Origin of the sequence: Sphingobium sp. BHU LFT2 (assembly GCF_018604485.1) — a bacterium.
Lineage (GTDB): Bacteria > Pseudomonadota > Alphaproteobacteria > Sphingomonadales > Sphingomonadaceae > Sphingobium > Sphingobium yanoikuyae_A.
Genome location: NZ_JAFCGW010000014.1, coordinates 56,850 through 138,962, shown reverse-complemented (window position 1 = coordinate 138,962; position 82,113 = coordinate 56,850). Strand labels below are relative to the sequence as shown.

80 protein-coding genes and 5 pseudogenes (1 of these 85 cut by a window edge) are annotated in these 82,113 nt (G+C 60.6%); 47 read left to right on the top strand and 38 right to left on the bottom strand.

What is annotated here, in order from left to right:
• Positions 1 to 417 (top strand): fasciclin domain-containing protein (locus tag JQK15_RS21505; protein ID WP_214867710.1); only part of this gene is annotated, 417 nt, incomplete at its 5' end.
• Positions 418 to 540: 123 nt separating this feature from the next.
• Here JQK15_RS21505 and JQK15_RS21500 read toward each other — a convergent pair.
• On the bottom strand, positions 541 to 1,224 hold the full coding sequence (locus tag JQK15_RS21500) for a Crp/Fnr family transcriptional regulator (RefSeq protein ID WP_214867708.1): 684 nt from the start codon (positions 1,222 to 1,224) through the stop codon (positions 541 to 543).
• A gap of 194 nt (positions 1,225 to 1,418) precedes the next feature.
• On the opposite strand from JQK15_RS21500, the gene JQK15_RS21495 reads away from it, so the two are divergent.
• From JQK15_RS21495 to JQK15_RS21485, 3 genes are read left to right on the top strand one after another with little or no spacing between them, the layout of a single operon-like run.
• Positions 1,419 to 2,366, top strand: a complete 948-nt coding sequence (locus JQK15_RS21495; protein ID WP_214867706.1) for a ferritin-like domain-containing protein — start codon at positions 1,419 to 1,421, stop codon at positions 2,364 to 2,366.
• Positions 2,367 to 2,390: 24 nt separating this feature from the next.
• Positions 2,391 to 3,380, top strand: a complete 990-nt coding sequence (locus tag JQK15_RS21490) for a ferritin-like domain-containing protein (protein WP_214867703.1) — start codon at positions 2,391 to 2,393, stop codon at positions 3,378 to 3,380.
• Between the two features lie 40 nt (positions 3,381 to 3,420).
• On the top strand, positions 3,421 to 4,767 hold the full coding sequence (locus JQK15_RS21485; RefSeq protein ID WP_214867701.1) for an Nramp family divalent metal transporter: 1,347 nt from the start codon (positions 3,421 to 3,423) through the stop codon (positions 4,765 to 4,767).
• Between the two features lie 152 nt (positions 4,768 to 4,919).
• Here JQK15_RS21485 and JQK15_RS27545 read toward each other — a convergent pair whose 3' ends face one another.
• From JQK15_RS27545 to JQK15_RS21465, 4 genes are all read right to left on the bottom strand, one after another.
• Positions 4,920 to 5,294, bottom strand: a complete 375-nt coding sequence (locus JQK15_RS27545) for an SUMF1/EgtB/PvdO family nonheme iron enzyme (RefSeq protein ID WP_353047245.1) — start codon at positions 5,292 to 5,294, stop codon at positions 4,920 to 4,922.
• 19 nt (positions 5,295 to 5,313) lie between these two features.
• Positions 5,314 to 7,212, bottom strand: a complete 1,899-nt coding sequence (locus JQK15_RS21475; protein WP_214867699.1) for a sulfatase-like hydrolase/transferase — start codon at positions 7,210 to 7,212, stop codon at positions 5,314 to 5,316.
• A gap of 11 nt (positions 7,213 to 7,223) precedes the next feature.
• On the bottom strand, positions 7,224 to 9,608 hold the full coding sequence (locus JQK15_RS21470) for a TonB-dependent receptor (RefSeq protein WP_251007936.1): 2,385 nt from the start codon (positions 9,606 to 9,608) through the stop codon (positions 7,224 to 7,226).
• Between the two features lie 251 nt (positions 9,609 to 9,859).
• Positions 9,860 to 11,065, bottom strand: coding sequence for an ROK family transcriptional regulator (locus JQK15_RS21465; protein ID WP_214867697.1), 1,206 nt, complete (start codon positions 11,063 to 11,065; stop codon positions 9,860 to 9,862).
• Between the two features lie 346 nt (positions 11,066 to 11,411).
• Here JQK15_RS21465 and JQK15_RS21460 point away from each other — a divergent pair, with 346 nt between their 5' ends.
• Positions 11,412 to 12,437, top strand: coding sequence for an IS110 family RNA-guided transposase (locus JQK15_RS21460; RefSeq protein WP_214867695.1), 1,026 nt, complete (start codon positions 11,412 to 11,414; stop codon positions 12,435 to 12,437).
• Between the two features lie 492 nt (positions 12,438 to 12,929).
• Here JQK15_RS21460 and JQK15_RS21455 read toward each other — a convergent pair whose 3' ends face one another.
• The 3 genes from JQK15_RS21455 to JQK15_RS21445 form a co-directional block, all read right to left on the bottom strand.
• Positions 12,930 to 13,949 carry an IS110 family RNA-guided transposase gene (locus JQK15_RS21455; protein WP_214867692.1) on the bottom strand — a complete coding sequence of 340 codons (1,020 nt, stop codon included), beginning with the start codon at positions 13,947 to 13,949 and terminating at the stop codon, positions 12,930 to 12,932.
• 389 nt (positions 13,950 to 14,338) lie between these two features.
• Positions 14,339 to 15,595, bottom strand: a complete 1,257-nt coding sequence (locus tag JQK15_RS21450; RefSeq protein WP_214867690.1) for a type II toxin-antitoxin system HipA family toxin — start codon at positions 15,593 to 15,595, stop codon at positions 14,339 to 14,341.
• Between the two features lie 11 nt (positions 15,596 to 15,606).
• Entirely contained in the window at positions 15,607 to 15,900 is a 294-nt protein-coding gene (locus tag JQK15_RS21445; protein ID WP_214867687.1) for a helix-turn-helix domain-containing protein, read from the bottom strand.
• Between the two features lie 148 nt (positions 15,901 to 16,048).
• On the opposite strand from JQK15_RS21445, the pseudogene JQK15_RS21440 reads away from it, so the two are divergent.
• A pseudogene (locus JQK15_RS21440) lies at positions 16,049 to 16,252 on the top strand (IS21 family transposase); the annotation flags it as partial.
• Between the two features lie 20 nt (positions 16,253 to 16,272).
• Here JQK15_RS21440 and JQK15_RS21435 read toward each other — a convergent pair.
• Positions 16,273 to 17,379 (bottom strand): Fic family protein, encoded by a 1,107-nt coding sequence (locus tag JQK15_RS21435; RefSeq protein ID WP_214867685.1) that lies wholly within the window; start codon positions 17,377 to 17,379, stop codon positions 16,273 to 16,275.
• Positions 17,380 to 17,567: 188 nt separating this feature from the next.
• Between JQK15_RS21435 and istA the strand changes: the two genes are divergently transcribed.
• Positions 17,568 to 19,082 carry an IS21 family transposase gene (gene istA / locus JQK15_RS21430; protein ID WP_214867683.1) on the top strand — a complete coding sequence of 505 codons (1,515 nt, stop codon included), beginning with the start codon at positions 17,568 to 17,570 and terminating at the stop codon, positions 19,080 to 19,082.
• Complete coding sequence (gene istB / locus JQK15_RS21425; protein WP_214867680.1) at positions 19,069 to 19,797, top strand: IS21-like element helper ATPase IstB; 729 nt, start codon at positions 19,069 to 19,071, stop codon at positions 19,795 to 19,797. The genes istA and istB overlap by 14 nt, the downstream gene beginning before the upstream one ends.
• 183 nt (positions 19,798 to 19,980) lie before the next feature.
• On the opposite strand, the gene JQK15_RS21420 is transcribed toward istB, so the two are convergent.
• From JQK15_RS21420 to JQK15_RS21410, 3 genes are all read right to left on the bottom strand, one after another.
• Positions 19,981 to 20,175 (bottom strand): zincin-like metallopeptidase domain-containing protein, encoded by a 195-nt coding sequence (locus JQK15_RS21420; RefSeq protein ID WP_285236591.1) that lies wholly within the window; start codon positions 20,173 to 20,175, stop codon positions 19,981 to 19,983.
• A gap of 134 nt (positions 20,176 to 20,309) precedes the next feature.
• Complete coding sequence (locus JQK15_RS21415) at positions 20,310 to 20,747, bottom strand: RES family NAD+ phosphorylase (protein WP_214867678.1); 438 nt, start codon at positions 20,745 to 20,747, stop codon at positions 20,310 to 20,312.
• Positions 20,744 to 21,172, bottom strand: coding sequence for an Xre family toxin-antitoxin system antitoxin (locus JQK15_RS21410; RefSeq protein ID WP_214867676.1), 429 nt, complete (start codon positions 21,170 to 21,172; stop codon positions 20,744 to 20,746). Before JQK15_RS21410 ends, JQK15_RS21415 begins: the two co-directional genes overlap by 4 nt.
• A gap of 452 nt (positions 21,173 to 21,624) precedes the next feature.
• On the opposite strand from JQK15_RS21410, the gene JQK15_RS21405 reads away from it, so the two are divergent.
• Positions 21,625 to 21,912: a hypothetical protein gene (locus tag JQK15_RS21405; RefSeq protein WP_214867674.1), complete on the top strand. Its 288-nt coding sequence runs from the start codon at positions 21,625 to 21,627 to the stop codon at positions 21,910 to 21,912.
• A 49-nt stretch (positions 21,913 to 21,961) separates the two neighbouring features.
• Here JQK15_RS21405 and JQK15_RS21400 read toward each other — a convergent pair whose 3' ends face one another.
• Entirely contained in the window at positions 21,962 to 22,891 is a 930-nt protein-coding gene (locus JQK15_RS21400) for a LysR family transcriptional regulator (protein WP_214867672.1), read from the bottom strand.
• A 100-nt stretch (positions 22,892 to 22,991) separates the two neighbouring features.
• On the opposite strand from JQK15_RS21400, the gene JQK15_RS21395 reads away from it, so the two are divergent.
• From JQK15_RS21395 to JQK15_RS21380, 4 genes and pseudogenes are all read left to right on the top strand, one after another.
• Complete coding sequence (locus JQK15_RS21395) at positions 22,992 to 23,753, top strand: SDR family oxidoreductase (RefSeq protein WP_251007944.1); 762 nt, start codon at positions 22,992 to 22,994, stop codon at positions 23,751 to 23,753.
• Between the two features lie 28 nt (positions 23,754 to 23,781).
• On the top strand, positions 23,782 to 24,384 hold the full coding sequence (locus tag JQK15_RS21390) for an NADPH-dependent F420 reductase (protein WP_214867670.1): 603 nt from the start codon (positions 23,782 to 23,784) through the stop codon (positions 24,382 to 24,384).
• A 27-nt stretch (positions 24,385 to 24,411) separates the two neighbouring features.
• Positions 24,412 to 24,810, top strand: coding sequence for a nuclear transport factor 2 family protein (locus JQK15_RS21385; protein ID WP_214867668.1), 399 nt, complete (start codon positions 24,412 to 24,414; stop codon positions 24,808 to 24,810).
• A 234-nt stretch (positions 24,811 to 25,044) separates the two neighbouring features.
• Positions 25,045 to 25,382 (top strand): annotated as a pseudogene (locus JQK15_RS21380) (IS110 family transposase); the annotation flags it as partial.
• A 702-nt stretch (positions 25,383 to 26,084) separates the two neighbouring features.
• Here JQK15_RS21380 and JQK15_RS21375 read toward each other — a convergent pair.
• The 6 genes from JQK15_RS21375 to JQK15_RS21350 all read right to left on the bottom strand — a co-directional run bounded on the left by JQK15_RS21375 (position 26,085) and on the right by JQK15_RS21350 (position 31,552).
• Positions 26,085 to 26,393, bottom strand: a complete 309-nt coding sequence (locus tag JQK15_RS21375; RefSeq protein WP_214867666.1) for a DUF7660 family protein — start codon at positions 26,391 to 26,393, stop codon at positions 26,085 to 26,087.
• A gap of 89 nt (positions 26,394 to 26,482) precedes the next feature.
• Entirely contained in the window at positions 26,483 to 26,629 is a 147-nt protein-coding gene (locus tag JQK15_RS21370; RefSeq protein ID WP_214867664.1) for a hypothetical protein, read from the bottom strand.
• 768 nt (positions 26,630 to 27,397) lie between these two features.
• Entirely contained in the window at positions 27,398 to 27,673 is a 276-nt protein-coding gene (locus tag JQK15_RS21365; RefSeq protein WP_214867662.1) for a hypothetical protein, read from the bottom strand.
• Positions 27,674 to 27,730: 57 nt separating this feature from the next.
• Complete coding sequence (locus JQK15_RS21360; protein WP_214867661.1) at positions 27,731 to 28,660, bottom strand: NAD-dependent epimerase/dehydratase family protein; 930 nt, start codon at positions 28,658 to 28,660, stop codon at positions 27,731 to 27,733.
• Positions 28,657 to 29,298: a cupin domain-containing protein gene (locus JQK15_RS21355; protein ID WP_353047244.1), complete on the bottom strand. Its 642-nt coding sequence runs from the start codon at positions 29,296 to 29,298 to the stop codon at positions 28,657 to 28,659. Before JQK15_RS21355 ends, JQK15_RS21360 begins: the two co-directional genes overlap by 4 nt.
• Entirely contained in the window at positions 29,270 to 31,552 is a 2,283-nt protein-coding gene (locus JQK15_RS21350) for a TonB-dependent receptor (RefSeq protein WP_214867659.1), read from the bottom strand. The genes JQK15_RS21355 and JQK15_RS21350 overlap by 29 nt, the downstream gene beginning before the upstream one ends.
• A gap of 124 nt (positions 31,553 to 31,676) precedes the next feature.
• Here JQK15_RS21350 and JQK15_RS21345 point away from each other — a divergent pair, with 124 nt between their 5' ends.
• The 7 genes from JQK15_RS21345 (at position 31,677) to JQK15_RS21315 (ending at position 38,201) form a co-directional block, all read left to right on the top strand.
• The gene (locus JQK15_RS21345) at positions 31,677 to 32,591 is read left to right on the top strand and encodes a LysR family transcriptional regulator (protein ID WP_214867657.1); all 915 of its coding nucleotides are present in this window, start codon (positions 31,677 to 31,679) and stop codon (positions 32,589 to 32,591) included.
• Between the two features lie 81 nt (positions 32,592 to 32,672).
• Positions 32,673 to 33,788 (top strand): FAD-dependent oxidoreductase, encoded by a 1,116-nt coding sequence (locus JQK15_RS21340; protein WP_214867655.1) that lies wholly within the window; start codon positions 32,673 to 32,675, stop codon positions 33,786 to 33,788.
• A 43-nt stretch (positions 33,789 to 33,831) separates the two neighbouring features.
• Positions 33,832 to 34,734, top strand: coding sequence for a VOC family protein (locus JQK15_RS21335; protein ID WP_214867653.1), 903 nt, complete (start codon positions 33,832 to 33,834; stop codon positions 34,732 to 34,734).
• Between the two features lie 17 nt (positions 34,735 to 34,751).
• The gene (locus JQK15_RS21330; protein WP_214867651.1) at positions 34,752 to 35,909 is read left to right on the top strand and encodes an alpha/beta hydrolase family protein; all 1,158 of its coding nucleotides are present in this window, start codon (positions 34,752 to 34,754) and stop codon (positions 35,907 to 35,909) included.
• The gene (locus tag JQK15_RS21325; protein ID WP_251007935.1) at positions 35,906 to 36,376 is read left to right on the top strand and encodes a hypothetical protein; all 471 of its coding nucleotides are present in this window, start codon (positions 35,906 to 35,908) and stop codon (positions 36,374 to 36,376) included. The genes JQK15_RS21330 and JQK15_RS21325 overlap by 4 nt, the downstream gene beginning before the upstream one ends.
• A gap of 35 nt (positions 36,377 to 36,411) precedes the next feature.
• Positions 36,412 to 37,203 (top strand): cyclase family protein, encoded by a 792-nt coding sequence (locus JQK15_RS21320; protein ID WP_214867649.1) that lies wholly within the window; start codon positions 36,412 to 36,414, stop codon positions 37,201 to 37,203.
• A gap of 2 nt (positions 37,204 to 37,205) precedes the next feature.
• Complete coding sequence (locus JQK15_RS21315; protein ID WP_214867647.1) at positions 37,206 to 38,201, top strand: fumarylacetoacetate hydrolase family protein; 996 nt, start codon at positions 37,206 to 37,208, stop codon at positions 38,199 to 38,201.
• Between the two features lie 368 nt (positions 38,202 to 38,569).
• Here the strand turns inward: JQK15_RS21315 and JQK15_RS21310 are convergent, their stop codons facing one another.
• Positions 38,570 to 40,144, bottom strand: a complete 1,575-nt coding sequence (locus tag JQK15_RS21310) for a Y4lR C-terminal helical domain-containing protein (protein WP_214867645.1) — start codon at positions 40,142 to 40,144, stop codon at positions 38,570 to 38,572.
• A gap of 471 nt (positions 40,145 to 40,615) precedes the next feature.
• Here JQK15_RS21310 and JQK15_RS21305 point away from each other — a divergent pair, with 471 nt between their 5' ends.
• Positions 40,616 to 40,789, top strand: coding sequence for a hypothetical protein (locus JQK15_RS21305; protein WP_214867642.1), 174 nt, complete (start codon positions 40,616 to 40,618; stop codon positions 40,787 to 40,789).
• Positions 40,790 to 40,860: 71 nt separating this feature from the next.
• On the opposite strand, the gene JQK15_RS21300 is transcribed toward JQK15_RS21305, so the two are convergent.
• Positions 40,861 to 41,034 (bottom strand): hypothetical protein, encoded by a 174-nt coding sequence (locus JQK15_RS21300; RefSeq protein WP_214867640.1) that lies wholly within the window; start codon positions 41,032 to 41,034, stop codon positions 40,861 to 40,863.
• Between the two features lie 536 nt (positions 41,035 to 41,570).
• Between JQK15_RS21300 and JQK15_RS27540 the strand changes: the two genes are divergently transcribed.
• The 4 genes from JQK15_RS27540 to JQK15_RS21280 all read left to right on the top strand — a co-directional run bounded on the left by JQK15_RS27540 (position 41,571) and on the right by JQK15_RS21280 (position 44,658).
• Positions 41,571 to 41,831, top strand: coding sequence for a cytochrome b (locus JQK15_RS27540; protein ID WP_353047243.1), 261 nt, complete (start codon positions 41,571 to 41,573; stop codon positions 41,829 to 41,831).
• A 555-nt stretch (positions 41,832 to 42,386) separates the two neighbouring features.
• Positions 42,387 to 43,166 (top strand): alpha/beta fold hydrolase, encoded by a 780-nt coding sequence (locus JQK15_RS21290; protein WP_214867636.1) that lies wholly within the window; start codon positions 42,387 to 42,389, stop codon positions 43,164 to 43,166.
• 464 nt (positions 43,167 to 43,630) lie between these two features.
• The gene (locus tag JQK15_RS21285) at positions 43,631 to 43,981 is read left to right on the top strand and encodes a hypothetical protein (RefSeq protein WP_214867634.1); all 351 of its coding nucleotides are present in this window, start codon (positions 43,631 to 43,633) and stop codon (positions 43,979 to 43,981) included.
• Positions 43,982 to 44,445: 464 nt separating this feature from the next.
• Positions 44,446 to 44,658 (top strand): DUF6961 family protein, encoded by a 213-nt coding sequence (locus JQK15_RS21280; protein ID WP_214867631.1) that lies wholly within the window; start codon positions 44,446 to 44,448, stop codon positions 44,656 to 44,658.
• Positions 44,659 to 44,888: 230 nt separating this feature from the next.
• Here JQK15_RS21280 and JQK15_RS21275 read toward each other — a convergent pair whose 3' ends face one another.
• From JQK15_RS21275 to JQK15_RS21245, 7 genes are all read right to left on the bottom strand, one after another.
• A complete protein-coding gene (locus JQK15_RS21275; protein ID WP_214867629.1) occupies positions 44,889 to 45,344 on the bottom strand; it encodes a nuclear transport factor 2 family protein in 456 nt (151 codons plus the stop codon).
• 13 nt (positions 45,345 to 45,357) lie between these two features.
• The gene (locus JQK15_RS21270) at positions 45,358 to 45,549 is read right to left on the bottom strand and encodes a hypothetical protein (protein WP_214867628.1); all 192 of its coding nucleotides are present in this window, start codon (positions 45,547 to 45,549) and stop codon (positions 45,358 to 45,360) included.
• 328 nt (positions 45,550 to 45,877) lie between these two features.
• On the bottom strand, positions 45,878 to 48,190 hold the full coding sequence (locus JQK15_RS21265) for a xanthine dehydrogenase family protein molybdopterin-binding subunit (RefSeq protein WP_214867626.1): 2,313 nt from the start codon (positions 48,188 to 48,190) through the stop codon (positions 45,878 to 45,880).
• Complete coding sequence (locus JQK15_RS21260; protein ID WP_214867624.1) at positions 48,187 to 49,173, bottom strand: FAD binding domain-containing protein; 987 nt, start codon at positions 49,171 to 49,173, stop codon at positions 48,187 to 48,189. Before JQK15_RS21260 ends, JQK15_RS21265 begins: the two co-directional genes overlap by 4 nt.
• On the bottom strand, positions 49,170 to 49,676 hold the full coding sequence (locus JQK15_RS21255) for a 2Fe-2S iron-sulfur cluster-binding protein (RefSeq protein ID WP_214867622.1): 507 nt from the start codon (positions 49,674 to 49,676) through the stop codon (positions 49,170 to 49,172). Before JQK15_RS21255 ends, JQK15_RS21260 begins: the two co-directional genes overlap by 4 nt.
• A 73-nt stretch (positions 49,677 to 49,749) precedes the next feature.
• Complete coding sequence (locus JQK15_RS21250; RefSeq protein ID WP_214867620.1) at positions 49,750 to 50,181, bottom strand: MarR family winged helix-turn-helix transcriptional regulator; 432 nt, start codon at positions 50,179 to 50,181, stop codon at positions 49,750 to 49,752.
• A gap of 426 nt (positions 50,182 to 50,607) precedes the next feature.
• Positions 50,608 to 51,525 (bottom strand): SDR family oxidoreductase, encoded by a 918-nt coding sequence (locus JQK15_RS21245; RefSeq protein WP_214867618.1) that lies wholly within the window; start codon positions 51,523 to 51,525, stop codon positions 50,608 to 50,610.
• Between the two features lie 95 nt (positions 51,526 to 51,620).
• Between JQK15_RS21245 and JQK15_RS21240 the strand changes: the two genes are divergently transcribed.
• Entirely contained in the window at positions 51,621 to 52,490 is an 870-nt protein-coding gene (locus JQK15_RS21240; protein WP_214867616.1) for a helix-turn-helix transcriptional regulator, read from the top strand.
• A gap of 61 nt (positions 52,491 to 52,551) precedes the next feature.
• Here the strand turns inward: JQK15_RS21240 and JQK15_RS21235 are convergent, their stop codons facing one another.
• Positions 52,552 to 53,187 carry a TetR/AcrR family transcriptional regulator gene (locus JQK15_RS21235; RefSeq protein ID WP_214867614.1) on the bottom strand — a complete coding sequence of 212 codons (636 nt, stop codon included), beginning with the start codon at positions 53,185 to 53,187 and terminating at the stop codon, positions 52,552 to 52,554.
• A gap of 92 nt (positions 53,188 to 53,279) precedes the next feature.
• On the opposite strand from JQK15_RS21235, the gene JQK15_RS21230 reads away from it, so the two are divergent.
• Positions 53,280 to 53,945, top strand: a complete 666-nt coding sequence (locus tag JQK15_RS21230) for an O-methyltransferase (RefSeq protein WP_214867612.1) — start codon at positions 53,280 to 53,282, stop codon at positions 53,943 to 53,945.
• 262 nt (positions 53,946 to 54,207) lie between these two features.
• Here the strand turns inward: JQK15_RS21230 and JQK15_RS21225 are convergent.
• Positions 54,208 to 55,353, bottom strand: a pseudogene (locus JQK15_RS21225) (MFS transporter).
• A gap of 166 nt (positions 55,354 to 55,519) precedes the next feature.
• Here JQK15_RS21225 and JQK15_RS21220 point away from each other — a divergent pair.
• From JQK15_RS21220 to treF, 4 genes are all read left to right on the top strand, one after another.
• Positions 55,520 to 56,125 carry a TetR/AcrR family transcriptional regulator gene (locus JQK15_RS21220; RefSeq protein WP_214867610.1) on the top strand — a complete coding sequence of 202 codons (606 nt, stop codon included), beginning with the start codon at positions 55,520 to 55,522 and terminating at the stop codon, positions 56,123 to 56,125.
• A gap of 489 nt (positions 56,126 to 56,614) precedes the next feature.
• Positions 56,615 to 57,265, top strand: coding sequence for a hypothetical protein (locus JQK15_RS21215; protein WP_214867608.1), 651 nt, complete (start codon positions 56,615 to 56,617; stop codon positions 57,263 to 57,265).
• Between the two features lie 16 nt (positions 57,266 to 57,281).
• Entirely contained in the window at positions 57,282 to 57,752 is a 471-nt protein-coding gene (locus JQK15_RS21210; protein ID WP_353047248.1) for a PAS domain-containing protein, read from the top strand.
• Positions 57,753 to 58,002: 250 nt separating this feature from the next.
• Positions 58,003 to 59,577: an alpha,alpha-trehalase TreF gene (gene treF / locus JQK15_RS21205; RefSeq protein ID WP_214867604.1), complete on the top strand. Its 1,575-nt coding sequence runs from the start codon at positions 58,003 to 58,005 to the stop codon at positions 59,575 to 59,577.
• Between the two features lie 52 nt (positions 59,578 to 59,629).
• Here the strand turns inward: treF and JQK15_RS21200 are convergent, their stop codons facing one another.
• Positions 59,630 to 62,035 (bottom strand): TonB-dependent siderophore receptor, encoded by a 2,406-nt coding sequence (locus JQK15_RS21200; protein WP_251007934.1) that lies wholly within the window; start codon positions 62,033 to 62,035, stop codon positions 59,630 to 59,632.
• Between the two features lie 969 nt (positions 62,036 to 63,004).
• Here JQK15_RS21200 and JQK15_RS21195 point away from each other — a divergent pair.
• The 4 genes from JQK15_RS21195 to JQK15_RS21180 all read left to right on the top strand — a co-directional run bounded on the left by JQK15_RS21195 (position 63,005) and on the right by JQK15_RS21180 (position 64,042).
• Positions 63,005 to 63,208 (top strand): hypothetical protein, encoded by a 204-nt coding sequence (locus JQK15_RS21195; protein WP_214867602.1) that lies wholly within the window; start codon positions 63,005 to 63,007, stop codon positions 63,206 to 63,208.
• An 84-nt stretch (positions 63,209 to 63,292) separates the two neighbouring features.
• Positions 63,293 to 63,550, top strand: coding sequence for a hypothetical protein (locus JQK15_RS21190; protein ID WP_214867600.1), 258 nt, complete (start codon positions 63,293 to 63,295; stop codon positions 63,548 to 63,550).
• Between the two features lie 7 nt (positions 63,551 to 63,557).
• A complete protein-coding gene (locus JQK15_RS21185) occupies positions 63,558 to 63,743 on the top strand; it encodes a DUF2256 domain-containing protein (RefSeq protein WP_214867598.1) in 186 nt (61 codons plus the stop codon).
• Between the two features lie 5 nt (positions 63,744 to 63,748).
• Entirely contained in the window at positions 63,749 to 64,042 is a 294-nt protein-coding gene (locus JQK15_RS21180; protein WP_214867596.1) for a DUF3253 domain-containing protein, read from the top strand.
• Positions 64,043 to 64,049: 7 nt separating this feature from the next.
• Here the strand turns inward: JQK15_RS21180 and JQK15_RS27535 are convergent, their stop codons facing one another.
• The 6 genes from JQK15_RS27535 to JQK15_RS21155 form a co-directional block, all read right to left on the bottom strand.
• The gene (locus tag JQK15_RS27535; protein ID WP_353047242.1) at positions 64,050 to 64,817 is read right to left on the bottom strand and encodes an extracellular catalytic domain type 1 short-chain-length polyhydroxyalkanoate depolymerase; all 768 of its coding nucleotides are present in this window, start codon (positions 64,815 to 64,817) and stop codon (positions 64,050 to 64,052) included.
• A gap of 2 nt (positions 64,818 to 64,819) precedes the next feature.
• Positions 64,820 to 65,197: a CE1 family esterase gene (locus tag JQK15_RS27530; RefSeq protein WP_353047241.1), complete on the bottom strand. Its 378-nt coding sequence runs from the start codon at positions 65,195 to 65,197 to the stop codon at positions 64,820 to 64,822.
• A gap of 997 nt (positions 65,198 to 66,194) precedes the next feature.
• Entirely contained in the window at positions 66,195 to 66,725 is a 531-nt protein-coding gene (locus JQK15_RS21170; RefSeq protein ID WP_214867594.1) for a VOC family protein, read from the bottom strand.
• A 59-nt stretch (positions 66,726 to 66,784) separates the two neighbouring features.
• Positions 66,785 to 67,633 carry an alpha/beta fold hydrolase gene (locus JQK15_RS21165; protein WP_214867593.1) on the bottom strand — a complete coding sequence of 283 codons (849 nt, stop codon included), beginning with the start codon at positions 67,631 to 67,633 and terminating at the stop codon, positions 66,785 to 66,787.
• Positions 67,634 to 67,682: 49 nt separating this feature from the next.
• Positions 67,683 to 68,492: an oxidoreductase gene (locus JQK15_RS21160; RefSeq protein WP_353047247.1), complete on the bottom strand. Its 810-nt coding sequence runs from the start codon at positions 68,490 to 68,492 to the stop codon at positions 67,683 to 67,685.
• A 108-nt stretch (positions 68,493 to 68,600) separates the two neighbouring features.
• Entirely contained in the window at positions 68,601 to 68,900 is a 300-nt protein-coding gene (locus tag JQK15_RS21155) for an EthD family reductase (RefSeq protein ID WP_214867591.1), read from the bottom strand.
• Positions 68,901 to 69,153: 253 nt separating this feature from the next.
• Here JQK15_RS21155 and JQK15_RS27025 point away from each other — a divergent pair.
• The 8 genes and pseudogenes from JQK15_RS27025 to JQK15_RS21120 form a co-directional block, all read left to right on the top strand.
• Positions 69,154 to 69,279: pseudogene (locus JQK15_RS27025) on the top strand (LysR family transcriptional regulator); the annotation flags it as partial.
• Positions 69,280 to 69,428: 149 nt separating this feature from the next.
• Positions 69,429 to 70,013 (top strand): substrate-binding domain-containing protein, encoded by a 585-nt coding sequence (locus JQK15_RS21150; protein WP_251007938.1) that lies wholly within the window; start codon positions 69,429 to 69,431, stop codon positions 70,011 to 70,013.
• Between the two features lie 447 nt (positions 70,014 to 70,460).
• Positions 70,461 to 71,255: an ImuA family protein gene (locus JQK15_RS21145; protein ID WP_214867588.1), complete on the top strand. Its 795-nt coding sequence runs from the start codon at positions 70,461 to 70,463 to the stop codon at positions 71,253 to 71,255.
• A 172-nt stretch (positions 71,256 to 71,427) separates the two neighbouring features.
• Positions 71,428 to 72,978, top strand: a complete 1,551-nt coding sequence (locus tag JQK15_RS21140) for a DUF6504 family protein (RefSeq protein WP_251007933.1) — start codon at positions 71,428 to 71,430, stop codon at positions 72,976 to 72,978.
• Positions 72,975 to 76,255, top strand: a pseudogene (locus tag JQK15_RS21135) (error-prone DNA polymerase). Before JQK15_RS21140 ends, JQK15_RS21135 begins: the two are co-directional and overlap by 4 nt.
• Before the next feature lies 1 nt (position 76,256).
• Positions 76,257 to 76,568: a hypothetical protein gene (locus tag JQK15_RS21130; protein WP_214867584.1), complete on the top strand. Its 312-nt coding sequence runs from the start codon at positions 76,257 to 76,259 to the stop codon at positions 76,566 to 76,568.
• 37 nt (positions 76,569 to 76,605) lie between these two features.
• On the top strand, positions 76,606 to 77,184 hold the full coding sequence (locus JQK15_RS21125) for an alpha-ketoglutarate-dependent dioxygenase AlkB (protein ID WP_214867582.1): 579 nt from the start codon (positions 76,606 to 76,608) through the stop codon (positions 77,182 to 77,184).
• A complete protein-coding gene (locus JQK15_RS21120) occupies positions 77,181 to 77,510 on the top strand; it encodes a hypothetical protein (protein ID WP_270093945.1) in 330 nt (109 codons plus the stop codon). Before JQK15_RS21125 ends, JQK15_RS21120 begins: the two co-directional genes overlap by 4 nt.
• 56 nt (positions 77,511 to 77,566) lie before the next feature.
• Here JQK15_RS21120 and JQK15_RS21115 read toward each other — a convergent pair whose 3' ends face one another.
• Positions 77,567 to 77,854 (bottom strand): hypothetical protein, encoded by a 288-nt coding sequence (locus tag JQK15_RS21115; RefSeq protein ID WP_251007932.1) that lies wholly within the window; start codon positions 77,852 to 77,854, stop codon positions 77,567 to 77,569.
• Between the two features lie 194 nt (positions 77,855 to 78,048).
• Between JQK15_RS21115 and JQK15_RS21110 the strand changes: the two genes are divergently transcribed.
• The 4 genes from JQK15_RS21110 to JQK15_RS21095 form a co-directional block, all read left to right on the top strand.
• Complete coding sequence (locus tag JQK15_RS21110; RefSeq protein ID WP_214867580.1) at positions 78,049 to 78,663, top strand: YbhB/YbcL family Raf kinase inhibitor-like protein; 615 nt, start codon at positions 78,049 to 78,051, stop codon at positions 78,661 to 78,663.
• Positions 78,660 to 79,136 carry a DUF3429 domain-containing protein gene (locus tag JQK15_RS21105; RefSeq protein WP_214867578.1) on the top strand — a complete coding sequence of 159 codons (477 nt, stop codon included), beginning with the start codon at positions 78,660 to 78,662 and terminating at the stop codon, positions 79,134 to 79,136. Before JQK15_RS21110 ends, JQK15_RS21105 begins: the two co-directional genes overlap by 4 nt.
• Positions 79,137 to 79,141: 5 nt before the next feature.
• Positions 79,142 to 79,540: a metallophosphoesterase family protein gene (locus JQK15_RS21100; RefSeq protein ID WP_251007931.1), complete on the top strand. Its 399-nt coding sequence runs from the start codon at positions 79,142 to 79,144 to the stop codon at positions 79,538 to 79,540.
• A 2,383-nt stretch (positions 79,541 to 81,923) separates the two neighbouring features.
• A protein-coding gene (locus JQK15_RS21095; protein WP_214867738.1) for a DUF6771 family protein crosses the window boundary here: on the top strand, positions 81,924 to 82,113 show its 5' portion. Its footprint extends 26 nt past the window's final position; 190 of the gene's 216 nt are visible here — the first part of the coding sequence; it begins with the start codon at positions 81,924 to 81,926; its stop codon lies off the right edge, out of view.

The window sequence follows — 82,113 nt, the reverse complement described above, 5'->3', positions numbered from 1 at the left end:
AACTCCAAGGATCACACCACGTTGGTCGCGGCGGTCAAGGCCGCGGGACTTGTCGAGACATTGAAGGGGAAAGGGCCTTTCACCGTCTTTGCGCCAACCAATGCCGCTTTCGCAAAGCTGCCTGCCGGCACAGTCGACACGCTGCTCAAGCCTGAGAACAAGGCGATGCTGACCAAGATCCTGACCTATCATGTGGTCGCCGGTCGCATGACCGCGAAGGATATTGCTGCCAAGGCGAAGATGAATGGCGGCAAAGCCATGCTGAAAACTGTGGAAGGCGAGAGCCTGACTGCCTGGGAGAAGGGCGGCGCCTGGTATCTCACCGATGCCAAGGGCGGCATGGCCAAAATCACCATCGCCAACGTCATGCAATCCAATGGCGTTATTCATGTGGTCGATACGGTGCTGATGCCCTGACCCGATCGATCGCAACTATTGGATTGCAGAAGACCGCCGATCTCTCCTGATCGGCGGTCTTCACTTTGTTCCGATATCCAGCCCTTCGATTTGGGCCGTCCCCAGGGTTGAAAGATTGTGCGCCTAAGGCTGCCCGTAGGTCTGGCCGGCGATCTGGCACAATCCTGGGCGGTCACGCATGATGATATGGCTACGATTGCTGGAAATCAGCCGTTGCCCTTCCATGATGTGAAGTGCATCGGTCACGCTGGCTCGGCGGACCATGAGCATTTCGGCCATATCCTGATGTGTGATGAAGAGATCGTCGCCATTTGCGCGGTCATGATGCATCAGGATCAGGCGCGCGAGCCGCCTTTCGACCGGATCTGCCTTGCTGGACAGGATGGTCGCATGCATCTGCAGCATGACCAGGTGAATGGAGCGAAGCACGCTGGATCGCAATGTGCCGCGCTCCTGCATGCTCGAACTTATGGTCGCCATGGAAAGCCGCAACAGTGTCACGCCTTGTCCGCCGGCGCGGATATCATAGGGCGAGGTGCCATGCTCCATCAGAGCGGGCCAGCCAACGAAGCCTTCCCGCCCGACCAAGGCCGTCAAACAGGCTGCTTTCATGTTCGCATCAGCAGTCATGAGCAAAATGCCCCGCTCGGGAAAGTCGACATACTCAATTTTTGATTGTGCCGGCTGGATCAGGGATCGCGCTGCAAATGTGACACGAATGAAATGACGGCTGATGCTGGCATAGTCCGGCGGCAACAGCGATCGCAGAAAGAGATTTGCGTTCTGTTTTTGGATGCCTGCGACCAAGAGCGCCTCTCAATCTACGATGATCAAACTCGCAGATACGCTCTTTATGCGCGATCGGATGCGACCTTGTACGCTGCCGTACCCAGATAATTTTTCTCGGCCAAAAAAAGGAACTGCGCGATCCACAATCAGCTTTGCCCGCCGATGACGCGCGCTCTGCGCTTCACGACCATCAGGCAGCGGAGGATCAAGGGATGACCGATGATATTCTGGCAATCGAGGCATTGGAACGGCGGGCGACGCGGCGCGAAGAGAGGCGCGACTTCTTCCGGACCCTGGGGGCAATGGCAGCATTTGGCAGCGCCGGATTTGCGGCAAGCAGCCAGTCGGCCATGGCACAGAGCGCGCCGTCGGATGGCGACATACTGAACTTCGCCCTGAACCTCGAATATCTTGAGGCGAATTTCTATTCCTACGCGGTATTCGGTACTCCGATCGACACAAAATATACGAGCGGCAGCGGCAATGCCGGAACGGCGACGGGCGGACGGAAGGTCAACTTCACCGACCCGGTCGTCGCGCAATATGCCAAGGAAATCGCCCAGGATGAAATCGCGCATGTCGATTTCCTCCGCAAGAATCTGGGCACAGCAGTCGTGGCCCAGCCTGCGATCGATGTCGGCACGGATCCCAATGGCGCCTTCTCCTCAGCCGCGCGTGCCGCAGGCCTAATCAGCGGTGGCGGTAGCTTCGATCCCTATTCCAGCGACGAGAATTTCCTGCTCGGCGCCTTCATCTTTGAGGATGTCGGTGTCACGGCCTACAAGGGCGCGGCACCGCTGATCACCAGCAAGACCTATCTGGAAGCCGCCGCCGGCATCCTAGCAGTCGAAGCCTATCATGCGGGGCTGGTGCGAACCTCGCTCTATCGCAAGGGCATCGCCACGCCTGCGCTGATCGACGCGACCGAGGCCATTTCCAAGGCGCGCGACAGCCTCGACGGCTCCAGCGATCTGGACCAAGGCATCGCCAATATCGGCGATGCATCGAACATCGTGCCGCTCGATTCCAACGGCCTCGCCTACAGCCGGACCACCGGGCAGGTCCTCAACATTGCCTATCTCACCAACATGGCGACGGCCCGGGGCGGCTTTTTCCCCAACGGCGTCAACGGCAGCATCAACATGAGCGCGGCGAACTGAGCCCCTTTCCCACGGAGACATCCCATGAAAGACGATCTGATGCTCGAAGCCTTTGCCGCGCGCGCGCAGCGTCGCGATCAACGGCGCAATTTCCTGCGCATGGCGGGATCGGCGGCCGTCCTGGCCGCCGGCTCCAGCATGTTGTCCGCCTGCGACGATGACCATGCCACGACCACGCCAACTCCCACACCAACGCCGACTCCCACGCCAATGCCGAGCGTGACGGACGGCGATGTCCTGAACTTTGCCCTCAACCTCGAATATCTGGAGGCCCAATTCTATTATTTTGCGGCTTTCGGATCGGGCCTACCCAGCAACATATTGGGCGGCGCGGGCACACCAGGCGCGGTTACCGGCGGGCGGCAGGTCGCGTTCGTCGATCCGTTGATCGCCCGCTATGCGCGGGAAATCGCGGCCGACGAACGCGCGCATGTCGAGTTTCTGCGCTCGGCCATCGGCTCTACAGCGGTCGCCCAACCAGCGATCGACATCAGCGCAAGCGCAACCGGCGCCTTCTCCGCTGCAGCACAGGCGGCAGGCCTGATTTCCGCCGGCCAAAGCTTCGATCCGTATGCAAGCGACGAGAATTTCCTGCTCGGAGCCTTCATTTTCGAGGATGTGGGCGTCACCGCCTATAAGGGCGCATCGCCGCTCATCACCAACAAGACCTTCCTGGAGGCTGCCGCCGGTATCCTGGCGGCGGAAGCCTATCATGCCGGCCTGGTCAGAACGGTGCTTTATGGCAAGGGCGTGGATACGCCTTCGCTGCGGACATCGGCCGACAAGATATCGGACGCACGCGATAGTCTGGATGGCTCGGCAGACAAGGATCAGGGCATCAGCCCGAGCAGCGGCGCATCGAACATCGTTCCCACCGATGCCGATGGCATCGCCTACAGCCGCTCGACGGGTGAGGTGCTCAACATCGTCTATCTGACGAAGCTCGCCGCGCAGAAGGGTGGCTTCTTCCCCAACGGCCTCAACGGAACCCTCAACATGAGCACGGCTCAATAAGGAACCGTCTTTCGTTCAAAAAGAGAAAAGGGGAAGATTGATGACGCCGCCGCCACCCGCCGACATCGCATTACCGGTCACGGATATGCCGGATGTCAGGCCCAGCCTGCCCGGCTCCTATCGGACGGTCGCGGTGCCGCGGGCTGGCGGCAGCATCTGGAAGAAGATCGGCGCCTTTGCCGGCCCCGGCTATATTGTCGCCGTCGGCTATATGGACCCGGGCAACTGGGCGACCGACCTCGCCGGGGGTTCGGCCTTCGGCTACACGCTGCTGTCAGTCATCCTTCTCTCGAGCATCATGGCAATGGTGCTGCAATCGCTGGCGGCGAAACTCGGGATCGTCACCGGCATGGACCTGGCCCAGACCTGTCGCGCCGAATATAGCCCGCCGGTCCGGGCTGCGTTGTGGGTTCTGTGCGAACTGGCGATCATCGCCTGCGATCTGGCTGAAGTGGTGGGGACGGCCATCGCCCTACAACTGCTGTTCGGCATACCGCTGGTGATGGGCATATGCCTCACGGCAGCCGATGTGCTGCTGATCCTGTTCCTGCAACAGCGCGGATTCCGTCAGCTCGAGGCTTTGATCATTGCGCTCCTGATCGTCATCGCAGGCTGTTTCACGGTCGAGCTGCTGCTTTCCCGCCCGGACATTGCGGCTATCGGCGCGGGCCTTGTGCCGAGCGCTAGCATCGTCACCAACCCGGCTATGCTCTACATCGCCATCGGCATCATCGGTGCTACCGTGATGCCGCATAATCTCTACCTCCACTCTGCGATCGTTCAGACCCGCAGTTTCGAGCGGAACGAGGCAGGCAAGCGCGAAGCCGTCACGTTCGCAACGATCGACAGCACGATTGCGCTGATGCTGGCAATGTTCGTCAATGGCGCGATCCTCATTCTGGCCGCCTCTACTTTTCATGTGGCTGGCATGACGGGTGTGGCTGAGATTCAGGATGCCCATCGCTTGCTCGCCCCGGTCCTCGGTGCGGGGATCGCGAGCACATTATTTGCGGTCGCGCTGTTGGCGTCAGGTCAGAACTCGACGATCACCGCTACGCTTGCCGGACAGATCGTGATGGAAGGTTTCGTCAACCTGCATGTGCCCGCTTGGGCGCGTCGGCTCGTCACTCGAATGCTCGCGATCATCCCAGCCGTGATCGTCGCAGCGTTTTACGGCTCCGAAGGGACAACCCGATTGCTGGTCCTCAGTCAGGTCGTGCTCAGCCTGCAATTGCCCTTTGCGGTCGTGCCGCTGGTCAAGTTCACGAGCGATCCCAAGTTGATGGGGGTGTTCGCCAATCCGCTTTGGCTGAAGCGCGCGGCATGGGCGATCTCGGCTCTCATAATCGGCCTCAACATCAAGCTTCTGTTCGACTTCTGCTTTTGAAGGGAGGATGCAAAAATGAGGAAAATGCCCAGACGGTCCCGACTGCTCTGCATGACCTTTATCGCAACGGCTACTGGCCTGCTTCTGAACGCGATCATAATCGATAATGCAGCTTTGCCGTTCGCAATTGCCATGATGTCTGCGACGCTGATCTATGAACTTGCCTGCCGCTTGGCGATGCGCGTGGAAGCGGGAGGCGGTCGCACGCTGCCTTCCGGAGGCTGGAAGACAAACGAGCCGGGCGTCAGCATGTCCAGCGTGCATCCAGGAAATTCATGGGCAGAAAGGAACCGCTCGGCAAAGGTCACATAGCCAGTGGCGGCGATGAAGCGGGTGAAGGCCGCGTTGGTGACGGGCGTCTCGTCTATCCAGAAATCGCCGACCGTGACCGTACGGACGGGCGCCTTCTCCGGATAGAAATCCTCCGATCCCATGCGAAAGGAGCCACCACGCACCAGACGCATGTCGGCCAGCTTGCCGCCGCGTGACTTTCCCTTCCGCTTGCCCTGCCTAACCGCGCTGGTCATCACGCCATCCTCCGCCCCGCTATCCGCCAACGACGGATTTGGGCGGGTTGCGCATCATCTGCTCGATATCGAACATCTTCATCGCGGGCGTATAGGTCCCTTTCAGCGTGGCGGCCAGATAGAGGCCCGCGCGCGAGAGATACTCATGATCGGTTGCCGCTGCGGCCTCTATCACGGGCAGCACCGCACGCGACGGCTCCCCGACATAGGTGAGCGCGTTGAGGGCTTGAAGCCGGACCTGCCAGACCTGACCGTCCCCCGCCAGCGCGCCGAGCAACTCGACAGCCTCGCCGCTGGACCAGAGTGTCGCGACCGCTTCGGCTGCGGCGATCCGGACCTGCGGCACCGGATCCGACCGCATGATGGCTTCGAGCGCAGCCCTGCTGTCCGCCCGCGGCACGCCATGGATCAGGAGACCGGTGGCCGCCCAGTAGCGGATGACAGCATTGGTGTTCGTCAGTTCGCGGACCAGCAGCGGCGCCCTGGCCGGATCGCGCCCAGCGGCCGCCCCAGCAACAGCGACAATTTGGCGAAGCGGATAGACCGCAACGGCGCGGCTTTCGACATAGCCCTCCCCGGCCATGCCCTCCGGAATGAAGCCATTGTCGTTGATGGCCAGCAGGTGATGGTCGAGCGCGCGGCGCAATTCGGCCGCCTTTGCGGAGGCTCCGGCATCGTCGATGCGGTTCGTCACCTGATCGGGATCGGTGGTGAGGTCAAACAGTTCCTCATGTGGCTTGGGCCGGAAAAAGCGGGCTTGGGTCTCGTTCAGCGTACCCGCCAGATAAGCGGCCTCCCACTCCTGATAGCCTTTCGCCAGCCACTCAAACGCCTGATGCTGTCCCCATGGCCGGTGCGGCATATAATGGCGGATGTAGCGCCAGCGGCCATCCGTCACCGTGCGGGTGAAATCATAGCGCTCGTCCATGCGGTTGCGCATGCCAAAAGCGTAGCGGGCAGGCGGGGACTTCCGCTGCCCCAGCAACGGGCGGCCGGTCATCTGCGCCGGTTGCCGCACGCCTGCTATCGCCAGCACGGTGGGCGCCAGATCAATGAAGCTGACCGGCGCATCAATGCTGCGCCCGGGAGCCGTTGGCGCGAGATGTCGCCATTTGGGCGGGACATGCACGACCAGCGCGCACCGATGTCCCTCGTCATAGCAATAGCGTTTCGAGCGGGGCAACACGCCGCCATTGTCAGAATAATAGAAGATGATCGTGTCGTCCGCGAGGCCATCGGCCTCCAGTTCCGCCAGCCGCGCGGCGATCTGGCCGTCCATCTTCTCCATCAGATTATAGTAGGTTGCATAATCCTGTCGGATGCCGGGCGTGTCGGGCAGATAGGGGGGCACGCGCACATCGGCGGGCCTGACTGCGCCCGGAACGGAACCGAAGACGCGGGATTCATGCGTCGTCTCGTGATTGAACACCGCCATGAACGGCTGCCCGGCTGGAGCCTGCCGCCAGTGGGCGGCCTTACCCTGCCGGTCCCAGATGGCGGCGGGCTGCACATCGCAATTATAGTCGGTCTTGGCGTTGTTGGTGCAGAAATAGCCCGCCGAGCGGAGCAGTTCGGGATAGGTCCTGAACTCCTTGGGGAAATGGGCTACCGCCCGCATGTGGTTCGCGGGCGCGCAGCTTTCGGGATAGACGCCGGCCAGGATCGCGAAGCGCGAGGGGGCACAGACCGGCGCGTTGGAATAGGCATTGCAGAACAGCGTGCCGCCCTTCGCCAGTCGGTCGATGGTCGGAGTATGTGCGAGCTTGTCGCCATAGGAACCGATGAACGGGTTGTTATCCTCGCTCACCAGCCAAAGGATATTGGGACGCTTTGCAGCGCCCCCTTCCGCCGCCGCAACCTTTGCGGCGAGTCCGAGCGCTGCACTGCTCCCGATTAGCGTTCGACGGGTGATGGCCATATCCTGTCTCCTCAAAAGCGGATCGAGGCGCTCGCCCCGACATAGCGGCTCGCGGCCTTGGGCACATTGGCGTAAAGATCGACCAGCGTAAGATTGGCGGGGTTAAGGTTCGCACTGCTCATCGACGTGTAACAATTCTGGTCGAACAGGTTCTTCACAAAGGCGCTCAGGCTGTAGCGGCCATCGGCGGTGCGCAAGCCTGCCGTCAGGTCGACGATGGCATAGCCGTCCTGCACCAGGAGCGGATCCTGTTCGACCGCAAAGATCTGGTCGCTCTGGAACGTCAGGTCGGTCTGGAGGAACCCAATGAGGGCATCGCCCAGTTCCTGCTCGAGCCGTGGGCTGAGCGAGATGCGCCATTTGGGCGAGGCGGGAAGCTGCCCACCGCGTACATCCTGCACCGGGCCGCTCGTGACCGTCGCACCCGCGCCGTTGAGATATTGATAGCGATAGCAGGCGTTGACCGGGCGAGCACCGCCCAGCGCGACCGTCGGGGCCGCCGTCTGGAACTGTACCGGACAGTTGAGACCATCGGCGTCGATGCTGGCGTCTGTATAGCTCACCGCACCCGTCAGGCTGAAATGCCGCGACGGGCGCACTGTCGCCTCGACCTCGACGCCCTTTGTGCGCGAGGAACCGGCATTAGTCTGCACGAACTGAATAGTGTTCAGCACTGGGTCTGAGCGGTTCGCCTGGATCTGGAGATTGGTATAGTCCGCCAGGAACGCCGCGACGGCAAAGGACAATGTGCCATCGGCGGTGCGTCCTTTGAAGCCGACCTCATAGGCGTCGACATGCTCGGGCAGCACGGGACTCTGGTTCGCGAAGTCTGCGCCGCTCTCCGTATCGAAGCCCAGCCCCTTATAGCCGCGCGTGTAGCTGGCATAGGCCTGCGCATTGCGGCTGAACTCATATTGCACACCTGCCTTGCCAGTGACAGCGGTGTCATTGGCCGTCCGCGCGGCATAGGCAGACGCCGCCCCGCCGAAGTTACCGTCGCCCGCGATGATGGGACCGGTGCGCTGGCCGCCGACCGTCACCTTCTCATATTGCACGCGCAGGCCGCCGATCAGCTTGAGGCCGCCGACGATCGTCCATTCCGCCTGACCGAAACCAGAGATATTAAAGGAATCCAGCTGCGCAAAATGGGCGAGCGACTGGTAGGCGGACGGCGTGCAGGGCTGGCCGAATGTTCCCGTGGCGCAGATCGCCCGGCGGCGGGAGAAGGCCCGATCGATATGCAGGTCCGAATAATAGGCCCCCACGACATAGGTGAGGCGTCCCCCCCCATTGGAGGCCGCGCGAACCTCTTGGCTGAACTGCTCGATACCGGTCGTGCCATAGTTGAAGTCGAACTGCCCGGCCCCGCCCGCCGTCACGAAGATCGGCCAGGCGCTGCCCAGCCGGTCCGGCTCGAAATTATTGGCGATGTCGTATCTCTGGTATGCCGTGACCGAGGTCAGCCTCACCCCGCCCAGATCGAGATTGCCTTCGAGCGACACAGTGGTCTGTTTGCTGTCGGCGAAGGTCGCACCATTGTTCCACGACTGGCGGTTGTTACGCGCCGCGCCCGTGTTGCCGATGAGCTGGGCGCGCTGCGGATTGCCGATGCTGACCAGCACGCCCTGGCAGCAGTCGGCGTTATTCTTGCGATAATCGGCGGCAAGCAGCAGGTTCAGCCGGTCAGTTGCATCCCATTCCAGCTTGCCGCGCACGCCCCAGCTATCGAAGCCATTCTCCTTGCGCCCGGTGAACATGTTGGAGATGTGGCCCCCGACGTCATTATAATAGCCTGTCACGCGGGCCCGCAGGCTGTCGGTAATCGGGCCGGAAACCGAGCCACTGGCGCGATACTCGTCGCCCTCCGCAATGGTCGCGCTGCCCCGCCCCTCGAAAGTTCTGGAAGGACGCGCCGTGACGACATTGATGACGCCCGCGCTGGCATTCTTGCCGAACAGCGTGCCCTGCGGTCCGCGCAGCACCTCTACCCGCTCGATATCGGCGAAGTCCGTGAAGCTCTGCACCTGCCGCGCCGCAACCACCCCATCGAGCACCACCGACACGGAGGCTTCCACGCCCTGATTGAACAGGGACGTGCCGACGCCGCGAATGCGAAAACTGCTGTTGGTGGGATTGTTGCCTTGCTGAAAGGTCAGCGATGGCACCGCCTGCACGAGATTGTTCGTGTCGAATATCTGCCGATTGGCCAGCGCATCGCCATTCAGCGCCGTCACCGCGAGCGGCACGTCCTGAAGGCGTTCGGCTCGCTTCTGCGCCGTGACAACGATGTCGCCGCCCTCCCCTCCCTCAGTCTGGGCATGCGCTGCCGTCATGATGATCAGGCTGGCAGTGCTGGTGAGCAGGCCGTTGCGCAGAACGCGCGCGATATTGAACATGAGACCCCCCTGAATACGGCGCCCCCTTCAGCCGCGCGGAGACGGCACCAAAGACAGGGACGCTCAAAGATGATGTGATCTGGATAGCCGTCGCCCCTGCGGGACATTCCGACACTGTCTGGCGTCGTCGCCTCGACACGCCGCAGCGGCCATGCCTGCCATCGGGCAGAAAATGGATCCTACGGTTGATCTCTACTTACTGGATCGTAATTAATTTGGTCAACGAACAAAATTGACGAGCCGACGATAGCTTAGCTTCGTGCGGGGGTCCCCGATGCATCCTCGCGATACAGGCCTTCAAGGGCTAAGGCGGCCGTCCCTTTGCGATAATCATCCTCTTCGAGAAGGCGGAGGTCGATCCGGGTTCGCGCGCGTATCGGGGAAAGTATCCGGCTGTCCACCGCCCGCCGGAAAGGCTCGGCGATGAGGCGAAGAAGGTCGGACCGTGCGCATGTAATCACCACGCGGCCCGGATCATTCTCGTTCACATGGTTCGATACGGCCGTGCCCAAAGCTTTTCCCGCCGTGTCGAACAGGCCCTGCACATCCGTTGCATCCGCCAGACGCACCGCTTCGTCAAAGAGCTGCTGGAGCCCGGCAGCTGAGGACGGGGAGAGGTTCCCTATCCGTGCGAATTCTGATGCGATCCCGCTGACGCTGGCATAGGTGGTCAGGCAGCCGCTGCTACCGCAATAACAGGGTCTTCCGCCTTCGAACGCGACCTTCACATGGGAAAATTCGCTGTTCATGCCATTGTAACCGACCTGCATCCGCCCCCCGGCATAACGCGACGCATTCATCCCGACCTCCAGCAGCGCAACAAGCGTGAAGTCGTCGAGCTGGCCTTCGGTTTCCGTTCCGAACCAATGTTCCGCCCGCGCAATCGCGGCGGCCCTGTTGTCGAGGCTGACAGGAATGCCGATGCGATCCGCGACGAGAGCGGCAAGGGGCAAATCATGCCGCACCCTGCTGGATGGCAGCCAATGGGCGATGCCATCGCGGTGATTGACGAGTCCGGGCAGAATGATTGCGGCATGGCGAACTAGCTCGCGCGGCACGACCCTTTCGGCAAGCATCGCCTCGAACGCGTCGACCATGAGGTGGGGCAGTGCCGCCATGTCATCCAATGGTCCGGTCGTCACCTCATGGGAATGGATCCTCGCCCCCTTCAGGTCGATGATATCGACCGTGGCGCGGCCATCCATCAGGGGAAAGAGGCTTATCGCATAGCCGGCCCCCGCATCGATGCTGAGATGCGTACGCGGACGACCACGCCCGCTAGCGGCGCTCCTTTCCTCTACGAGCAGGCCGCGCCGGACAAGCTCGGCGGCCAGTTCCGTCACCGTGGCCCTATTAAAGTCTAGCCGTTCGGCAAGCTGCACACGCGAAAGCGCGCCCTCACGACGAATGAGCTTCAGCGCCCGCAATTTGCTATAATCTGGATCGTTCAGATGCACATGAGCCTCAAGCCGATCCGTCCTAGTTTCCGCGCTTGAATATGTCGAGCGTGACGCGTTCGATCCTTATGGGCCGTTCAGCCGCGCGAATTCGACGTCCAGGTGCGGACCGGCAGCTAATCCGGCAGGTGTCGACCGACTCAAGCCGCTCTGGCATGGCAGCGATAACGTCAGGTTACGCCAGGACCTGTCATTCACAGATTCAACAGCAGCCGGGCGGCAACGGGCCCCCTTTAAGCCATTCGCCGGCTCATTCGGATTTCTCAAAAGCGTTGGGGTGGACGCCCCCTGACGGCATCGAAGTGCCATAGTGGAGGTGTTGAAGCACCACTTGCAGGAGGCGTCCATGGGTGAGGTTAGCACAGTCGGTATCGATCTGGCGAAGTCGGTTTTCCAAGTTCACGGCTCGGACTCGAGCGGGACTGTGATCTTCCGCAAGAAGATACGGCGTGATCAGATATTGGCGTTTTTCGCAGCACTGCCGCGATGCGTGGTGGCAATGGAGGCTTGTGCGAGCGCTCATTACTGGGCGCGCGAGATCGCTGCGGTGAAGCACGATACGAAGCTGATCCCGCCGGCTTACGTGAAGCCGTTCGTAAAGCGGCAGAAGAACGACATTGCCGACGCGGAGGCGATCTGCGAGGCGGCACAACGACCGACGATGCGGTTCGTGCAAGGCAAAAGCGCGGAGGCTCAGGCCTCAGCGGTGGTGTTTCGTACGCGCGACCTGCTCGTGCGCCAGCGCACCCAGTTGATCAACGCTTTGCGCGGGCATCTCACCGAGTTCGGCTACATCGTGCGCCAGGGTGTCGGGCACGTCGCCAAGCTCGTCGAGATCGTTGGCGATCCTACAACCGACGTGCCGTCCGAGGCGCGACCGGTGCTGGCCGTCATCGCGCAGAGCCTGCAAGCGCGGCAGTCGCAGATCACTCTTCTGGACCGCGAGATTGCAAGCCGGGCAAAGGCTGATCCCGTAGCAAAGCGGCTGATGACGATACCTGGTGTTGGCCCCGTGATTGCGACTGCGCTGGTAGCGCTGGCACCGGCGGCCAGCACGTTTCGACGCGGGCGCGACTTCGCGGCCTGGCTCGGGCTCGTGCCACGGCAGCACTCCAGCGGCGGCAAAGAGCGGCTAGGGCGTACGACGAAGATGGGTGAGCGCAGCCTGCGAAGGCTGCTGATCCTGGGCGCCAGCTCAACGACAAAGGTCGCAGCGCGAGACCCCGACAAGGCTGGGGCGTGGCTAGCCGGCATGCTCGCGCGCAAACCGCGCATGCTGGTCACCGTCGCAATGGCGAACAAGATGGCACGGATTGTCTGGGCGCTGATGGCGCATGGAGGATCCTACAGAGCTCCAGCTGCGGCGGTATGACCGCCAAGGCTTGAGGCGTCAGGGACGCAAGGAAGGTCAGTAGAGAGGTATGGCGCAACGGTCAGAAGACGGGGTCGGGATAACCAGTGAAATGTCCAAGCGCCTCGAGCGCGCAAAAGCGGTGTGGACCCGATCCGCGATCTCCATACAGGCCAGCAGCCGTGATGATGGCTGCATCAGTAGGCCGGACACACGGAAGCACCTGAACCTGCGCGAACAAATCTCTCAAACACCCCCTTGTATCCGACGGGGCGTTCTCTAATCGCGCCGCCTTCGTCAAGCCTTGCTGCATCTACTTCGCCCGGGTCACGGTTCTCTACGCGGTCGGCATCGGCCGCCGCAACATCTGGTCCGGTCCGGAAGCGCAGGTGCTGCAAGGTCCACAACGGGTTTGCGCTCGTGGCGCACCCAAGGCCCCATACCACGCAGTCACCTACACCCTCGCCCGAGGGCGACAGTAGCGTCCGGCACGTGCCGGACTAACTCGACGTATTAGGCCGATCGTTTGGCAGTAGACCAGCGGAATGCCTCTCCTGATCGCCAGATGCTGTGCAGGATGACGGAAAGTTTGCGAGCCAATGCGACGCGCGCTTTCCCCGGTCCGGCTCGTTGAGCAATGGCCTGAGCCCATTCACTCAGCTGTGACGCTCGCTTGACCCGATGCAGGATTACGATGGCGGCCTCGTACATCAGCGTACGCGCCAGACTGTCGCCGCATCGCGAAATCCGACCGCTACGATCGATGTCACCGGACTGGTATCGGCGCGGGGTTAAACCCAAGTGCGCTCCCACAGCACGGGATCGCGAGAACCGTTTTGGATCCTCGACAGTGCTCACGTAAACGAGCGACGACAAGGCGCCGATGCCAGGAACGCTCATCAACAAGCGGCAGGTTGGATCGGCGCGAACCTGACGCAGCACCGCTTTGTCGAACGTGGTGATCTGCTCGCCCACATGCCGCAATGTCGCAAGCAGCGGACGAACGACCATGCCGACTTCCTGGTCGCCCTGGATGAGCTCTTCGACGCGCCGATCGAAGCGTAGGCCGCGCCCTGATCCTGGCAGCATGCCGTAGGTCTTGAGGATGCCACGGATCATGTTGATGAGGCGCGTCCGCATGCCGACCAGCTGCGCTCTGGCACCCAGCAAAGATCTCGCCCGGTGAGCGTCTAGCGACTTTACATGCACAGGGCGGTACCACCCCGTGCGCATCACCTGAGCCAAGCCTTCCGCGTCGTTTTGATCTGTCTTGTTGAGCCGCATCTGCAGAGCGGCCTTCACTCGCCGTGCGTCTAGGCAATCCACGTTTAGGCCGGCTTGGCGCAGACCATGTACAAGCCACGGTGTCATGGCCCCAGTCTCGATGCCAATCCTCGCGTCCGCGCCGGCGTGACGTTTGAGCTGTGAGGCCAGAACATGCGGGTCACTGGCGCAGGTACCACGCCACTGGCGCTGCCCTCGCTCATTCACCACGTAGATAGCCGTCGACTTCTGAGAAACGTCTAGTCCCACCTACATCATTGGAGCTCTCCGATCATGCTCGCGTCACCGGGACAGTCACCCGGATCGCGGCACATTATCATCAGCTCGACTCAGACCGCGATTACCCGAGGTCCACACACGGTCATTCGACTGGGATCAGCGCCCTATCGGACAAGGGAAAAGCGGACGATTATGTAGAGGCGTTGTCCGTCCGGCTCCAGTTCATCACCCCAAGCATAAGCGGCGCCATCCAGCCCCCGCGCGCGGCAACGCAGAAAAATGTTCCTGATCGGGAATGAATGCGGCGGCGGAAAATTGATAGCAGCGTGATATTTCCGATTGGGAACATGGATAGTCATTGTCTCGACAAGATTGTTTCGTTTGCGATGGCAACAATATCGTCCAATTTTCTTGCGTGCTCATTTTTCCGCGCAGGAGTTCAGAATCGGCGTCATCACTTTCACATGCGCGTCGATACGCTCGAGCACCTTCGCAGGGACGACGGCGCGCTCCGGCAGATGCCACCAATGCTCGTTGACGCGAGCCACCGTCTCCACAACGGCTTGGAGAACCGCCGGCTCGGGCAGCCTTGCTCGGTTCGCGAAGGATTTCCAGCGCGGTGCCGACAGCGCCTTGAACAACCGTTCGCCACCAAGCGACAGAGCCATGCTGTCTGTGGGAATGTAAGGAATGGTCGATAATACGTCATAGATCGGCGCGAGCGCGGGCGCACTACCGTCTTCACGATAGATCAGCGACCAGTTCTTCAGGTGCATGTCGCCATTGCCGGTCACCACCGCCAGCGCGAGCCGGCGTACAAACTCGAGCGCGGCGGCAGGGGATACGGCCGCGTTCACCGCGGCGGCCACATCATGATAGGCCGCCCCCTCATATTTGCGGGAGGGATAGACGCCAAACACCTGGGCGAAGTCCTCGATGTGGATCCTCTTACCCTGCCTGCCACGGTCAAAACGCCTGATGAGAAGAACCTTGCCTTCCGACAGCGTGTCGAAATCCTCCGGTATTCCCTCAAAATCGGATTTCTCGACCAGTTCGCGCTCGGGCACGTCCATGCCGATCGCGGCCGCCAAGGCGAGATTGGCAAACTCGTTCTCGGACACGCCAGGAAATGCCGTGGATGGAAACTTCCCGATATATTGCCCCTGGTCGTCATCGAGCGGAAGCGTCAGGCCGCCCCCCTCGCCGGTGTTCTTCATCACAGACAGCTTCATCTGCACGCCCGCGAGTGAAAAACGCGCCTTCGGCTTTCCCTTTGCACTGTCCTGCAACGTTACTTTCGTGCCGTCACTCGGGAGGACCCGGACGGCTCCCGGCAGATCCGCGCCGAGCGCCACCAACAGGTCGAAATCATTGCCCGGACGGACGGCATCTGCATGATGCTTTTCCATCGCCTCGCGCAGCTTGTCTTCTGGTAGCAGGTTCGCGAAGAAGGCCGGCAATGCCCCGCTCACCGGCTTGGGATCCTTGCGCAAGCCCCCGATGGCGGCGCGGAAGGAAAGGCTGAGGATCGGCACACCGCCGGTCGCCCGATACGCCTCGTCAAAGCTGAATGCATTGAAATCGCCCGGCGTCCTGACGATCACGCCGACCTTCAGCGCATTCAGAAACACGTCCAGGGACTGGATCGCCTGAGGCGCGTGAGAAGTCTGAGCCATGAGGTCCGCTTTCAATCAGGCTGTGAAACAAAGGCGGGCAAATCGTCGTCCTCATGCGGACGCATCAACGCCCGGACGACCGGGACCATCGCTTGCGGCACCAGCATCATCTCCAGCCCGAGCGCACGGGAGACATTCATGAGCGTCGTGGCGCGCGCTGCAGCAACGCCCGTTTCAATATCGCGATAGCGTGGACGGGAAATGCCAGCCAGATCAGCCACCTGCTCTTGCGTCAGTCCGGCGGCCAGCCTCGCCCGCCGCAGGAGGTCGCCAAGTTCGCGCACGGTTTCGGATATAGCATCCACGGTGATCCCTATACGTTTCACAATGAAATCACATGAAGCGTCTACATATCTTTCTTCCCTGCCGTGTCAAATTGAATGATCTCTTTTCATATCATTTTAGGCGATAGAGATATGTAAACGTATCACAGCTTGGATATCGTCTGCCTGTTCGCCCTCGACGGTGCGGGAGACGCTGAGGTGCGCAGCGGTTGCGGTGCTGGAGGCGGCGCTTTACCGCACCGCGGGCACCAAGACTGGCCATCGCCGCTATCCCGAACCGGACTGGGCGGCGATCCACCGCGAGTTGAAGCGCAAGCATTTGACGCTGCAGATCGTGTGGGACCAATATATCGCGCAGCACGCGGAAGGCTATCCGGCGTGCGGGGTGATTGGTCATTCGCCAAGATTCAAATAGTACCTTGTGTGCTTGAGTTCCCCATCCTTGCGAAGAGCTCCTAACTCAACCAATTCTGCGAGATCGCGAGTGGCCGTCGCGGGGGCTGCGTCGGTGATGGTCCGGTAGTTCGCCGCGCTCAGGCCACCCCTAAAGCCGTCCGGGCCTTCGGCGAACATCCGGATCAGGGCCTTCTCCTGCCGTGCGTTGATCCGACTGCGGAGGCGGTCGAGCAGCTTTGCCTTCGCCAGGAGGAAATGAACGCGATCCCGTGTGCGCTGCTGCGCCGCAAGCGCAATATCGGAGAACCATTCGAGCCATTCGTCGATCCGGTTCGACAAACTCGCCCGTTGAAGCTGGGCATAATAGTCTTTGCGCTCGCGCTGGACGGTCTCTGCGAGAGCGGTAATCGCAGGCGTGTCGAGCCCTTGGGCCAAAGCCTTTTCCGCAATCGCGCGGCCGAGGCGCCCGTTGCCATCTTCGAAGGGGTGAATGGACTCGAACCATAAATGAGCAATGCCGGCTCGCGTCAATGCGCTCACCGGTGAAGGCCCCGTCGGCCCAGTATCGTTAAACCACGCAATGAATGCGTCCATCTCGCCTGGCACCGCTTGCGATGGCGGAGCTTCGAAATGCACCTTCGGCGCGTGCAGGGCTCCCGATACGACCTGCATGGGATCGGCATGTGTTCGATATCGGCCTATGTCGGCGAGGTCCCGCCTACCGTTCATAAGTAAGGCGTGCCAATGGAACAGCATGGCATCGCTGACCGGCTCGCCATAGCTGCGGAAGAGATTCGCCATGAGTTCAGCAGCGCCCGCTTCGGCGGCGTTGGCGCGGCGGTGGTCGGCCTTAATTCCCAGGTGCTTCGCGACGGAGGACTGCACGCTCGCACGATCAAGGATCTCTCCCTCAATTGCAGAGCTATCCACAGCTTCCTGTGCCATCAGTTCGATGAAAAGGGTCTGACGATCATCGGCATCGAAATGAGCCATGACACCGATCAAAATGCCGGCACCCTTCAGAAACTGGTCCTCACGCCCTCTCAGACGCGTCGCGTCATAGGCGAAGTTCGGCCAATCAGGTTGTTGCCAATTCCAACGCATGATCGACAGCACTCCTTTCTATCGATCACAATATCGCGCAATATGATTTATATAAACGCTTTTTATCGCTCAGCTTTGTGAATCGGCGTGCAAAAAGGACCCCGTTAGCGGGGTGATCGACGTCTAAAAGGGACCCCTCATTTCGATAGCTTACACAGCCGCGTGGAAGTTCATGCGGCGAGATCGGGATGTTGGTTTTGGAGACAGTGGTTCGTATCCGGCGTGAGTATGCCGGCGGGAAGGCGATCAAGGCGATCGCACGTGATCTGCATGTGTCGCGGAAGGTAATCCGCAAGGCGATCCGGGCGCCGGAAGGCGCATTTGATTATCGACGCAAGGTTCAGCCGCTGCCGCGGATCGGTCCGTTTCAGGATCGGCTGGATGTGCTGCTGGAAGAGAACGAGTTACGGGGCCGACGTGACCGGCTTCGGATGACCCGTATCCACGACCTTCTGGTGCGTGAGGGTTTCGAGGGTTCTTACGATGCCGTGCGCCGCTATGCGGCACGGTGGAAGATCGAGCGGCGCAGGGATGTCGGAGACGGGACGACTGCCTTTATTCCGATGCTGTTCCAGCCCGGCGAGGCCTACCAGTTCGACTGGAGCCACGAGGATGTCGAGATCGCCGGCAAGCCGATGCGGGTAAAGGTCGCGCACATGCGGCTGTGCGCATCGCGGGCTGTGTATGTCCGGGCCTATCCACGCGAGGCGCAGGAGATGCTGTTCGACGCGCATGCGCGCGGCTTTGCCTTCTTCGGCGGCGTGCCCCGGCGCGGCATCTACGATAATATGAAGACGGCGGTGACGAGCGTGTTCACCGGCAAGGACCGGGTGTTCAACCGGCGGTTCCTGATCATGGCCGACCATTATATGGTCGAGCCCACGGCCTGCTCGCCGGCGGCGGGATGGGAGAAGGGTCAGGTCGAGAACCAGGTGCAGACGATCCGAGGGCGTTTCTTCCAGCCCCGTCTGCGGTTCGCCAGCCTCGAGGAGCTCAATGGCTGGCTGGAAGCTGAGTGCCGACGCTGGGCCGAACGGCAGGCCCATCCTGAGCAGGGCGACCAGACCGTGGCGCAGATGCTGGAGATGGAACGTCCTGCATTACAGTCGATGCTTGGGCCGTTCGACGGCTTCAACGAGAGCGAGCACGGCGTGTCGGGCACCTGCCTGATCAGCTACGATCGCAACCGTTACTCGGTCCTCTCGACGGTGGCGCGGCGCACGGTGCAGGTTCGGGCCTATGCCGACCGCATTGTCGTGCGATGCGGCGATGAGGTCGTCGCTGAGCATCCCCGCTTCTTCGGGCGGAACCGCACCATCTATGATCCCTGGCACTATCTGCCGGTGCTGGCCCGCAAGCCCGGCGCTTTACGCAACGGCGCACCCTTCCAGGACTGGGAACTGCCGCCGGCGCTCGCCCGGCTGCGACGCAAGCTGGGCAACGGCGATGATGCCGACCGGCGGTTCGTGCGCGTGCTGGCGGCCGTGCTGACCGATGGCCTGGAACTCGTCGAAGCCGCCGTGCGGGAGGCACTGGCAACCGGCACGGCGAGCGACGACTTGATCCTCAATATCCTGGCACGGCGCCGCGAACCGCCGCGACCGGTGACGATCGTCACGTCGGAGGACAATGCCCTGCGGCATCCGCCGATCGCCGACTGTGCCCGTTACGACCAACTGAGGAACTTCCATGCAGCGGCATGACATGATCGACGCGATGCGCGGGCTCGGACTCAAAGGGATGGCCGGCGCGTTCGATGAGGCCGTCACCACAGGGCTTCAGCGCCAGCGCACGACGATGGAGATACTGACCGATCTGCTGCGTGCGGAGGCAACGCACCGCCACGCCGCCTCGATCCGATACCGGATGGCGGCCGCCAAGCTGCCGGTGGTGAAGGACATTGATGCTTTCCACGTCGAGGGGACGCCGATCAACGAGGGGCTGGTCCGTTCGCTGCACGGCGGGGCGTTCCTGCCCGCACGGCGCAATGTCGTCCTGGTCGGTGGCACCGGCACCGGCAAGACCCATCTGGCCATCGCCATCACCGCCAATGTGGTCCGCGCCGGGGCGCGGGGGCGTTACTTCAACACCGTGGATCTGGTGACCCGCCTCGAAGAGGAAGCCCGGATCGGCAAAAGCGGCGCGCTTGCCGCCCAGCTCTCTCGCCTCGACCTCGTCGTGCTCGATGAGCTTGGCTATCTTCCCTTCGCCCGTTCAGGCGGGCAGTTGCTGTTCCATCTGGTCAGCAAACTTTACGAGCAAACCAGCGTCATCATCACGACCAACCTGGCGTTCGGGGAATGGCCGACGGTGTTCGGCGACCCCAAGATGACCACCGCTCTCCTCGATCGCGTCACCCACCATTGCGACATCATCGAGACCGGCAATGACAGCTGGCGCTTCAAGAACCGAAACTGATCTCCGCCGCACGCCGGGATTAAGATGCTTTGCGCTGCGCGCGCCTCCGGTCGGGCTCCGCCCTCCCTACGCCGCGCGCAGCGCAAGGCGCGTTCCTCGACCGTCCTGCCATCGTTGAGAGGGGGTCCCTTTTGCGCGCCGATCGGGGGTCCCGTTTGCACGCCGATTGACACGCCGCGCGGCCTAAGACCAGAAAACTACCCTCAACCAGAGGCCGCGCGGCATAATCCGGGTCGCGGCATTATGGCCAATTTTATGGAGTGCGGTGCGATACCAGTTGACTGGTTCGAAATAGACTTCCCGTGGCGGCATCACGATATGATCGAAGGCCGGAGCATAATTGGCTTCAGGCCAGACGAGGGTTCGCCAATGCTTCAAGAGAGGAATCGAAGGAAAGCCTGGTGTCGCCGCGTCTAATCAAAATGAGGAGAAACGGTCAGAGCCTCCGGACGCATTTGCGCCGTAGCGCCAGACGCTTGGCCACCAACCCTGTTTGGATTTCCGAAATGGAGCTATCTCAAAAGCCGCGGATCGATCTGGAATGGCTCGTTCCGAATGATGGTTACTCCTGCCATCTCTGGATGGAGCACATTGATGAGGGCATTCCATTCCTGAGGGACGACGACGCTTCGAACCTGCATGACAAGATGCTTGCATGTCTTCAGAAACAAATTGCCGGCTTCCAAACAAGTGTCATCGTCCGGCGGGCTTGGATCGAGCCTTTGAATCGACGCGCCGTCGGGAACCTCGATGGTCAGAAGACGCAGATCATCGGGAAGCAATTCGGGAGGCACATCTAGGTGAACGAGCACCTCCAGAACGGCGAGACTGGGTGTAGCCGCAGCATAGACCATCGGCCTGCCCGCAGAATTCCAGCGCCCACCCCAAAGACGAGCCCCCTCGCCATCGAGCGCAACATGGGCAGCCTTGCACAAACGGTAGAGGATCACGCAGCGATACCGTGCCCGATCCGACCAAGCAAAGCCTCAACTGCGCGCGCGCCACGATCGGTGTCCGCCATAGCCAAAGGGGTTTCGCCATCCAATGCGCGGCTCTGACGATTGAGCCATTCCTGTGCCTTGTCGACATCGCCGAAGGTTTCTTCGGCTGCCGCTACAATGCTCACTACCCGCAGAAGACGATCGGATTCATCCTGCTCTAACAATTGCTCATATTTCTTGCGGCGCTTGAAAGTCCGAAGGCTGAGCACCTTGGACTCGAGCGCATTGAAGTTGAGACCTGACGTGACCAGGAAATGATCGACTGCTTGTGTCGGTATTCCTCGACGAATTAGCCGTACGATATCCCGCTCATTGTGGAGCGGGCCGGTCAAAGCCTCTCCACCAAGCAACTCCTGAATACGTTCCACCGACATGCGTGTCTCACAAAATGCCGACTTCGCTTCGGCAAACTGCAATCTAGTCGAAAGTCCCACCTTCTTCAAGTCGTCAAGCGTTACCCACGGCTGAGAACTGCTTGGGGCGCAGCGGGCATCAATCGCCTATCATCGCGACCTGGGGCTACCGCTCTGTCACTCCTAGCCGCCCAGCCAGAGGAGATTAGAGGGACTCGCTCGACAGAGCCTGCTCGAGGCGTCCCAACGACACCAATACCTGACCAGCTTCTGTATCGAGCACCCGAGCGATCTCGAAAAATATATCCCAGGTTGCCCTCAACCGCCCCATGAGTTCGCGAGGGAAAGGAGCTCATCCTATTGCTTAGGCCGTGATTACAGCCACTGCAATAGGCAGCCAATCTGCTCCTGCCGAGATCCGAGGCAGTTGCACGACCGACATTATGCCAGGATTGCCAGTGGCGGGCAGACCCATGCAAGAAGTCATAGAAATGCCGGAAATATCCGAAGGCGATCGCCTCCACGAACTTAAGGCTCGTCAGCTGAAAATGCTGGAGAAGGTCAAGACGAATCGGGCGCAATTGCGCAAGCGCTATGCGCATATCGTCCGAAGCCTTCTGGTGGAGCGGATGAGAAGGCATGCCGGGACCACAGCTTTGGGCCCCCCGTCGAAACACCATATTGTCGCAGCTTGTAGGAGACAGCCCTGGCTAAAACCCGCCGCTTCGATCCAGCAGCTGGATGGCGCAGTCTGGTCGTGACGCGTCGCCCTGCTGGAACCGCTTAACCATTTGGGAGACAGGACGCCCCTCAGCCGAGGCTTCCAGCAAACCGTTCGGCCAAGCGTTGTCGCTTGAACGCCTGGGCAATCCAGTCCACGAACACTCTCGTTTTGCTGGGAACAAGCGTGCGGGAAGCGTAGTATATCGAAATCGCGCCGGCATCTGCATACCAGCGCGGCAGGAGCCGCACGAGGGTCCCATTCTCCAGGTCTGTCGCAATGTCCGGTATGGCCACCATTGTGACGCCGAGCCCCAGAAGTGCTGCCTCTCGCATTGCGGTCGGATCGTTGACAATGATCGTCTCCGAAAGAGGGGCCGCCTGCTCGGCACCCATCACATCACGCATCGACCAGTGGCGGATGCGGCCGGTCTTGAGTGATCGCATGACGATTCCGTCCAGTGTGCCGAGCCCAGCAGGATCGATCGGGAGCAACCGGTCTTTTAAATAGGCCGGAGAGGCAACCGGCACGATATGCGCGGGCGCAAGCGTTCGCGCGACAATCCCCGGGGTCAGATCGAACCCACCGCCGATCGCCACGTCGTAGCCCTCGGCCACGAGATCCACCGGTCGGTTCTCGAAATGCCACTCCGGCCGCACCTTTGGATAGCGAGCGAGGAAGCCGGGCAGGACCGGCAGGATGTGCGTGATGCCAAGTGTTGGCGGCAGGCTGACTTTTAGCGTGCCTACAGGTTCGCCTTCCCGCACAGCTACCCCGGCGATCGCGGCCTGAATGCCTTCGAGATTGCCCGAGACTGCCAGGCGAAAGGCCTCGCCGCCCTCTGTCAGGGTCAGTTTGCGCGTCGAACGGTGAAACAGGCGGATGCCAAGATTGCGCTCCAGCATCGCCACGTTGCGGCTGACGGCAGCCGGCGTCAGCGCCAGCCGACGAGCAGCTTCCGAGAAGCTGCTATGTTCGGCGCTGCGTACGAAGCTTTCGAGATTGGCCAGCGTTTCCATACCCTATCTTCAACAGATCGTTGAAAGACAAGCAAGCCATCTTCGACTTATCCGAAGAAGCGATGTCCGCCATCTTTGCCGCAACACGAACGGAGTGAAGATGATGACCACGACTGCACACCCTCTTCTCGGCAAAGTTGCCATAGTGACCGGCGGATCGCGCGGCATCGGCGCGGCGATCGTCCGACGCTTAGCCCGCGACGGCGCGGACATCGTCTTCAGCTATGCAACCTCGCACGAACAGGCCGAAGGCATCGTTCGTGAGATCGAGGGCCTGGGGCGTCGCTCTATCGCGATCCGCGCCGATCAGGCGGAGCCGGGCGAAGTGGCCGGGCTTGTCCGGCAAGCGCATGAGCGGTTCGGCCGCATCGATATCCTCGTCAACTCGGCGGGTGTCTTCGTGACGGGCATGGTCGACGATATATTGGCCGACACGGCCTCGTTCGATCGCCAGCTCGACATCAACGTTCGGGGCGTCGCCGCTGCCGTTCGTGCGGCTGCACCGATGATGACGGACGGCGGCCGGATCGTCTCGATCGGCACGACCGGCGCGGTACACGTGCCCTTTGCCGGTGCCGCCGACTATGTCGCGAGCAAGGCGGCGGTGGCGGCGTATACGCGGGGATGGGCCCGCGACCTGGGCCCGCGTAACATCACCGTGAACGTGATCCAGCCGGGCGCCATCAATACCGACATGAATCCCGAGACAGGGCCTTTCGCCGCCAGATTGAACGGGTTGGCCGCGCTCGGCCGCTACGGCCAGCCGGAGGACATTGCCGGCGCCGTCGCATTCCTGGTCGGTCCCGACGGCGCCTACATCACCGGTGCCACGCTCAATGTCGATGGCGGTCAGTCGGCCTGAACTCCCTACATTTTGAAAGGATACAACTATGCAAAGCATCGGCATAATTGGCGCGGGCCTGATCGGCCGGGCCATCGCCACTCAACTGGCGCGGCATCGCATTGCAGCGACCATCGCCAACAGCCGTGGACCGGAAAGTCTCTCGTCTCTCGTCGCCGAACTCGCGCCTTCGATCACCGCTGGTACACGTCAAGAGGCTGCATCGAAAGACATCGTATTTGTAGCGGTCAACTGGTCGAAATTGGGGCTGGCGCTTGGCGGCCTGCCGGATTTCACTGGGCGGATTGTGATCGACACGAACAACCCGATCGAGGCGCCGCTGTTCAAACCTTTCGACCTCGGCGGACGCTCGTCGTCGGAGGTGGTTGCTGATCTGGTGCCGGGCGCGCGCATTGTGAAAGCGTTCAATCATCTGCTCGCAGCGACACTGGCGGCCGATCCTGCTGCAGACGGTGGAAGGCGGGTGCTGTTCTTGTCGGGCGACGATGTCTCGGCCAAGGCGGAGGTTGGCGCGCTGATCGAGACACTGGGCTTCTTCGGCATCGACCTCGGTTCGCTCGCAGTCGGCAGCCGCCTAGTCCAGTTTCCCGGCGGCCCGCTGCCCGCGCACAATCTCGTCAGGATCGACTGATCGCCAATTTAAAAAGTGAGTTTCACGATGTCCGCAAGCCCGCCGCCCGAAATTACGCCGATCGAGCAAGACTATGATCATCTGCTCCGCTCCAATCTGGAGCGCGTGTTCAACGAGCGCGAGCCGACCCGTCGGGCGCAGGCCATAGCCGAACTTTTTGTCGAGCAACCGATCCTGTACGAACCCGACGGAGTTGTTCATGGCAGGAAAGCGATCTCCGCAGTCGCCGGCGAGCTGCTGAAGCGGTTCGGACCAAACTTCGCGTTCGTGTCGGAAAAAGCCGCAATCGGTCACCACGGCATGGGTTCGCTGCGCTGGCATGCAGGTCCGCCAGAAGGCTCTCCGATTTTCACCGGCATCGACACGGCGGCCATTGTCGATGGGCGCATCGAGCAGCTCTGGGTTCTGCTTGACGCGTCGAAGTGAATAGGAGCTCTCGCGGCAAGAGCCATAGCTGGACACGCGCGTAATAGGTGTCGCTGCCGCGTAATCGGTCATCTGCTCATCTTTACTTGTGGGTCTCGCCGGAGCATGGATGGGCGCCAACGAATATCGGAAGGTGGGACATTCGAGACTGTCGTCTGTGGATGGCTCCCGCTCACGGCGTCTAAGTGCCAACATGGGTTGCTGTCATGCAAACCCGAGAAGGAGCCACCCATCATGGAGATTAAGACGATCGGCCTTGATTTGGCTAAGAGATCCTATGGGAGGTGAACGGCGTTTTTCAGGCTCACGCTAGCGGTGAGTTCTTCATTCGCAAGGCGCTACGACGATCGCAGATGCTGCCATTTATCGAGAAGCTGCCGCCTTGCCTGGTTGGCGCTGAAGCTTGTGGACCATCGCATCACTGGGCGCGCGAACTGACCAAGCTCGGCCATGAGGTGCAACTGATGCCGGCGGCTTATGTGAAACCTCACGAAAAGTGCGGAAAGAACGATGCTGCCGACGCTGTGGCGATCTGCGAAGCGATCACACGCCAGACAATGTGGTTTGTGCCTGCCCTCGATCAGCCGGGGTCAATCGCAGGTGGACAACAATAGCGGACCATCGACTGCCAGGAGGCGGAGATATATCCGCTGGACGACCGCAAGGGGTCGAGGGCGTAATAGACAGCTGCGCGCCCTTTGTCGCAGTCCAACGGGAAATTTGGGTTTGCTGGAAGCGGCACTCGCAAGATCAGCTGCTGGAAAAGCTGACGGTCGGCCGTCGACCACCTACTGACGGTTAGATGGACTCCACGCGCCTCAGGGCGTAGATTTTGAAAATGGCGAATGAGCTGGACAGCATCGTGGTCCGGGTGGACTGCCCAAAGTGCGGCAAGAAACTCAAAGTCTTTTACCGGACTATGCGGCTCCAGAAGGCCGTGGGTTGCTCTTGCGGCGCCGCGATCCGGCTAGCGAACGAGACCTCCATTGCGGACATTCAGCGTCTGATAGATCAGCAATACCCGCCTGTGGCTGATAATGACTGAGTGCGGAGCTTGTGGTGTCGGAGGTAAGCGCGGCGGACCTGCCGCAACGCATGGTGCCTATTGATCCACATGCCAATATCGGGCGCAAATTTGGCGACTAAAGTGGACGTGCGGCAAACGACCACTAATTGCCATTCAATTGTGATGATCTGCATCCTTAAATCGGCCGCTCATTCGCATGCCAAGTGGCAGACCGAAAGATCAAATCTGCAGAAAGTGGAGACTGCGGCTATTCGTAGAACTTGCCCGCGTAGATGATGTGAGCGCAGCGTTGCCACGGGTTCGCCTCTGGAGGCGGATGGCCTGTCAGCATCTTAATGTGCCCCCAAGCAGCGGCGGCACCTAGAACGGCATCAACAGTCCCATTTTCCCAACCAAGTTGGCCTGAGCCGTATTTGCCTGACGGGTTTTCGGCCTCAAGCTGCTGCTCAAGAGCGAAGTCGTTTGCCAAGGCCTCAACAAAGGCGATGAAGGTGCGTTCGTCGTGAACATCTTCTAGCATGGCATCAAGGTTTGGTGCATCGGCTTGTGCGCTCATTGGGCAATCATGGCGGGTCTGGCTAATGTCCGCAACTGGGACGGATTGTTGCTTGTTGTTTTTTAGCACGCAGCGTCGGCTATCGCCGGTCATATCCCCAAAACCAGACCGTCGCCTGTCCACCCATGATCGCCATTCTCGAAGCCGTTTGGTGCCCGGCGTTCCCGATAGCGGTCCATCCGCTGATGGACGAAAAAGCTGCCCGGCGCGAAGGCGACCAGAAGTTTCCGGTACATTGTAGATTCTTTGAACCCGCCAGATCCGAAGCCAGGATGGCGTTGAAGGGTGGGGAGCGGACTGTCGGAGATCAGTGTTGCGTTGATCGTGAAACCAATTGCGCGCGCGCTTGGTTTGTCTCGAGGATGACGCAATAAAGGATATCGATGATGCCCACGACACCCAAAACGACCGATGGCCCTGAGGACACCGGCGCTGGCGAGCGCACCAACCGGAAGGCCGCGCAGAAGGTCTCGCCAGGAGATAGCAGCGCAACAATCGCGGGGGAAGGGCTGGGAAGCCCTGCCATACGGACCACAGACATTGAAGAGCCCGAGGCCCCGGCTCCAACGAGTGATCGCCCGGACAGAGGTCCGAGCGGTGCAGCGACAGCGGGCAGGTTTCCAGATAATTTACCCAAAAAGTCTCGAAGCTAAAGGCGAGAGCGATTGCGGTGACGGGTGCGCTTCATATCGTCAGCTTTCTGATTGTTGGGATGCCTCGTAGGCATCGATTGTAATATCTGCCGCTTTGTATTCGGAAATTATAGCGTAGAACGCAGTCTGACATGGCACCTAATGTGAGAGATTAGTCCAACTGTTTTCAACCATATTTGGGAAATCAGATAGTTTCATATGATCTACTTTCGCTGGATTTTCTGGCACTGGATAGTCCATAGCCTCAATGGCTGGAATAGCTGACCAAGCAGCAAAGTTCAGGTTTTCCGCTCAAAAAATCACGCTGACAAATGCTCCTATGGAGCAATTGGGGAGCGATTGTGCACCGGCTTACGCATGAAGCGGCACTATCCATACTCCAACTCGGCTAGCCGATGTGGAGTGTTCTTCTTCCGGCGATAGCCAGGCCGCAATAAGGCCACCAATCATCGCCAAAATACTTTCAAGCGCCGCACCCGCCAGTGGATTACCCGCTGCTTCCTTCAGGCGACCAAATACCTTGCGGCATAGGAGGTTACTGATCGGATGAATGAACCTCCCGCCGAAGAAGAGGACCGCAAAGCCACGCCCCGCTCCATTGCTCTGCACTATGACGGCCGCCGTCACCGTAGCCTCGTGGCGGAGCTTTTCCTTGGCCTGATCCGTCGATGCCGGCGGGGCGCGCTATAGGGCTATAGAGGGCGCTTGCGCGCGGATCGAGGCAAACGCCGAAGCAGTCAAAGCCTCAAGACTTTCGTCGGATTGGAAGCCAGCCTCTGCTGCTGATGGCGTTGCAAGAGCTGGCTGGGATCCGAACAGGCGTTGAACCTCAGGATCGGGCGCATAGCGGACCTGCGCCGGATCTGGAAACAGCTTTTGGATTAATTGCCCGATGGTGACATGCAGAGCCGGACAGGTGAGGCTGCTACCGTCCTCGATGTCGCAATGGAGCGCATGGATCAGGTTCCAGGCTGCCCGCCGCGCGGACAATATCCAGATGCTGGCATCTGCCGATACGGGCAGGGTTATCGGCCGCTGCTCCAGCGCCGCATGGAAGAGGTTGCTCATGAAGGCGGAAGCAAGACCGCTTGGCCCCGGGGGCCGGGCAACAATGCCGGGCAGGCGCAGTCCGATAGCTTTGACGCTGCCTCGACGAGCAAATTGCGGCAGCGCGATCTCTATCATGCGCTTATGTGCGCCATAGAGGGTGGCGGGCACAGGCACAGTCTCATCATCGACGGGTGAAGGCGTCGGCCCCAATATCGCGATAGAACTGGCATAGACGAAGCGGCACGCGTGCCGAATCTGGTCCAGATGCTCGAGAATGGCGAGCGGAGCATCGACATTGATACGGCGCGCGAATTCAGGTGCCTGCTCCGTCGCACCGCCGGGAACGGCGGCGAGATGGATGATGCGATCGACCCCTTCGAGCAGCGCGTCGAGGTGCTCCGTGGCTGCCAGGTCGAAGGCGACGGCTTCAAATTCGCTGCCGATCGGTATGGGTGGCACGTTTAGATCCGTCAGCCTGACAGCGCCATAGCCACCATCATCCGCCAACAGGCGCGCCACTTCGCGGCCGACAAAGCCGGATGCCCCGGTGACCAGCAGGGTCATGCCAGATCGTCGTCGAAGACGCCGACGATGAGGATGAAGGCGATCCGGCAAGGTGCGCCGGAACGGTTGATCCAGCCATGATTGGTGCCACGCTGAATGATGATGTCGCCTGCATGGGCAATGGTCTCGCCCTCGTCCATCATCAATGTGATGCTGCCCGAGAGCAGGATGCCGTAATCGATCGAACGGGTCCGATGGAAACTGGCATGCCGATCGGATGTCTTGCCGACATGCGCGTCGCTGCCGCCGATCGCATCGAACACGGCATCGAAATCCGCCCCGGCTTGCTCCGGCGGGATATCAAGGACACGGATACGCGTTCCCCCCGGCGGCGGCGCCAACAGCAAATGCGTTTCTGCAGGTTCGGCGTCGTTCCGATCAAGAATGGCGGGTGTCTGCCTGGTGTTCCAGACTTCGTGGAACACCAGGCCCTCCTCCCCCAGATTGTCGAAAACCCGGACTGGAGGCGCATCGCTGGCGATGCGCGATCGTCCATCTGCATCATGGCCGGTTACGATCCGACGGAATGAGGTGCCGGGTTCTGTACCCATATATTCTCCTGACGCTCGCTCGAGCCAGGGGCTGACGCGCGAGCGGATTTGGGATCGACTAGAAGCGGAAACCGGCGCGCACGCCATAGGTGCGGGGCGGCCTGAGCTGGTTGTAAATGACGCCGGGCTTCGCCGGACTCTGCAGCGAATTGGCAAACACCAGCTCATTCTCGATATTGTTGATGAAGCCGGTCAGGGAGAAATTGCCCGACGGGCTTTCGTAGGTGAGCCGCGCATTGGACATCATGTAGGAGCCCTGCCGCCCCAGCTCGAGGAAATCGAGCGAGAGATAGCGGGACGTTTCGATCCGCGTATCAGCTGCCGCAATCAGCTTGCCATGATCGCCAAGCTGGAAGCTATGTTCATAGCCCAGATTGAACACCCACCTGGGCGCGTTGACCAGCGGTCGGCCCGAACAATCCACATCATAGATGCGGGCAGCGGGCGAAGCGCCGGTCTGGCTCGTAGGGGTCACCGCGCAGCCGATGACGGGCGCCGTGCCGGTCGTCGAATAGGCCTGATAGGTCAGCTCATCATATTTGCTGTGCAGATACTGGATATTGGCTGAAAACTGGTCATTGCTCGTCGGCTGGAATAGCGCCTCCAGTTCAAGACCGTAGATGGTCGACTTGCCCGCATTTTCAGTGGTGAAGACCGGACCGTAGATCGCGCCCGCCGGCGTGCTGGCGATCTGGACCGGGCCCAGATGCGAAATCTGCTGGTCCTTATATTTCCAGAGGAACGCTTCCGCGTTCAGCTGAACCTTGTTGTCGAAAAAGCGATTCTTCGAGCCGATCGTGTAAGCAGTCATGTTTTCCGGCGCGGAATAATTACGCCCGGTTGCCGCAAACAGCGCGCCCGATTTGAAACCGGTGGCAACCGACGCGTACAGCAGCGAACGCGGTCCGGCATCATACTCCACGCCCGCCTTCCATGTGACCTTGTTGAAATCCACATCAGTATGCGGATAGCTGACGATATCGAGAATGATCCGGGTGAAATTGCCCTGGGCGGGATTGACGAAACCGACGAATGGCAGCGTATGCGCCTCGGTCGCCTGGCGTTTCGCATCGGTTGTATAACGCAGCCCGCCTGTCAGCCGGAATCTGTCCGTTACCGAAAAAGTCGCCTGACCGAAGGCTGCGAGGCTTTCGGTATCCAGCTCCGAGTTTATCCGGGTGCCATTGCTGGCCTGGTCGAATAGCTGCCGGGCGCTCACGTCCTCGGCGAAATAATAGCCGCCCAACACCCATTCGAGGGGGCCGCTATGCCCGCCCAGTCGGGTCTCGAGCGACATCTGGCTCGACTTCTCCTGGACGTCGATCATGAAGCTGGACGCATAGGAGCGAAAGTCGAGGTCCGTCTTGCGATAGGCGGGAATGACGGTGAGCGTCGCAAAGCCGAGATCCGCGTTGAGCGTCAGCGCTGCGCCGAAGAAGTCATTATCCTGATAGCCATCATCGCTGGCGATCGCCTGGGGGACCGGCGGCGTTGGCGAGCGAGCCACATAGGCGGCGATGACACGGGGATCGCTGGGCCCGAGCCGATGCTTCCCGTCGAGCAGCGGCATGATCGTGCCGCCCGAGCCCATTCCGCCCACATGCGCATAATCGACCGACAAGGTGGCATCGAGGCCGGTGCCGGTCTCGCCACGCAATTGGGCGCGGACGGCCTGGGTATCCTCGTCATCATAGCCATCGCTATAATAGCCGTCGCGCTTCACATATTGGCCTGCAACACGCAAAGCGAGCTTCTCGCCCAGGGGCAGGTTGAGCGCGGCCGAACCCTTGATGGCATCGTAATTGCCATATTCCGCATTGATATATCCCGACGCCTCCCCAAGCTTGGGCTTGGCGGTGATGACGTTGACGGCGCCGCCGGTGGCGTTGCGACCATAAAGCGTGCCCTGCGGGCCCTTGAGCACCTCGACGCGCTCAAGATCATAGAAGAGGCCGGCCGGTGCGGCGGGACGGGACAGATAGACCCCATCGAGATTAAAGGCGACGCCCTGCTCTGCAAAGGCATTGGCGCCAAAAGTGCCGACGCCGCGCAGATAGATCTGGGTGAAGGAAGCCGCAGGCGCCACCTGGAGCGCGGGCACGACCCGGGTGAGATCATTGGCTTGGGTGATGCTCTGCTGGACGAGCGTATCGCCGGCCACTGCGCTGACGGCTATCGCCGCCTTCTGCAGATTTTCGCTACGCCGCTGCGCGGTAACGATGATGTCGGCGATGCCGGAAGTCTCGGTTTGCACCGCCTCGCCGTTGGCCTGCTCCTGCGCCAGGGCCGGCGTAACCGGGATCAATATCGCTGCAGCCGTCGCTAGTAGGGCCACCTTCATGCCTGACTCCTCTCCTGATAAGCGCGCCTGGTTCGACGCATCTGTGAGGAAACAGTAGCGGCTTCATCCTCTATAAGTTAAATCGTTTGATATTATCGTTATCCAATCACAAAATGGATGGATCATGCGCTTCCGCGGTCTCGACCTCAATCTTCTGGCCGTCTTCGAAGGGCTCATGCAGACGCATTCGGTGTCCGGCGCAGCGCGGCAAATGCACCTGAGCCAGCCCGCCATGAGTGCCGCCCTGGCCCGGCTGCGTGACTATTTCGGCGATCCACTGTTGGTGATCCATGGCAAACGCATGTATCCGACCGCCTTTGCAGAAAGTCTGGCGCCGCTGGTGCGTGAATGCCTGGGCGGGATTGAGACCCTCCTTGCGACATCGGCTTCCTTTGACCCGGCTGTTTCGCAACGAACCTTCAAGGTCATTGCGTCCGACTATGTGATCACGGCGCTCGTGGCGCCCTTGATGGCGGACCTGTCCACCCTGGCCCCCGGCGTGAGGCTGCAACTGATCTCGCCCGATCAGCACAGCCCTGAACTCATCGGGGATGGAAAGGCGGATCTGATGATCAGCCCGCGCGAATTTCTCTCCGCCGATCATCCGACAGAATTGCTGTTCGAGGAAGAGCATGTGGTGGTGGGATGGGACGAGAACCCGTTACTTCAGGCTCCCATCAACGAAGCGAGATTTCTGGGAGCTGGACATGTTGGCGTCGCCATTGGTTCCCGGTCCAATATCGCCTTTGCCGATCGACATCTGGCGCTGATGGGCAAGCATCGCCGGATCGAGATATCAACCTCGTCCTTCACAACCGTTCCCTGGCTGTTGGTGGGAACCCAGCGCCTGGCAGTCATGCATGAGCGGCTGGCGCGGGCGGCTATACGCCTCTTTCCGCTTAGGTCGATGCCCATGCCTTTTGCCTTCCCTGTGATGCAGGAGCTTGTCCAGTTCCATCAGACGCGCGCAGCTGATGAAGGGCTCAGCTGGCTTCGTGATCAATTGCGCCGAATAGCCTCCCATCCACAAGATGGATAAATTCCGATCCAAACAATCGAATTTTGATATTCAAAAGCGCGGCCTACACTTCTCCCATAACAGGTCGGAGGAGAGGAAAGCTTGGAAGCGCAGCGCATATTGGTCATTGGCGGCGGTATCGGGGGCCTGACGGCTGCGATCGCCCTGCGCGCCAAGGGGCACCAAGTCGATGTTATTGAGCGGGATCCTGACTGGTCCGTCTATGGCGTCGGCATCATCCAGCAATCAAATGTCGTCCGCGCGATGGCGCAGCTTGGCCTGCTCGACGATTATCTGTCTGCAGGGGTCGGCTTCGACGCGATCGAAATCTTCCTTCCTGACGGGACGAAAATTGCCCGCGTGCCCTCGCCCCGGCTGGTCGAGGGGAAGCCGGCCAACGTCGGCATAGGTCGGCCCGCGCTCCACAAGGTTCTGGGTGATCGTACATTGGCAAGCGGTGCGACCGTTCGCCTTGGCGTGACCGCCGAGCACATCGTCGACGAAGCTAACGGCGTGGCTGTCGACTTCTCCGATGGCAGCAGCGAGCGCTACGACCTGGTTGTGGGCGCGGACGGCGTCTATTCGCGGACGCGCGACCTCATTTTTCCCGATGCCCCCAAGCCCCAGTTCACCGGCCAGTCGGTATGGCGTTACAATTTCGCTCGCCCGGCCGAGCTTGATGCGCTGCAGGTCTATAACGGCCCCATCGGCGTCGGTCTCGTGCCCATCTCGGACACGCTCATGTACATGTATGTGACGACGCCCGAGCCCGACAATCCGCGCTATCCGCTCGAGGGGCTGGCAGCGGTCATGCGTGCCAAGCTTTCGGGGACCGCGCCAGCCATTCAGGCACTGGCGCATGAGATCACGCAGGACAGCGCCGTAGTCTATCGCCCGCTCGAGGGTCTGCTGGTCGAAGGGCCATGGCACAAGGGAAGGATCGTCCTGCTGGGAGACGCAGTCCACGCGACCACGCCGCATCTGGGCCAGGGCGCGGGCATGGCGATAGAGGACAGTCTCGTGCTGGCTGACGAGCTCTCCAAACATGATGATCTGGAGGCCGTCTTTGAGGCCTATCATGCCCGCCGGTTCGAGCGGTGCGCCTATATCGTGCGCGCCAGCCTTGCCATCTGCCACGGTCAAATCGGCAAGGGGCCGTCTGTCGATAACGCGGCCGCCACCCATGAAATGTTCGAGATGATCGCCGAGCCGATCTGAGGCGGCAGTCCGCCTCCCATGCATCTACCCAAGGAGTTATCTGATGAGCCGCGTTTCTGAAATTCGCTATGTCGGCTATGGCGTTCCCGACCTGGCCGCCGAGCGGAGCTTTTACGCTGATCAATGGAAGCTGATCGACGTCGGCGAGCAGGATGGCATGGCTCATTTTGCGGCCGATGGTGGCGAAGAAGCCTATGTCGTGCGTCTGCGCGAGAATGAAGATCGTCGGGTTGACGTGATCGCTCTTGCCGCCGAAAGTCAGGCCGATGTCGATGCGCTGCATGACAAGGTGGTCACCGCAGGCTGCCGGATCATCTTTCCGCCTCGCAACCTGGCTACTTTGGCGGGCGGCTATGGTTTTCGCTTCTTCTCGCCAGACGGCCTGCCGTTCGAGATTTCCAGTGATGTCGAGCGGCGTACCGCACGAACGCTCAGCCGCTGGGACGGCATCCCGCAGAAAATCAGCCACATCGTCCTTCATTCGCCCGATCATCAAGCCCTGGTGTGCTTCTTCGTCGACGTGCTGGGGTTCAAGATCAGCGACTGGCTGGGCGACTTCATGTGCTTCCTGCGCTGCAATGCAGCCCATCACCGGCTGGCCGTCCTGCCGGGACCGCCCTGTCTCAACCATGTCGCCTACGACATGCTGAGCGTCGACGACATGATGGTCGGCATCAACCGACTGCGCCAAAAAGGTACCGACATCCGCTGGGGTCCGGGCCGGCACACGGCAGGAAACAACACGTTCAGCTATTTTACCACCCCTGCCGGCTTTGCCGTGGAATATACTTCGGAACTGGAGGAGGTCGATTTCGAGGGGCATCAGCCGCAGGTTCATGTGCCAGGGCCTAAGGTAATGGATCAGTGGGGCATCGGCACCGGCGGCCCCCAGACCATGCCGCATCCCGAGACCGACAAGGGCCTTTTCCAGGCCGCAGAAATTTGAGCGGGGAGGCATAACTAATGGCGCTTTTCGAATATTTCCCCAACTATATCTGGAACCTATCGATCTCGATTGCGGTGGAGTCGGGCGCCCAGCTCGGCGAGATTATCGACATGTGTCAGCCGATCCGCGATGCAGCCGATGGCGGCGCCGACGCCGGCACACCCCAGTTCATGAAGGCCTGGGCGGCGATGGGGGACAAGCTGTTGGAACTCGCGGGCGAAGATGAGGCCAAGGGGCGCTATTTCTCCGCCTCGAACAAGCTGGAGCGCGCGTCGCTCTATCTGATCACGGCCGAACGGATGCAAGGCCATGGCGCGCCGGGACGCGAGGCGACCTATGCCAAGGCACGAACAGCCTTCGATCGATCGACCGCGCTTGGTCAGATCAATCGGGAGCGCGTGGAAGTTCCGCTTGAGACCGGGACCATGCCAGCGCTTTTCACCCGAGCCCCCGGGGATGGCAAAAAGCCCGTGGTGGTATTCTGCAATGGTCTCGATAGCTGCAAGGAACTGCTGTACTGGAGCCGGCTCCCCGAACAGTTGGCGCGGCGCGGCATATCCACATTGTGCGTGGATCAGCCCGGATCGGGTGAGGCGCTGCGACTGCAAGGCCTGCCTGTCGATCCGCATAGCGAAAGCTGGGCCAGCAAGGCGGTCGACTGGCTCGAGCGACAGCCCGAAGTCGACCCAAAAGCGATCGGCATGACTGGCATCTCGCTGGGGGGGCATTTTGCGCCCCGCGCCGTCGCCTATGAGCCGCGCTTTGCCAGTGGCGCGGTCTGGGGCGCCAACCATAATTGGCGTGAGGTGCAGGATAAGCGCATGTCTCGCGAAGGGGAGAACCCTGTTCCCCATTATTGGGCGCATGTCCATTGGGCGTTCGGGGCCAGCGATCAGGAGGATTTCCTGGCGAAATCGCAAGCCATGAACCTCAATGGCCATATGGACAACATCAAGGTACCATTCCTCGTTACCCATGGCCAAGACGATCGGCAGATCAGTGTTTCCTACGCCGATGATCTCTATGATCAGCTGGTCAATTCGCCTCGCCGTGAGAAGGTCATTTTCACCGCCCGAGAAGGCGGCGTTGAGCATGTCGGCGCCGACAATATGGCCTATGGGCGCGACCTCATTTCGGACTGGTTTGCCGAGACGCTTGGCGGACACGCTCAATGATGACACGGACGGCGGTCGTTGAGGCTTATGTCCGCAAAGAGACGCGCATCAGCATGGCGATCAACGCCATGCTGTCGCTGTTGATCTCCCTGGCGGTCTTCGGTCTGCACCGACCGGTCGAGAGCTGGGGCGTGGGGCGATGGGTGTTCGACTTTCTTCCACAGAGCTTCATGATCTCTTTGATGAGCGTCCTCATCCCCGGCGTGCTCGTCCGACAAAAGCTCAAAAATGGCGCGCTGGCTCCGGTACCTCATCGCTCGATCCTTCCGCGCAGTCTGCTGGCGCGCGCACTGGTCCTGGCTGGCGCATCGGCTGGTATCGGTACGGCATCGGTAGCCGGATTGGTCTGGCTGATGGGTATGGAGATGATCGCCCCGATACCCGCCCTGCTCTTCAAGGTGAGCTATGGCGCCATTCTCGCCTTGATCGTCACGCCTCCTGCTCTTCGCGCAGCCCTGGCCGCGTGATGTCATCATATCCGCTATTTTCAAGGAATGCCCCGATGACCCGCCATTTCATCGACCTCTCGATCACGCTCGACAATGACGTGGTCTCCGATCCGCCGTTCCTCAGGCCCAAAATCACCTACCAGGCACATGGCGAAACCGTGGCCGAGCTCCAGCATTTTTTCCCTGGCGTGACGGCGGAAGATACTCCTGATGGCGCGGGTTTCGCCGCTGCGGAGTGGGTGACGCTCACGACCCATAACGGCACGCATCTGGACGCGCCCTATCATTTCCATCCTACCATGGATAGCCGCGGCGGCGAACCGCAGCGGTCGATCACGATCGACGAAGTGCCGCTGGAATGGTGTTTCCAGCCCGGCGTGAAACTCGACTTCCGCCATTTCCCCGACGGCTATGTCGTGACCGCCGCCGATGTCGAGGCGGAACTGGCCCGCATCGGCCACAGCCTCCAGCCGCTCGACATCGTGCTGGTCAACACCGCGGCCGGCACGGCGCTGGGCCAGCCCGACTATGTCAATCGCGGCTGCGGCATGGGCTATGAGGCGACCATCTACCTGACCGAGCGGGGTGTGCGCGTCACCGGCACCGATGCCTGGTCCTGGGATGCGCCGTTCAGCTATACCGCGCAGAAGGTGAAGGAAACCGGCGACACCTCGCTGATCTGGGAAGGCCACAAGGCCGGCCGCGACATCGGCTATTGCCACCTGGAAAAGCTGCACAATCTGGAAAGCCTGCCCGGCCATGGCTTCATGGTCAGTTGCTTCCCGCACAAGATCAAGGGCGCGTCGGCCGGCTGGACCCGCGCGGTCGCAATCTTCGAGGAATAGAGATGCGCCTTGCCACCCTCGATAATGACCGCCCCGATGGCAGCCTGATCGTCGTCTCCCGCGATGCGCGTCGCTGCCTGCCTGCGGACGGCATTGCTGACACGCTGCAGCAGGCGATCGAGCGATGGGACAGCGTCGAACCGGCGCTGCGCCGGCTTGCCGACCGGCTGGAACAGGGGGAAGGCGATGTGCTGGACGAAAGCCGGCTGCTCGCCCCCCTGCCCCGCGCCTGGCAATGGCTCGACGGTTCCGCTTTCCCGCAGCATGGCGAGCTGATGCAGAAGGCGTTCAACCTGCCGCCGATCGAGACCGACCGGCCGCTCATGTATCAGGGCCTGTCCGATCGCTTCCTGTCCGGAACGCAGGATGTGCGACTTCCCAGCGAAGCTGACGGCATCGATTTCGAAGGCGAGTTCGGCGTCATTACCGATGCCGTGCCGATGGGCACCAGCGCACAGGACGCGCTATCGCATATCAAGCTCGTCCTGCTCATCAACGACTGGTCGCTGCGCGCGATCGCGCCGATCGAGATGAAGACCGGGTTCGGCTGGGTTCAGGCCAAGCCGGCTTGTTCAGTGGCGCCCTTTGCGGTCACGCCCGATGAACTGGGCGAGGCCTGGCAGGACGGTCGCGTCCATCTCCCGCTGGAGGTGCGCGTTAACGATGCCTGGTTCGGAAATCCCCATGGCGGCGAAATGGCATTCGGCTTTCACGAGCTTGTCGCCCATGCCGCCCGCACCCGCGATCTGGTCGCCGGCACGATCATCGGATCGGGCACGGTGTCCAATGCCGATTATGCAACGCTCGGCTCCTGCTGCATCTCCGAACGTCGCGCGATCGAGATGATCGAGCAAGGTAAACCCCAAACAGCTTTTCTCAGTTTCGGCGATCGCGTTTTGCTCGGCGCATTTGGAAACAAGAGTTCCCCTTTCGGCAGCATCAACCAACAGATCGTTGCGGCCGATTTTCCGGTTTCCATGCGATCCGGGTTTCTTTGATCGACCCTATTTTGACAGGACCGAACGTGGATGGGAGATGACTTGAATGGCCGACGTTGGTCGACGGCCGACCGACAGCTTTTTCCCCCTTCGACCGATCGTCGGCCCCGAAAGAGGACCGGCAGCTATCGCCCACAGTCCAGCTAAAAACTGCCAGTCGGCAACCGGCCAGTCTTGGGCATCAAGAAGAGGAAGCGGACGGACCGATCCTGGGAACCAAGTCGGCGCCCCACGGTCTGAAGTGGGTCGGGACTTCGCAATTGGGGGGCTCGATGCAACGGGTCATCCAGCCGGCCGCCGCTTTCGATAACAAGTTGCTCTGCATTATGCATTCTGCGCAGTGTTGGTCTGCTGGCAGGTCAGGACTGTCAGGTCCAAGCTGCTTCCACAGATCGCACGGCAATGAAGCGCGCTAGGGGAATTTCGGTCAAAGATCGTGTCGAGGCCATCTCACGAGCGACAAGCGCCATTTCTATCCATTGTGAACCGTGGTCGTCACCTCGCTGTGCGAATGCGCTCCAAGCGACGACGTTGGCCCAAAAGGCGCGCCTCGGCTCCAGCACGTTCTTAATTATCGCTGCGATCTGGTCTTCGATCTTACGCCTGCCCTTGATCGCTGCGGCGACGTCGTCGCCAGCTTCAAACCAGGAATCTAGCTGGGGGTTAGTCGCCAGCCAGCGGCTAGACGCGCGCACTGCCATCTCCACCGTCTTGGCATCGATTGCTGAAGTGTCGGCGCTCTCGAGCATCGAGGCAACGAGATTGTCTATCGAGATAGGCTTGGGCGCGACATCCGAGAGCCCGATCAGGTTGATTGCCTGAACGAGGCCAAACGGAGGGGCAGAGCCAAGCGTCCCATCTGCTAAGGCGCTGCTCAAGAGTAAGGATATGTCCTCGGCCGTCGTTTCATGAACCGACATCTCGGACGAAATATGGTCAAGCATGTCTTCGATCTCTGGCCTGCTTAGCGAGCTTGCCACCCAGGCGTCCCGAACACCATGACCTTGCTTGATCAGAATTGATACGAGCGCATTCTTTCTTCCCTGCTTGATCGAAGCGAACACGCTCTGGGCTCCTGCTCCATCGCGCTCGGATATTAGAAGTTCTCTGACCTGAATTACGGGGCGCTTCGCTGACACTGTTCCGATAGGCCACGTCGCTTTGATGATTGCGTCGATCGCACGACGTCGATCGTCCGGCACCCAGTTGCGCATCAGCATGAGGTTCGTAACCGAAGTTGCTGACACAAGCTCTCGACTGGCAGCCTCTGCTATCATTAAGGCCAATGGTGTAGCGATCGCGGGTGCGGCAAGAAGCCAACCGATTGCGGCCTCTCGCAGACTGGAATCGTCTGCAAAGACGAGACCTTCCAACAAGCTGAGTTGCAGTTCAGCAGGCATGGCCGCCGTCAGTTCGGCGAATTGGCTCTGGATCAGGAACGGGTCGCCATCGCAGGATTTCACCAATTCCTTCAGCATCTCGTTAACATCAGGTGTCGGGAGATACTGCTGGCCAGCGCCGGTCTGCACCATTGCGTGATCCATTGCGCTACGTATATCTTCTCCCACCTCGATCCCAGCCCGTGAGAATGCCGATACAAGAGCTATGGCTGCGGTGGGCACGAGCTTGCCGGCACGCATTTGTTGAGCGATCGTGACTCGGACATTCTCCATAGCCATAGTCGCATGGCCGTCGCCGGCTTCACTTTTCTGGCGTAGCTGCTCGAGAGTCTGGCCAAGCATGAACGAATATGCGTGATGCATCATTGCGTCGGGCCGCTTTTTACGCCCTTCTGCGCCGGTGAGATCAACGATCAGCAATAGCGCCTCGGGTTGTGCTGCCAGCATATCTCCAACGCTGTGAGCCCCAGGAGACAATTCGCCCGCGCGGATATCCTCCCGAACCATGCGTGCAATCTGCTGGATGGCGGCCCGTGGCGTCACGATCGATGTTCCTTTCTCGCATGGCAATTGCGTGCTTGGTACAACTAGAGGTGGCGGGGCAAAAAACCCGTGGTGCCCGTGGGATACATAATATCCGAGTCCCAAGCCGTCACGTCAAAAGCCGATTGCCGCATCAATTTTGGGGAATGCTTTGTAGCTGCCAGCCGGTTAGCGTTCAGTCCTGCGACGGTCGGCTTGGAAACGGGTCGGGCCGCACTTGGGCAGAGAAATCGGCGCTCGAGCGGCAGTCAGGGGTCGCGAGCTGCTGGCGAAGTGTACCCTGCAGCAGGGACTGAAAGGGCGGAAGCGCCTGCTACGCGTTTATGCGCACCGTTCCGCGGCGCGTTGTGATTTCGCGAAAGCAGTCGGTGGGCAAATTTTGACCAACCAGGCTGACATAGGGATAGCTGCCGTTCCCGCACAAATCTGAAATGCAAGTATCTTGACCCAAATTATAGTTGCGATATCGTAATGATCGTCCAGGATTTCGCCTTCGCCGAAGACGAAGCGATTTTACGCACACGAGAAGCATTGATGGCGGAAGTTGCTGGCATCACCGATCCCGTTAATATGACGCCTGCTCAAGCGGATGCTGCAAAAGAATTTTATCAAAGGCGAGTTACTTTCGGCCTGCTCGCTCAATAGTCAACACGAAGTGAGGACGATTTTGCAAAATTGTTGCACTCCAGCAATGGCGTCACCCGCATGCTAGGATTTTATCGATTTTTTTCTGAGAGAATTTGGGCCTGCTCGCGAAAGAAAATGGCCCTGCGTTTATGCTGTTCGATTAGTAGGATGTCGTCGCGGCGGCATTGGGCAATCAGCGCAGCCTTCTCTTCTTCAGCAGCTAACTGAACTAGGCGAGCATGTTGCGTTTTGAGGGCGTCCATGCGCGTTTGTCCATTCATTTCCTGATGCTCTTGACTGCCGCTAAATAGGCATGGGTGGCCTCATCGCCAATATGAAATTTTCGCCGTTCCCTTTGCCTCCCGCCCCGTATAAATGCGCCCTTCCCTCCCATCATTGGCTCTCGTCCGCCTCCTCCAAAGCGGACGCAATTTTGAACGGTAAGCATCAATTACGGAAGTTAGCTTGTTCGCTTCTGAAAAAAGAGCGATATGGCTGAAGTCGTCCACAATGAGCCTTGTGATGTTCCACTGAGAATGGCGAGTGATGATCCAGTACCCGGGCGGGCAGGTTTTCTCATTGATGCCTGTCGCTTTGAAACAGACCGGGTCGCGTTTGCTGGAATGCTCTCGTGAGGCTGAGAAGCAAGAGATTGCTAACGATGTCGGGCCGCTCAGCGATATACCCCTGGCACTATATCGTTCTGATCGTCGAGAGTGTGCTCCCATTTTGGTGGGCATCGGTGATTGGCACGTGAACAGTACATCGGTTGTAAACAACGAAATACGCCGTCTGCGGTGTGAATAATGTAGGGTGGCCAATCCGAGTGACGGCCGGTTGGCGCCTGCCGCCGATCTTGCCAACCGACCCAACCTATTATGCGATCCTGCGGGACGCACATGGCATCCTTGCCTGGACGCTTTTTGTAGTGGTAACAAGCCATCTGTCTGCCGCCCTGCTACATGCATGGGTTCTGCGAGATGGCGTTTTCTCCAGCATGACCTGGAAAAGGAAAGACATCAGAGATTCGGCTGGCTCAGCTACATCAGGAAAAGAATGACAGCAGCTTTCGATGGGCACAGATGCCAAGCTAATCGCTGAAAGCGCGATGTTCGGGTGGCTGCCGAACATCGAACTTATCAAGCGCGACCGGCGGGCCCTGTCAGATCTGGACGCTCACTTCCCCCCAAATGAGCGGCGGTACTTGGTTGGCAGCCGACTGTGAGTGAGTGTCGGGCTATATTTGCGACCCTGCTCCAAACCTGACGTTACCTACCCGCCATCAATTGCACGCCGAGATTGCTAGAACAGCGTCGGTTCGCGGCGCCCGCCACCTCATTTCGGCTCTCGAACGCAGGCTTATGTTGACAGGGTCGAGAAGCGCCCTTCCTTCGGCCCACAGGGGTGGTCAAAATCGGTGCCTTCGATCTAGTTATCGTCGCAAACTCTTTCGATGGAGCCGCCCTATGCGCCACCTGCCCATTGCTAAGCTGTTGGCTTGCTTTGCCATCGTTTTCACATCCACACATGCTCGGTCGAGCGGTGAGTAGATGGCCGGTTCGATATAGGCGGCCGCTCGATCCGCCTCTCGTGCCATGGAAAGGGCGCTCCCGTTGTGGTGATCGACGGTGGTATGGGAACTGCGCCGGCGGAGGATCCAGGCTGGAAGCGGATCGCCGCTCAGGTTGCGCAGACCACGCAGGTCTGCCTCTATGATCGTGCCGGACTAGGAGGAAGCGATCCGGCACCGAAAGGAGCGCGCTCCAGCCTCGATGCGGCAAATGACCTTCATAAGGCGCTGTCGGTTGCCAGGGTCAGAGGACCATATCTACTCGTCGGCCATTCGCTGGGCGGTCTGCACTCCCAGGTTTTCGCGGCCGAGTATCCTTCTGACACGGAGGGTTTGGTATTGGTGTCCACGACCCACGCAGATCAGTTTTCGCGATGGCTGGCCCTGTTGCCACCGCAGGCACAAAATGAAGAAAAAGCTCTAACTGACGCCCGGATCTTCCTCAGGACAATGCTCACAGATCCGGCTAAGAACGAGGAGCGCCTGGACATGCAGGTCAGCGCAACGCAGGCGCATCGACTCAGGTCGATTGGTGACAAACCGCTCATTGTCGCGACGCATAGTCCTCATTTTCGCATGGTACCTGGCTTGTCCGATCCCCTTGCCCTCAAACTTGAGAATTGCACACAGCAGATGCAGCGACAGTATCTAAACCTGTCGACAAATGCGCGTCAGAATATTGCGGCACGTGCGGGCCACGGCCTGCCGCACGAAGCGCCCGACTTCGTAGTCGACAATATCTTTCAGGGTATTACGGCATCAAGGCGTATGCGGACAAGTGATAGCAGGATGCTGTTTAGAAAAGTTTCTCGTTTAAAGGTTTGAAACCACACGGTTGTGATAGCCCACACATCTAGGCAGCGGCTTCACATTCAGTAGGCGGCGGCTTTTAGCTGGAAACTGCTTCTGGCAATCCGTCCAGCAGCCTTCAGCGGGGCCGCGGCGCCAATTTGCGGACGTAAAGTGCAACCGTAAGTGCGCGCCACCTGATCACGATAGAGGGCGATGGTGGGATGACAACGCCATGTGACGCGCTGGCACCAAGAAGGTTCAGTGGTTCGCCGTCGGCATCCGGCCCCGCAGGTTGCTGGGCCGGATGCATCTCCAGCGGGCCTTTGCTGAAACGAGCGCCCTTCCGCGCCGAACAGGTTCAGCACCTTTTGCGTTTCGCCGCGCTCTGCCCGATTGCAGATGGATGCAGCGCGGTTCGCAGCAGGCAGAAAGCAATATGCTCCCGGTCGTTCTTATTTTGTTCTATAGTCGGGTCAGCGACTCGAAGGAGAAGATCGATGGAACCCTTGCTGGAAGAAGGCGCCCCTTATGCCGAGTGGCAGCACGCATGTGCGGCGCTCAACAAGGTACCGTTCACTGTAGACGATGCTGAAGAAGGATTTGGGCTGATCCGCAATGCCGGTAGCAGCGTACGGACGATCGCGGGATTTGCCGCTCGATATCAGGATATAGCGCCGGAGTTGGTGCTTGCCTCGCTTCGTGCGCGCTTCAATCTTGTGGCTGAGGCGGAGGATTGTGGGATCGACTTGAAGGCGCAGAGCCCAAATATCTATCGCAAGATGCTGACTGGGCCACTTACTCCGGAAGACTTCAGCATATTCCCGGCCTTCGTCGATGCCGAAGATTGAGGACATTCGCCAGGTGGTTGCCGATGCGCTTTCAAAAAAGGGGCACGGCAACCGCCAGTTCCTGGACGAAATGCGAGCAGGACAGCGAGACGATAGCCCTTTCATGGTCGGCGCGATTGTGTGGGCTGAGCATGTTCGCAGCTTGGGCCGGAAGGGCTAAGAAGTGAGGAGATGTCGGATATGCAGCGCTAACGATGAAAAAGCGCTTATCGAGGATATGGCGCGGGCCATGTGGGAAACGCAGATCTCGTCCAATCCTGACGACGAATGGCGGGAGTGGGAGACGGCACACTCCTACTGGCGCGAAAGGATGACGCAGTTCGCTGCGGCTAGTCTGAAGGCGTTTCGGGCGAGTCCCGATCTTCGTGGCGAAGCTCGCCGCGACAGCTGACTCGGCGACAACCTTTGCGCTCTGGATAGAGTGACGTTCCACTTTTTCGTTCGATCCGTAGGCATGTATATGCATGACGATGGAACTGGATGAATCGACCCTCTGGGCCGTTGCGCAAAAGGTGCTTAATAGTCACGGCTCTGATGCCAAGGCCTATGCGGACTCGCAGATCAAGCAGTTAGAGGCGGCGAGCGATTTCACAAGCGCCACCGCTTGGAAGTCGGTCGCTGATCGCATCGATTTGCTGATTGGCCAAAGCAGACGAGGGCCAGCGGCTAAACATTAGCTGCTTGACCGCTGCGGCGGCAGTGATATGCGCCTCTGCGATCCTGGCCGAGTTTGCAGTGGGTTGATCGGTCAAGATCTCCACCTTTCTGGCATAGCAAAAGAGGCACGTCAGCCAGATGTCCGAAACAGTCTTGGACCTAGCAATTTATGTGGTGATCTTTGCCTTGCTAATAGCCGCCTTCATGCAACTGCGCCGTGACTGATAGATGATCGGATTTCGGCGCTCCGCTACTCCGTAGGCGTCGCGGTGCGGTGTCCGTAACTGAGCACGCTGGTGATCCGCCAAGTGCCATCCTGCTTTGCCCAGACCATCACGAACTTGGCGACACCCTCGCACCGTTTCGTCGCCAGCTCACAAAAGCGGTGTTCGCCTTCCTCGACCGCGCCGTAGTCCTTTATCGGATAGACGCGAAACGTCGCCGGGATCAGCTCGCGCTTCACCTTCCCACAAATATATTTGCGAACGCCGTCCACCATCGCGTCACGCTCAAACGTTGCGCCGCCGGTATCGTGATAGAAGGCCACTTTCGGATCGAAAAAGCCCGAGAAGGTCGGCAGGTCACAGCGATTGTAGGCCTCGAAAACTTTGGCATCGAGCGCGCCGATTTCCGTCGTCAGCGGATCGGCCGGAGACGACACGGGTGTCGCAATCAGTGCTGCGGCAACGGCGATGGCGGTGAACATGTCTTTATTCCTGTCAGTTCATCTGGCCCTGAAGGAAGGCCTTCTTGCAATTGGTGTTCACGGTCGCGAAGACGCCCCCCTTTATCGTCACCGACACGCCGAACTTGCTCCGCACCGAAGGGACGGCGTTGCTGATCGCCTCGAACAGAGGCTGCACTGCCGCCGCGAGCGAAGTCGGCTTCGCCAGCCGGTCGATGCGCTTCACAAGGTTTGGACGAAGGGACGTCATACGCGCAGAACAACGTGGCACCTTAGGGAAGTCAAGGTGCAAGCACGCGCAAGCGCCGCAGCCGCCCGAGCGTCCCGTCTCTTCAAAAGCCGACGTTTTTGGCTGTGGCCTTTGCCGACGGCTTTGTCGCAGCCCCGGTCCTAAGCAGAATGTCCGCCCATTGGTTTACCATAATTTCGCTCGAACGGTGAAGGGGCGCGCACCGGCCATCTCTGCTGTCGCCCCATCCCGGCCGTCCGTGCCCAAATTTGCTGATCTGAGTGCTGACAGTCAGCTAGTTCCAGTGCGGATATTCCGGCCAGGACTAGATCAGCTTGTCGAGCGTCAGGGGCAGGTCGCGCACGCGCTTGCCGGTTGCGTTGAACACGGCGTTGGCGATGGCGGCCGCGACGCCGGTGGTGCCGATTTCACCAATCCCGCGCGCGCCGAGCGGTGTGCGGGGGTCGGGGATGTCGGTCCAAAGCACATCGATGTCGGGAACGTCGAGATGCACTGGCACATGATAGTCGGCGAGCGACGTGCTCATGATGCGGCCGCTGCGCTCGTCGAGCAGCGTCTCCTCGGTCAGCGCCATACCCAGGCCCATGATCATGCCGCCCTTGAACTGGCTGGTCGCGGTCTTGGCATTGAGGATGCGGCCGCAGTCGAAGGCGCCCACAAGGCGATCGACGCGAATTTCGCCTGTGACCTCGCTGACGCGCAGTTCGCAGAAGTTGGCCGACGTACTGTGCATCGAATATTTCATGATCTCCAGCGGCGCGCCGCTTTCGCCGACCGCGCTAACCTCGCTTCGGCCGGAACGGCGCAGGATGGAGACGAAGCTTTCCTGGCGGGCGGGGTCTTCGACGCTGCGGAGGCCCCCGTCTACGAACTTCACTTCGCTTGGCTTGAGGCCGGCTAGCGGCGTGTCGTTGCCGGCCAGCCGCAGCAAGTCCGTCACCAGCCTGCCGCTCGCTGCGCTGATTGCCGCAGCCAGGGAGGCGGTTTGGGACGACCCGCCCGCGAAGCTCGCGAACGGCAGGCCAGAATCCCCGATCGTCACCGTGACGCGATCGAGCGGGAGGCCCAGCCGATCGGCGGCATGCTGCCGCTGCACTGTTGCGGTACCCATGCCCATTTCGTGGGCGGCACTCGCGACATGGGCGCTGCCACTCGCGTCGATGGTGATCCGCACGGACGTGCCGGGCATGCGCATGAAAGGGAAGGTGCCGCTGGCACAGCCCATGCCGATCAGCCACTCGCCCTCGCGCCGTATCCCCGGTTCCGCGACCCGCCGGTCCCAGCCGATGCGCGCCGCGCCGAGGTCATAGGCCTCCATCATCGCGCTCTGCGAGTGGGGTGCCCCGCTCACGGGGTCGCGGCTCGCGACATTGCGCCGGCGCAGCTCGATAGGGTCCATGCCGATGGCGTAGGCCAGTTCGTCCATGGCGCATTCGATCGCGAAGGTGCCGGGGGTCTCGCCAGGCCCGCGCATGAAGCTATTCGCCAAGATGTCGAGGTCGATATAATGCTGGACGATATCGAAGCTCTCGCTGGCATAGAGGGAGCGACCTGTCAGCGTGAAGCCCTCGTCGCAGATACTGTGCAGCGGCCTCACGCCATAGCCATGGTGCAGCATAGCCTTGAGCTTGCCGTCGGCATTCGCGGCCAGCGCCACTCGTTGCTCGGTCTGCATGCGCCCGCCGATCAGCCGGTGCATGCTGGCGCGTGACAAGGTGACACGCACGGGTCGGTCAGCAAGCTTCGCCGCGGCCGCGCCCAATATCTGATGATCCCAAAGGCCCTTCGCGCCGAAGCCTCCGCCCACATAGGGGGAGCTTACCTCGACATTGGCGGCCTTCAGCCCGAATATTTTCGCGAGCGAACCGGCGGTGCCGTGGATCATCTGCGTCGCGTCGTGAACGATCAGCTTACCGTCCCGCCAGACGATCGTCGCGGCATGCGGCTCGATCGGATTATGGTTCTCCCAGGGCGTTGTGTAGACGGCGTCGATCTTGAACGCGGCCTCGGCGAACTTTCGGCTCGGGCTGCCTTTCTCGAGACGATTGCGTTCGACGAGGATGGACTGCGGCGTATAGGCGCTGGCCTTGCCTTCCTCGAACCGCGTGCGCGCCGGGGCGGCGTCATAGCGCACGCGGACTAAGGTGGCCGCATGGTCCGCCTGCTCGCGCGTATCGGCCAGCACCACCGCGACGACCTGACCGTTCCAGCGTATCTCGGCATCCTGCATGATGGGCAATGTATGATTGCCCGCGGCCTTGAGGTTGGTCATGCCGATCGGCGGCGGGACGCTCATTTTGGGGGCGTTGCGATAGGTCATGACGAGCGCGACGCCGGGTGCCGCCTCGGCCGGGGACACATCGATATCGGCGATGCGGCCGCGCGCGATCGTGGAATGGACGAAGGCGGCGTAGAGAAGACCCTCCATCGGCACTTCGGCGGCGAACCGCGCCGCCCCGCGCACCTTGTCGGGCCCATCGATCCGCGACTGCTGCTCGCCAAGCGACACGCGCTTGTCGATCAGCGGATCGGGCGTCCCTCCAGGTAGCCAGCTTGCCGGCACTTGGCCGATGACGGCGCGCACGCCGCCGACGATGGCGTTTTGCAGCTTCGTCATGCATGCGCTCCTGAAAGTGCGGTCAGGACGGCGACCACCGTTCGTTCGACAAGGCCGATTTTAAATCCGTTGCCCGACAGCGGCCGCGCGCTGGCCAGCTCCTGGCGGATCGCAGCAAGGAAAGCCTCGGGTGTCGGCGCGGCACCGATCAGCGCCGCCTCTGCCTTCCCCGCCCGCCACGGCTTGGCCGCCACGCCGCCGAGCGCGATGCGCGCTTGCGTGATGCGACCATCGGCGAGCGCCAGGCCACCCGCGACGGAGATCAACGCGAAAGCGTAGCTGGAGCGATCGCGGACCTTGCGATATTCGGCGTTAGTCATCGCGTCAGAAGGTAGCGGCAGTTCGACGGCGGTGATCAGTTCACCCGGTTTCAGCACGGTTTCCGCATGCGGCGTAGCATTTGGGAGGACATGAAAATCATTCAGCGGCACCGACCGTTCGCCTGCGGGGCCCGAGAGATGAATCACGGCATCGAGCATGGCGAGCGCCACGCACATATCGGAGGGATGGGTGGCGACGCACTGATCCGACGCGCCCAAGATGGCATGATAGCGGTTGAACCCGTCAATCGCGTCGCATCCAGCGCCAGGTTGCCGCTTGTTGCAGCGCGCGCCTTCGACGTCGTAGAAATAAATGCAGCGCGTACGCTGGAGAATATTACCGCCCACTGTGGCCATGTTGCGGAGCTGTGCAGAGGCGCCGGCGAGCAGCGCGCGCGCAAGCACCGGGTAGCGACGGCGCACGAGCGGATCGGCGGCAACGGCGGCGTTCTTGGTCGACGCGTTGATCAACAGTCCGCCACCATCGGTTTCACGAATGGCGCCCTCCAAGAGGCTGACGTCCACCAGGTGGCTCGCCTGTTCGACATTCTGCCGCAGAAGATCGACAAGGTTGGTCCCGCCGCCCAGAAACCGGGCGCCACTCTCAAAGCGGGCGATGGCGTCGGCCCGGTCGCCCGCGCGAACATAGGTCAACGGCGTCATGCCGCCGTCTCCGCCAGCATCTCCTCGATCGCCTCGACGATCCCATTATGGGCGCCGCAGCGGCACAGGTTACCGCTCATGCGCTCGCGTATCTCCATGCGCGTCACGACCGGTGAGGCGGTGATATCGAAGGTCACGTAGCTGGGGTCACCCCGGCGAAGTTCCTCAGCCATGCCGATCGCCGAGCAGATCTGGCCGGGGGTGCAATAGCCGCATTGCAGTCCGTCATGCGCGATGAAGGCCTGTTGCAACAGGTGAAGATCGCCGCTGTCGCCAGCTAGGCCTTCGATCGTCCGCACTTCGCTACCGTCCGCCTGAGCCGCCAAGGTCAGACAGGACAGGACGCGGCGGCCATCGAGAAGAACCGTGCAGGCGCCGCATGCACCCTGGTCGCACCCCTTCTTGGTACCGGTGAGATGAAGATGCTCGCGTAGTAAATCCAGCAGCGAGACCCAGGCATCGCCGGGCGGTGGAACTTCCGTGCCGTTCACACATATCGTCATGACTTGGCTCCATCCGTTGGCGCGACGTGGCCCGTTCGACATAGCCTGATAGATACAACGAAGTTCGGACTATTCAATCATCGTTGTAGACGATCTTTGTGATCATCGCGATGAACCGATCCCGTTCCTCAGCCGACAGTCGCGAAAGCATCAGCATATACATTTCTCGATATGTCGCGACCTGGGCTCGGGCGTGGGCTGCGCCAGCCTCCGACAAACTGAGCGCGACCGCCCGTCGATCGGCTTCGATGCGCTCGCGTTTGAGGAAGCCCCGCTTTACGAGCCGGTCCGTCGCCGAGGACAGGGTCGTCGTGGGCACCGCAAGGAAGCGCGCGACATCGGTTGGGCCGCAGCCGGCATGGTCCGCTACATAGAGCAGCACGGCCTTGTCCAGTTCGGCCAGCGGCCGCTCGGAACGCCGGGCGTCGGCCAGCTTGTATCGCCGCGCGAAGGTGTCGAACGCAGTGGCGAGCGCGGCGAGCTGGTCTTCGGTCGGATCAGTCATTCTGCCCGCATATCGCGTCTTGTCCTCGATTGGCCAGTGTTGCCTGCGGAAGAAGCGCGACTGCGTTCAACCTGGCGGAACTGCTCAGACAGGAAGTGCGATGCTCGTCGATGCGACGCCTGCTTTGCATCCTCTGTCCGTGTCCGTTCTTCGCGGCACAAGTTTGAGACAGAGATGAATGCGCGCAAGCAGCAGACCGTCCCGAGAGTTTCCATACACGGCCGCCCCTTTCCGGCCGCTCAGAGCCAAAATTCGGCTCCCCAGGTGCAGACCTTCAGCTTTTCCGGCAGTTCGCGACTAGAAAATCTTTTCATATCCGCGCCGCTGAACTTCTGCTCCTGACCGGGGGAACGCCGTCGATCACCGCGCCCCGCTTTCCTTCAATGGCGAAATCACTTGCCGTTGGGCGAGGGGACACGTTCACGATCAAGAGGTCGAGAGCGCAGCGGCGGAAGGCGCAGAGTAATCCATGGCGGCAAGATCCGAGAGCAGATCGGTGCCCGTAGGGTTCCATCCAAGCCGCTCGCGGGTCCACGCATTCGCCGCTATCATGTCGAGCCCGGCGAAAGGCGCCATCCAGCCGAAATAATGCTCAACCTCGTCGACATTGATTGAGCGGACCGGCAAGCCGGCCCCCTTTCCGATCGCCTCGGCGATGGCACGCGCAGTTACGCCTTCTTCCACCGCCGCGTTATAGCGCGCGCCCGGCTCACCCTTTTCCAGAGCGAGCACATAGAGATTAGCCACGTCGCTGACGTGCGCGGCGGCCCAGCGGCTCTGCCCCTCGCCAAGATATGCCGCCGCTCCGGCCCGGCGAGCCTCGGCGATCAAGGGCGTAATCAGCCCGGCCTTGACCCTATCATGAACCTGCGGCAACCGGATCGTACGCACGTCGATCCGCCGCGCGATCAGAGCCGCGCCGGCCAGCTCCGTTGCGATGCGGGGATTGCCGTGATGCGGATTGAGCACGTCTTCAGTTGCAAGGCCGCCATTCAGCGGCGTGCCGATACCGACGCCCGAGGTGATCAGGATGGGCTTGCGCGTCCCCTCCAAGGCTTCGCCGATCGCGGCGATATTGCGCTCGTCCTTCCTGGTTTTCTCGAAGAAGTTTTTGAAATTATGGTCGAACGCGCAATGGATTACTGCGTCAGCCCTCGCCGCCCCGTCGGCGAGGGTCTCGGGCTGATCCAGATCTCCCAAGTGGACCGCAGCGCCAACTGCTTCGAGTTGGCGGGCGCCGGCTTCAGAACGGGTGAGGCCAAGCACATCGTGTCCCGCGTTGAGCAATTCTGGAATGATGTGCGAGCCAATGAAGCCCGTGGCTCCGGTCAGAAACACGCGCATTAGAAATCTCCTTCTGGGGAGGCACTGTATCGGCGCAGCCTCGAACCTGTTAAAGTAGTGATCTTATCATGGTATAACGAACAACAGGATCATTTATGGCCAGTGATGCCTCCAACCGACTGGGCACCTATCTTCGAGATCGCCGCGCGCGATTAGACCCCGCGACCTTCGGGTTCGGCGGTGGTCGCAGGCGTACGCCCGGACTGCGCCGTGAGGAAGTTGCCAGCCGCGCGAACATCAGTCCGACCTGGTACACCTGGCTGGAGCAGGGGCGGGGCGGGGCTCCGTCCGCCGATGTGCTCGATCGGATCGCCAAGGGGCTTATGCTGACCGAGCCCGAGCGCGAACATCTCTACATGCTGGGCCTTGGGCGTCCACCCGAAGCGCGCTACCGTCCGGCCGATGGCATCACCCCACGATTGCAGCGCGTGCTCGACGGAATGGTGCTGAGCCCGGCGATTATAAAAAACGCAATCTGGGATGTAGTGGGCTGGAACCGGGCCGCGGCGGCGCTGCTAACCGACTATTCGCAGCTGCCGTTGGGCGAGCGCAACATCCTGCGGCTGATGTTCACGAATGGCAAAGGGCGCAGTCGAAACGAGGATTGGGAAAGCGTTGCAAGGTTCGTGGTTGGAGCCTTTCGAGCTGATATGGCAAGGGCTGGCGCGGACGGCAGCGTAGATGCCGCCAGGCTCGTCGAGGAACTCAGTCGTCTGAGCCCTGAATTTGAAAAGCTGTGGCAGGATAATGACGTTGTCGCTCACAGCGAGGGCGTGAAGCATATACGCCATCCTGCAGCAGGCCTTGTGAAGCTGGAATTTTCATCCTTCGCTGTTGAAGGCAGGCCCGAGCTGGGGATGATCGTCTACAATCCCGCAACCCGCGTCGATGAGGAAAAAGTTCGTGCGCTGGTGAATGCAGCAAAGGGGCATGACGACCAACTCACACCTGTGCATGAGCGGTGAGGCTGATATCCGCTCAAGATGCCGAGTCGGTCGAATGACGTAGAGGCGACCGGCGGGCGGCTCAGCCGTCGGCCGAGAGGCGAACGAGATAGGCGCAAAACATGTCCGCTATCGCATCGGCATACACTTCGCTCCGCTCCGATAGGTGGCGTTCCTCCGAAATGCGCTTGCCCGTCTCCGACATGGTCATCTTGATGGTCTCCATCGCGATCTCACGCCGACCCACGGGAAGGTCGGGGAGTAGCTCCGCCATGAAGTCGCGCATGACCCCGGTAGCCCTTTCACGGGGATCGTCCGCGAGTTCGGCGTCGCGATAAAAAGGGGCAGCATCGGCGAGCGCGATGCGCATCTCCGCCTCCTCGCGCTCAGACCGGACAAAGGCGTGGACGAGATTACGCAGGCGCTCAAGCGGCGGCTTCGATTGATCCTCGAGGATGCCGCAAAGCAGTTCGACATTCTGGCGCCACTCATCGGTCTGCAGGCGGAAGAGGATCGAGGCTTTGTTCGGAAAATACTGGTAGAGCGAGCCCACGCTTACCCCTGCCCGCTCCGCGACTCGTGCCGTAGTGAATCGGTGCGCACCCTGCTCGGCCAGAACGCGAGCAGCAGCTGTGAGAATGTCGTCTACAAGCTGGTTCGAACGGGCCTGGCGCGGCGCCTTGCGCACGAAAATCCCGGGTTTTTCACGACCTGCCACGATCAGCCTCCCGAACGCGAATAACTAATGCGACGAATTAATCGTATTTTGAGGACGGGCGCAAGGTCGCCCTGGTAATCACGGAGAAGAACATGACGACTCTGAATTCCGAGCCTGTCGCGTCCCTGCTTGACCGCCTCTTCACCGAGGCCGATGCGAGCCGGATCGACATCCCCGCCGCTTTCGCCGGCATGACCGACGATCAGGCCCACGCTATGCTAGGAAGCCGGACCGAGTATCTCGACCTCTATACGCGGATGAAGGACCTCCCCCTTCCCGTCTCCCGCGAAGCCGGCTCGCTGCTCTACGTGCTCGCGCGCTTCGGAAACGCACGCTCCATCGTCGAATTCGGCACCTCCTTCGGCATCTCGACGCTGCATCTGGCGGCCGCGATTCGGGACAATGGCGGCGGTCGAGTGATCACCACCGAGTTCGAACCGTCGAAGATCGCGCGGGCCCGAAGGAATATCGAGGCCGGCGGCCTGCTCGACCTTGTCGAGATCCGTGAGGGGGACGCCTTGGTGACTCTCGGCCGCGATCTGCCTGACAGCATCGATCTCGTCCTGCTCGATGGCGCCAAGGGCCTCTACAACGACATCCTCGACCTACTGGAGAGCCGCCTGCGTCCTGGGGCCCTTCTCCTGGGCGACAATGCCGATATGTGCCCGGAATATCTGGAACGGGTTCGTGCCATCGGCGGCGAATATCTCTCGATCCCATTCGCTGACGACGTCGAACTCTCCATGAAGATCGGCTGATCGTCCTAACCCCTCCGAAGCGGGCATCGATTGAACCGTTCCCGGCAGATGAACGAGCGGCCGCCTTCAGAGTCTGTGAAGGCGGCCGGGGACGGCAAAAATGGGCGCATACAAGCCTTTGCCAACCTCGACCCCAATCAGACGTCCAGCGGCCAATTTCCGTTCTCCAATTACAGACAGGCAGCTTGTAGTCCCGGCTACTCCATGGTGCAGCAAGCTCGAAGTCCTTGCTGCACTCGTGCGGGAACACCACCGCGTTACCTCAATGCCCGATGACCGAAACATCTCCTTTACGGCTTCCTGCGGGAAAACCATGCGCACGTGCTGACCATGCCACTATCAATCCAACCAATATCAACGCAAACATGGCCCAGGGAAATATTGTTGCCCCCCATGTCTCAAGCATGAAGCCGCCAGCAATGCCGCCCGCTGCTATCGCACCGTTCCAGGCAACGACATTCATCGCAAGAGCCGTGTCTGCACTGGCGCCGGCTGCATCTGCGAGGGCGGTCTGGAGCAAAGTCGCCGCTCCACCAAAGGTCAGCCCCCAGACCGCGGTGCCGGCGTAGATTACGATGGCGGATTGCGCATCCAACGCAAATATCAGCGTGATCAGGCCGAACAACGCAAGGCTCGCAAGCACGGTCAACCGCAAGAAATGGTCGACCAGTTTCCCGGTCACCCATATCCCGGCCAGAGCGGCCATGCCAAATATGAGCAGTACAAGATCCACATGGTCCGCCAGGCCAGCAAGTGTCACAAACGGCGCCACATATGTGTAAAGGATGTTGTGTGCGAGCATCCAGCTGATGACCACGCCAAGGACGGGACGAACCCCCGGTGTCGTGAGCGCGCTATAGAGGGGCATGCGTGCGCTGCGGAGCTGGCCGGGATAATCAGGGACCTTCGCCAACACCCATAGGATCAGCACAATCGTAAGAAATGACATCACCCCAAAGGCAGAACGCCAGCCGACAACGGAGCCTAACCAGGTTCCAAATGGAACACCCAATGACAAAGCTACGGGCGTTCCCACCATGGCGATCGCCATCGCCCGGCCCTGCTGTTCAGGGGCGACCATCCGGCGCGCATATCCTGCAAGCAGGCTTCAGGCCAGTCCCGCCGACATGCCGGCCATGAAGCGCGCGGTCATTGTGAGAACAATATGGTGCGAGAGCGCGGTTATCGAATTGAAGATCAGGAAGCCAACAATCGTCAGCAAAAGGACGCTGCGCCGCCGCCATCCTTGCGTCGCTATACTCAGGGGAATGGCAGCGATCAGCGAGCCGATCGCATAAGCGGTGACAGTTTGCCCCGCGAGCGCTGATGAAATGCCCATGCCAGAAGATATCTGCGGCAAAAGGCCAGCGGGCAGGGTCTCCGTAGCGATGCAGATAAAACCAGTCATCGCAAGCGCGAGAAGCGCGGAAACCGGCATGGCGTCATTGGACCGGTTGGGTACGTCGTTCAGCATGAAAACTTTCACATTTATGGACTGATCGATCCAGAAATACATAAGTGACATCCGACTGGCAATGATTTATAGATTGCCCGATCCATAAATGGAGATGGCAATGCCACGCACGGGACGGCCGCGCGCCTTTGATCGAAATGCCGCTATCGATACTGCCATGATGCTTTTCTGGGCCCAGGGCTACGAGCCTACCTCTTTGGCGCAGTTGCGCGAAAGCATGGGGGGGCTATCCTCAGCCAGCTTTTATGCCGCCTTCACCTCCAAGGAGGCTTTGTTCCACGAGGTAGTAGACCGATATATCCGATCCTACGGACAGGTGACCGCCAGTCTGAAAGACGACACCCTCGCGCCGCGCGATGCAATCGAAATGGCAATGCGTAAGTCCGCAGCTATGCAAACGGCACAATCGCATCCCCCAGGCTGCCTGATCATGCTGGGCGCCAGCAACTGCTCACCCGAAAACCGGCAGGTCGAAGCTCTTCTGGCACTGGAGCGAGAACGCAATCGTCAAGGTATCGAGCGGCATGTGGCGCGAGCTAAAGCGAACGGAGACCTGCCCCCAAGCACTGACACGGTGGCAATGGCAAGGATGTTCAGCACCTTCTTGAGCGGTATGTCATTTGAAGCAAGAGATGGCGTGCCTCTGTTGCAGATCGACGCCGCAATTACGTCCTTAATGAGCTTTTGGGATGAGGCCGCAGGTTGAAGCTGGAAGAAAAATGGAGCGTGTCGCTCCATTTTCTCGATGATCGGGGGCGAGGCGCGTCGCTCGGGATGGCCCCCTCTCCCTTCGCCCCCTGCCGGACGCTCAGCTGCGAATTTTCGATTCCCAGGTTCAGCCCGTCCGCTTTCCCTGGAGGTGTCCACCAAACAATACATGCGCATTTTTGGCGATGAAATGGCCGCCCTGGAGAGGGCCCGTGGTTCCTTGGGTCGGCAATAGCAGCAATTGCGCTTTCGCAGCATCGCGTACGATGCTCAAACTTAGGATCCGAAATATCCAGAGACTTGGGTGCTGCTCAGGGACTGGTGTCAGGCGAAGTGGTCCGGACTCCCAAAGCTTCATGCATGCATTTCACCTCTCCGATGTTAGGCTATTGAAAACCAATATAATCTAATCGGATTGCCACACTCCCTCGTCTCGCCTTGAGGGAGAGAACTGGTGTCGTCTCATCATGTTGCAGTGAGCTGCGAGATGGTCGGCCGAGCAGAAAGTGTGAAAGTGCCAGTGTCACTAATCATTAGGATGAGCAATTGGCTCTTGAGCGCGCGCAGTCGCGTTCCCAATGAGATGACGGGCCAACTCAAAGACGGTCTTTTTTCCTCCGTGCCTATCTTTCTGGGCGGTGTGCTCATCGCCACCGCCGTTGCAGCAATTGCCGCGTTGAGGCATCCCACGCCAGCCTTCATCGGCTGGCTGCTGTTCGAAATTGGCCTGGGACTGGTGCGCACGTTCGTGCTGATCCACGGTAAGAAGGTCATCGCGGCGAACGGCACGCCCCCGAGGGGATTTGCCGCCCTACTATCCTGCCTATGGTCGGTATCGGTCGGCATCGGTACGTCCATGTGCATTCTGAGCGGCGACTGGATCATGGCGACCATCGCCTGCTTGTCCGCTGCGGCCATGGTATGCGGCATATGCCTGCGCAATTTCGGTACGCCCCGCCTCGCTGCAACCATGGTCTGCCTTGCCTTTGGTCCTTGCGCGATCGCCGGGCTTCTGACCAGCGAGGCGATCCTGCCGGTGATCAGCATCCAGTTGCCGATCTTCATCCTCACCATCTTTTCGGCGTCTTTCTCGCTCCACAAAATGCTGGTCGCGTGGATGACCGCGCTCCAGCAGTGAGTCGCTTACCGACACGATCCTCCAATCCAGTCCGGATCATATGCTCATACTTGAGGAGGATTATCGGATCATCTTCTACAACCGGCAGCAGGACAGGCCTGGAAGCATAAGTCTGATCGGTCGGAACTGGCTGGATCAAATTCCCAAAAATGACCGTGCCGCCGCATCTGCGGCGCTGGCAGGCGCAAAAATCGGTGACCGCGCCAATCTGATAGTCGGCCTTTCCTCCAGCGCGAACACGCGACGCTGGTTTGACATCGCAATAAACAGGACTACCGATGCATCGGGGCGGCTCATCGTGGTGGCGCGCGATATCCCCCACCAGAAGCGCTCTGAAGAACAGGCCTTGTGGATGGCGCGGGCCGAGTGGCGTTGCCCCCCAATCCACCAGATGGATAAGTTCGGCTGCGCCCCCGCCACCGATCAGCAAATGTCGTTCAACGTTGCGATGGGCATCTTCCATGTACCAAGCTTACCTGCTCCGTGAGCGCCTGCCCAGCACTCTAAGCTGTTAAGCTAACTAACATAAATCAGAAATGATTGGCGATATGGCAGCTTGTCTGGACCTTGGTAAGACGTGACCGAGACACGCAACTTTCCGAAACCTAACATCGAGCCTATGACCGTAACTGGGAGGACAAGGGCGACTATAGCGACGCTGTCGCGCTACGCCCTAGTCCAGGTCGGTCATCCGATTTTGCCGTTGCAAAGGCTGTCGGGGCGCTCGAAAAGGGCTCATGAAAAATTGTCGATCCTTGGTTGCTGCCGGCCTTGTTTCCCTCCTTGCATTGGGAAATCCGGGCTGGGCGCAATCTTCCCCAGCCGAACTGTACGGCGATCTGTTCCAACGCGTTCAGCTTGAAAAATTGTTCCCCGACGGCAAGACCTTCGTCGACGCCACGCCGCGATCGGACCCGGCTGCGATCATGGCGGCCTATCGCCAACAGTCACCCCAGGGCAAGGATGCGCTCAGGGCTTTCGTGCTGCGCCACTTCCGTGTGCCCGGCGTCAATGATCATGGCGCGTCCAACTTGCGCGCCCATGTGCGCACCCTGTGGCCCACTCTGGTTCGCCAGCCGGTCGAGCGGCAGGCGGGTAGTTCCGCGTTGCCGTTGCCCGCACCCTTCGTCGTGCCGGGCGGGCGCTTTCGCGAAATCTACTATTGGGACAGCTATTTCACGATGCTGGGCCTGGCAGTCGATGGCCAGCAGCCGCTGATCGAAAGCATGTTGGTGGATTTCACCTCCACGATCGAGATTTACGGCCACATCCCCAACGGGATGCGCAGCTATTATCTCAGCCGCTCGCAACCGCCCTTCTATGCGCTGATGGTGGATCTGTCGAAGGATGACAGCGCCGAAACCGCCACCCGTCAATTGGCGGCGCTGCGTGCGGAACACGCCTATTGGATGGAGGGCGCGTCCTGCGCGCAGCCCAGCGGGGCGTGCAAACGTGTGGTACGGATGCCCGACGGCACGTTGCTCAACCGCTACTGGGACGACAAAAATACGCCTCGCGACGAATCCTATGCGGAGGATGTAGCGACAGCGTCAGAAGCAAAGGGAGACAAGGCCACCACCTATCGTCATCTGCGTGCCGGCGCGGAAAGCGGATGGGATTTCACCTCGCGATGGTTCGCAGACGGACGAACGATCGCGACCATCCACACCACCGACATCGTGCCGGTGGATCTCAACAGCCTGATGCTGGCGATGGAACAGCGGATCGAGGTGCGTTGCCGCAAAGCGGATGACAGCGCCTGCGCTACCGAATTTGCAGGGCTGGCGCGCAAGCGCAGGGCCGCGATCGACCGTTATCTCTGGGTGGCTAAGGAAAGCCGCTATGCCGATTGGGATAGCAAGGCGAAGAAGCCGACAGCCATCCTATCCGCCGCAACCCTCTATCCGCTCTTCGTCGGCGCGGCCTCACCCGCGCAGGCTACCGCCGTTGCGACCACCGTGCGCGCCAAACTGCTGGGCCGCGGCGGTCTGCGTACCACGCCCAATGCGACCGGCCAGCAGTGGGATACGCCCAATGGCTGGGCGCCGCTGCAATGGGTGGCGATCGACGGGCTAGCGCGGAACGGGCAGGAGAGGCTCGCACGCGATATCGCCGGACGCTGGATCGCCACGGTCGCGGCAGCTTATGCCGAAACCGGCAAGATGCTGGAGAAATATGACGTTGAAGAACGCAAGCCCGGCGGCGGAGGCGAATATCCGCTTCAGGACGGGTTCGGCTGGACCAACGGCGTCACCAGCGCGCTGCTGGACCGCTATCCCGACATAGCGGCCGATATGGAAAAGGCGGACTGAACGAAAAAGGGGCCGGGCAATAAGATCACTTGGCCCCTTCCCGGCCTATGTTTTAGAAGCTGTAAGCAGCGCTGAAGCGGAAGGACCGGCCCAGGATCGGGCGGGCCAGGATCGTGCCTGCACCCTGCGACCCGATGATGCGCGGATTGCCTTCGGTCAGGCCCAGCTCGTCGGTCAAATTGTTGCCGGTCACCGCCAGCTTCAATCGCTGATTGACGTCCACCGACACGCCTGCGTCCAGCTGATAATAGTTGGGCAACAGCTGTGCATTCTCCGGGTCGGAGAAGCGATCACCCGTATATTGCAGCGTGGCGAAGATGGACGGACGGAAATCGCCCACGCTCAGTTCATAGCTGGGGGTCACGCGCCACATCCATTTGGGCTGACGCTGCACGCGGTTGCCGGTATTGTCGATGGTGCCGTTGCCGCTGAAGAAGCCGCGATAGGTGCCATCCAGATAGGTGCCCGCCGCCGCGATGCTGAAGCCCGCGAACGGACGGATCACGCCTTCCAGTTCGACGCCGGTCGCCTTGGCGCCGCCGACCGATTCATTGGGCACGCCGTTGATGATCTGCGTCGTGGCCAAACCGTCGAACTTGTTGTGGAACAGGGTCGCGTAGAGGTTCAGCATCGGGGTCGACACCTTCACCCCACCCTCATAGGTATCCACCTTCGAGATGATGGTCAGCCCTTCGCGCAAGTTATCGAACTGCGGGAAGCTATTACCGCGGCTGTACCGGGCAAAGACGCCGATCTGGCTGGTGAATTCGAAATTGGCGCCCGTCGTCCACGACCAGCGCGACGCGTTATAGTCAATGCCGCTCGCTCCGCCCAGCTGCACGGTCCGGTCGTACAGGGTGGCGGCGTTACCATCCTGATCGAAGGCCGCGCCGGATGTGGCGACAGCGCCCACGACTTCGTGACGCTGCCAGCGCACGCCGCCATCGACGCGCAGCCTGTCGGTGATCTGAAGCTCATCTACCGCATAGAAAGCGATATCGCGCCCTTCATAGCGACCGTTCACAAGGAAGCTGGCGCCGGAGGTGAAGCCGTCGCGGGTCGCGACCCGGCCATCGCCCAGCGTCAGGTTCAGGCGCTGTGCATTGGGTTCGGCGGTCAACAATATGTCATTGCCCAGCGCCCAATTGTCGCGAGTGGTGTAGTTGGCGAGATAGAAGCCGCCGGTCAGCGTGTTACCGCCGGTCTTGAACTCCAGCGCCATATCGTTGACGAAAGCGTCGATCCGCTTTCGCACCTCCCAGATGCCCGCACGCATGACCTGAGCGCCGGCCGCTACCGCGCCGCCGCCCGATGCGTAGGTCAGACTGCCCACGGTCGAGCCCGCACCGCCCAAGGTGGTGGCCATCGCCGCCGCGCTCATCGGCGCGTCGGTGGGAACCAAGCCGATGGTGTTGGCCGTGCCCCACAAGTAGCTGGCACGCTCGCGAATGCTCAGGCCATCGACCAGCTCATAGTCGAAGCTCAGTCCCAGATTGCCCAGCTTCGCGCCACGACCATCGGCCAGATCCACGGTGCGACCCGCATTGTTGGTGGTGACGCGCACATCGCGACCGGCAAGCGCGCCGGTGCCGTGGTCGAAATTAGCATATTGGCTGATCTTGCTGCCGTCCTGATTGACGGGGATAGGCAGCAGCCACTGGCCATGATCGTTCAGATAGCGGCCGTAGATCAGCAGCGAACCGCGACCGTCGAAATCATGGCGGATGTTCGCAGTAATCTGACCACCCTTTTCGGCGCGAAATTGCGGATCGCGGATGCCGTTGCCCTGCGCATAATAGCCGCCTACCATGAAGGTCGTGTCTTCGCTGATCGGGCCGGAAATCCAGGCGTCGCCCCGGATTTCGTCATAATCGGTGTAGGATAGCTTCGCAAAGCCCTTGAGCGTCTGGCCGCCTTCGCGCTGCTGCACGTTCACGGTCAGGCCCGGCTGGCCATTGGAAAAGAGCGAACCCGTGCCGCCGCGCACGGCCTCCACACGATCGACGGTTTCGTCGAGGCGGATCAGCTGCGAATTCTCGAGGAAGGACAGGGTCGAAGGAGGGAAGAAAGGCACGCCGCCTAGCTGGAACGTGACGAACTGCGCGTCGCCGGCCGACGGATAGCCGCGCACGAAGATGTTGGCGCCGTTCTGGCCGCCGGAGCTTTCTGCGCTGACGCCAGGAATGGTGCGAAGCAGGTCGGCGGTGCTGTTCGGCGCAGCGCGGGCGATGGCATCGCTGGACAGGCTGGTGACGGCAAAGGCCGCGTCCTGACGGCGGGTGCCGGCGCCTGCGGTGCCGACGACAATGATGTCGGCCTGATCCTCATCGGCCGCCACGCCAGGCGCATCCTGTGCGGCAGGGGCGGTCTGCGCCATCGCGCCGCCGGCAAGCAGGGCGAAGGGGGCGGCGCCGGCCAGAAGCAGCCTGAGCGCGGATGAGCGGAAATTATGCATCATGATATTCCTCCTGAGCCTCCGGCGTTCTCAAGCGAGCCGGATCGCAACCATGTTTGGGAAGCCGCCTTCAGCGAAATCTTCCACCACCCGCATCGGAACGCGGGCGCAACGGCGCCCCGATCGCTTAATTACACGCTCGCAAGAAAGTTTCGCACCTGTTTCATTTCGATGGGCCGGTGTGACATTAGCGCACCACGAGGCTGGATATTGTGCCACACATGAAGCCCATCTGTCTTAACGCTACGCTGCCTGGGTAAAAGGGTAGAGGAACAAGCTGTCTGCTCCTCAGAAGTGGCACGCTGCAGCCGGCGGGTCGCGGTCATGTCCGCGGACTTCGCTTACGCGATCACGCAGGCGAGCTATCCATCGCGCAGCGCATCCTCGACGATGGCGCGCACATACTCATCCTTTTCGATTTTGCGCGCAAAATAGTTTAGCGGCCTCTAGACCGATCCGCTCCTGGCCCGGCGCATATAGATCGAAGGCGGTCATGGCCTGACACACGGCCTGACCAGCTTCCGACGCAAAGCGCGCGGCTATGCCAGCGAGGACAAAAGTGGCGGCGGCGGCATCATTGAGACTGGAGATGCTGCGGCAAACTTATGCAGGCTGCCGCCATTAAGGCCGCCGGTCGCCAACCGGTCTTCCATAGGGGCGATTCCGAAAGGCATTTCGATGCCGATACAGCACGAACCTGCTCCACCGTTGCACGAAAGGTCACCAGTGATCACCCGCCGCATCCGCGGGGAAGATGAACAGGCGCGGAGACAACGACTGAAATGATAGCCTTATGTTCCGCCTGTCCGGTGGGTTCGTCCGGGGGGAAAATTTCGTCATAGACAATGTCAGGAGGTGGCTTTGAGAAAAGTCGAGAGAATGTGCTGGGTCGCCCGCATATGGTCCAGACGATAATGGCGGAACCTCAAGCGATGTCGCGCGCTCCTCTGAAACTCAACATGGGAACAGAATATGATCACGGAAATCATCGGTGCGGTCATTGGGTCCAAGCTTGACCAGCAGGACGGCGACAGTGGTGCGAAGGGGGCCATCATTGGCTACTTCACGCCTCGCATTCTCGGCGCTGTGGTAAAGGTCGGTGTGCTGGCCGCTGTCGGGTTCGGCGTCGTGAAGGCAATTCAGGGGTTTACGTCGGAAAGTGATGCAAATTACTGACAACTCACCGGCAGTGCCGCTCGAGCCAATCGTTGAAGTTGCACGCCATCAATGCACCGAATGTGAAATCTTTGAGTGGTGGTGATGAAAGAGGATTATGCGCGTGGCCGTCGGGATGGCCTTCGGCTGGCATTGTCGATCCTGGCGGCAGAAGAATCGAAATGGGCGGTGCTGCTCGGCGAGAGCCGATCGTGGCGAACCAATGCCACGCGCGAGGTGCGGCATAAGACATTGCAGGTTGCGCAACAGCGGCTGCGTACCGCGCTCAATCGCCTGACGCCCAGATCCGAACAAGCCATGGATCCCGAGGTTGCCTCTGCACTCGAAGATATCGGACTCTGACCCTGCCATGACCCACCATAAGCTTAAGCTTTCTTCCAAGGTCTGCCTTGGATGCAGTCGCCCCTTCATCTGGCGCAAGAAATGGGAACGCGACTGGGAGCAGGTCCGATTTTGTTCGGAGCGCTGCCGCAGGCAAGGCGGCTCGCCCCAGCCTGACGGTGAACGCCCCAAATCCGGCATTCGCCAGCGCTGACTATTATGACCCCTGACATTGCCCCTGGCTGGATAGACGATGCCCGCAGTGCGGCCCTACAATTGCTAGAGCGCCGCACGGACCAGATGACAATTTGTCCAAGCGAGATCGCAAGGATGATTGCGGCTGAAGCCGGCGCTGACCTCAAAGGAGCCTCGTGGCGTGCGGCGATGCCAGTCGTCCACGCAGCGATCGACCAATTAGTTGCCGCTGGATCGGTTGAGCTGAGTTGGAAGGGAAAGGTCTTGGCGTCTCGTGAAGGTCCTTACCGGATCCGCCGCTTGCGATCCGGGAGGTGAGACCGGTTCATCGCATGAGCCCTGCGGCGCGAAGTGCGTCGTGGATGACTTTCTCGACGCCTGCTTTCCCTGATGCTTTCGGGCGTGGGGGTTCGCCGGGCCACTCTTCCAACCGGCTTATCCTTGATACTGGCAGACCCGCTGCCCCCTTCTGCGCTTTCCCGAGGGATTGCGCGAATTTTCGTTCCGTCCCAGCATCCAGCAAACCCCAGGATGACGCCATCCGGCGCGTGGATGAGATACCCGCTTCGAGCATGTGCGGCATCTCCATGCCGCAAGCCTCCGGGCCGGTCGTGGCCAGTGGCGTGCCGTGGCCCATATTGGCAATTCGATAATCTTCGACAAGCGGATGCCCTGCCGCATCGTTCCAAGCGCGTCGGCGATGCCCGGCTATCTGCTCCGAAGCGTCCGGCGCCGGCTCGAGACCATGGACTGTCAGCCACTGGGCAAGAATCGCGTCGGCGTTGGTGCTGCTGACCGTCGCATCGGCACTGCCATGCCATATCGAGATGCGTGGCCAAGGGCCATCATGGTCCGACGCGTGGCGGACCCGGTCGCCCATGTCCTCCGCGCTGAAGGCTGCCGCTCCGCGCATGGCTTCTAGTGCCTGCGGGATAGTGGATGCCGATCCGTACGGCAACCCGGCTATAATCGCACCCCCCGCGAACAATTCCGGGTAGCTGGCAAGCATGACGGAGGTCATTGCGCCCCCGGCGGAAAGACCGGTCACGAATATGCGGGTCGGATCGGCACGATGGATGTCCACCATCGCCATGATCATCTGATGAATGGACAGCGCCTCGCCTCGGTCACGACCGTTGTCGGCGGAGAGAACCAGTTAAAACATAGATTAGGATTGTTTGCGCGCTGCTGTTCTGGAAAAAGCAGCAGGAAACCTTGCTCATCGGCCAATTGCGACCAGCCGGAGCCGCGATCATAGCCCTCGGCATTTTGCGTGCAACCATGAAGCACTACGACCAGCGCGGGTTTTTCGGCAACCTTCTGGGGGACATAGATTTTGGCGCTCAACGCCCCGGGGTTTGTCCCAAAGACATCGAGGTCCGCCAGCCGGCCGGGACCACTGGCGCTAGCTTGGGTCGTGTGGCGGGCTCGCATGGCTGCCAAGCGGGCGATTGTAGCGGATAATCGGGTCACGCGAAAATCTCCTGTGCTGCAACGATCATATGTCAGACGTTTACGGTCCATTTATGCTGCACTGCACAATATGGAATTGCCTAGCCGGCTTGCAAGATGATCCTGTCTATTGTCGCGCTTGCTAGGACGGGGCCAGGTTAAACATTTTGCAGCGCTTTATGCTGCTGATCCTCACCCATGCCATGTGGATAGATAAAGAGGGATACGACCGAAGCGTCAGGCCGGCCAGCACCCCGGCATCCATGAATTTTGCGCTGTCAGTCGATAGCGCCTGACCTCTCCGCCCTGCTCAACCAGGATTCTGCGCCCGCTGAAACGCAGGGTTGAGATGACCAGAAATTTCGGGGCGAAGACCTTGATGACCGCCTTTGAAATGTCGATCCTCGGCCCGCTTCCTATGCGCCTGGTCTCGCCCTTGGCGAACGTCACCAGCTGGTAGCCGCCTCCGCCGGCACCACCTTTGCACACGAGCACGCCGGCTTAGACCATCACGAAGCTGGTTTTGGCGGCGATTTTTTCAGACTGAACGCTCGCGGTTTGCGGAGCCCTCAGGGAATATCTCGGGAAGAGGGGTGGGAATGTCGTTCCAGGTCAGCAGGGCAGGCAATGTCATGCTTTAAGGCTAGAGAAGCCGCGCAGGACCTCCTAGATCGCCACGCATGTTGCGCCCTTTGCGACCAGGCGGTCGATTGGCACCATGGCGTCAACGAGCTCAGTTCCAATCGGAGCTCCAGGCCCGCCAACGGCTGCTTTTGCCAGTATAAGAGATCCGAGTGAGGACGCCGCAGCTTCGTAATCTGGTCGCCTGCTGCCAGAAGCGAGCGCCAGGTCTTGGGTCAAAACCGTCGCGCAAGAGAACCATCCCAAAGGGCAGCTCGCGCCCACCGCGTACATTCGCCTTAAAGTCATTGATAACGAATGCGCGAGCTAGATGTACAATGCTGCAACCCCAAAATTGCCGTGACTTGACTGATGCGAATGCCTTTTTGCGCCCGGCTCAGTCATCGTCCTGCCACCTGCGCAGATCGGTCTGGTCACGATAGGCCATGCGGTCCGGCGTGGTGATGAACTCCACCGTCGTGCCCCAGGGCATGCGGCAATAGCAGACCCTGTTTCCAGGACCTTTCTCGGTTGCATAGGGAATTGCGCGCGGCGCGGTGAGGGGTATGCCTCCCGCGTTCTCAGAGCGTTCGACCGATGCTTCGATGTCATCGGTGTAAAGAGCGAAGTGCGTGATGCCAAAGTCGCTCGCCCGGATCGGTTGGGCTTGCTCGGGACCGTGCATTTCGAAGAGCTCGATATCGGGTCCGGTCCCGATCTTGATCATCGCCTGTGCGTGTACGACCGTGCCGGGGAATGCGCCAACAGCCCGCTCGAATTCGGGTCCTTGCCGCGGGGGATCCTGCGGACCGAAAGACTGATAGATCACCTGGCCACCAAAGGCTTCCACCAGGAAAGATTTTGCGGCTTCGATGTCGGGCACCGTTATGCCAATATGATTGACGCCGCGAATGACGGGTGCGGGCATTATTGTCTCCTTCTGTTTGTTCGATCCGCCCGGCTCCACAACGGCGCGGGCTGGGCGTTTCAATCAATCCCAAGAAATGTCATCAGGGCAGCTGCGACCTCATCCGGCCGCTCGTCCGCCACGTAATGGCTGCACCGCGTAATCGAACCGCCCGTCACATTGGTGGCAAACTCTTTGAGCATCGGCACCATCTGCGCACCGAAGCGCTGATCTCCACCCAAGCCCAGCACCGGGATGTCGAGCGGCTGCTTCTTGTACTCGAGGCCAGCTGCATGATCGGCGGCAAGGGAGCGATACCATTCCATGCCGCCGCGCGTGCGGCCGGGAAGCGCCATCGCCTTGGCATAGATCTCGATATCCACAGGATCGAAGCTGCTATGATCGTAAAACCGCTCTGCCATGAAGGCCGAAACATAGTCATATTCTCGGCCATGGATCAGGCGTTCGGGCAGGTCCCGGTTCATATGGAAGCCAAAGTGCCAGAGCCTAGCGGTCGTCGACTCCCATCGGGTCCAGCCGGGCAGCGGAACGTCGAGAACGGCCAGTTGAGTAACAGCCTGCCGATAGATGGCGGCCTGCGGCAAGGCGACCATTCCGCCGATGTCATGCCCGCACACCGCGTAGCGCTCATGTCCAAGGGCAACCATGACTTCGTGCGCGTCGCGCGCCATCGTCGCTTTGTCATAGCCGCTTTGCGGACAGTCGGAAAAGCCCGCGCCGCGCAGATCGATGGCCACTACGCTCAGATGCTCGGCCAGCAACGGCATCACATGGTGCCATTCCCACCATGTTTCCGGCCAGCCGTGAAGCAGAAGGATCGGCGGCCCTGAGCCTCCAGTGACGGCATTGATTTTGATGCCATTCACCGGCACCAGCTGCTGGGCAAAGCCCTTGAGAGTCGGGATCACAATCGCTCTCCAGTGAGATGTTGGCGTTCTAACTGAGTGCGACCAATGCTCAGGGCCGGTCGAAATCGGTGGCAATCGTGATCTCGCGCCAAGCGTCGATATCACTGCGAAAAGCCGCCAGCTTACGCTCGGCAATCGCGTGGGCGGCCGGGCCGAGCGGGAGATGCAGCGGGGCGTCATCCGCGTCAACCGCTTGCAGGATCACCGCGATCGCCTTGCGGGGATCACCCGCTTGATTGCCGTTGTTGGCGTCGCGATATTGCTTGCGCGACGTCGCGGCGTATTGCGGCATCGGTTTGGCCGCCATGCTGATCGAACGGCCAAGGAAGTCGGTACGAAACGGCCCGGGTTCGACGATCAGCACGCGAATGCCCAATGGCTCCAGCTCGCTGGCGAGCGCTTCTGAAATCCCTTCCACGGCGAACTTGGTGGCGTGATAATATCCGCCGCCGCCACGGCCCTCGATGCCGGCACTAGATGACATGTTGACGATTGTTCCGCCCGACCGTCGCAGGACGGGTAGAGCGGCTCTCGTAGTTTCGATCAGACCAAAGACGTTTACCTCGAACATCGGCCGATACTCCTCGGGCGTGCCTTCCTCGATCGCGCCGAACAATGCGTAGCCGGCATTGTTCACGAGCACGTCAAACCCGCCAAAGGTCTTGACCGCCTCTTCGACCGTTGCCTTGGCCGCGGACGCATCCGTCACGTCGAGTGGCAAGGTGATCATGCGGCCGCAAAAAGGCTTGGCCATTTCCTCAATCGTCCTAACGTTGCGCGCCGTCGCGATGACCCGGTCGCCGCGATGGGCAGCAGCCAGGGCGAGACGCTGGCCAAAGCCGCTTGAACAGCCCGTGATAAGCCACGTTTTCAGAACTTTTCTCCGATATTTTCAGACAAAGTATTCGCTGATCATGGTGTCCGACGCAGACCTGGAGAGATTAGCCGCCGACGCAATTGACGCGGCTTAGAGCAACTTCACAAGGCTGCGCTGCGGTCTGAGGGCGGTGACGATGTCCACGTCAGCCATGATCTGGGCAGTCTCCGGCGAATTGAGCGCCGCTTCCATGGCAACTGCATCGTGGAAGTTGACGACGCCAACCGCAATCAGCCCGGCGCCATCACCTTGCGGAAAGAACCCGCCGGCGCTGACCAGCCCGTAGGGTCCCCAACTGTCTCGCACGAGTGGGAAATGCACGTTGATCCAATGATCGCGGTCGAACGGCGTGTGTATATCGCCCGCATAGGTCACCAGCATCGTGATCATTTTTGAAATCCTCATATGCAAAAATCGGAGCGGGCCGCTGCGTGCTGCCGCGGCTCGGGCAATCTCTTCGCTTTAGTCCGGATAAGCATCCCTTGGGCCCACAGCCAGGTCATCCAAGCGGCCGCCCTGATTGGGCGGGTGAAATCCAGCTACGGAAGCACCTCCAAACAATGCCATCAATCTAGCCGTTTAGATTTGTTCTGGAACTGACATAACTGTACTATCCCCGTTCAATTTTGTGTGAGCGGTCGCGATGGAATGGAGTGACGTCAGAATATTTCTTGCCGTCGCGCGATCCGGCACGCTCGGCAGAGCCGCGCGGTCTCTGAAGACAAGCCATCCGACCGTCGGCAGGCGCCTTCGCGCCCTTGAGCAGGCGGTCGGTCACACGCTCTTTCAGCGCACGGCAGACGGTCTCGTTCTGACCGAAGAGGGCCATGGGATCATTGCGCTTGCTGAGCAGATGGAGGAAGGCGCCCTGGCCATGCAGCGCCGGCTCGCGGGGCAGGAGCAGGATCTCAAGGGCAGCTGCGTATCTCGTCGGCGGACTGGTTTGGAGCCTATGTTCTCCCGCCTATCCTGGCGGATTTCTCAAAATCCTACCCCAATGTCGACGTCGAGATCCTCACTGGTACGCGCCAATTCAGTCTTGCCCAACGAGAAGCCGACATCGCTTTTCGTATCGTTCCGTTCGACACTGCCGATGTCGTTCAGCGGCGGCTCTTCAGGCTCGAATATGGCGTCTACATCGCCGATGAGGCGGCTGATCCCAAATATGGCGATGGGACCGGTTTCCGACTGATCACCCATGACACGTCGACGGGCCATTTCCCTGACATTGCTTGGCTCATCGAGAGTTACCCCAATGCGAGACCGATGCTGCGATCAAACAACCGCAACGTCCAGGGACGCATGTGCAGGCAAGGTGTGGGCATCGCTGTCCTGCCCCGCGTGGTCGGCCAGCAGATTGCCGGTATCCGCAGGCTTGAAGTACCCACGCCGCCGCCAGCGCGAGATATTTGGTTGGGGTATCACCGGGACCTTCGGCGACTTAAGCGTCTTCGCGCCTTCATCCCGACGGTATCGGACCATCTCGTCAACGCGACCACATGATGCGCGGCCTGGGAATAACGGAAGCTTCCTGAAGAAATGCGAGGATCAGTGCTACCGCGATGGCGCGGATGGTATCGCCGTAAAGGCGGCGAGAGGGCGCACCCATATAGCGCCGGGTCTGGCCACCGCATATATCGGGCCGCGCCGCATGGAGATAGTGCGCGAGGAACGAAAAAAATCACGCACATTTCGTCGAGCTTTGCGGAACTCCGGGCGATATTGGATAGCGAGGTTTACGCCCGTCGCGCGAAACCGCATCGGTTTGCCGTAGTCGCTGACTGGCGCTTCATCGCGGCGCGAGCGCGTTGATCTGATGGCACGCGACTCAGCACATGCTGACTGATTGCGGGAAGACAAGTCCAGAAAGCGCTATCGCGGGAAAATTGTCGCCTTGACGAAACTGAGCTCGAATAGGAACATAAAGGGAACATACGAGTCGATGTTCCGATGCCCTCCACCTCGCCCCTTTCCGCCTCGCTGGCGGTCAGCCCCATTGCAAAGCTGCGCGAAGCGGTGGGGCAAACGCGCGCAACGTCGGCTCCGTGCCTGCCGTTTGATATTAATCTAATGGATGAAAAGCTGGCCGCCGGCGGCGTTGACGGTTCTGGTCTCCACGAGTTTGCTGCCAGGGCAGCAAGTCTTAGTGACGATGCCGCCGCCACGCTGTTTCTCGCCGGTATAGCGGCGCGGTTTGCGGCAGATCGCGATCAGACCGTCTGCTGGGCCATGACGACCTTGGATCTTTATGCGGTGGGACTGGAGCAGGTCGGGCTTGGACCAGATAAGCTGCTCTATGCGCAGGGCAGGATGGATGTGGATGTCCTTGCCATAGCAGAAGATGCGCTGCGCGATGGATCGCTCGCGTGCGTGATCGCGGAAGTAAAGACAGCGGATATGACTGCAACACGTCGGCTGCAGCTAGCAGCCTCGGACGGTCAGACCCCTATGCTGCTCTACCGTCGCCATCGGATGCGTGATCGCTGCCCCCTCGCCTCTCCATCCTCCGCCATGACGCGCTGGCGGATCGGCTGCGTGCCGTCCGAGCGGCTGCCCTGGCCGGGCGTTGGTCGCTCACGCTGGCAGGTTGAACTTGTGCGTCAACGTAACGGCGATCCTTTTTCCCTCGAACTGGAGGCGTGCGATGCCACGGGTCGCCTCGCTGTTCCTGCCCCATCTCGCGATCGAGCGGCTGCGCCGCGCCGAGCGGATGCGCGGGATGGCGCGATCAGCCGCGCCGCCTGACGCGGCCCGGAGACCGCGCTTGGCGCAAACCATCGACGATGATCCGGGCGCTTGCTCGGTGCCGCGCGGTGGCGGATGGCGGCCGGGCGCGCGGTGGGCGCGGGACGAGGTTGTCAGCGGTCGCCCAAATCAAACCGACATCGATGCCCTCCCCGCCCATCAAAGACCGACCATGCGCGAGATGGGACGGCGCAGCGAGCATGCCGAGCATCCGTTCAGGGCGATGCCTGCCGATGAAGTGGGCCGAGTGCCTTCCGTGCCTGCTCTTAGCTGGGCAACCCTTTGGGGACGCCCGACCGTGCTCGTTCTGCGTACGGGGCAGCGCGATGTCATAACTGCAGCCTGCCCCGTAGCGCTCGACCTTGGACTGCGGCCCGGTATGGTCGCGGCGCACGCCCGCGCGCTGGTGGCCGATCTTGAGGTCAAGGACGCCGATCCTAACGCAGATCGCGCGCTGCTTGATCGGCTGGCGCTTCATGCCGCTCGTCACTGGACGCCGACTGCAAGCGTGTCGGGCGAGGATGGTCTGTGGCTTGACCTCACCGGCACCACCCATCTTTTCGGCGGTGAAGAGCGTTTCTGTCGCCGTTTACTGGCGTTTCTCAAACGCCTCGGTCTGACGGCCCGTGTAGCAATCGCTGCCACGCCCGGTGCCGCCCATGCGCTGGCGCGGTTTGGCAATAGCGACATGGTGTTGCTGGAGGCGGGTCAGGAAGCGCAGGCGCTTGCCGATCTGCCGCTTTGCGCGCTGCGCCTTGAACCAGAGGCGCTGGTCTCGGCAAACCGTTTCGGCCTGGACCGCATCGCTGATCTCTATCCGATGCCGCGCGGACCACTTGCCCGGCGACTGGGTCTTAAGACTGTCGAGCGGCTGGATCAGGCGCGCGGTCTTCTCGCCGAGCCGATCGTCCCGGTCGTGCCGTCACAAGCGCCCGTCGTGACACGTCATCTGCTTGAGCCGATCGGAACGCCCGAAAGCATCACGCAGGTCATTTCCGATCTTGTCGACGATCTTGTGATCATGCTCCTCCAGCGCGGGATTGGCGCGCGCACGGCGTTGCTTATAGCGGTGCGGGTGGATGGCGTGCCGCAGCGCCTGACGGTCGGCGCGTCGCGCGCAACGCGGGATGCCAAGCACCTCAAACGCATGTTCGGCCTTAGGCTTGCGCAATTGGAACCCGGTCTCGGCATCGAGACGATGCATCTGGCCGTGCCCCATCACGAGCCGCTTGACGCTGAAGTCATCGGCGCGCTGCTGGAAACATCTCGCAAGGGACGCGATCTGGCCCCGCTGATCGATCAACTCAGCGCGCGTGCCGGAGAAACAGCGTTGTTTCGTCTGACCTCCCATGAAAGTGATGTGCCTGAACGAGCCGCCAGGCGCATCGCACCCCTTGCGACGCCCACGGGCTGGCCCCGATGGAAGCGCCCGGTTCGATTGCTGCGCCGGCCTGAACTTTTGTCCAATGTCGTTGCACTGATGCCCGATCATCCACCCCGCCGCTTCACCTGGCGACGGCAGAATTATCGTGTGGTAGCGGGCGATGGCCCCGAGCGCATTCATGGCGAGTGGTGGCGCACGGACCGCGAGCGATGGGCGACCCGCGACTATTTTCGTGTTGAAGCCCAGAGCGGCGAACGCTTCTGGCTGTTTCGACGGGGTGATGGTGTCGATCCTGACACCGGCGACTTGAGCTGGCATATGCATGGGCTGTTCGGATGAGCGCCGGCGTCATCCCTGCGACCACCTATGTCGAACTGCAGGTCACCAGCCACTTCTCTTTCCTGCGCGGCGCATCGTCACCCGAAGAGCTGTTCTCGGCGGCGGCACTTTTGGGGCATAGCGCCATGGGTCTGGCTGACCGCAATTCTGTAGCAGGCGTCGTGCGCGGCTGGGCAGGTCAGAAGGCGACTGGCGTCCGCATGATCCCGGGCAGCCGCGTCGATCTCACTGACGGGCGCGCATTGCTCCTCTACCCCCGAACCCGAGCGGCCTGGTCGCGGCTGACGCGATTGCTCTCGATCGGCAAGGCGCGCGGCGGCAAGGGATATTGCATCCTCGATTGGGCCGGTGTCGCGGGGCACGCGGAAGATATGATTGCCATCCTCATCCCCGACATGCCGGATGCCCTTTCTGAGGGCCGGATGCGTGACCTGCATGAAGCTTTCGGGGCGCGCGGCTTCTGCGCCTTGTCGCTGCGCCGCCGCCCCGATGATTTGGATCGGTTGCACCGGCTCGACGCGCTCGCTCATGCACATGGCGTACGCACAGTCGCGACCGGCGACATTCTCTATCACAGTAGGGAGCGCCGTCCCCTGCAGGACGTGATGAGCGCGATTCGCGAGCGCTGCACCATCGACGAACTGGGCTTCCGGCGCGAGCGCTTCATGGACCGGGATCTCAAATCCCCCGCTGAGATGGAACGCCGCTTTTGCGCTTTTCCCGACGCCATACAGGCAAGCGCTGACATTGCCGCGCAGTGCACATTCGACCTTGGCGAGATCCAGTATCAATATCCTTATGAGCAGTTGATGCAGGACCGCACCGCGCAGCAGGCACTGGCAGCGCTTACAGAGCAGGCGGCAGCCAGGAAATTCCCCCACGGCGTGCCCAAACGCTACCGCAAGCAGATCGACCATGAACTCAGGCTCATCGCCGAGCTCGATTATGCACCTTATTTTCTGACGGTGCATTCCATCGTTGCGGAAAGCCGGCGACGCGGCATTCTCTGCCAGGGACGCGGCTCGGCCGCCAACAGCTGCGTCTGCTATCTGCTAGGGGTCACCTCGATCGATCCCATCAGCCATGAACTGCTGTTCGAGCGCTTCGTCTCGGGCGAGCGGCGCGAGCCGCCCGACATCGATGTCGATTTCGAGCATGAGCGGCGCGAGGAAATCATCCAGTGGATTTATGACAGCTATGGCCGCGACCGTTCGGCGCTGACGGCCGTCGTCACCCGCTATCGCACCCGGGGCGCCGTTGCAGAAGTCGGCAAGGCGCTTGGCCTGCCCCGCGACCTTACCAAGATGCTGACCGGCCTTGTCTGGGGCTGGTCGATGGACGGTATCCCGCAAGAGCAGATCGAGAGCCTTAACTTGAACGCCAAGGATCATCGCCTCAAGCTCACCCTTGATCTTGCCCGCCAGCTGATCGGCACGCCCCGTCACCTTTCCCAGCATCCCGGCGGCTTTGTGCTGACGCAGGACCGGCTTGATGATCTCGTGCCGATCGAGCCGGCGCGCATGGAGGACCGGCAGATCATCGAATGGGACAAGGATGACATCGATGCCTTGAAGTTCATGAAGGTCGATGTGCTGGGTCTTGGCATGCTCGGCTGCATGAACCGCGCCTTTACCCTGCTCGAACAGGACAAAGGCATCAAAAAGACCATGGCCGACCTGCAGGACGATGATCCTTGCGTCTTCGGCATGATCCAGAAGGCCGATACGCTTGGCACCTTTCAGATCGAGAGTCGGGCCCAAATGTCGATGCTGCCGCGCATGAAGCCTCGCGAGTTCTATGATCTGGTCATTCAAGTCGCTATCGTTCGCCCGGGGCCCATCCAGGGCGACATGGTCCATCCCTATCTGCGCCGCCGCGAGGGCAAGGAGAAGCCCGAATATCCAAAGCCGGAGCTTCGCGCTGTTCTGGGAAAGACGCTGGGCGTCCCGCTCTTCCAGGAACAGGCGATGAAAGTCGCGATCGTGGGCGCGGGGTTCACGCCGGTGGAGGCCGACCAGCTTCGCCGCGCCATGGCGACGTTCAAGCTGACGGGGGGGTCAGCCACTTCTACGACAAGCTCGTCGGCGGGATGATCGCCAACGGCTATTCCAAGCAATTTGCCGAGCGCACCTTCAAGCAGATCGAGGGGTTCGGCAGCTACGGTTTTCCCGAAAGCCACGCCGCGTCCTTTGCCAAGATAGCCTATGCGTCCTGCTGGATGAAATATCATCATCCCGACGTCTTCTGCGCCGCCCTCCTCAACGCCCAGCCCATGGGCTTTTACGCGCCTGCGCAGATCGTGCGCGATGCGCGCAATCATGGCGTCGAGGTGCGCCCTGTTTCGATCAATCATAGCCATTGGGATTGTACACTGGAGCAGACATGCGGACGCTATCTGGCCGTGCGCCTGGGGTTCCGGAGCGTGCGTGGGTTAGCCAATGCCCATGGCGCCGTCATCGTCGCCGCACGGGGTCCGGGGCCCTATGACAGCGTTGAGGATGTCTGGCGGCGCGCCAGGGTGCCGCGCGCCGCGATCGAGCGGCTGGCCGAAGCTGACGCCTTCCATTGCCTCGCGCAGGACCGGCGGCAGGGGCTATGGAAGGTGAAGGGTCTCGGCGAAGCGCCCCTCCCCTTGTTTGCAGCGGCCGATGCCGGCGCCGGTCTCTTCTCGCCCGAAGTACAGGAACCCGATGTCGCGCTGACCCCGATAACCGCTGGCCGCGAGGTGGTGGAGGATTATCGCTCGACCCAGCTGTCGCTACGCGGCCATCCGCTGCAATTCCTGCGCTACGAGCTCGACGCAATGCGGATCGTGCGTTGCGCTGACCTTCCCTCCGTCCGCAATGGGCGCAATATCGAGGTGGCAGGTGTCATCCTCGTGCGCCAGCGGCCCGGCTCCGCCAAGGGCGTGCTGTTCGTCACGATCGAGGACGAGACCGGCGTCGCACATGGCATCCTCTGGCCAGACCGGTTCGAAATATATCGCCGCCAGGTGATGTCGGCGTCGATGATTGCCATGCGGGGTCGGCTGCAAAAGGAAGGCGAGGTGATCCACATTATCTGCGATCGCATCGTTGATCATGACGCGATGCTGCGCTCGGTCGGGCGGATGGACTTTGCTGTTACACCGGGCCGGGGCGATGGCGCCTCACATGGCGGTGGTCCAGATCCACGCGACCCAGCATTCCCCAGTGGCCGCACATTGTCCTCGCCGCCATTCGCGACGCGTGCCCCGCAGGATGAGCTTTTGCCCATCCGCAGCCATGACTTCCATTGACATGGCCGCAAGTCAGGCAGGCGCGATCACGCGTGCGCTCGATGTGCTGCGCGAGGCAGCAGCCATGAAGAGCCAGGCGCGTACGCGCGGGGTCGCGCTCGCCCTCTGGGTGCTGCGCGGTCATTGCCCGGACGAGTGGTTGGTCGCCTTCTGGGATGCGGCAGGCTCGGATCATGAGATTGGCCGCAGCCAGGGCATGCACGCCGCCTATAACGGGATCGTTCGCCAGGTGCGGACCCGGGGCGGCCTGTCGCAATCGACTGCCCCCCTGCAATCGTCAGCCAACAACCCTATATCCTCAGGAACGACATGAACCCGACTGTACCCTCCAACGCCACACGATGGCTTGAATGAGCGCGATGTTCGATCTGTTCGACACACCTGCCGTTTCCGGATTGGCTCTTCGGGAGGGCGTGCTGACCCAGGCTGAGGAAGCTGCGCTCATCGCGCATATCGACCATAGCGAGCTTACCCCCTTCCGCTTCCAGCAATGGACGGGAAAGCGCCTCACCTACTCCTATGGCTGGAACTACGACTTCGAACATGCCCGCTTCGCGCCTGCCAGGCCGATGCCGGACTGGCTCCTTGATGTGCGAGACCGTGCCGCTGGCATCGCAGGCCTTGCAGCAGACGATCTCGTCCAGGCGCTGCTGATCCGCTATGATCCGGGGGCGGGCATCGGCTGGCACAAAGACCGGCCGGTGTTTGAGCATGTCGTGGGCATCTCGCTTGGCAGTGAGGCTATCCTGCGCCTGCGGCGTCGGAATGCCGCCGGATTCGAGCGCGCCAAGGTCAGCCTGCCGCCACGCTCGATCTATCATCTTTCAGGCGAAGTGCGCCACGCCTGGGAACATAGCATCGCACCCATGGAGGTGCCGCGCTGGTCGATCACCTTCCGAAGCCTGTCAGGCAAGGGCCGCCTGGCGTGAGCAGCCGCTCCTACCCGATTACGCCTGACGGACGTTATTTCCTGGTGCGCGGGCGGCTCTGGCGCGCGACTAACCCGGCGCTGGAGCCAGAGGTACGCGAACATCTGGTGAAGGAGTTGATGGATGCGCGTCGTGCCGTAGGTTCAGCCAGGCGCAAAACCGATCATGCTGCCGAAGCAGCCGCGCATGAAGCGGTTGATCGCGCCAAGGTGGCGCTTGGCGAACGCGGCCCGGTCTGGTGGGACGATGGCGCGCCGGACCTCAACCGCCATATGGCTCGCACAGGCCCCTATGCGCAGTGGTATGCGAGCTTGCCCCGAGAATAGCACCAGACCTTTTGTCTTACGCCTGGTCTTTTAGACCAGGTCGACGACGCCCCCGCCTATGCCTCGGCCCTGATGTCGCTGACGGTGGCGACTAGTGCTCTGGCGGCAGCGCGCGCAGCATGATGCTCTCGGCAGTCTTTCGCGTCGGGTGATCGCTGCCACGCGCGCAGGCGATGACGCGCCAAAGCTACTGCGCGCAATAGCACGCTCAGCCACTTGCCATCCAAGGAAGGGGCGCTCGCCACAAGGTCATGCCCGTCGAACGCTTCGACCATGCGGGCCGCGACGAGATCGTGCGACATCCCCTCTTCGCACAGCCGCTCTCTGGCAATGGGATGGATCACCTCGGCCTTGCCTCGAAAACCCAGCCGACCTCGTTCGGATAGCTGGGCTCCCGCAAGGAGGAGGCTTCGAAGTCTAAAAACACGGGCAGGATGGCAAAACGCGTCGGCGCGCCTTTTCTCCGCGTTTGCCTCTCATTGGCAGGGAACGGCTTTGCCCATGCAACGCTTCTTCTTCGTAAACAGAGGAATGGATTATGCTCGAACATGTGCCCGCCTGGATGGGAAAGCTCTTCTCCAATTTTCGCGCAGGGCATGAGAAGCTGGCGATCATGAAGGCAGGGATCAGTGCGGATATGCCAATGATCGATCTCTCCAGCACGGCGTTCGCAGCTGGAGCCCGCCTGCCCGACCGCTTCACCGCTGACGGCGAAGGCATGTCTCCGCCGTTGCTATGGGCCAACCTGCCGGAAGGCACCTCAAGTCTTGCGCTGATTGTGGAAGATCCCGATGCTCCTGCTCCCAATCCGCTTGTTCACGCGCTGGTCCTGAACATGTCAGCAGATCAGAGCCACATCAAGGAAGGCGAAATAGCAAAGGACGGCACGCTTGCCCCCCTTGTGGGCCGCAACAGCTATGGAGCACGCGCATGGTTGCCGCCCGATCCACCCACAGGTCATGGCAATCATGATTATGTGTTTCAGCTCTTCGCGCTGAGCGCGGCTGTCGAAACAGCGGACGATCCGGGGCGCTCTGCCCTGATGGAGGCGATGACCGGCAAGGTGCTTGGCGCAGGCGTCCTGATCGGCACCTATGGGCGCAGCGAGGCTGCACCATCCGCGCCGGTTTCGACTTCTCTGGCACCCCAATGAGAGAATTATCGACTTCGCAACAAGAGGACAAGGTGCCGCTCGATAGCCTGATCTTTGGCTATGAACCGATGATGCCTTTTCTCGCCGCTGCGATCGGCGTCTGGCTGATGCCGCCGCCATGGCCAAACGTCGCGCGCGACATGGTTACCTTCTGGGGTGCCCTCATAATCGCATTCGTCGCAGGCGTTCGGCGCGGCTTTGGGTTCGGGGCTCCAGCGGCGCCAACTTCTGCGGCAATCGCAGCGATGCTGCTCTACTTCGTGCCAGCGGGCCTCGCGCTGCTTTTGCATTGGGCGGACCTGCCGGTCCTCGCATTGGCCGTTCTGATTGCGAGCTATGCCTTGGTTGCGATCTTAGACGCTCGCGCTGCGAAGGCTGGTAGCGCGCCCGCCCATTTCGCGCGAATAAGGCCTGCCCAGATGATGATTGCCGTCGTCGGGCTTGTCGCCGTTCTTGCGCATTCATGGACGTAGCCATCATGGCTATCTTCTTCACCGCCGACACCCACTTTGGTGATCACCGCACGATTAACATCCATAAGCGCCCGTTCTCCTTCGTCGCGCAAATGGATGCGCATATCTCGAAGCGCTGGAACGAGGTGGTCGGTCCCGACGATATCGTCTGGCACCTTGGCGATATCGCACATGGCGCGGCGCAGTTAAAGCAAGTCCACGACCTGAACGGTATCAAGCATCTCGTGCGCGGCAACAACGATCCCGCCATCGTCGCTAACGCGGACTTCTGGGCGAGCGTTACCGATTACGCCGAAATTAAAGTTGATGATCGCAGTCTTATCCTATGTCACTATCCCTTTCGGTCCTGGAGCGACCAGTATCGGGGATCGATCACTCTGCACGGCCACAGCCATGGCAGCTAAAGCCCATGCCCCGCCAGTTCGATGTCGGCGTGGATGCACGTGACTACGCCCCTGTTCGAGTGGACAAGCTGCTATAACTACAGTCCGACGGACTTCAACGAGCCCCCCCCTCACACATCCCTAGGGTTCATGACGCCTGCCGAATTTGCTTCATCGGCCGGGGTTAAGCGCGCCGATGAAGCGCCGGAGCTCTCGTTCTGGCCGGCGGCAGAACTGGGACAGGCTCATCAAGGAGCGAGACTCTACCTCTCAATTGTGACAACAAGGGGAGCACGTCACCTTTCTTCATTTTCTGGTGCTCAGCGGGATCGGTAGGAACCATTCCAGCATGGAGGCGCGGCGTTACCGCGAGTGTGAAAGCCAAATCGGCATGAATCAGCGATGGTCTGGTTAGCTCTGCGAGACCTGAACGCATGCCTGACCATTCACGGTCACCTCGACAGGCGGGAGAAACGCAATGCTTGGGTCAACAACTCAAAAAAATTTCGCTCCCGTCATTATTTCGTGGAAACAATAATCGCCAGGATGGTTAGGCCTTTGCAAGTCTCCATGGCTTGCATGCGACCCGACTGGCCCTGCATCATTTGATGCAGGGTTTTTCGACCCTCTCGGTTAACTTCAGGCGGCCTGCAGTGGGTGGTCGTCTGAAGTTAACTCGGCGCGTATCTGCTACCGCAACATATCAGGCTGAAAACGTGAAATATGAGGGAACGCGGTTGAAGGCCCTAACAAGATCCCCCCGAGAAGACGGGTAGCGTTGTTCCCCATGGGGACGAAGGGCAAGTCGATCTCGCTTAGAGTCCGGAACCTCAGCCCAGCTAAAGTTCGCGAAATAGACTGAGACGCCTTTCTCTCGATGACCCGATTTAGCGGCTGCCTTGCGCCGACCGCGGAGAGAAGCGAATGATCCATGGGAACGATCATGTGATCGAGGATGCTTGACCTATATGGCCCAATCAAAGAAGGCTCTTAGTTGTTTTCCGGTAGCCGCTTGTATGATCGACACGATAGCTAGTCGGAGGACATGTTTTCGCGCATTCCAACTCGACTCCTTGCAGCAGTGGCAAGCTACTGCCAGCGTGGAAACTAAAGCCAAATTGAATTTTTTAGGATCAGACTTCGATAGGTGCTGATCAGAATTTGTACGGCTTCTTGTTCACTCCTTTTGAGGTCAGAAGAGACCATAGATTCCGGTGACTGAAGCGCCGATTACGTAGCACCGGATTTTGCAGTCAAACCGGAGCATTCTGGTTGCAACTGCCTGAGGTTTCCTGCGTTTGCGGACATATCAAAGGAGATGATTTATGGGTTTCATCCGAACGCTCGTCGCCGCTGCAGCCGGGTTTGCTATATATAGGCATTTTACCCGGGACCGTAGCAAGACTCCCGCTTCACCACCTTATCCTAGCGTGCGTGATGCAGGGCCTGAAAATATGGCCACGCCGCCACGGGCATGGACTAAAGAGGACGAAACAAGCGACGAAAGCTTCCCGGCCAGCGATCCGCCCTCGACATATTAAGACACACTCATGTCCGATGCGATGCCGAAGCTAACAAGTTGGCCTTTTGCCGTTCGGGCGAACCATTATGGCTTGTAGCGGAGTTGCTCATAGGGTCCGTATAACCAAGGGCGCGATACCAGCCTCGCCTGCTTGGTGTGATGCAGTCGAAGGCGCACAAAACGTTGAGCTGCGGAGCTTGAGCCTATTCGGCGAGAACTACTGGGCTCTCATGCCGCATCTACGCCTCGCGCAAGGCCGTCGCCTGCGGCGTATCGCCGGCTCCCTTCATATTAGTGAAGAACCCTCGGGAGAGGGGTGCCTCAATGTCAACGCCTATTTGCGCTCGTCTCATCCCAATTTTGGCGCCAAAGTTCGTCCAGCATAACCTGCTACTCAGCGGCGAGGTTATCAGGATCAATGATCGGGGATTGAAGAGCTACGATGTCGTCGTCAGAGATGACGCAGCCGCATCTGGATTACGCGGACAAGTTTTGCATCAGGCATTTTATCAGATTTAGAACAAAACCGATCGTAAAATTGGATATCTAGGTCAGCTGAATATTCTTCCAATCCAGTGTGCGAGTGGGCCCGGTCAATTGACGGGTTAGGTCATTCCATCTGTGAAAACTGCTTCATACATCGTTGGATACGCGACCACTACCCGCCTTTGATTAGTCCATCTTACTTTCTGCAATGAGGCCGATACCCAAAAATTCTATGCAGCCCGGGTGAGACATATATATCGCGCTGCGACGGTCTTGTCGAAACCGCGCCAAAGGGTTCAACGGCGCAAGCTGGCGCGGCTTGCCATCGACTCTTCGGAATGTGAGCGCGCGCCGCATGACAACGGCTTTGCAAACGGCCGCCCGGATTCATGATTGATGGCGTTGCATAGCGGGCATCGAGGCATCATAGACGTGCTGATGAATGACAATGAAAAATCGCTCATTGCCCGCGCAATCGCCCGGGCTCCGCAATGGGTTCGTAATGATCTCGCCGCGAAGGATAATGCCGTGCGCCTCCGCGCCGAAGAGACGCTCACGGCCATGATCATCAATATATGGGAGAAAG

What these genes read in the sequence shown, in the direction of transcription:
- JQK15_RS21495 (WP_214867706.1), top strand. Translation starts at nt 1,419, where the DNA reads ATGACCGATGATATTCTGGCAATCGAGGCATTGGAACGGCGGGCGACG.
- JQK15_RS21490 (WP_214867703.1), top strand. Translation starts at nt 2,391, where the DNA reads ATGAAAGACGATCTGATGCTCGAAGCCTTTGCCGCGCGCGCGCAGCGT.
- JQK15_RS21485 (WP_214867701.1), top strand. Translation starts at nt 3,421, where the DNA reads ATGACGCCGCCGCCACCCGCCGACATCGCATTACCGGTCACGGATATG.
- JQK15_RS27545 (WP_353047245.1), bottom strand. Translation starts at nt 5,294, where the DNA reads ATGACCAGCGCGGTTAGGCAGGGCAAGCGGAAGGGAAAGTCACGCGGC.
- JQK15_RS21475 (WP_214867699.1), bottom strand. Translation starts at nt 7,212, where the DNA reads ATGGCCATCACCCGTCGAACGCTAATCGGGAGCAGTGCAGCGCTCGGA.
- JQK15_RS21470 (WP_251007936.1), bottom strand. Translation starts at nt 9,608, where the DNA reads ATGTTCAATATCGCGCGCGTTCTGCGCAACGGCCTGCTCACCAGCACT.
- JQK15_RS21460 (WP_214867695.1), top strand. Translation starts at nt 11,412, where the DNA reads ATGGGTGAGGTTAGCACAGTCGGTATCGATCTGGCGAAGTCGGTTTTC.
- JQK15_RS21450 (WP_214867690.1), bottom strand. Translation starts at nt 15,595, where the DNA reads ATGGCTCAGACTTCTCACGCGCCTCAGGCGATCCAGTCCCTGGACGTG.
- JQK15_RS21435 (WP_214867685.1), bottom strand. Translation starts at nt 17,379, where the DNA reads ATGCGTTGGAATTGGCAACAACCTGATTGGCCGAACTTCGCCTATGAC.
- istA (WP_214867683.1), top strand. Translation starts at nt 17,568, where the DNA reads ATGTTGGTTTTGGAGACAGTGGTTCGTATCCGGCGTGAGTATGCCGGC.
- istB (WP_214867680.1), top strand. Translation starts at nt 19,069, where the DNA reads ATGCAGCGGCATGACATGATCGACGCGATGCGCGGGCTCGGACTCAAA.
- JQK15_RS21410 (WP_214867676.1), bottom strand. Translation starts at nt 21,172, where the DNA reads ATGTCGGTGGAACGTATTCAGGAGTTGCTTGGTGGAGAGGCTTTGACC.
- JQK15_RS21405 (WP_214867674.1), top strand. Translation starts at nt 21,625, where the DNA reads ATGCAAGAAGTCATAGAAATGCCGGAAATATCCGAAGGCGATCGCCTC.
- JQK15_RS21400 (WP_214867672.1), bottom strand. Translation starts at nt 22,891, where the DNA reads ATGGAAACGCTGGCCAATCTCGAAAGCTTCGTACGCAGCGCCGAACAT.
- JQK15_RS21395 (WP_251007944.1), top strand. Translation starts at nt 22,992, where the DNA reads ATGATGACCACGACTGCACACCCTCTTCTCGGCAAAGTTGCCATAGTG.
- JQK15_RS21390 (WP_214867670.1), top strand. Translation starts at nt 23,782, where the DNA reads ATGCAAAGCATCGGCATAATTGGCGCGGGCCTGATCGGCCGGGCCATC.
- JQK15_RS21385 (WP_214867668.1), top strand. Translation starts at nt 24,412, where the DNA reads ATGTCCGCAAGCCCGCCGCCCGAAATTACGCCGATCGAGCAAGACTAT.
- JQK15_RS21375 (WP_214867666.1), bottom strand. Translation starts at nt 26,393, where the DNA reads ATGAGCGCACAAGCCGATGCACCAAACCTTGATGCCATGCTAGAAGAT.
- JQK15_RS21370 (WP_214867664.1), bottom strand. Translation starts at nt 26,629, where the DNA reads ATGTACCGGAAACTTCTGGTCGCCTTCGCGCCGGGCAGCTTTTTCGTC.
- JQK15_RS21360 (WP_214867661.1), bottom strand. Translation starts at nt 28,660, where the DNA reads ATGACCCTGCTGGTCACCGGGGCATCCGGCTTTGTCGGCCGCGAAGTG.
- JQK15_RS21355 (WP_353047244.1), bottom strand. Translation starts at nt 29,298, where the DNA reads ATGGCGTGCGCGCCGGTTTCCGCTTCTAGTCGATCCCAAATCCGCTCG.
- JQK15_RS21350 (WP_214867659.1), bottom strand. Translation starts at nt 31,552, where the DNA reads ATGAAGGTGGCCCTACTAGCGACGGCTGCAGCGATATTGATCCCGGTT.
- JQK15_RS21345 (WP_214867657.1), top strand. Translation starts at nt 31,677, where the DNA reads ATGCGCTTCCGCGGTCTCGACCTCAATCTTCTGGCCGTCTTCGAAGGG.
- JQK15_RS21335 (WP_214867653.1), top strand. Translation starts at nt 33,832, where the DNA reads ATGAGCCGCGTTTCTGAAATTCGCTATGTCGGCTATGGCGTTCCCGAC.
- JQK15_RS21330 (WP_214867651.1), top strand. Translation starts at nt 34,752, where the DNA reads ATGGCGCTTTTCGAATATTTCCCCAACTATATCTGGAACCTATCGATC.
- JQK15_RS21325 (WP_251007935.1), top strand. Translation starts at nt 35,906, where the DNA reads ATGATGACACGGACGGCGGTCGTTGAGGCTTATGTCCGCAAAGAGACG.
- JQK15_RS21320 (WP_214867649.1), top strand. Translation starts at nt 36,412, where the DNA reads ATGACCCGCCATTTCATCGACCTCTCGATCACGCTCGACAATGACGTG.
- JQK15_RS21315 (WP_214867647.1), top strand. Translation starts at nt 37,206, where the DNA reads ATGCGCCTTGCCACCCTCGATAATGACCGCCCCGATGGCAGCCTGATC.
- JQK15_RS21305 (WP_214867642.1), top strand. Translation starts at nt 40,616, where the DNA reads ATGATCGTCCAGGATTTCGCCTTCGCCGAAGACGAAGCGATTTTACGC.
- JQK15_RS21300 (WP_214867640.1), bottom strand. Translation starts at nt 41,034, where the DNA reads ATGGACGCCCTCAAAACGCAACATGCTCGCCTAGTTCAGTTAGCTGCT.
- JQK15_RS21285 (WP_214867634.1), top strand. Translation starts at nt 43,631, where the DNA reads ATGGAACCCTTGCTGGAAGAAGGCGCCCCTTATGCCGAGTGGCAGCAC.
- JQK15_RS21280 (WP_214867631.1), top strand. Translation starts at nt 44,446, where the DNA reads ATGACGATGGAACTGGATGAATCGACCCTCTGGGCCGTTGCGCAAAAG.
- JQK15_RS21275 (WP_214867629.1), bottom strand. Translation starts at nt 45,344, where the DNA reads ATGTTCACCGCCATCGCCGTTGCCGCAGCACTGATTGCGACACCCGTG.
- JQK15_RS21265 (WP_214867626.1), bottom strand. Translation starts at nt 48,190, where the DNA reads ATGACGAAGCTGCAAAACGCCATCGTCGGCGGCGTGCGCGCCGTCATC.
- JQK15_RS21260 (WP_214867624.1), bottom strand. Translation starts at nt 49,173, where the DNA reads ATGACGCCGTTGACCTATGTTCGCGCGGGCGACCGGGCCGACGCCATC.
- JQK15_RS21255 (WP_214867622.1), bottom strand. Translation starts at nt 49,676, where the DNA reads ATGACGATATGTGTGAACGGCACGGAAGTTCCACCGCCCGGCGATGCC.
- JQK15_RS21250 (WP_214867620.1), bottom strand. Translation starts at nt 50,181, where the DNA reads ATGACTGATCCGACCGAAGACCAGCTCGCCGCGCTCGCCACTGCGTTC.
- JQK15_RS21245 (WP_214867618.1), bottom strand. Translation starts at nt 51,525, where the DNA reads ATGCGCGTGTTTCTGACCGGAGCCACGGGCTTCATTGGCTCGCACATC.
- JQK15_RS21240 (WP_214867616.1), top strand. Translation starts at nt 51,621, where the DNA reads ATGGCCAGTGATGCCTCCAACCGACTGGGCACCTATCTTCGAGATCGC.
- JQK15_RS21230 (WP_214867612.1), top strand. Translation starts at nt 53,280, where the DNA reads ATGACGACTCTGAATTCCGAGCCTGTCGCGTCCCTGCTTGACCGCCTC.
- JQK15_RS21220 (WP_214867610.1), top strand. Translation starts at nt 55,520, where the DNA reads ATGCCACGCACGGGACGGCCGCGCGCCTTTGATCGAAATGCCGCTATC.
- JQK15_RS21215 (WP_214867608.1), top strand. Translation starts at nt 56,615, where the DNA reads ATGGTCGGCCGAGCAGAAAGTGTGAAAGTGCCAGTGTCACTAATCATT.
- treF (WP_214867604.1), top strand. Translation starts at nt 58,003, where the DNA reads ATGAAAAATTGTCGATCCTTGGTTGCTGCCGGCCTTGTTTCCCTCCTT.
- JQK15_RS21200 (WP_251007934.1), bottom strand. Translation starts at nt 62,035, where the DNA reads ATGATGCATAATTTCCGCTCATCCGCGCTCAGGCTGCTTCTGGCCGGC.
- JQK15_RS21195 (WP_214867602.1), top strand. Translation starts at nt 63,005, where the DNA reads ATGATCACGGAAATCATCGGTGCGGTCATTGGGTCCAAGCTTGACCAG.
- JQK15_RS21190 (WP_214867600.1), top strand. Translation starts at nt 63,293, where the DNA reads ATGAAAGAGGATTATGCGCGTGGCCGTCGGGATGGCCTTCGGCTGGCA.
- JQK15_RS21185 (WP_214867598.1), top strand. Translation starts at nt 63,558, where the DNA reads ATGACCCACCATAAGCTTAAGCTTTCTTCCAAGGTCTGCCTTGGATGC.
- JQK15_RS21180 (WP_214867596.1), top strand. Translation starts at nt 63,749, where the DNA reads ATGACCCCTGACATTGCCCCTGGCTGGATAGACGATGCCCGCAGTGCG.
- JQK15_RS27535 (WP_353047242.1), bottom strand. Translation starts at nt 64,817, where the DNA reads ATGGCGATGGTGGACATCCATCGTGCCGATCCGACCCGCATATTCGTG.
- JQK15_RS21170 (WP_214867594.1), bottom strand. Translation starts at nt 66,725, where the DNA reads ATGCCCGCACCCGTCATTCGCGGCGTCAATCATATTGGCATAACGGTG.
- JQK15_RS21155 (WP_214867591.1), bottom strand. Translation starts at nt 68,900, where the DNA reads ATGATCACGATGCTGGTGACCTATGCGGGCGATATACACACGCCGTTC.
- JQK15_RS21145 (WP_214867588.1), top strand. Translation starts at nt 70,461, where the DNA reads ATGCCCTCCACCTCGCCCCTTTCCGCCTCGCTGGCGGTCAGCCCCATT.
- JQK15_RS21140 (WP_251007933.1), top strand. Translation starts at nt 71,428, where the DNA reads ATGCGCGAGATGGGACGGCGCAGCGAGCATGCCGAGCATCCGTTCAGG.
- JQK15_RS21130 (WP_214867584.1), top strand. Translation starts at nt 76,257, where the DNA reads ATGGCCGCAAGTCAGGCAGGCGCGATCACGCGTGCGCTCGATGTGCTG.
- JQK15_RS21125 (WP_214867582.1), top strand. Translation starts at nt 76,606, where the DNA reads ATGAGCGCGATGTTCGATCTGTTCGACACACCTGCCGTTTCCGGATTG.
- JQK15_RS21110 (WP_214867580.1), top strand. Translation starts at nt 78,049, where the DNA reads ATGCTCGAACATGTGCCCGCCTGGATGGGAAAGCTCTTCTCCAATTTT.
- JQK15_RS21105 (WP_214867578.1), top strand. Translation starts at nt 78,660, where the DNA reads ATGAGAGAATTATCGACTTCGCAACAAGAGGACAAGGTGCCGCTCGAT.
- JQK15_RS21100 (WP_251007931.1), top strand. Translation starts at nt 79,142, where the DNA reads ATGGCTATCTTCTTCACCGCCGACACCCACTTTGGTGATCACCGCACG.